At 70.1% G+C, this 113,620-nt stretch carries 109 protein-coding genes, 2 tRNA genes and 1 pseudogene (1 of these 112 only partly in view); 34 read left to right on the forward strand and 78 right to left on the reverse strand.

The window, feature by feature from the left end; translation table 11 throughout:
- The 4 genes in view from RI211_RS08390 to RI211_RS08405 are tightly spaced (at most 9 nt apart) and all read left to right on the forward strand, a layout consistent with a single transcriptional unit that may run on beyond the window.
- Window positions 1–867: the 3' end of an acetyl/propionyl/methylcrotonyl-CoA carboxylase subunit alpha gene (locus RI211_RS08390; RefSeq protein WP_187664048.1), read on the forward strand. It extends 1,068 nt beyond the left edge of the window; the window shows 867 of its 1,935 coding nt (coding positions 1,069–1,935); its start codon lies beyond the left edge, outside the window; its stop codon occupies window positions 865–867.
- Window positions 867–2,015 (forward strand): acyl-CoA dehydrogenase family protein, encoded by a 1,149-nt coding sequence (locus tag RI211_RS08395; RefSeq protein WP_187664149.1) that lies wholly within the window; start codon window positions 867–869, stop codon window positions 2,013–2,015. Before RI211_RS08390 ends, RI211_RS08395 begins: the two co-directional genes overlap by 1 nt.
- 9 nt (window positions 2,016–2,024) lie before the next feature.
- Window positions 2,025–2,513 carry a MaoC family dehydratase gene (locus RI211_RS08400; protein WP_315636890.1) on the forward strand — a complete coding sequence of 163 codons (489 nt, stop codon included), beginning with the start codon at window positions 2,025–2,027 and terminating at the stop codon, window positions 2,511–2,513.
- Window positions 2,510–3,316: an HpcH/HpaI aldolase/citrate lyase family protein gene (locus RI211_RS08405; protein ID WP_315636889.1), complete on the forward strand. Its 807-nt coding sequence runs from the start codon at window positions 2,510–2,512 to the stop codon at window positions 3,314–3,316. Before RI211_RS08400 ends, RI211_RS08405 begins: the two co-directional genes overlap by 4 nt.
- Window positions 3,317–3,324: 8 nt before the next feature.
- On the opposite strand, the gene RI211_RS08410 is transcribed toward RI211_RS08405, so the two are convergent.
- Complete coding sequence (locus RI211_RS08410) at window positions 3,325–3,912, reverse strand: histidine phosphatase family protein (RefSeq protein WP_060922608.1); 588 nt, start codon at window positions 3,910–3,912, stop codon at window positions 3,325–3,327.
- Complete coding sequence (locus RI211_RS08415) at window positions 3,909–4,748, reverse strand: Sir2 family NAD-dependent protein deacetylase (protein ID WP_187664051.1); 840 nt, start codon at window positions 4,746–4,748, stop codon at window positions 3,909–3,911. Before RI211_RS08415 ends, RI211_RS08410 begins: the two co-directional genes overlap by 4 nt.
- Window positions 4,749–4,813: 65 nt before the next feature.
- On the opposite strand from RI211_RS08415, the gene RI211_RS08420 reads away from it, so the two are divergent.
- A complete protein-coding gene (locus RI211_RS08420) occupies window positions 4,814–5,620 on the forward strand; it encodes a TrmH family RNA methyltransferase (RefSeq protein ID WP_315636887.1) in 807 nt (268 codons plus the stop codon).
- 9 nt (window positions 5,621–5,629) lie between these two features.
- Here the strand turns inward: RI211_RS08420 and RI211_RS08425 are convergent, their stop codons facing one another.
- On the reverse strand, window positions 5,630–6,457 hold the full coding sequence (locus RI211_RS08425) for an SGNH/GDSL hydrolase family protein (protein ID WP_259951537.1): 828 nt from the start codon (window positions 6,455–6,457) through the stop codon (window positions 5,630–5,632).
- 146 nt (window positions 6,458–6,603) lie between these two features.
- Here RI211_RS08425 and RI211_RS08430 point away from each other — a divergent pair, with 146 nt between their 5' ends.
- Window positions 6,604–8,346 (forward strand): DEAD/DEAH box helicase, encoded by a 1,743-nt coding sequence (locus RI211_RS08430; RefSeq protein ID WP_187664054.1) that lies wholly within the window; start codon window positions 6,604–6,606, stop codon window positions 8,344–8,346.
- 130 nt (window positions 8,347–8,476) lie between these two features.
- Window positions 8,477–9,574 (forward strand): VIT1/CCC1 transporter family protein, encoded by a 1,098-nt coding sequence (locus RI211_RS08435; protein WP_187664055.1) that lies wholly within the window; start codon window positions 8,477–8,479, stop codon window positions 9,572–9,574.
- A gap of 102 nt (window positions 9,575–9,676) precedes the next feature.
- Here the strand turns inward: RI211_RS08435 and RI211_RS08440 are convergent.
- Window positions 9,677–9,759 (reverse strand) — tRNA-Leu (locus RI211_RS08440).
- Between the two features lie 113 nt (window positions 9,760–9,872).
- On the opposite strand from RI211_RS08440, the gene RI211_RS08445 reads away from it, so the two are divergent.
- Both RI211_RS08445 and RI211_RS08450 read left to right on the forward strand, forming a co-directional pair.
- Entirely contained in the window at window positions 9,873–11,168 is a 1,296-nt protein-coding gene (locus RI211_RS08445) for a M20/M25/M40 family metallo-hydrolase (RefSeq protein ID WP_315636883.1), read from the forward strand.
- Between the two features lie 47 nt (window positions 11,169–11,215).
- Window positions 11,216–12,046, forward strand: a complete 831-nt coding sequence (locus RI211_RS08450) for an undecaprenyl-diphosphate phosphatase (protein ID WP_136052801.1) — start codon at window positions 11,216–11,218, stop codon at window positions 12,044–12,046.
- A 12-nt stretch (window positions 12,047–12,058) separates the two neighbouring features.
- On the opposite strand, the gene RI211_RS08455 is transcribed toward RI211_RS08450, so the two are convergent.
- Entirely contained in the window at window positions 12,059–12,907 is an 849-nt protein-coding gene (locus tag RI211_RS08455; protein WP_315636882.1) for a PAC2 family protein, read from the reverse strand.
- Between the two features lie 88 nt (window positions 12,908–12,995).
- Here RI211_RS08455 and RI211_RS08460 point away from each other — a divergent pair, with 88 nt between their 5' ends.
- Genes RI211_RS08460 through lnt form a run of 9 tightly spaced genes read left to right on the forward strand, consistent with a single transcriptional unit; the run spans window position 12,996 to window position 22,713 of the window.
- Window positions 12,996–13,679 carry an HAD family hydrolase gene (locus RI211_RS08460; protein WP_269474819.1) on the forward strand — a complete coding sequence of 228 codons (684 nt, stop codon included), beginning with the start codon at window positions 12,996–12,998 and terminating at the stop codon, window positions 13,677–13,679.
- Window positions 13,676–14,695: a tRNA (adenine-N1)-methyltransferase gene (locus RI211_RS08465; protein WP_259951532.1), complete on the forward strand. Its 1,020-nt coding sequence runs from the start codon at window positions 13,676–13,678 to the stop codon at window positions 14,693–14,695. The genes RI211_RS08460 and RI211_RS08465 overlap by 4 nt, the downstream gene beginning before the upstream one ends.
- Before the next feature lie 10 nt (window positions 14,696–14,705).
- A complete protein-coding gene (locus RI211_RS08470) occupies window positions 14,706–15,638 on the forward strand; it encodes an FKBP-type peptidyl-prolyl cis-trans isomerase (RefSeq protein ID WP_315636881.1) in 933 nt (310 codons plus the stop codon).
- The gene (locus RI211_RS08475) at window positions 15,638–16,630 is read left to right on the forward strand and encodes a helix-turn-helix transcriptional regulator (RefSeq protein ID WP_315636880.1); all 993 of its coding nucleotides are present in this window, start codon (window positions 15,638–15,640) and stop codon (window positions 16,628–16,630) included. The genes RI211_RS08470 and RI211_RS08475 overlap by 1 nt, the downstream gene beginning before the upstream one ends.
- The gene (locus RI211_RS08480; protein WP_315636879.1) at window positions 16,627–17,610 is read left to right on the forward strand and encodes a helix-turn-helix transcriptional regulator; all 984 of its coding nucleotides are present in this window, start codon (window positions 16,627–16,629) and stop codon (window positions 17,608–17,610) included. The genes RI211_RS08475 and RI211_RS08480 overlap by 4 nt, the downstream gene beginning before the upstream one ends.
- Before the next feature lie 45 nt (window positions 17,611–17,655).
- A complete protein-coding gene (gene tatA, locus RI211_RS08485; protein WP_101845779.1) occupies window positions 17,656–17,892 on the forward strand; it encodes a Sec-independent protein translocase subunit TatA in 237 nt (78 codons plus the stop codon).
- A 56-nt stretch (window positions 17,893–17,948) separates the two neighbouring features.
- Window positions 17,949–18,707, forward strand: coding sequence for a twin-arginine translocase subunit TatC (tatC, locus tag RI211_RS08490; RefSeq protein ID WP_259951710.1), 759 nt, complete (start codon window positions 17,949–17,951; stop codon window positions 18,705–18,707).
- Window positions 18,704–21,178, forward strand: a complete 2,475-nt coding sequence (locus RI211_RS08495; RefSeq protein ID WP_315636878.1) for a DEAD/DEAH box helicase — start codon at window positions 18,704–18,706, stop codon at window positions 21,176–21,178. The genes tatC and RI211_RS08495 overlap by 4 nt, the downstream gene beginning before the upstream one ends.
- Window positions 21,179–21,189: 11 nt before the next feature.
- On the forward strand, window positions 21,190–22,713 hold the full coding sequence (lnt, locus tag RI211_RS08500; protein WP_315636877.1) for an apolipoprotein N-acyltransferase: 1,524 nt from the start codon (window positions 21,190–21,192) through the stop codon (window positions 22,711–22,713).
- On the opposite strand, the gene RI211_RS08505 is transcribed toward lnt, so the two are convergent.
- The 4 genes from RI211_RS08505 to RI211_RS08520 form a co-directional block, all read right to left on the reverse strand.
- Window positions 22,710–23,093, reverse strand: a complete 384-nt coding sequence (locus RI211_RS08505) for an RNA polymerase-binding protein RbpA (RefSeq protein WP_025103442.1) — start codon at window positions 23,091–23,093, stop codon at window positions 22,710–22,712. The two genes, lnt and RI211_RS08505, sit on opposite strands and share 4 nt — an antisense overlap.
- 116 nt (window positions 23,094–23,209) lie before the next feature.
- Window positions 23,210–23,986 carry a glycerophosphodiester phosphodiesterase family protein gene (locus RI211_RS08510; RefSeq protein WP_315636876.1) on the reverse strand — a complete coding sequence of 259 codons (777 nt, stop codon included), beginning with the start codon at window positions 23,984–23,986 and terminating at the stop codon, window positions 23,210–23,212.
- A complete protein-coding gene (locus RI211_RS08515; protein WP_187661466.1) occupies window positions 23,983–24,912 on the reverse strand; it encodes an SPFH domain-containing protein in 930 nt (309 codons plus the stop codon). The genes RI211_RS08510 and RI211_RS08515 overlap by 4 nt, the downstream gene beginning before the upstream one ends.
- 8 nt (window positions 24,913–24,920) lie before the next feature.
- The gene (locus tag RI211_RS08520; RefSeq protein ID WP_025103445.1) at window positions 24,921–25,394 is read right to left on the reverse strand and encodes an NfeD family protein; all 474 of its coding nucleotides are present in this window, start codon (window positions 25,392–25,394) and stop codon (window positions 24,921–24,923) included.
- 122 nt (window positions 25,395–25,516) lie between these two features.
- On the opposite strand from RI211_RS08520, the gene RI211_RS08525 reads away from it, so the two are divergent.
- On the forward strand, window positions 25,517–26,281 hold the full coding sequence (locus RI211_RS08525; protein WP_259951525.1) for an SDR family oxidoreductase: 765 nt from the start codon (window positions 25,517–25,519) through the stop codon (window positions 26,279–26,281).
- Between the two features lie 62 nt (window positions 26,282–26,343).
- On the opposite strand, the gene RI211_RS08530 is transcribed toward RI211_RS08525, so the two are convergent.
- On the reverse strand, window positions 26,344–26,931 hold the full coding sequence (locus RI211_RS08530) for an HdeD family acid-resistance protein (RefSeq protein WP_101845765.1): 588 nt from the start codon (window positions 26,929–26,931) through the stop codon (window positions 26,344–26,346).
- 179 nt (window positions 26,932–27,110) lie between these two features.
- Between RI211_RS08530 and RI211_RS08535 the strand changes: the two genes are divergently transcribed.
- From RI211_RS08535 to RI211_RS08555, 6 genes and pseudogenes are all read left to right on the forward strand, one after another.
- On the forward strand, window positions 27,111–27,509 hold the full coding sequence (locus RI211_RS08535; protein ID WP_259954888.1) for a helix-turn-helix transcriptional regulator: 399 nt from the start codon (window positions 27,111–27,113) through the stop codon (window positions 27,507–27,509).
- Window positions 27,510–27,514: 5 nt separating this feature from the next.
- Window positions 27,515–27,925 carry a VOC family protein gene (locus RI211_RS08540; protein ID WP_259954886.1) on the forward strand — a complete coding sequence of 137 codons (411 nt, stop codon included), beginning with the start codon at window positions 27,515–27,517 and terminating at the stop codon, window positions 27,923–27,925.
- 27 nt (window positions 27,926–27,952) lie between these two features.
- Entirely contained in the window at window positions 27,953–30,310 is a 2,358-nt protein-coding gene (locus tag RI211_RS08545; protein WP_315636875.1) for an ATP-binding cassette domain-containing protein, read from the forward strand.
- Window positions 30,311–30,387: 77 nt separating this feature from the next.
- The gene (locus tag RI211_RS08550; RefSeq protein ID WP_315636874.1) at window positions 30,388–30,939 is read left to right on the forward strand and encodes a hypothetical protein; all 552 of its coding nucleotides are present in this window, start codon (window positions 30,388–30,390) and stop codon (window positions 30,937–30,939) included.
- 334 nt (window positions 30,940–31,273) lie between these two features.
- A pseudogene (locus tag RI211_RS16995) lies at window positions 31,274–31,477 on the forward strand (hypothetical protein); the annotation flags it as partial.
- A gap of 209 nt (window positions 31,478–31,686) precedes the next feature.
- Window positions 31,687–32,154 carry a hypothetical protein gene (locus RI211_RS08555; RefSeq protein ID WP_187661475.1) on the forward strand — a complete coding sequence of 156 codons (468 nt, stop codon included), beginning with the start codon at window positions 31,687–31,689 and terminating at the stop codon, window positions 32,152–32,154.
- A gap of 15 nt (window positions 32,155–32,169) precedes the next feature.
- On the opposite strand, the gene RI211_RS08560 is transcribed toward RI211_RS08555, so the two are convergent.
- Entirely contained in the window at window positions 32,170–32,958 is a 789-nt protein-coding gene (locus tag RI211_RS08560; protein WP_187661476.1) for a peptidoglycan recognition protein family protein, read from the reverse strand.
- Window positions 32,955–33,338: a hypothetical protein gene (locus RI211_RS08565; RefSeq protein WP_315714013.1), complete on the reverse strand. Its 384-nt coding sequence runs from the start codon at window positions 33,336–33,338 to the stop codon at window positions 32,955–32,957. Before RI211_RS08565 ends, RI211_RS08560 begins: the two co-directional genes overlap by 4 nt.
- Before the next feature lies 1 nt (window position 33,339).
- Between RI211_RS08565 and RI211_RS08570 the strand changes: the two genes are divergently transcribed.
- Window positions 33,340–34,710, forward strand: a complete 1,371-nt coding sequence (locus RI211_RS08570; protein ID WP_315714014.1) for a hypothetical protein — start codon at window positions 33,340–33,342, stop codon at window positions 34,708–34,710.
- Window positions 34,711–34,739: 29 nt separating this feature from the next.
- Here RI211_RS08570 and RI211_RS08575 read toward each other — a convergent pair whose 3' ends face one another.
- Window positions 34,740–35,270 (reverse strand): GNAT family N-acetyltransferase, encoded by a 531-nt coding sequence (locus RI211_RS08575; RefSeq protein ID WP_232089020.1) that lies wholly within the window; start codon window positions 35,268–35,270, stop codon window positions 34,740–34,742.
- 47 nt (window positions 35,271–35,317) lie between these two features.
- Window positions 35,318–35,458 (reverse strand): hypothetical protein, encoded by a 141-nt coding sequence (locus tag RI211_RS08580; protein ID WP_315636871.1) that lies wholly within the window; start codon window positions 35,456–35,458, stop codon window positions 35,318–35,320.
- 123 nt (window positions 35,459–35,581) lie between these two features.
- Between RI211_RS08580 and RI211_RS08585 the strand changes: the two genes are divergently transcribed.
- Window positions 35,582–36,907 (forward strand): MFS transporter, encoded by a 1,326-nt coding sequence (locus RI211_RS08585; protein WP_315636870.1) that lies wholly within the window; start codon window positions 35,582–35,584, stop codon window positions 36,905–36,907.
- An 18-nt stretch (window positions 36,908–36,925) separates the two neighbouring features.
- On the forward strand, window positions 36,926–38,107 hold the full coding sequence (locus RI211_RS08590) for a DUF4232 domain-containing protein (protein ID WP_315636869.1): 1,182 nt from the start codon (window positions 36,926–36,928) through the stop codon (window positions 38,105–38,107).
- A gap of 15 nt (window positions 38,108–38,122) precedes the next feature.
- Here RI211_RS08590 and RI211_RS08595 read toward each other — a convergent pair whose 3' ends face one another.
- The 7 genes from RI211_RS08595 to polA are packed head-to-tail and all read right to left on the reverse strand — an operon-like array spanning window position 38,123 to window position 47,381.
- Complete coding sequence (locus tag RI211_RS08595; RefSeq protein ID WP_315636868.1) at window positions 38,123–38,935, reverse strand: arginase family protein; 813 nt, start codon at window positions 38,933–38,935, stop codon at window positions 38,123–38,125.
- A 52-nt stretch (window positions 38,936–38,987) separates the two neighbouring features.
- Window positions 38,988–39,734 carry a formylglycine-generating enzyme family protein gene (locus tag RI211_RS08600; RefSeq protein WP_315636867.1) on the reverse strand — a complete coding sequence of 249 codons (747 nt, stop codon included), beginning with the start codon at window positions 39,732–39,734 and terminating at the stop codon, window positions 38,988–38,990.
- 19 nt (window positions 39,735–39,753) lie between these two features.
- Entirely contained in the window at window positions 39,754–40,509 is a 756-nt protein-coding gene (locus tag RI211_RS08605; RefSeq protein ID WP_101845740.1) for an SGNH/GDSL hydrolase family protein, read from the reverse strand.
- A 28-nt stretch (window positions 40,510–40,537) separates the two neighbouring features.
- Window positions 40,538–41,890: an MFS transporter gene (locus RI211_RS08610; protein ID WP_315636866.1), complete on the reverse strand. Its 1,353-nt coding sequence runs from the start codon at window positions 41,888–41,890 to the stop codon at window positions 40,538–40,540.
- A 51-nt stretch (window positions 41,891–41,941) separates the two neighbouring features.
- Window positions 41,942–42,976: an LLM class flavin-dependent oxidoreductase gene (locus RI211_RS08615; RefSeq protein WP_062634549.1), complete on the reverse strand. Its 1,035-nt coding sequence runs from the start codon at window positions 42,974–42,976 to the stop codon at window positions 41,942–41,944.
- A 55-nt stretch (window positions 42,977–43,031) separates the two neighbouring features.
- A complete protein-coding gene (locus RI211_RS08620) occupies window positions 43,032–44,708 on the reverse strand; it encodes a DUF885 domain-containing protein (protein ID WP_315636865.1) in 1,677 nt (558 codons plus the stop codon).
- Window positions 44,709–44,747: 39 nt separating this feature from the next.
- Entirely contained in the window at window positions 44,748–47,381 is a 2,634-nt protein-coding gene (gene polA, locus RI211_RS08625; protein ID WP_315636864.1) for a DNA polymerase I, read from the reverse strand.
- Window positions 47,382–47,426: 45 nt separating this feature from the next.
- Here polA and RI211_RS08630 point away from each other — a divergent pair, with 45 nt between their 5' ends.
- A complete protein-coding gene (locus RI211_RS08630) occupies window positions 47,427–47,855 on the forward strand; it encodes a hotdog fold thioesterase (RefSeq protein WP_315636863.1) in 429 nt (142 codons plus the stop codon).
- On the opposite strand, the gene RI211_RS08635 is transcribed toward RI211_RS08630, so the two are convergent.
- Both RI211_RS08635 and RI211_RS08640 read right to left on the reverse strand, forming a co-directional pair.
- Window positions 47,830–48,393, reverse strand: a complete 564-nt coding sequence (locus tag RI211_RS08635; protein WP_315636862.1) for a GNAT family N-acetyltransferase — start codon at window positions 48,391–48,393, stop codon at window positions 47,830–47,832. The two genes, RI211_RS08630 and RI211_RS08635, sit on opposite strands and share 26 nt — an antisense overlap.
- Window positions 48,394–48,402: 9 nt before the next feature.
- Window positions 48,403–49,020 carry an ANTAR domain-containing response regulator gene (locus RI211_RS08640; RefSeq protein ID WP_025103469.1) on the reverse strand — a complete coding sequence of 206 codons (618 nt, stop codon included), beginning with the start codon at window positions 49,018–49,020 and terminating at the stop codon, window positions 48,403–48,405.
- A gap of 100 nt (window positions 49,021–49,120) precedes the next feature.
- Here RI211_RS08640 and RI211_RS08645 point away from each other — a divergent pair.
- A tRNA-Leu gene (locus RI211_RS08645) sits at window positions 49,121–49,206 on the forward strand.
- Window positions 49,207–49,228: 22 nt separating this feature from the next.
- Here RI211_RS08645 and RI211_RS08650 read toward each other — a convergent pair.
- The 33 genes from RI211_RS08650 to efp all read right to left on the reverse strand — a co-directional run bounded on the left by RI211_RS08650 (window position 49,229) and on the right by efp (window position 87,412).
- Window positions 49,229–49,876 (reverse strand): esterase/lipase family protein, encoded by a 648-nt coding sequence (locus tag RI211_RS08650; protein WP_187664154.1) that lies wholly within the window; start codon window positions 49,874–49,876, stop codon window positions 49,229–49,231.
- 2 nt (window positions 49,877–49,878) lie between these two features.
- Window positions 49,879–50,685 (reverse strand): alpha/beta fold hydrolase, encoded by an 807-nt coding sequence (locus RI211_RS08655; RefSeq protein WP_315636861.1) that lies wholly within the window; start codon window positions 50,683–50,685, stop codon window positions 49,879–49,881.
- Window positions 50,686–50,794: 109 nt separating this feature from the next.
- The gene (pyk, locus tag RI211_RS08660) at window positions 50,795–52,243 is read right to left on the reverse strand and encodes a pyruvate kinase (RefSeq protein ID WP_315637161.1); all 1,449 of its coding nucleotides are present in this window, start codon (window positions 52,241–52,243) and stop codon (window positions 50,795–50,797) included.
- A gap of 56 nt (window positions 52,244–52,299) precedes the next feature.
- Entirely contained in the window at window positions 52,300–53,766 is a 1,467-nt protein-coding gene (locus tag RI211_RS08665; RefSeq protein WP_315636859.1) for a glutamate synthase subunit beta, read from the reverse strand.
- Window positions 53,759–58,282, reverse strand: a complete 4,524-nt coding sequence (gene gltB, locus RI211_RS08670) for a glutamate synthase large subunit (protein WP_315637160.1) — start codon at window positions 58,280–58,282, stop codon at window positions 53,759–53,761. Before gltB ends, RI211_RS08665 begins: the two co-directional genes overlap by 8 nt.
- A gap of 142 nt (window positions 58,283–58,424) precedes the next feature.
- Window positions 58,425–59,450 carry a prolipoprotein diacylglyceryl transferase gene (gene lgt, locus RI211_RS08675; RefSeq protein WP_315636858.1) on the reverse strand — a complete coding sequence of 342 codons (1,026 nt, stop codon included), beginning with the start codon at window positions 59,448–59,450 and terminating at the stop codon, window positions 58,425–58,427.
- Between the two features lie 10 nt (window positions 59,451–59,460).
- Window positions 59,461–60,264, reverse strand: a complete 804-nt coding sequence (gene trpA / locus RI211_RS08680; protein ID WP_083370860.1) for a tryptophan synthase subunit alpha — start codon at window positions 60,262–60,264, stop codon at window positions 59,461–59,463.
- Entirely contained in the window at window positions 60,261–61,529 is a 1,269-nt protein-coding gene (gene trpB, locus RI211_RS08685; protein ID WP_315636857.1) for a tryptophan synthase subunit beta, read from the reverse strand. The genes trpA and trpB overlap by 4 nt, the downstream gene beginning before the upstream one ends.
- A complete protein-coding gene (trpC, locus tag RI211_RS08690; RefSeq protein ID WP_315636856.1) occupies window positions 61,526–62,302 on the reverse strand; it encodes an indole-3-glycerol phosphate synthase TrpC in 777 nt (258 codons plus the stop codon). The genes trpB and trpC overlap by 4 nt, the downstream gene beginning before the upstream one ends.
- Entirely contained in the window at window positions 62,302–62,532 is a 231-nt protein-coding gene (locus RI211_RS08695) for an HGxxPAAW family protein (protein WP_071328620.1), read from the reverse strand. The genes trpC and RI211_RS08695 overlap by 1 nt, the downstream gene beginning before the upstream one ends.
- 47 nt (window positions 62,533–62,579) lie before the next feature.
- A complete protein-coding gene (locus RI211_RS08700; protein WP_187661491.1) occupies window positions 62,580–63,170 on the reverse strand; it encodes a Trp biosynthesis-associated membrane protein in 591 nt (196 codons plus the stop codon).
- Window positions 63,167–63,550, reverse strand: a complete 384-nt coding sequence (gene hisI, locus RI211_RS08705; protein ID WP_315636855.1) for a phosphoribosyl-AMP cyclohydrolase — start codon at window positions 63,548–63,550, stop codon at window positions 63,167–63,169. The genes RI211_RS08700 and hisI overlap by 4 nt, the downstream gene beginning before the upstream one ends.
- Window positions 63,547–64,308, reverse strand: a complete 762-nt coding sequence (hisF, locus tag RI211_RS08710; RefSeq protein ID WP_101845708.1) for an imidazole glycerol phosphate synthase subunit HisF — start codon at window positions 64,306–64,308, stop codon at window positions 63,547–63,549. Before hisF ends, hisI begins: the two co-directional genes overlap by 4 nt.
- The gene (hisG, locus tag RI211_RS08715) at window positions 64,308–65,147 is read right to left on the reverse strand and encodes an ATP phosphoribosyltransferase (protein WP_187661494.1); all 840 of its coding nucleotides are present in this window, start codon (window positions 65,145–65,147) and stop codon (window positions 64,308–64,310) included. The genes hisF and hisG overlap by 1 nt, the downstream gene beginning before the upstream one ends.
- A 38-nt stretch (window positions 65,148–65,185) precedes the next feature.
- Complete coding sequence (locus tag RI211_RS08720) at window positions 65,186–65,449, reverse strand: phosphoribosyl-ATP diphosphatase (RefSeq protein WP_315636854.1); 264 nt, start codon at window positions 65,447–65,449, stop codon at window positions 65,186–65,188.
- Window positions 65,446–66,126 (reverse strand): ribulose-phosphate 3-epimerase, encoded by a 681-nt coding sequence (gene rpe, locus RI211_RS08725; protein ID WP_315636853.1) that lies wholly within the window; start codon window positions 66,124–66,126, stop codon window positions 65,446–65,448. Before rpe ends, RI211_RS08720 begins: the two co-directional genes overlap by 4 nt.
- Window positions 66,127–66,130: 4 nt before the next feature.
- On the reverse strand, window positions 66,131–67,498 hold the full coding sequence (locus RI211_RS08730; protein ID WP_315637159.1) for an RsmB/NOP family class I SAM-dependent RNA methyltransferase: 1,368 nt from the start codon (window positions 67,496–67,498) through the stop codon (window positions 66,131–66,133).
- 98 nt (window positions 67,499–67,596) lie between these two features.
- Entirely contained in the window at window positions 67,597–68,517 is a 921-nt protein-coding gene (gene fmt, locus RI211_RS08735; protein WP_315636852.1) for a methionyl-tRNA formyltransferase, read from the reverse strand.
- Window positions 68,518–68,535: 18 nt separating this feature from the next.
- A complete protein-coding gene (locus RI211_RS08740) occupies window positions 68,536–70,494 on the reverse strand; it encodes a primosomal protein N' family DNA-binding protein (protein WP_315637158.1) in 1,959 nt (652 codons plus the stop codon).
- Between the two features lie 16 nt (window positions 70,495–70,510).
- Window positions 70,511–71,704, reverse strand: coding sequence for a methionine adenosyltransferase (gene metK / locus RI211_RS08745; RefSeq protein ID WP_187661497.1), 1,194 nt, complete (start codon window positions 71,702–71,704; stop codon window positions 70,511–70,513).
- Window positions 71,705–71,792: 88 nt separating this feature from the next.
- On the reverse strand, window positions 71,793–72,047 hold the full coding sequence (gene rpoZ, locus RI211_RS08750) for a DNA-directed RNA polymerase subunit omega (protein ID WP_025103490.1): 255 nt from the start codon (window positions 72,045–72,047) through the stop codon (window positions 71,793–71,795).
- Window positions 72,048–72,156: 109 nt separating this feature from the next.
- Window positions 72,157–73,068, reverse strand: coding sequence for a guanylate kinase (gene gmk / locus RI211_RS08755; RefSeq protein ID WP_259954489.1), 912 nt, complete (start codon window positions 73,066–73,068; stop codon window positions 72,157–72,159).
- The gene (pyrF, locus tag RI211_RS08760) at window positions 73,061–73,906 is read right to left on the reverse strand and encodes an orotidine-5'-phosphate decarboxylase (protein ID WP_280565489.1); all 846 of its coding nucleotides are present in this window, start codon (window positions 73,904–73,906) and stop codon (window positions 73,061–73,063) included. The genes gmk and pyrF overlap by 8 nt, the downstream gene beginning before the upstream one ends.
- The gene (gene carB / locus RI211_RS08765; RefSeq protein WP_187661500.1) at window positions 73,903–77,190 is read right to left on the reverse strand and encodes a carbamoyl-phosphate synthase large subunit; all 3,288 of its coding nucleotides are present in this window, start codon (window positions 77,188–77,190) and stop codon (window positions 73,903–73,905) included. Before carB ends, pyrF begins: the two co-directional genes overlap by 4 nt.
- Window positions 77,190–78,392 (reverse strand): glutamine-hydrolyzing carbamoyl-phosphate synthase small subunit, encoded by a 1,203-nt coding sequence (carA, locus tag RI211_RS08770; RefSeq protein ID WP_315636851.1) that lies wholly within the window; start codon window positions 78,390–78,392, stop codon window positions 77,190–77,192. Before carA ends, carB begins: the two co-directional genes overlap by 1 nt.
- Window positions 78,389–78,901: a PH-like domain-containing protein gene (locus RI211_RS08775; protein WP_187661502.1), complete on the reverse strand. Its 513-nt coding sequence runs from the start codon at window positions 78,899–78,901 to the stop codon at window positions 78,389–78,391. Before RI211_RS08775 ends, carA begins: the two co-directional genes overlap by 4 nt.
- Window positions 78,898–80,202, reverse strand: a complete 1,305-nt coding sequence (locus RI211_RS08780) for a dihydroorotase (RefSeq protein WP_259954494.1) — start codon at window positions 80,200–80,202, stop codon at window positions 78,898–78,900. The genes RI211_RS08775 and RI211_RS08780 overlap by 4 nt, the downstream gene beginning before the upstream one ends.
- Complete coding sequence (locus RI211_RS08785; RefSeq protein ID WP_315636850.1) at window positions 80,199–81,164, reverse strand: aspartate carbamoyltransferase catalytic subunit; 966 nt, start codon at window positions 81,162–81,164, stop codon at window positions 80,199–80,201. The genes RI211_RS08780 and RI211_RS08785 overlap by 4 nt, the downstream gene beginning before the upstream one ends.
- Window positions 81,161–81,691: a bifunctional pyr operon transcriptional regulator/uracil phosphoribosyltransferase PyrR gene (gene pyrR / locus RI211_RS08790; protein WP_259954496.1), complete on the reverse strand. Its 531-nt coding sequence runs from the start codon at window positions 81,689–81,691 to the stop codon at window positions 81,161–81,163. Before pyrR ends, RI211_RS08785 begins: the two co-directional genes overlap by 4 nt.
- 84 nt (window positions 81,692–81,775) lie before the next feature.
- Window positions 81,776–83,353: a Rieske 2Fe-2S domain-containing protein gene (locus tag RI211_RS08795; protein ID WP_025103499.1), complete on the reverse strand. Its 1,578-nt coding sequence runs from the start codon at window positions 83,351–83,353 to the stop codon at window positions 81,776–81,778.
- Between the two features lie 80 nt (window positions 83,354–83,433).
- Window positions 83,434–86,394 (reverse strand): DEAD/DEAH box helicase, encoded by a 2,961-nt coding sequence (locus RI211_RS08800; protein ID WP_315636849.1) that lies wholly within the window; start codon window positions 86,392–86,394, stop codon window positions 83,434–83,436.
- A gap of 43 nt (window positions 86,395–86,437) precedes the next feature.
- The gene (gene nusB / locus RI211_RS08805; protein WP_101845674.1) at window positions 86,438–86,848 is read right to left on the reverse strand and encodes a transcription antitermination factor NusB; all 411 of its coding nucleotides are present in this window, start codon (window positions 86,846–86,848) and stop codon (window positions 86,438–86,440) included.
- Between the two features lie 3 nt (window positions 86,849–86,851).
- Complete coding sequence (gene efp / locus RI211_RS08810) at window positions 86,852–87,412, reverse strand: elongation factor P (RefSeq protein WP_025103502.1); 561 nt, start codon at window positions 87,410–87,412, stop codon at window positions 86,852–86,854.
- A 176-nt stretch (window positions 87,413–87,588) separates the two neighbouring features.
- Here efp and RI211_RS08815 point away from each other — a divergent pair, with 176 nt between their 5' ends.
- A complete protein-coding gene (locus RI211_RS08815) occupies window positions 87,589–87,927 on the forward strand; it encodes a hypothetical protein (RefSeq protein WP_315636848.1) in 339 nt (112 codons plus the stop codon).
- 10 nt (window positions 87,928–87,937) lie between these two features.
- Here RI211_RS08815 and aroQ read toward each other — a convergent pair whose 3' ends face one another.
- The 12 genes from aroQ to RI211_RS08875 all read right to left on the reverse strand — a co-directional run bounded on the left by aroQ (window position 87,938) and on the right by RI211_RS08875 (window position 99,785).
- Window positions 87,938–88,378 carry a type II 3-dehydroquinate dehydratase gene (gene aroQ / locus RI211_RS08820; protein ID WP_315636847.1) on the reverse strand — a complete coding sequence of 147 codons (441 nt, stop codon included), beginning with the start codon at window positions 88,376–88,378 and terminating at the stop codon, window positions 87,938–87,940.
- Entirely contained in the window at window positions 88,375–88,899 is a 525-nt protein-coding gene (locus RI211_RS08825; protein ID WP_315636846.1) for a GNAT family N-acetyltransferase, read from the reverse strand. Before RI211_RS08825 ends, aroQ begins: the two co-directional genes overlap by 4 nt.
- Complete coding sequence (gene aroB, locus RI211_RS08830) at window positions 88,896–89,984, reverse strand: 3-dehydroquinate synthase (protein ID WP_280570118.1); 1,089 nt, start codon at window positions 89,982–89,984, stop codon at window positions 88,896–88,898. The genes RI211_RS08825 and aroB overlap by 4 nt, the downstream gene beginning before the upstream one ends.
- On the reverse strand, window positions 89,981–90,499 hold the full coding sequence (locus RI211_RS08835) for a shikimate kinase (RefSeq protein WP_259954503.1): 519 nt from the start codon (window positions 90,497–90,499) through the stop codon (window positions 89,981–89,983). The genes aroB and RI211_RS08835 overlap by 4 nt, the downstream gene beginning before the upstream one ends.
- Window positions 90,483–91,712, reverse strand: coding sequence for a chorismate synthase (gene aroC / locus RI211_RS08840; protein WP_259954504.1), 1,230 nt, complete (start codon window positions 91,710–91,712; stop codon window positions 90,483–90,485). The genes RI211_RS08835 and aroC overlap by 17 nt, the downstream gene beginning before the upstream one ends.
- Window positions 91,713–91,770: 58 nt before the next feature.
- On the reverse strand, window positions 91,771–92,583 hold the full coding sequence (locus RI211_RS08845; RefSeq protein WP_268776294.1) for a shikimate dehydrogenase: 813 nt from the start codon (window positions 92,581–92,583) through the stop codon (window positions 91,771–91,773).
- Window positions 92,584–92,587: 4 nt separating this feature from the next.
- Window positions 92,588–94,129, reverse strand: coding sequence for an endolytic transglycosylase MltG (mltG, locus tag RI211_RS08850; protein ID WP_315647687.1), 1,542 nt, complete (start codon window positions 94,127–94,129; stop codon window positions 92,588–92,590).
- A 2-nt stretch (window positions 94,130–94,131) separates the two neighbouring features.
- Window positions 94,132–94,605, reverse strand: coding sequence for a Holliday junction resolvase RuvX (gene ruvX, locus RI211_RS08855; RefSeq protein ID WP_187661512.1), 474 nt, complete (start codon window positions 94,603–94,605; stop codon window positions 94,132–94,134).
- The gene (alaS, locus tag RI211_RS08860) at window positions 94,602–97,262 is read right to left on the reverse strand and encodes an alanine--tRNA ligase (RefSeq protein WP_315637764.1); all 2,661 of its coding nucleotides are present in this window, start codon (window positions 97,260–97,262) and stop codon (window positions 94,602–94,604) included. The genes ruvX and alaS overlap by 4 nt, the downstream gene beginning before the upstream one ends.
- Before the next feature lie 54 nt (window positions 97,263–97,316).
- Complete coding sequence (locus tag RI211_RS08865) at window positions 97,317–97,505, reverse strand: hypothetical protein (RefSeq protein WP_315637763.1); 189 nt, start codon at window positions 97,503–97,505, stop codon at window positions 97,317–97,319.
- A gap of 110 nt (window positions 97,506–97,615) precedes the next feature.
- Complete coding sequence (gene rpsD / locus RI211_RS08870; protein ID WP_187661514.1) at window positions 97,616–98,245, reverse strand: 30S ribosomal protein S4; 630 nt, start codon at window positions 98,243–98,245, stop codon at window positions 97,616–97,618.
- A gap of 181 nt (window positions 98,246–98,426) precedes the next feature.
- Window positions 98,427–99,785 carry a replication-associated recombination protein A gene (locus RI211_RS08875; RefSeq protein ID WP_315637762.1) on the reverse strand — a complete coding sequence of 453 codons (1,359 nt, stop codon included), beginning with the start codon at window positions 99,783–99,785 and terminating at the stop codon, window positions 98,427–98,429.
- A gap of 100 nt (window positions 99,786–99,885) precedes the next feature.
- Here RI211_RS08875 and RI211_RS08880 point away from each other — a divergent pair, with 100 nt between their 5' ends.
- A complete protein-coding gene (locus tag RI211_RS08880; RefSeq protein ID WP_315637761.1) occupies window positions 99,886–100,188 on the forward strand; it encodes a hypothetical protein in 303 nt (100 codons plus the stop codon).
- A gap of 15 nt (window positions 100,189–100,203) precedes the next feature.
- On the opposite strand, the gene RI211_RS08885 is transcribed toward RI211_RS08880, so the two are convergent.
- Window positions 100,204–100,953 carry a winged helix-turn-helix domain-containing protein gene (locus RI211_RS08885; protein WP_315637760.1) on the reverse strand — a complete coding sequence of 250 codons (750 nt, stop codon included), beginning with the start codon at window positions 100,951–100,953 and terminating at the stop codon, window positions 100,204–100,206.
- Window positions 100,950–102,761: an NAD(P)/FAD-dependent oxidoreductase gene (locus RI211_RS08890; RefSeq protein WP_315637759.1), complete on the reverse strand. Its 1,812-nt coding sequence runs from the start codon at window positions 102,759–102,761 to the stop codon at window positions 100,950–100,952. The genes RI211_RS08885 and RI211_RS08890 overlap by 4 nt, the downstream gene beginning before the upstream one ends.
- A gap of 279 nt (window positions 102,762–103,040) precedes the next feature.
- On the opposite strand from RI211_RS08890, the gene RI211_RS08895 reads away from it, so the two are divergent.
- Together RI211_RS08895 and RI211_RS08900 are read left to right on the forward strand one after the other, a co-directional pair.
- On the forward strand, window positions 103,041–104,393 hold the full coding sequence (locus tag RI211_RS08895) for a DUF349 domain-containing protein (RefSeq protein ID WP_259954513.1): 1,353 nt from the start codon (window positions 103,041–103,043) through the stop codon (window positions 104,391–104,393).
- A gap of 59 nt (window positions 104,394–104,452) precedes the next feature.
- Window positions 104,453–105,001, forward strand: a complete 549-nt coding sequence (locus tag RI211_RS08900) for a type IV toxin-antitoxin system AbiEi family antitoxin (RefSeq protein ID WP_315637758.1) — start codon at window positions 104,453–104,455, stop codon at window positions 104,999–105,001.
- On the opposite strand, the gene RI211_RS08905 is transcribed toward RI211_RS08900, so the two are convergent.
- From RI211_RS08905 to RI211_RS08940, 8 genes are all read right to left on the reverse strand, one after another.
- A complete protein-coding gene (locus tag RI211_RS08905; protein ID WP_187661521.1) occupies window positions 104,988–107,240 on the reverse strand; it encodes a RelA/SpoT family protein in 2,253 nt (750 codons plus the stop codon). The two genes, RI211_RS08900 and RI211_RS08905, sit on opposite strands and share 14 nt — an antisense overlap.
- Before the next feature lie 65 nt (window positions 107,241–107,305).
- Entirely contained in the window at window positions 107,306–108,295 is a 990-nt protein-coding gene (gene secF, locus RI211_RS08910) for a protein translocase subunit SecF (RefSeq protein ID WP_187661522.1), read from the reverse strand.
- Entirely contained in the window at window positions 108,295–110,025 is a 1,731-nt protein-coding gene (secD, locus tag RI211_RS08915) for a protein translocase subunit SecD (protein ID WP_315637757.1), read from the reverse strand. Before secD ends, secF begins: the two co-directional genes overlap by 1 nt.
- 55 nt (window positions 110,026–110,080) lie before the next feature.
- Window positions 110,081–110,482 (reverse strand): preprotein translocase subunit YajC, encoded by a 402-nt coding sequence (locus RI211_RS08920; protein ID WP_315637756.1) that lies wholly within the window; start codon window positions 110,480–110,482, stop codon window positions 110,081–110,083.
- A 72-nt stretch (window positions 110,483–110,554) separates the two neighbouring features.
- Window positions 110,555–111,580: a Holliday junction branch migration DNA helicase RuvB gene (gene ruvB, locus RI211_RS08925; RefSeq protein WP_259954516.1), complete on the reverse strand. Its 1,026-nt coding sequence runs from the start codon at window positions 111,578–111,580 to the stop codon at window positions 110,555–110,557.
- Window positions 111,573–112,193, reverse strand: a complete 621-nt coding sequence (gene ruvA / locus RI211_RS08930; protein ID WP_315637755.1) for a Holliday junction branch migration protein RuvA — start codon at window positions 112,191–112,193, stop codon at window positions 111,573–111,575. Before ruvA ends, ruvB begins: the two co-directional genes overlap by 8 nt.
- A 9-nt stretch (window positions 112,194–112,202) precedes the next feature.
- Entirely contained in the window at window positions 112,203–112,787 is a 585-nt protein-coding gene (gene ruvC, locus RI211_RS08935) for a crossover junction endodeoxyribonuclease RuvC (protein WP_187661526.1), read from the reverse strand.
- Between the two features lie 45 nt (window positions 112,788–112,832).
- Window positions 112,833–113,594, reverse strand: a complete 762-nt coding sequence (locus RI211_RS08940; RefSeq protein WP_315637754.1) for a YebC/PmpR family DNA-binding transcriptional regulator — start codon at window positions 113,592–113,594, stop codon at window positions 112,833–112,835.
- Window positions 113,595–113,620 lie beyond the last annotated feature (26 nt).

Raw genomic sequence — 113,620 nt, forward strand, 5'->3', positions numbered from 1 at the left:
TCGACCGGCACCGTGCTGCTCTTCGACCCGCCTTCCGGTGTCCGCGTGGACGCGGCCGTGGAATCCGGGAGCGTGGTGAGCGGGTTCTACGACCCGATGATCGCGAAGATCATCGCGTGGGCGGAGGACAGGGCGACAGCGCTGCAGCGACTCGACGATGCCCTCGCCCGCACCGTGGTGCTGGGAGTGGAGACGAACATCGCGTTCCTGCGCCGGCTCCTCCGGGACCGTCGCGTGCTCGAGGGCGACCTCGACACCGGTCTCATCGACACCCTGCTCCCGCTCGAGCCGATGAGCCCGTCGGCGGCGCAGGTCGCGGCAGCTGCCGGACTGGTGGACGCTCGTCGCGAGACCGCCGCATCACCGGGCGGCGCCGGACCGCTGTGGCGGTCCCTCCCCGGGTGGCGTCTGGGGGCAGCACCGCACGCGCCCGAACCGTTCACCCTGCTCACCGACGACGACGAGATCGTACGCACGACACCGACGCTGCCCCCGTCCGACCGCGTGTGCGCGGCCCGCGATGCCGAGGGCGCGATATGGGTCTGCGAAGACGGGCGGACGCTGCGGCTCCGCCCCCTGGATCGCCGCAGCCGGATGCGGAGGCGACTCGCCGCCGCGGGGCGGGAGGCCCGCGCCACCGAGCCCGAGGCGCGCGCCCCCATGCCGGGCGGTGTCGTGGCGGTCCATGTCGAGGACGGGGCGGCCGTCCGCGCGGGAGAGCCTCTCGTATCGATCGAGGCGATGAAGATGGAGCACCCCGTGGTCGCGCCGCACGACGGCGTGGTGCGGATGCTGGTCGCGGTGGGCGATCAGGTGCGGCGCGATCAACCGGTCGCCCGCGTGTCGATGACGGAGGAGGACCGATGATGCACGATCTCACCGAAGAGGAGCGCGAACTCGCCGCGATGGCACGCGAATTCGCCGACACGGTGGTCGCCCCGCAGTCCTACGAGGCGGATCGCACCCACACGCTCTCGATGGATGTCGTGCGGCAGATGGGCGAGCTCGGCCTCTTCGGGCTGCCCTTCCCGGAGGAGTACGGCGGGCAGGGCGGCGACTACATGGCGCTCGGCCTCGCCATCGAGGCTCTGGGACGAGTCGACCAGTCGATCGCGATCACCCTCGAGGCCGGCGTGAGCCTCGGGGCGATGCCCGTCTTCCGCTTCGGCACCGAGGAGCAGAAGCGCGAGCTGCTGCCGGATCTCCTCGCCGGTCGTGCCCTCGCCGGGTTCGGACTCACGGAACCCGAGGCGGGGAGCGATGCCGGGGCGACGCGGACGACAGCGCGGCTCGACGGCGACGAATGGGTGATCGACGGCTCCAAGCAGTTCATCACGAACTCGGGCACCCCGATCACACGGTTCGTGACGGTCACCGCCGTCACCGGTCAGAACGAGGGGCGCAAAGAGATCTCCACGATCATCGTCCCGAACGGAACGCCGGGGTTCACGGTCGAGCCGCCCTACGACAAGGTCGGCTGGAACGCCTCGGACACACATCCGCTGACGTTCGACGGGGCGCGGGTGCCGGCGGGCAACCTCCTCGGCGAGCGGGGGAGCGGCTTCCGGAACTTCCTCAGCATCCTGGACGAGGGGCGCATCGCGATCGCCGCCCTCTCGACCGGCGCCGCGGAGGGCTGCCTGGAGGCCGCGGTCGACTACGCCAAGAGCCGCACCATCTTCGGCAGCGCCCTCAGCACGCGGCAGAACGCCCAGTTCACCCTGGCGCGCATGCGAGCCCGCGTCCACACGGCACGACTCGCCTGGCACCACGCCGCCCGTCTCCGCGACGCGGGAGAGGCGTTCGCCGAGCAAGCGGCGATCGCGAAGCTCGTCGCCGGGGAGGCCGCGATGGACAACGCCCGCGACGCCACGCAGATCTTCGGAGGCAACGGCTTCATGAACGAGTTCCCGGTGGCGCGCCACTACCGCGACTCCAAGATCCTGGAGATCGGCGAGGGGACCACCGAGGTCCAGCTTCTCGTGATCGCCAGGGCGCTCGGACTCGCCCGGTAGCGTGGAGGCATGACCATGCGCGAGATCGTGCAGCGCGGCCTGTACTACGAGGAGTTCGAGACCGACGTCCGGTACGTGCACCGCCCCGGACGCACGGCATCGGAGGCGGACAACATCCTCTTCACGACGCTGACGATGAACACCCAGGCGCTGCATCTGGACGCGGCCTTCGCCGAAGCTCAGGACCCCTTCCACGCGCGCCTCATGAACTCCATGTGGACGCTGTCGACGATGGTGGGCTCCTCCGTCGCCCAGCTCACGCAGGGGACGCTGGTGGCGCAGCTCGGCCTCGGCGACATCGCCTTCCCGCATCCGCTGTTCGCCGGTGACACGCTCACGACCGAGAGCGTCGTCGTCGACAAGCGGCTCTCGTCGTCCCGCCCCGGCCAGGGTGTCGTGCAGATCGCGCACACCGGACGCAATCAGGACGGCACGGTGGTCGCGACGGCCGTCCGCACGGTGCTCGTGCGCTGCCGACCGGAAGGGGAGGCGGTATGACCTTCGAGCTCGGTCCTGCCCTGCTTTTCTGCCCGGCGGACCGCCCCGAGCGCTTCGCGAAGGCGCAGGAGCGGGCCGATGCCGTGATCCTCGACCTGGAGGACGCCGTCCTGCCGGCTGCGAAGGCCGAGGCCCGGAAGAACGTCGTCGCCGCTGACCTCGATCCCGCGCGGGTCATCGTGCGGGTGAACGCCCCGGACTCCGCGGCCTTCGCGGACGACCTCGAAGCCCTGGCACGGTCGCCCTTCCGGACCGTGATGGTGGCGAAAACGGAGAGCGCGGAGAGTCTGGACGCCTTCGGCGCGGACTACTCGCTCCTCGCGCTGTGCGAGACGGCGCGCGGGATCCATGCGGCGCCCGACATCGCCGCGCATCCGACGGTCGCCGGACTGATGTGGGGAGCGGAGGATCTGGTGGCCTCGCTCGGCGGCACGTCATCCCGGAACGACGAGGGCGGGTACCGGGACATCGCCCGCTACGCCCGTTCCCGGGTGCTGCTGGAGGCCGGCGCGTACGGCAAGGCGGCGATCGACGCCGTGCATGTCGACATCGCCGACACGGCAGGGCTGGAGCAGGAGGCGAGGGACGCTGCAGCCTCGGGGTTCCGTGCGATGGCCTGCATCCATCCGAGTCAGGTCGAGGTGATCCGAGCCGCGTACGCACCGGACCCCGAGATCGTGGCCTGGGCACATGCGGTCCTCGCGGCAGCGGCGGAGGAACGGGGTGTGTTCCGTTTCCAGGGGCGCATGGTGGACGAGCCCGTCCTGCGCCACGCGCGCGCCGTGGTCTCCCGCGCCGGCTGACCGTCCCGTCAGAGGACGGGCGTCTCCTCCAGCAGGCGCAGGTAGCCGGGTGCGGCGACGAACCGGTGCGCGGAGCCGTTGCGCAGCACCTCCCCGTCGCGGGGGAGCGTGCCGCCGGAGACGTGGTCGATGACGGCGCGGATCACGCCCCCGTGGGTCACGACGAGCACGGACTCGGCCTGCGGCGCCGACCTCCGTCGCGCGTCCCGTGCGATCCGGTGCAGCGCGGCGATGGCACGGACGCCGACCTCGTGCAGCGATTCCGCCCCGGGCACCTCCGCGTGCCAGTCGCCGTAGGTCGAGATGTAGTCGGGAACGAGCATGCCCTCGCCGTCGCCGAACTCCCGTTCCCGGATGTCGGGGACCACGCCCGCGATCTCCAGCCCCAGGCGCTCCGCGATGATGCCGGCGGTCTCGCTCGCTCGCACGAGCGGGCTCGTGTAGACGGCATGGTGCGTCGTGCCGGCGAGCTTCTCCGCCGCCCACCGTGCGTCCTCGCGCCCCGTCTCGTTCAGCGGGATGTCGGTCGACCCCTGGATGCGGCGGGCGAGGTTCCAGTCGGTCTGACCGTGGCGGATGAGAGTGAGATAGGTCACGAGAGCATCTCCTGGAGGGCGGGGAGCACGTCGCTGGTGCCGGCGGCGATGGTGACATCGGCCCAGGCGTCCGCGCGGGTCGGCTCGCGATTGACGATGATCAGGGGGATGCCACGCCGACGCGCACGGTTCACGAGGCGCACGCCGGAATTCACGACGAGCGAGGAGCCGGCGACGATGAGCGCATCGCTGGAGCGGAGCAGCGACTCCGCGGCGCGGAAGCGGTCCTGCGGCACGTACTCGCCGAAGAACACCACGTCGGGCTTGAGCATGCCGTCACAGACCGTGCAGGTCGGGACGAGGAAGCCCTCGGTGCTCTCCGGCAGCACGTCGCCGTCCGGGGCCAGGGCCACGTTCTCGGGGACGGTGATCCAGGGATTGCGCTCCTCGATCTGCACGGCGATGTCGCGACGATCGAACACCTGGCCGCAGTGCAGGCAGAGCACCCGGCGCATGGTGCCGTGCACTTCGATGACGTGTGAGCTTCCCGCGCGGAGGTGCAGTCCGTCGACGTTCTGCGTGATGACGCCCGAGACGACGCCTCTGGACTCCATCTCCGCGAGGGCGCGGTGCCCGGGATTGGGCGCCGCCTGCGCGAATGCCCGCCAGCCGAGGTGCCCGCCGACCCAGTAGCGGCGTCGCGCGGCTTCGTCGCCGAGGTACGTCTGGATCGTCATGGGGTTGCTGCGCGTGCGCGCACCCTCGCCGCGGTAGGCCGGAATGCCCGAGTCGGTGGAGATGCCGGCTCCGGTGAGGAGGGCGATCCGCTTGCCGCGCAGCAGGTCGGCGGCGTGGGAGAGCTCTGCCGACGGCTCGGCGGTGTTCGTCACGCTCACAGGACCTCCTCGATCGAGTCTACGGGGCGTGGGGCGGACGAGAACCGGGATGGCAGAGTGGAGCGGTGGACCTCCAGCATGTGACCGACATCGACGACCCGCGGCTGGACGACTATCGCGGCCTCACCGATACCGCCCTCCGCGCCGTGCGAGAGCCCGCGGAGGGACTCTACATCGCCGAGACCGCCAAGGTGATCGAGCGCGCGCTGACCGCCGGACACGAAGCCCGATCGGTGCTCGTCTCGGCCCGGCGCGTCGACGAGGTCGGCCGGATCATCGGGAAGCGCGGCGTGCCGGTCCTCGTGGTGCCGGAGGAGGTCGCGGAACAGGTCACCGGCTATCAAGTGCACCGTGGGGCCCTCGCCGCGATGCACCGCCCGACTCTGGCACCGGTCGCGGAGGTGGTGCGCGACGCACGTCTGGTGCTGGTGCTGGAGGACCTCGGCGATCACGCCAACGTCGGAGCGGCCTTCCGTGCCGCCGCCGGGTTGGGGGCCGATGCGGTGCTGGTGTCGCCGCGTTGCGCGGACCCGCTGTACCGCCGGAGCGTGCGGGTGAGCATGGGCACGGTCTTCCAGGTGCCCTGGACCCGGATCGACGACTGGGATGCGGCCGTGGGCGCCCTCCGTGACGAGGGTTTCGACATCGCCGCCCTCGCTCTCAGCGACGCGGCGGTGGATCTCCGGGTCTACGCAGCGCAGCGGCCGGAGAAGGTGGCGCTGCTCCTCGGCGCCGAAGGAGATGGACTCACGCCGTCCGCTCTCGACAGCGCGGACACCGTGGTGACGATCCCGATGGCCGGCGGCGTGGATTCGCTCAACGTGGCCTCGGCGGCCGCCGTGGCACTGTGGGCCCTCGCTCCCGCGGAGTGAGGGCGCGTGTCACTCCTTGCCGGGGAAGATGACCGGGGAGGGCTCTGGGCGCTTCGCCGCGATGTGATCCCCCGACGACTGGTGCCGCAGACGGCGGAGCACCCACGGCACGAGGTGCTCCCGCGCCCAGCCGAGGTCTTCGCCGCGGGCGGCACGCCAGGTACGCAGCGGCAGCGGTTCCGGCTGCATGGCCTCGAGGTCGTTCGGCACGTTGAGGGCGCGGAGCACCATCCGCGCGACCTCGTGGTGGCCGAGGGCGTTGTAGTGCAGGCGGTCATCGTCGAAGAAGCGTGCGTCCTGCACGACCTTCAGCGCCCACTGGTCCGCGACGATGCAGTCGTGCCGCTCCGCGATCGCGCGGATGTTCTCGTTGTAGATCGCGACCTTGCCGCGGAACGGACGGAACACCGGCGTGAATCCGGTGTCGATGCCCGTGAAGAGGATCACCGCTGCACCGGTGGAGGACAGCCGTGCCACCGCGTCTTCGAGCTGCGCGGCGATGGCGTCCGGGTCGGTGCCGGGGCGGATGACGTCGTTGCCGCCGGCGCAGATCGAGATGAGGTCGGGGCGGAGCGCGACGGCGGGTTCGATCTGATCGGCGACGATCTGCGCGATGAGCTTCCCTCGGACGGCGAGGTTGGCGTAGGCGAAGTCGTCCACCTGCTGGGCGAGCACCTCCGCGACGCGGTCGGCCCAGCCGCGGTGTCCACCCGGGGCCGCCGGGTCCGGGTCGCCGATGCCCTCCGTGAACGAGTCGCCGATCGCGACGAACCGTCGCCACGGGTGCGGGGTCTCGTTCGCGACGTACGGGGTCCTGGTCGATTCCTGATCGCTCATCCGACTCTCCTTCGCCAACGCGTGCGCGCACGGTGGTGACCGCCGCGCAGTGACCGAGCCTACCCGTGCCGCCGCTCCCGAGGGAGGACGCGCGCGGCGCCCCGGCGGATGCCCCGGTGTCGGTGGGAGCGATTATCGTGGAGTCGATGCTCTCTCCGTCCTTCCCTCAGCGCGCCCCGTGGGGAACGGCGAACAAGCTGCGGGCATGGCAGCAGGAGGCTCTGGATGCGTACTTCCAGGCCGACCAGCGCGACTTCCTCGTGGCCGCCACACCGGGCGCCGGCAAGACCACCTTCGCGCTCACCCTCGCGGTCGAGCTGATGCGCATGGGGGAGGTGAACCGGGTCATCGTCGTGGCTCCGACGGAGCACCTCAAGACCCAGTGGGCCGACGCCGCCGCCCGCGTGCACATCCGGCTCGACCCGCGCTTCCGCAACAGCGACTGGGCACCGGCGCGGCACTATCACGGCGTCGTGGTCACGTACGCGCAGGTCGCGGCGAAGTCCTCGGTGCACCGCCACCTCACGGAGGATGCGAAGACCCTGGTCATCCTCGATGAGGTGCACCACGGCGGCGACGCGCTGAGCTGGGGTGACGCGATCCGCGACGCCTACGGGCCGGCGAAGCGTCGACTGTTGCTGTCCGGGACCCCGTTCCGCAGCGACACGGCGCCGATCCCCTTCGTGGAGTACCTCCCTGATGAGTCGGGGGCGCGGGTCTCCAGCACCGACTACGCCTATGGCTACGGGCGTGCCCTCGCGGACGGCGTCGTCCGCCCCGTGCTCTTCCACATGTACGCGGGGAAGATGCGGTGGCGGACGAGTGCCGGCGACGAGCTCGAGACCCATCTGGGACAGGACAACACGAAGGACGTCACGTCGCAGGCCTGGCGCACGGCGCTGGATCCCGAGGGCGACTGGATGCCGGCGGTGCTCTCGGCGGCCGACCGCCGTCTGACCGAGATCAGACACCACATCCCGGATGCCGGCGGACTCGTGCTGGCGACGGATCAGACCGTCGCCAGGGCCTACGCCAAGATCCTGCACAGCATCACGCGCGAGCAGCCGACGATCGTGCTGTCCGACGACGCCACCGCCTCCGAGCGGATCGAGAAGTTCTCCGAAGGCACCGCCCGGTGGATGGTCGCGGTGCGCATGGTGTCGGAGGGCGTCGACGTGCCGCGGCTCGCGGTGGGCGTCTACGCGACCTCCTCGTCCACTCCGCTGTTCTTCGCCCAGGCCATCGGTCGCTTCGTCCGCGCCCGTCGTCGAGGTGAGGCGGCGAGCGTCTTCCTCCCGCACGTCCCCGTGCTGATGAAGCTCGCGAACGAGATGGAGAAGCAGCGCGACCACGCGCTGGATCGGCAGTCCAAGGATGACGACGGTCTCGAGGATTCACTCCTGGAGAGCGCGAACCGTGAGGACGAGGCCTCCGACGCGCTGACCCAGGAGTTCAGCTACCAGGCGATCTCCTCCGTCGCCCACTTCGATCGCATGGTGTTCGACGGCAAGGAGTTCGGCCAGCTCGCGGAGCCGAACACGCCGGAGGAGGAGGAGTTCATCGGCTTCCCGGGTCTCCTCGAACCCGAGCACGTCCACGAGCTCCTCATGCAGCGGCAGGCGCGGCAGTCCCGGCACCGCGAGGTGAGGGAGGCCCAGGCAGAGCCGACGCAGACGACGACGCTCCCTGCGCCGCTGCATCGCACCCTGCGCGAACAGCGCCAGCTCCTGAACAGCCTGGTGGGCCTCTACGCGCGGCAGTCGGGCCAGCCGCACGGTGCTGTGCATGCCGAACTCCGTCGCATCTGCGGCGGACCGGCGGTGGCGCAGGCGACCGTGACGCAGCTGCAGTCCCGCATCGAGGTGCTGCGCAAACGCGTCCGCTCCTGAGCGAGGTCCGGTCGCTGCTTCGGATCCCCGAAATGCTGGCAATCCGTGCCAGGACGCGGCCTGTGCGACACCGCGCGGATAGCGTGGAACGGTTGCCCGGACGCCGGGCACGGTGACACCTGGAGGTTCCATGACAGCCCCTGCCGCAGCCGATTCCACGGCCGCCGATCGACGGCGCTGGGCTCGCTATCTCGTCGAGGAACGGGCGGAGGGCGCCGTCTACCAGCGCCTCGCGTCCCGCCGGTCGGGGGAGGAGCGGGCGATCCTGCTCGGGCTCGCCGAGGCCGAGCGCCGGCATGAGAAGCACTGGCTCGATCTGCTGGGCGGAGAACCGACCCGCCTGCCGCGGGCGGGGGTCCGCTCGCGCCTCCTGGGGTGGATGGCCGGACGCTTCGGCTCGATCTTCGTCCTCGCCCTCGCCCAGAGCGCCGAGGCCCGCTCTCCGTACGACGCCGAGCGCTGGGCCACCCCTGCCATGCGGGCAGACGAGAAGGTCCACCACGAGGTCGTCCGCGGTCTCGCCGCACGCGGGCGTCGGCGCCTCTCCGGTTCCTTCCGCGCTGCCGTCTTCGGCGCGAACGACGGCCTGGTCAGCAACCTCGCGCTCGTGCTCGGCATCGGCGCCACCGGCGTGAGCTCGGGCTTCGTCCTGTTCAGCGGCATCGCCGGGCTCCTCGCCGGTGCGCTGTCCATGGGTGCGGGGGAGTTCGTGTCGGTGCGGTCGCAGCGGGAACTCCTCACCGCGACCGAGGCGAACGAGGATGCGGCGGCGGCCGCCGCCGACCTCGACATCGACGAGAACGAGCTCGCGCTCGTGTACCGCGCCCGCGGCATGGACCAGGGCGAGTCGCTGGCCAGGGCCCGCCGCATCGTCCAGGCGGCGCAGGAGGGTGTCCGACGGGCGGCCACGGGGCCCGTGAGCGTCCAGGGTGCGGACGCCCACGAGGTCGTCGGCAGCGACTGGACGGCCGCGATCTCCAGCTTCCTCCTCTTCGCCTCCGGCGCGATCATCCCCGTGCTGCCGTGGATCTTCGGCATGGAGGGCACCGCGGCGATCGTCCTCGCGCTCGTGCTGGTCGGCATCGCTCTGCTCAGCACGGGAGCGATGGTCGGCGTGCTCTCCGGTGGCCCGCCCCTCCGTCGCGCCCTTCGGCAGCTCGCCATCGGGTTCGGCGCGGCGGCGGTGACCTACGCACTGGGCCTGCTCTTCGGCGTCGGCGCGGTGTGACGGCGCTGTGGTCCCGCCGCGTGCGGGACCGCAGCGCCCCACCGCGACGCACGGGAAACGACGAAGGCCCCGAATCCGTGGATCCGGGGCCTTCGCTCTCTGTGCGCGGAGGGGGACTTGAACCCCCACGCCCTATCGGGCACTAGCACCTCAAGCTAGCGCGTCTACCATTCCGCCACCCGCGCAGGTGTTGGATTTGATCGTTGCCGACCGAAGAATGAGATTAGCACGTTCTCGGAGGCGTCTCGAACCGAGCGTGACGCCCGGGCGTGGCATGCGGTTTCGATAGCCTGAGTCCATGACCGAATCCTCCCTGCCGGAGGTCGCCCGCGTCGCGAGCGACCTCATCCGCTTCGACACCTCCAACTACGGCGGCGGCAACGCGAAGGGGGAGCGGGAAGCCGCCGAGTACGTCGGCGCGTACCTGGAGGAGCTGGGACTCGAGGTCGAGTACTACGAGCCCATCCCGCGGCGCACGAACGTCATGGCACGTGTCCCGGGGCGCGATCGCACCAAGCCGGCTCTCGTCGTGCACGGCCACCTGGACGTCGTGCCCGCGGTCGCCGAGGACTGGACGGTGGATCCGTTCGCCGGCACGGTGCAGGACGGCATGCTGTGGGGCCGCGGCGCGGTCGACATGAAGAACATGGACGCGATGATCCTCACCGCCGTGGCGGACATCCTGCGCGCGGGGGAGCAGCCGGAGCGTGATCTCATCCTGGCCTTCTTCGCCGATGAGGAGAACGGCGGCGTGGAGGGCTCCGCGCTCGTCGTGAAGGATCGTCCGGAGTGGTTCGCCGGCGCGACGGCGGCCATCAGCGAGGTCGGCGGCTACTCGATCTCCGTGGACGACCGCCGGGCGTACCTGCTGCAGGTGGGGGAGAAGGCCCTGATCTGGATCCGCCTCGTCGCCACCGGCCGGGCGGGACACGGCAGTCGCCTGCACGAGGACAACGCCGTCACGAAACTCGCCGAAGCGGTGGCCGCCATCGGCCGCACGCGGTGGCCGGTCCGGCTCACGCCGACGACGGAGGCGCTGCTCGAGGGTCTGAGTGCGTTGAGCGGCCGGAGCGCCGACGACCCCGACGCCCTCGCCGCCGCGGCCGGTCCGGCAGAAGCCTTCCTGCGGTCGACGTTCCGCACGACGACCAACCCGACGGCCCTCACCGCCGGCTACAAGCACAACGTCATCCCGGAGCGCGCCGAGGCGCTGATCGACGTCCGGGTGATCCCCGGGACCGAGGACGACGTGCTCGCCGAGCTCCAGCGCATCGTGGGCGACGACATCCGGATCGAGACCGTAGTTCGCGACATCGGCATGGAGACGCCGTTCGCGGGGGAGCTCGTCGACGCGATGGTGGCAGCCCTGGGTCGGCACGACCCCGGCGTACCGGTCATCCCGTATCTCCTGGGAGCCGGGACCGACAACAAGGCGCTGGCCACTCTCGGCATCACAGGCTACGGCTTCGCCCCGCTGCGTCTGCCGGCCGATCTCGACTTCACCGGGATGTTCCACGGAGTCGACGAGCGGGTGCCCGTAGACTCACTTGTCTTCGGTCAGCGGGTGCTGGCCGATCTGCTGCGCACGTACTGAGCGGCGTCCACGCGCTCCGTGCCGTCCCGAAAGACGAAGGCCTCTCCATGCACCTGCTCGAAGCACTGATCCTGGGAATCGTCCAGGGTCTCACCGAGTTCCTGCCGATCTCCTCCAGCGCCCACCTGCGCGTCGTCGGGACGTTCCTGCCCTCCGGGGAGGACCCGGGCGCGGCCTTCACCGCCATCACGCAGATCGGCACGGAGGCCGCCGTCGTGGTGTTCTTCTGGCGGGACATCGTCCGCATCATCTCCCAGTGGTTCCGGTCGCTCGCCGGGAAGGTGCCCCGGAACGACCCGGACGCGCGCATGGGCTGGCTCATCATCATCGGCAGCATCCCCATCGTGCTGCTCGGGCTGCTCTTCCAGGATCAGATCGAGACCGTCTTCCGGTCGCTCTGGATCGTGGCGATCATGCTCATCGTGTTCGGCATCCTCCTGGGCATCGCCGATCACGTCGGGGCCAAGCGCCGGAAGCTCGACGACCTGACCTACCCGCACGGCATCGCCTTCGGGCTCGCCCAGGCACTCGCCCTCATCCCCGGCGTCTCGCGGTCCGGCGGCACGATCACCATGGGTCTCTTCCTCGGCTACGAGCGCGCCGCCGCCGCCCGGTACGCCTTCCTGCTCGCCATCCCTGCCGTGTTCGGCAGCGGCTTCTACCAGCTGTTCAAGAGCTGGGGCGAGCCGTCCTTCTTCTCGCTCGGCGACACGGTGGCCGCGACGGGCGTCGCCTTCGTCGTCGCACTGGGCGTGATCGCGTTCTTCATGAACTGGATCTCGAAGCGCAGCTTCCTGCCGTTCGTGATCTACCGGATCCTGCTCGGCGGCGTGTTGCTCGTGCTGCTCGCGATGGGCGTCATCCCCGCCTCGGCCTGAGCCGAGCCCCGTTCAGCGCTTGCGGTCGCCGCGGCCGTCGTCGCGGCGTCGCAGATAGCGCTCGAAGGCCTGGGCGATCGCGTCTCCCGAGGCGTCGGGGGAGTCCCACGTGTCGCGCGTGCGCTCCAGCTGCCGGATGTACTCCGCCATGTCCTCGTCCTCGGACGCGGCGGCATCGATAGACGCCTCCCAGGCCGCGGCTTCCGTGCGGAGGTGCCGGCGATCCACATCCACACCGGTCAGCTCCTCGAGACGGTCGAGGAGCGCGAGGGTGACCTTCGGCGACGGGGCGGCCGAGGCGACGTAGTGCGGGACGCTCGCCCAGAGGCTCACGGAGGGGATCCCCGCGTTCTCGGCGAAGTGCTCGAGCACGGTGAGGATGCCGACGGGTCCCTCGTACACCGACCGCTCCAGGGCGTGTGCCTCGCGGACCTGCTCGTTCTGGCTCGACGCGAAGATCGAGATCGGGCGGGTGTGCGGGACGTCGGAGAGCATGGCGCCGAGGGTCACGAAGCCGGTGATGTCGTCGCGCAGGGCGACGTCGATGAACTCGGACGCGAACGCCTGCCAGGTGCGCGCGGGCTCGGCACCGGTGAGCAGCCAGAACTCGGGGCCGGGGCCCGGATCACGCGGGCGCCACAGCCCGGCCTCGGGCCACGTCATCTGACGGCGTCCCTCGGCATCGAGTTGGGTCGCCGGGCGGGTGTACTGGTAGTCGAAGTAGAGCTCCGGATCGACCGAGTGCACGAGGTCGTAGCCGCCCGCCGCCTGCAGCGCGCCGACGGCTCCGGTCGCGGCCTCACCGGCGTCGTTCCAGCCATCGAAGGCGGCGATGATGATGCGTGAACCGAGAACGTCCATGCCGTGCTCCCTTCGAGGTCGAGGATTCGATCCCCCCAGGCTAGCCCGCGTCGAGGGGATGTGGGCGGGCCCGGCTAGCATGGGTTCAGTGAGCAACAAGCCCCGCGCGGTCCTCTGGGACATGGATGGAACACTGGTCGACACCGAGCCGTATTGGATGGCGGCCGAGACCGCGCTGGTGGAGTCGTTCGGCGGCAGGTGGTCCCATGAGGACGCCCTGCAGCTCGTCGGCAGCGGCCTCATCGACAGCGCGATCATCCTCCAGGGCGCGGGGGTCGACATGGCCCCGGAGGCGATCGTCTCCCACCTGACGAGTGCCGTGCAGGAGTCGCTGCGGGCCCAGGGCGTGCCCTTCCGGCCCGGCGCCCAGGAGCTTCTCCGTGACCTCCGTACCGCCGGCATCCCGACCGGGCTGGTGACGATGTCGCTGCGTCGGATGGCTCTCGACGTGGTCGGGCTGATCGAGTTCGAGGCCTTCGACATCGTCGTCGCCGGAGACGACGTCGACAACCCCAAGCCGCACCCGGAGCCGTACCTCCAGGCCGCCGCGCTCCTCGACGTGGACATCGCCGAGGTCGTGGTCATCGAGGATTCCCCGACCGGTCTCCGCGCGGGCCTCGCCTCCGGCGCTCTGACGCTCGGCGTGCCCCACATCGTCCCGCTCGACGGCCTCGGTGCCCATGAGCTGTGGCCGACCCTCGACGGCCGTGGTGCCGCCGACCTCGTGGAGCTCTTCGGCTCCCGCGCCGCGATCACGGAGGCCACCCGATGACGACCACGTCCGCCCCGCGCCCCAGCGGCCCCTTCCGTGAGGGCGACCGCGTGCAGCTCACCGGCCCGAAGGGTCGCCTGCATACCGTGACGCTCCGCGAAGACGGCGAGCTGCACACGCACCACGGGGTCCTCCGGCACCGAGACCTCATCGGGCTCCCCGATGGCTCGGTCGTTGCGAACAGCTCCGGGCACGAGTACCTGGCGCTGCGGCCGCTGCTGCGGGACTTCGCGATGTCGATGCCCCGCGGTGCCGCGATCGTCTACCCGAAGGACGCGGCGCAGATCGTCATGCAGGCCGACATCTTCCCCGGCGCCACCGTGGTCGAGGCCGGAGTCGGTTCGGGCGCCCTGTCACTGTCGCTGCTGCGAGCCGTCGGCTCTGCCGGACGCCTGCTCTCCTTCGAACGCCGCGAGGATTTCGCCGAGGTCGCCCAGGCGAACGTCGAGACCTTCTTCGGGGAGCGCCCCGACTCCTGGCGGGTCGTCGTCGGAGACCTCGTCGCCGCGCTGCCCGAGGAAGTCGAGCCCGGCACCGTCGACCGCGTCGTCCTCGACATGCTCGCGCCGTGGGAGTGCATCGAGGCGGTCGCGGACGCGCTGACCCCCGGCGGTGTCGTGCTCTGCTACATCGCCACTGCCACACAGCTCTCCCGCGTTGCCGAGTTCATCCGGGGCACCGGCCTCTTCACCGACCCGGAGGCATCCGAGACGATGGTGCGCGGCTGGCACGTGGAGGGGCTCGCCGTCCGGCCGGACCACCGCATGGTCGCGCACACCGGCTTCCTGCTCACGGCTCGCCGGCTCGCTCCCGGCGCCGTGGCTCCGTCGGTGAAGCGTCGCGCCTCGAAGAGCAGCTACGGCGACGAGGACGTCGAACTGTGGACGCCGGGCGCGGTGGGTGATCGCGAGATCACGGACAAGAACCTCCGCAAACGTGCCAGGGAGGCCGGGAAGGCGGCCGAAGGCGCGCGGTTGGCCGCGGCATCGCGCGAATCCGAGCACACGACGGAATAGACTGGAGCGCGTGCGTAAAACGTCCGCCGTTCTGGCCTCTCTCAGCCTCGCCGCCCTCGCCCTGACGGGGTGCAGCGTGACCGCATCGTCTGCTGACGCCTCGTGCGATCGCGACGGGCACGCCAACGGCATCGACAGTGCCGTCACCGTCACCGGCGACGTCGGGTCCGAGCCGGAGGTCGAGATCTTCGCGCCCGTCCGCCTGACGGAGACGTCCTACGCCGACGTCGTGACGGGGGACGGTCATGCGCTCGTCGACGACGCCCAGCCGCTCATCGCCCAGATCTCCATCTACAACGGTGCGACCGGCGAGCAGATCTTCCAGACGACGTACGACGAGGAGAGCACCCGCGCGTCGACGATCGGCTCCTGGGCCACGCAGTCTCCCGGGCTCGCCGACGCCATGGAGTGCGCGACCGGCGGCACCCGCATCGTGGCGGGTCTGACCCCGGAAGACTTCGGCGAGGCGAACCTCAGCGGCTTCGGCATGGGCAAGGACGACATCGCGGTGTTCGTCATCGACGTCGTCGACGCCTTCCTCCCGAAGGCAGAGGGCACTCTGCAGTTCAACGACGCGAAGGGGATGCCGACCGTCGTGCGCGCCGACGACGGCACCCCGGGCATCATCATCCCCGACAGCGCCGCCCCGGACGAGCAGGTCGCCCAGACGCTGATCCGTGGAGACGGCGAGAAGCTGACCGCGGACCAGACGCCGCTCGTCCACTTCACCGCGGTGAGCTGGGACGACAAGTCCGTCCTGCAGAGCACCTGGGGACAGTCCGCCACCGACGGCATCCGACAGATCGCGGCGCCGGTGGCTGACGCGCTCGTCGGGCAGCCCGTCGGCTCCCAGGTCCTCGTCGTGCTCCCCAAGACCGAGACCTCCTCCGCGATGGCCGTCGTGGTCGACATCCTCGGCGAGTCCCCGGTCTCCGCACCCTGATGGCTGCCCGGATCCCTGCCGAAGAGCGCCTGACGAACCTCGTCGTGGCGCTGATGGCGACGGAGATCGGGCTCACCAAGCAGCAGATCCTCGACAACGTCTCCGGCTATCGCCAGCGCGCGGATGCCGGGACACGCTCGGATGCCCTGGAGAAGATGTTCGAACGGGACAAGGACGAGCTCCGTGCGCTCGGCGTCCCGATCGAGACGATCGGCGACGCCGCGGACCCGAACGACCTCCGCGAGGCCAGGTACCGCATCCCGCAGGCGGAATACGACCTACCAGGAGACATCGAGTTCTCCCCGGCGGAGCTGGCTGTCCTGCGCCTCGCGGGAAGTGTCTGGAGCGCGGAGTCCGTCTCGGGAGACGCGCAGTCCGGAGTGCGGAAGATCCGCGCCCTCGGCATCGACGGCGACGAGCCGATCATCGGCTTCGCGCCGCGCATCACCGCCCGCGATGCCGCCTTCGGCCCGCTCCAGGACGCGATCGAACGCCGCAGAGTGGTCACCTTCGACTATCTGAAGCCGGGAGAGGACGCCCCTCGTCGGCGTCGTATCCGCCCGCTCGCGCTGGTGGACTACGAGGCGCGCTGGCACGTGTACGGCGTCGACGTCGACATCGAAGAGGACCGGACGTTCCTGCTGAGCCGCATCGTCGGCGAGGTCGTGGTCAGTGCCACGACGTTCGACCCCGCGCTCCGCGAGGGCGCGGGGGAGCGGGCGCTGAGCGGTCTCGAGCGCGTCGCCGCGGAGAACTCGGCGTTGCTGGAGGTCACACCCGGAACCGAAGCCGCACTGCGCCTGGGCCGACGGGCGACGCCTGCCGCCCAGGGCATCCACGTGCCCTTCGTCGATCTGCACATCCTGGCCGATGAGCTCGCCTCTTATGGACCCGAGGTCCGCGTGGTGGAGCCCGCACCGCTCCGGGACGCGGTGATCAGTCGTCTGCGCGCCGTGGTCGAGGTCCACACAGACGTGGAGGTGCCCACATGAGCGCCGCACCCAAGCCCCTCCTCGCGGCGGAGCGTGTACGCCTTTATCTCACGCTCGTCCCGTACCTGCTCGAGCACGGGCAGGTCTCCCTCGCCGAGGCCGCCGAGGAGTTCGGGGTGACCCCGCGGGAGATGCGGGCGATGGTCGAGAAGCTGACCGTCATCGGCCTTCCCGGCGAGGCGGGCTACTGGCAGCAGCCGCAGGAGATGTTCGACATCAACTGGGATCTCCTCGATCTCGAGGACGTCATCGAGATCACGAACGACGTGGCCCTGCGTCGCGTCCCGCGCTTCACGGCGCGTGAGGCCGCGGCCCTGCTCGCCGGCCTGCAGATGGTCGCCGCCGTGCCGGCCGTATCCGACTCCGGTCTCGTCGCCGGCCTCATCTCGAAGCTCTCGCGGGGAGCCGCCGATGCGCCGGCTGATGTCGTCGTCGCCCCGACCGCGGTGGACGAGGTGCGTGAGGTCGTCGCCCGCGGCCTGCAGAACGGGGTGGCCGTCTCGTTCACCTACCAGGCCCCTGACGCCGAGCCCACCACGCGCACCGTGGATCCGGTGCAGATCCTCATCACGAACGGACAGTGGTACCTGCAGGGCTGGTGCCATATGCGCGAGGCGATGCGCACGTTCCACCTCGACCGCGTCAGCGCACCCACCCTCACCGACATCCCCAGCACGCACGGCGGCGACCGGGTGCCGGAGGCGTTCGCGGGGCTGGAGGAGGAGCGGGAGGTCACCGTCCGTGTCCCGGGGCGCCTTGCTCCGCTGCTCAGCGGTTTCGTGTCCGCCGAGACGCTCCGCACGGGTGATGGGATGGTGACGACGCACCTCCACCTCGCGGACCCTCGCAGCATCAAGCGGCTCGCGGCCCGTTTCGGCGGCGCGATGGAGGTCACGGATCCGGGCATCGCACGGGCTGCCACACGGGAGTGGGCCGCCGCCGGACTCGCGCTCTACCACCGGCCTGATGCCGAGGATTGATCTGTAGACTGGGGCGGAAAGCCCCCCTACGACGGGATTGTCGATATGTTCGCTGGAATGCAAGGCTGGCACCTGCTCATCGTGCTGGCCGTTATCCTCCTTCTCTTCGGCGCTGCCAAGCTGCCGGCTCTCGCGAAGAGCATGGGCCAGTCGGCCCGCGTCTTCAAGGGTGAGATGAAGGCCATGAAGGAAGAGGACGCGAGTCGTGCCGAGTCGGCACCCGCGGAGCCCACGACGGTGAAGGACTCGGGCACCGACCCTGAGACCCCGCCTCGCGCCTGACGGCCGTGGCAGCCATCGAACCGGCCGTGACGCCGACGGCGGAGCGAGATCGGCGGATGTCGCTGGGAGCCCATCTCGTCGAACTGCGGAAGCGCCTCATGTACGCGGCGATCGCTCTCGTCGTCGGCATGGTGGTGGCGTTCCTCATCGCGGATCCGGTGATCCACTTCATCACCGGTCCGATCCGCATCATCTCGGAACAGCGCGGTGATGACTTCAGCGCCTTGAACTTCGGGACAGTGACGTCCGCGTTCGACATGCGCATGCGCATCGCCCTCACGATCGGCCTGTTCCTCTCCGCACCCGTCTGGCTGTGGCAGATCTGGGCTTTCATCATGCCCGGTCTCACCCGCAAGGAGATCCGCTACACGGTCGGCTTCGTCGTCGCCGCGGTGCCCCTGTTCTTCGCGGGGTGCTATCTCGGGGTGCAGATCATGCCGCACGTCATCGAGCTCATGTGGAGCTTCACCCCGGAGGGCGGCACCAACTTCTACTCCGCACAGGAGTACTACGACTTCGTGTTCAAGCTGATGATCGTCATCGGCATCTCGTTCGTCCTCCCCGTCTTCCTCGTCGCGCTCAACCTCGCAGGGGTGATGTCGGGCCGAGCGATCCTGAAGGGGTGGCGGGTGGCCATCCTCATCGCGACGATCTTCGCCGCACTGGCCACGCCCGCGGCGGACGTCGTGAGCATGCTGATGCTGGCCGGCATCCTCATCGTCCTCTTCTTCGCAGCGGCAGGGCTCTCCCTCCTCTTCGACCGGCGCAAGCGCAAGCAGGACACCGCCGCCGGACTCATCCCGGACGCCCCATGAGTTCGCCGTCCGAGCGATACGCGCAGGCGCAGGAGAGCGCGGCGCACCCGGAGACCGCAGCATTCGCCTTGCGCCAGCGCTTCCAGCTCGACCCGTTCCAGCTCGCCGGATGCCACGCGCTGGAGAACGGACGCAGCGTTCTCGTGGCAGCCCCCACGGGTGCCGGGAAGACGATCGTGGGGGAGTTCGCCATCCACCTGGCGATGCAGACCGCGACGGACAAAGCCTTCTACACCACGCCGATGAAGGCGCTCTCGAATCAGAAGTTCCGTGAGCTCGTCGACGTCTACGGCGCGGACGACGTCGGTCTGCTGACGGGCGACACGAACATCAACGGCAACGCCCGCATCGTGGTCATGACGACCGAGGTGCTGCGGAACATGATCTATGCCGACTCCGCGGCGCTGCGCGACCTGCGCTACGTCGTGATGGACGAGGTCCACTATCTGGCCGACCGCTTCCGTGGTGCCGTGTGGGAAGAGGTCATCATCCACCTCCCGCCCCGCGTGCGGCTGGTCTCGCTGAGCGCGACCGTGTCGAACGCCGAGGAGTTCGGCGACTGGCTCGACACCGTGCGCGGAGACACCGAGGTCATCGTCTCCGAGATCCGTCCGGTGCCGCTGGAGCAGCACGTGCTCGTACGCGACGACCTGCTGCCGCTCTTCGACGACCGGGCGGGCATCGCCACGGCCCAGGTGAACCAGGAGCTCATGCGCATCCGTTCGTTCACGGGTTCCACCTACGAGAGCAACCGCCAGGCGCAGTCGTATCGCAGCAATCGCCACGCCGGGCGCCAGGCCGCGCGACCGCCCCGGGGTGGCCGCCGCCCCGTGCGCGCCGCGAACGCGCACCGGATCGAGCGTATGGACCGCCCTGACGTGGTCGAGCTGCTGGAACGGTCGAATCTCCTTCCCGCCATCTTCTTCATCTTCAGCCGCGTGGGCTGCGATGCTGCAGTGCAGCAGGTGCGGCGCTCCGGCCTGCGCCTGACCTCGTCGGAGGAACGCGCGGAGATCCGGGCCCTCGTCGAGGAACGCACCCGCACGCTGCAGGACGAGGATCTCGGGGTGCTCGGCTACTGGGAGTGGCTGGACAACCTCGAACGGGGCGTGGCCGCCCACCATGCCGGCCTCCTCCCGGCCTTCAAGGAGGTCGTCGAAGAGCTGTTCCGGCGCAAACTGCTCAAAGTCGTCTTCGCGACCGAGACGCTGGCCCTCGGCATCAACATGCCGGCGCGCACGGTCGTGCTGGAGAAGATGGAGAAGTTCAACGGAGAGGCGCGCGTCGCGATCACCTCCGGCGAATACACGCAGCTCACGGGCCGCGCCGGGCGCCGCGGCATCGATGTCGAGGGGCACGCTGTCGTGCAGTGGACCGAGGGCATGGACCCGCAGGCCGTCGCCGCCCTCGCGTCGCGGCGGACCTACCCGCTCAACTCCAGCTTCCGGCCGACGTACAACATGGCCGTCAACCTGATCGATCTGTTCGGGCAGGCCAGGGCGCGGCAGATCCTGGAGTCGTCGTTCGCCCAGTTCCAGGCCGACCGCGCGGTGGTCGGGCTGGCCCGACAGGTGCGGGAGGCCGAGGAGTCGCTGGCCGGCTACCAGTCGGCGATGGCGTGCGAGCACGGCGACTTCCCGGAGTACGCCGCCATCCGCCGCGAGCTGAGCGATCTCGAGAAGAAGAATCGACAGGACACCCAGGCTCCCCGTGCCGCCCGGGACAAGCGGATGAAGCGCATCCAGACGCTCCGCACGCGGATGCAGCGCCACCCGTGCCATCGGTGCCCCGACCGCGAGAAGCACGCGCGCTGGGCCGAGCGCTACTGGAAGCTCAAGCGGCAGACCGACCGTACGCGGCGTCAGATCGAGACCAGGACGGGAACGGTGGCTCGCGTCTTCGACCGTGTCGTCGAGGTGCTGGAGACGCTGGACTATGTCCGTCGCGACGAGGACGGGATGCACCTGACCGACGCCGGCCGCACGATGCGGCGGATCTACGGTGAGCGCGATCTGCTCGTGGCCGAGTCGCTGCGTCAGGGGCTCTGGAAGGGACTGGACGCCCCGTCACTCGCGGCGATGGCGTGCTCCCTCGTGTATGAGCCGCGTCGGGACGAAGCCAACGCGGGGGAGCGGGGCCTCCCGCGGGGTGCCTTCCGAGCGGCATACGAGAAGACGACCGCGTTGTGGGCCGAGCTCGACGACCTGGAGCAGGACCACCAGCTGCCGGGAAGCGAGCCGCTGGCCGCGGGGCTCGCGGGTGCGATGCACGCGTGGGCGCGGGGCGGCATGCTCGATCGCGTGCTCATCGACGCGGACATGGCGGCCGGTGATTTCGTGCGATGGGCGAAGCAGACCATCGACCTCCTCGATCAGCTGTCCATCGTCGCGGAGGACGCCGCACTCGCACGCACCGCCCGGGCAGCCCTCGACGGTGTGCGCCGTGGCATCGTCGCCTACTCCTCGATGTGAGATCCACCCGCATGACCGAAGCTCCCGTTGGCCGACGCGCCCTCCTGCCCCTGTGGGCCGCCGTACCCGTCGCCGCCCTGGCTGCGCTGCTCATGGACCTCGCGTTTCCCGAAGCCGCGATCTGGATCCTGGCTTTCCCCGCCACGGGGCTGCTGCTGCTCGCGCTGATCGGCCGACGGGCCGGTGGCGCACTGCTCGTGGGACTGGTCTACGGCATCGTGTTCTTCGCCCTGCTCGTGTCCTGGACGTCTCGATATCTGGGGCCGCTGCCCTGGGCTGCCCTGAGCGTGGTCGAGGGCGCGCTCACGGCCGTGGCGCTGATCCCGCTGACCCTTGCCTACCGGTGGCTGCCCCGGGCCTGGCCGGGCACCGCGGGTCGCCTGCTGACCCTCCCGGCGATCGTTGCGGCGCTGTGGGTAGGGAGGGAGCTGTTCCTCGGCTGGTGGCCATACGGCGGCTTCCCCTGGGCTCGTCTCGGGATGAGCCAGGCGGAGAGCCCGCTCGCCGCCATCTCGTCCTGGCTGGGTGTGAGCGGGCTGAGCTTCCTCATGGTCTTCCTCGTCGCCATGGTGATCGAGATCGTCCGCACGGGGCTGTGGCGGCGGCCGGTCACGCTCCTCGCGCCGGTCGCACTGGTCCTGATCCTCTTCTTCACCCCGCTCTTCCCGACCACGCCGTCCGGATCGATGCGCATCGCTGCGGTGCAGGGGAACGGGCCGACCGGCTACTTCGACGAGCGCGAACCCTTCGCCGTCGTCCAGGCGCAGACGGAGGCGACCGAGCCCCTCTACGGCGAGGACGTCGATCTTCTCGTCTGGCCGGAGGGCGGGCTGGACACGGATCCGTTCGCGAACTCCGCGATCGCGCGGCGGATGACCCTCGTGGCGAACCGCATCGATGCGCCGCTGCTCGCCAATGCCGCCACCGGTCGGGGCAACCTCTTCTACAACACGTCGATGCTGTGGCTGCCGGACGGCACGGCGCCTCAGAAGCACGACAAGCGGCATCCCGTGCCCTTCGGCGAGTATGTGCCGGATCGTGCGTTCTTCAATGCCCTCGTCCCCGACCTCATCGGGCTGATCCAGCGCGAGTACACGCCGGGGACCAACCCGCCGATCGTCGAGGTCGACGACGTCCGGGTGGGGCTCGCGATCTGCTTCGACGTGATCTACGACGACGTGATCACGGAGGGACTGTACGACGGCGCCGAGGTCCTGGTCTTCCAGACGAACAACGCCGACTTCCGCGGCACGGACGAGAATCTGCAGCAGCTCGCCTTCGCGCGGATGCGCGCCATCGAGACGGGCCGGAGCGTCGTCAACATCTCCACGGTCGGCACGAGCCAGGTCATCCTCCCGGACGGGCGCACGGTCACCAGCCTGGACGCGGATAAGGCCGGAGCGATGCTCGAGGATGTCGAACTCCGCTCCGGCCTCACGGCGGGAATCGTCCTGGGCCCCTGGCTGCAGCAGGTGCTGCTCTGGGGCGGTCTGGGTGCGCTCGGTCTCGGGTGGTGGCGCGCCCGTCGGCGCTAGGCGCCGATCTTCTCTCGGGTGGGGTCCTCGCCGGCACCGCGCCGGGCCCGGATGTAGGCGAGGCGCTCTTCGAGAAGCTCCTCCAGTTCCGCACGGGTACGACGCTCCATGAGCATGTCCCAGTGGGTGCGGGCGGCCTTCTCGTCGGTGACCTCGAGGGTGACGGCCTCGCCGTCTACCTTCAGGCGGGCTTCCGCTCCGCAGGAACGGCACTCCCAGGTCTGAGGCGGTTCGGCATCGGCTGCGAACATGAGCGTGGTGTCGTGTCCGCAGGTGTCACAGGTGTAGGTGGTCTCACGGCGCTCCATGAAAACGACGCCCTCTTCGCTCTGTAGGCTCTGGGCGCCGAGTCGGATGCCGCGCAGGCTGCGATCTGCCATTGTGTGGTCCTCTCGTCGCTGTCAGGTATAACGTTCGAGCCTGTGCGCTTCATCCACGTGGGGGCGTTCTGCTCGGTATTCACAGCGGAATCCCAGCGCCGGAGGATAAAGGGCGCTCAGACCGTCCGCAGCGTGGCGACGGCGAGGTCGGCGCGGTCGGTCACGACGCCGTCCACACCGGCGTCCACGAGGCGGCGCATGTCCTCCGCCTCGTTCACCGTCCACACGTGGACCTCGGTGCCGACGCGGTGGGCGGCGCGGAGGAGGGCCGGCGTCAGCACTGTGAGCGCCCCGTGGCGCTCCGGGATCTGCACGGCATCGATCTCCCGCAGCAGCCGGCCGGGGGAGAGGCGCATCGCGGACAGCGTCCGGAGCGCCGCGATCGTCCGGCTCCCGCCCGAGGTGGCGGGCCGGAGCCCGGTGCCGGTCTGTCGCACGGCCTCCACCGTCGCGCGCCGGTTGGCGTCCGAGAAGCTGGTGACCAGGACACGGTGCGTGTGCGCGGCCAGGACGGGCCCCAGGGGAGCCGCAGCGGCCGGCGTCTTCACGTCGATGTTGAAGCGCGTCTCCGGAAACGCGGAGAGCGCCTCGGCCACGGTGAGCAGACCACCATGCTCCGCGAAGAGCGCGCTCAGCTCCCTTGTCCGGACCTCGTGGACAGGGCGCGGATCGTCCACCAGACGCCGGAGGTCGTGATCGTGGAAGAGCACGACGTCGCCGTCTGCGGTGATCTGGCAGTCCGTCTCGATGTACTCGGCCCCGGCGGCGTGAGCAGCGGCGAAGGCGGCCGCCGTGTTCTCCCAGACCCCGGACTCCCGCCCCTCGACGGTCACGAGACCGCGATGGGCCAGGATCCGGGGCTGCTCGGCCTTGACGAAGTACGGGTGGGTCACGCGCCAGCGGGGGGAGTGGTCGAACCCGGCCCGGCCTTCGGGGTGAAGGCGGTGCCGATGCCCTTGAGCGCCTCGGTCAGCTCGCTCGGGATGATCCACAGCTTGCTGGACGGGCTCTCGCTGATCTTCGGGAGCATCTGCAGGTACTGGTAGGCGAGGAGCTTGTCGTCCGGAGCGCCCTGGTGGATCGCGGTGAAGACGCTCTGGATCGCCTCCGCCTCGCCCTGGGCACGAAGGACCGCTGCCTGCTTGTCGCCCTCGGCCCGGAGGATCTCCGCCTGACGAAGGCCCTCCGCCTCGAGGATCGCGGACTGCTTCGTCCCCTCGGCGGTCAGGATCGCTGCACGGCGGTCCCGCTCCGCGCGCATCTGCTTCTCCATCGAGTCCTGGATCGAGACGGGCGGGTCGATCGCCTTGAGCTCGACACGGCCCACGCGGATGCCCCACTTGCCGGTCGCCTCGTCGAGGACCACGCGGAGCTGGCCGTTGATGTTGTCGCGGCTCGTGAGCGCCTCTTCGAGGTTCAGACCGCCGACGACGTTGCGGAGCGTCGTGGTCGTGAGCTGCTCCACGGCGCCGAGGTAGTTCGCGATCTCGTAGGTGGCGGCACGGGCGTCGGTCACCTGGAAGTAGACGACCGTGTCGATGGAGACGACGAGGTTGTCCTCGGTGATCACGGGCTGCGGCGGGAAGGAGACCACCTGCTCGCGCATGTCGATCAGCGGCCGCAGACGGTCGATGAAGGGCACGAGGATGTTGAGGCCGGGGGAGAGGGTCTTGTGATACCGGCCGAGCCGTTCCACCACGCCGGCGGTCGCCTGCGGGATGATGCGGATCGCCCGCGCGATCGTGACGATCACGAAGATGATGACCGCGATCACCAGGATCCAGATGATCACGGTCGGGATGATCGATGCGTCGTCCACGCGTGCTCCTAGTCGTTGAGGGGTCGGACGATGGCGGTCGCGCCGTTGATCGCGCTGACGGCGACAGGCGCCCCCGCGGGGATCGCCATCGGGGTGGTGGTTCGGGCGGTCCAGGTGTCGCCGTTCGCGAGCTTCGCCTGGCCGGAGATCTGCGTGATCTCGCTGAGCGCGATGCCGCGGAGGTCGACGAGGGCCTCGACGTTCGAGCGGGTGGGGTCGGCACCGCGGTGCAGTCGGCGCAAGAGGGGCGGCCGCAGGAAGAGGATGAAGAGGGCGGATGCCAAGGCGGCGATGAGGATCTGGATCCAGACCGGGAGCCCGACGAAGTCGGTGACGAGACCGATCACGCTTCCGAAGCTCAGCATCAGGAAGGTGAAGTCGAGGGAGAGCATCTCGATGACGAGGAAGACGGCGATGAGGACGAGCCACCCGATCCATGCCCAATGGTCGATGAACGTGACGAACGTCGAGAAGTTGTCCATGCGGCCTCCTTTGCCGTCAACGTACCACGCGTGGCGACGCCCGACCGGCCGCCACCGCGCCCCCTTGGTAATCTGTGAGGGCCGTGCGCTCACGGCGTTCCACGCACCATGAGGAGTCACCCGTGACCGACGTTCTTCCCGCAGGATCCCTCGACGGCAAGGTGGCCCTCGTCACCGGCTCATCGCGGGGGATCGGCGCCGACACCGTGCGGTACCTCGCCGAGGCCGGCGCCGACGTCGTCATCAACTACCGGAACAAGGCACCGCGCGCGGAGAAGCTCGCAGCGCAGCTGCGCGAGCTGGGCCGCCGGGCGCTCGTCGTCGGCGCGGACCTCACCGACCCGGCGTCGATCGCCGAGATGTTCGACGCCGTCCGCGCCGAGTACGGGCGTCTCGACGTCCTCGTCCTCAACGCCTCGGGCGGCATGGAGTCGGGGATGGCCGAGGACTACGCCCTGACGCTCAACCGGGACGCGCAGCTCAACGTCCTCAACGCCGCGACCCCGTTGCTGTCGGACGGCGCACGCGTCGTGTTCGTCACCAGCCACCAGGCGCACTTCATCCGCACGACGCCGACGATGCCGGAGTACGAGCCCGTCGCGCTGTCCAAGCGGGCCGGCGAGGACGCGCTGCGGGAACTGATCCCCGGCCTCGCAGAGAAGGGGATCGGCTTCACCGTCGTCTCCGGCGACATGATCGAGGGCACGATCACCGCGACGCTGCTCGAGCGCGCGAACCCCGGGGCGATCGCCGAGCGCCGCGAATCCGCCGGCCGTCTCTACAACGTGTCCGAGTTCGCCGCCGAGGTCGCCAAGGCGGTCATCGACCCCGTCCCCGCGGACAACACCCGCCTGGTCGGCGACGTGAGCGCCTTCGCCGCGGAATAGTCGTCCTACGCAAGACGCCCCGGACCTGCTCGGCAGGTCCGGGGCGTCGTGCGTATCCGAGATCAGACGGCGGCAGCGCCCGTGGTGAACGCCTTCTCATCCTTGCCCAGCGTGATCGCGCGGATGATCTGCACGATACCGAGCACGACGAGCGAGATGCCCAGGAGCAGCCACAGCGCGAATCCGGCGATGACCGGCGAGAAGAGGACGATGATTCCGGCGATGATGCTGAGGATGGCGTAGATCACGGTCCACACTCGCGACCCATCGCTGCCGAGCAGCGAGAGCGCCACGACGCCGTCGACGATCCAGCTCACGCCGATGAAGATCACGACGACCAGCGCGAGGGTGGCGGCGGCGACGTTCAGGTTGAAGAACGCGATGACGCCGGCGACGATGTAGAGCAGGCCGAGGACGATGTGGCCGACGCGAGACCAGCCGCCCTTGGCGCGGGAGAAGATGCCGAGGCCGATGTAGACGACGCCCGCGACGATCAGGTACGACGCGAAGATCGCCGTCACGATGACGGCCGACTTCACCGGCCAGACGAGCAACGCGATACCCGCGAGCAGCGCGAGCACGCCGGAGACCGCGAGAGCGACGCGGATGGACTTGAAGAAAGACTTCGTTTCTGCGACTGCTTCAGACATGACGGGGAACCCCTTCTGAGAGAATCCTGTGAGGATGCCCCCAGGGTAGCGCCGGAAGTCCGACAGCGGGGGAGGAGCGGCTCCGCGCGTCGCGGATGGTCATTCCCCGTCTTCCGGCGTCATGGCAGGATCATCACGTGACACCGGTGGATGACGCTCGACTGCGGGAGCTGGTCGTGATGCGGAAGGTACGCGACCGCATCGATCGGGAGTACGCGAAGCCCCTGGACGTCGAGGCCCTGGCGCGGGGCGTACACATGTCCGCCGGCCACCTCAGTCGGCGGTTCCGCGAGACCTACGGCGAATCCCCGTACTCCTATCTCATGACCCGCCGCATCGAGCGCGCCATGGCGCTGCTGCGTCGCGGCGACCTCAGCGTCACCGAGGTGTGCTTCGCCGTGGGCTGCTCCTCGCTGGGAACGTTCAGCACCCGGTTCTCGGAGCTGGTCGGTGTCCCACCCAGCGTGTACCGTGAACGCGCCGCGAACGTCGAGGGCATCCCGTCGTTCCAGGCGAAGCAGGTCACCCGACCGATCAGGAATCGAGAAGCGCCGCGCCCCGAGGCGCACCTAACGTGAGCATCATGAACATCAGCATCCACTACGCCTTCCTCCCGCACACCGACGCCGAAGCGGCGCTCGGCTTCTACCGCGACGCCCTCGGCTTCGAGGTGCGCAACGACGTCGGCTATGACGGTCTCCGCTGGCTCACGGTCGGCCCCGCAGGCCAGCCGGAGACCTCGATCGTGCTCCACCCGCCGGCCACCGACCCCGGCATCACCGACGCCGAACGGCAGACGATCCTGGAGCTCATCGCGAAGGGCAGCTATGGCGCTCTGACACTCGCGAGCGACGACCTGGACGCCCTGTTCGACCGTCTGGTCGCGGAGGGGGCGGACGTGGTCCAGGAACCCATGGATCAGCCCTACGGTGTGCGCGACTGCGCGTTCCGCGACCCCGCGGGCAACCTGCTCCGCATCAACCAGGCCGCCTGACGGCCCCACCACCACGAAGGACGCCGCATGACCGCTGCCGAGCACCCCGCGGACACCCACGATCTCATCCGTGTGCAGGGCGCGCGCGAGAACAACCTCAAGGACGTGAGCGTCGACATCCCGAAACGACGCCTCACGGTGTTCACCGGGGTCTCGGGTTCCGGGAAGAGCTCTCTCGTCTTCGACACGATCGCCGCCGAATCGCGCCGGATGATCGACGAGACGTACAGCGCCTTCGTGCAGGGCTTCATGCCGTCCGTCCCTCGACCCGACGTCGACGTGCTGGAAGGCCTCACCACGGCGATCATCGTGGACCAGGAGCGCCTCGGCGCGAATCCGCGGTCCACCGTCGGCACGGTGACGGATGCCAATGCGATGCTCCGCATCCTGTTCAGCAAGCTCGGACAGCCCTACATCGGCGGGCCGACGGCGTTCTCGTTCAACATCCCGACGCAGAAGGCCAGCGGAGTGATGACCGGGCCGGGCGGGGAGAAGAAGATCGTGAAGGACGCGATCTACCTCGGCGGCATGTGCCCGCGATGTGAGGGCAGGGGAGTGGTGTCCGATCTCGACCTCTCGCAGATCGTCGATGAGTCGAAGTCCCTCGACGAGGGCGCGATCATGGTGCCCGGATACACCGCCGACGGGTGGATGGTGAAGGGGTTCTCGCAGTCCGGGTTCTACCCGCCGGACAAGCCCATCGCGTCGTTCACCGACAAGCAGCGTCACCTCTTCCTCTACGGCGAGGTCACGAAGGTCAAGATCTCCGGTATCAATATGACCTACGAGGGCCTGATCCCGAAGATCACGAAGTCCATGCTCTCGAAAGACCTCGACGCGCTGCAGCCGCACATCCGCGCGTTCGTCGAGCGGGTGGCCACCTTCGCGGTGTGCCCGGAGTGCGACGGCACGCGCCTCACCGAAGGTGCGCGATCGTCGAAGATTGACGGCGTGAGCATCGCCGACGCCTGCCGCATGCAGGTGACGGATCTCGCCGCATGGGTCCGGGGCCTCGACCTCCCGGGTGCCGGTCCGCTGCTCCAGGCGCTGAGCGCCAACCTCGACGCCTTCGTGACCCTCGGCCTGGGGTACCTGAGCCTGGATCGGCCATCGGGGACGCTGTCCGGGGGAGAGGCGCAGCGGATCAAGATGCTGCGGCACCTCGGCTCCTCGCTGACCGATGTCACCTACGTGTTCGACGAGCCGACCATCGGGCTGCACCCGCACGACATCCAGCGCATGAACGGGCTGCTGCTCCGACTCCGCGACAAGGGGAACACGGTGCTCGTCGTCGAGCACAAGCCGGAGACCATCGCGATCGGCGATCATGTCGTGGATCTGGGTCCGGGTGCCGGAAGCGCCGGAGGAGAGATCTGCTATCAGGGGAGCGTCGAGGGTCTCACGGCCAGTGGAACACTGACGGGGCAGCACCTCGACGACCGTGCACAGCTCAAGGACGCCGTGCGTGACCGCACCGGCGCGATCGAAGTCCGCGGCGCCTCCACGAACAACCTTCAGAACGTGGACGTCGACATCCCGACCGGTGTCCTGACCGTGGTCACCGGTGTCGCCGGCTCGGGTAAGAGCTCGCTCATCCACGGTTCGGTGACCGGACGCGAGGGCGTGGTGGCGATCGACCAGTCCGCCATCAAGGGCTCGCGTCGCAGCAATCCCGCGACCTACACGGGGCTGCTCGAGCCCATCCGCAAGGCCTTCGCGAAGGCGAATGGCGTGAAGCCCGCCCTGTTCAGCGCGAACTCCGAGGGCGCGTGTCCCACGTGCAAGGGCGCCGGTGTCATCATCACCGAGCTCGGGTTCATGGACACGATCGAGACCCCCTGTGAGGACTGCGGCGGTAAGCGCTTCCAGGCGGCGGTGCTGGAGTACAAGCTCGGCGGCAAGGACATCACCGAGGTGCTCGATCTTCCGGTGTCCGAGGCCCGCGTGTTCTTCAGCGAGGGTGAGGCGAAGCTCCCGGCCGCGGCCGCCATCCTCGGACGCCTGGAAGACGTGGGGCTCGGCTACCTGTCGCTCGGACAGCCGTTGTCGACCCTGTCGGGCGGTGAGCGCCAGCGCATCAAGCTCGCGATCCAGATGGGCGAGAAGGGCGACGTCTACGTGTTGGACGAGCCGACGACCGGCCTGCATCTCGCCGACGTCGACACGATCCTCGGTCTGTTGGATCGACTCGTCGACGCGGGCAAGACGGTCGTCGTGATCGAGCATCATCAGGCGGTCATGGCGCACGCCGACTGGATCATCGACGTCGGACCGGGAGCCGGCCACGCCGGTGGTCGCATCGTGTTCGAGGGAACGCCTGCCGAGCTCGTCGCTGACGGGGCGACGTTGACGGGCGAACATCTCGCGGCGTACGTCAACGCTTGATCGAGGGCCACGGGGGCGGAATCTCCATCCTCTCTCGAACGAATTCAGGCGCCGACCCAAGCACCGTTGGAGAACACATGACGACCTACGACCAGCTGCTGGAGTCAGCGCGCGAACACTACGACGTGCCCGCCATGCCTCTGGTGGACGACGTAGCCTCCTTCCTCACCTCACTAGGCGCTACGCCACTAGATCTTGATCGGTACGGCGAGGATCTGATCGATGAGTTCGTGGATCCCGAACTCGCGATCGTCGCCTTCACGCTGCGCGCACCGCAGCTGCTGCGTCAGCGTGCGAGCCCCGAAGAACTCGAGAACTTCGCCTCGGACCCATCCTCAGAGTTCGACCCGCTCGAGTACGGAGAAGCCAACGAAGAGTGGACCGTGTACTCCCACGAGATCGAGGAGTTGTCACGCATCCACGTCGTGCTGGAGCGCGCTGACCACACGGCTGAACGCGTCGGTAACTTTCGAGTCTATGGAGGCGCGCAGTGGCTGCGCGAAATGCTCTGGGCCGCTACAGGCGTGGTGCCCCGAGATCCCGGCTCTCCCACGAGTGGCTCCACGCTCTTCGGACGCGCGTTCCAGTTCGCGGATCGAGCGCCGTTCACTGCGGCGCCTCTCGTATGACATACGGTGGCGTCGGCCGCGCAGCCCGTGCTGCGTGGGTTATCGCTCGCGCTTCCTCAGACAACCGCGTACTGGCCTTCGTGACATTCGCCGCGCACGCCTGGGCCTTGGCGGTGGCAGGAACGAAGCACGTGGTTCTTTCCGACAACGGTACCGGGGCCGCGGTCGTGGCTCCCTACAAGCCCGGGCGTATCTCGCGCTTCTCGTCTCAGTCTTAACCGTTCTGACGCTGCTATGGATATTGCTGGGAACAGCGGTAGCTGTTGGGCGCGCGGGCATCCCCGCGGCTCCAGTCGGCCCTGAGACCCCGCCAGGCCCGCGGGTCGTTGCCGCCATCCTCGGACGCCTGGAAGACGTGGGGCTCGGCTACCTGTCACTCGGCCAGCCGTTGTCGACCCTGTCGGGCGGTGAACGGCAGCGCTGTGGGGCCCGGCGCCGGACACGGCGGCCACATCCGGTCCTGGGAACGCCCGCCGAGCTCGTCGCTGACGGGTCGACGCTGACGGGCGAACATCTCGCGGCCTACGTCAACGCATGATCGAGGGCCGCGGTGACGGCTTTCCTACCCTCTCTCGTCCCGCCAGATCCCGGATATGGATTATCCGATAATGCACATTATGTCAGCTTGAGGAAAGTGACCCTCTCCTGAGTCGCCGGCCGCGGTGACACGGGTGGATGCTGCATGATGGGCCTGTGCCCACCCGTCCATCCCCTCGGAATCGCGGCCGCGTCGGTGCGCTCGCGTTCTTGACCGCATTCACGCTCTCGTTGGCGGCGTGCGGGACGTCGGACTACAGCCTGACGGAGGCCGATGCGTACGGGACATGGCGGGCGGGAAGCGACCTGCCGACGACGCTCGAGCTCGCTGAGGACGGTACCTTCCAGGCGACTGCGTGGCCACGGGATGTGGGGTGCGGTGGGAGTCCGCCGCGCACCGCGGTGGAGCTGCGCGGGGCAGATGCCGTTGACTTCTCCGGGACCTGGGAAGAGGGTTCAGGCGGCGCTCTGAATGAGATCACGCTGGCCACGGATCCGGATTCACCGTGCGGGACGACCTGGATCTACGCCGGTTTCCGAAGCGAAGACAGCGTCCTCTATACCTGCATGCTCCTGGATGTGCACGTCGACGAGGCGACGGCGGCAAACTGGTTCATCCTCTACAAGGGTGAGCCGGAGTCGACGCCGGACTCGAGTCGGTGCTTCAACTACAACTAGCCCGCTCCCGTGCCGTCACCGTGACTCCCTCCGGATCTCCTCCGCCCGCGCCACGATGTCATCCACTCGCGATTGGAGGAACGGACCGGGACACTCCGTTCCCGACCATGTCTCCTGGTGGGTGATGACGTGCTCTCGGTCGATCCGGAAGCGCACCGGAACGCCGTCCAGGGTCCGGCCGTCGAAGCCTGCGAGCCACGCGATCATCTGCGCGATCTCCTCCACCTGCGCGGTGGTCACCGTGTACTCCGGGGCTCCGGTGAAATCCAGCGTCTCCACCGCCACGGACCGCCAGTTCCAGTCCGCGCCGGTGGACGACGGCTTCGCTCCCGGGCGGATGGTCTCGATGACCGATCCGTCGTGTCGCAGATAGAAGGTGGGAGCCGATGATCTCCGGTTGCAGCGGGAGAAGAACTCCAACTGGTCGGAAGTCGTGCCGGTGTGGTGGATGATGAAGCGGTCGATGACAGGGCTCACGGTTCGGCGATCACTCCCCGCGATGCTGCGGTCGGCGCGAACCGTGGGATCGGCACAGTCCTCGAAACCGAGCGGTACCTCGAGACCCGTGACCGCGCGGTCGTAGACCGGCTCATACTCGGGCAACCCTCGGGGATTGTCCGGGCGGCGTCCGGTGTCGTCTGCCTCTCCCCCGGAGTTCGCGGAGAGCCAGATGCCGACGCCGGTCACCGCGACGCCGGTTCCGGCAGCGATGAGGAATCCCCGCCGCGTCTGCGTCGGGACGTGCTCATCGGCGTCCCGTGCTCCCGGGTCCTCCGGATGCTGACCCTCCCCGCGTGTGCTCACGCGGCCTGGTCGTCGTCTCGGGGTGCTCGGGACTCTCGCGGCCGGCGTCGCCCTGGCCAGACGAAATGCGCGACCGAGAAGGCGAGGACCGTCCACGAGATGACGAACGCCCACCATGGGGACGCCGCTCCCCCGCTTCCGCCCGCCAGCACGACCGACACGATGCAGGCGCCGAGTCCGACGACGACCCCGAGGACGGTGATCTCGCCATGGGCGAGCCACCGCGCGCGCAGCGCCGAGACGAGGCGAAGGGGCAGGCCGACCACCAGGGCGGTGATCATCGACACGACGGACAGCACGACGGCCATGATGCTCGCCCCGATGAAGGACGTCACCCCGTCGTACTCATCCGCAGCACCGAGTGCGAGGAAGAAAGCCACGATGAACAGGAAAAAGCCACCGACGAAGAACTGGCCGAGGATGAGCGAGGCGGTCGATTCATCCGCTCCTCGAAAGCCCCCGCGTTTCCGCAGGTCTGCAGGGACACGGCGAGGGGAGGTCATATCGCGATCCTACGAGGTGCACGCCTTCGCTGGGAGCGCACTCGCGCTACTCTCATCCTCAGGGACAGGCACATTTGGGCCGCGGCTGGATCGATGGGGCCTGATCCTCCGCCTGCAGTCTGGGGAGAGGTGGGGCGAGCGGATGGGCGCTGGCGATGAGAAGGGCGAAGGGCTGCTGACGCCCATCGTGGTGGGCGTGGCGCTGGCGATGTTCAGCGCAGCGGTGGCGGTGGCTTCGACATTCCTGATCGCGGATCCTCGAATCGGCGTTCTGGCGGCAATGACGCTGTCTTTCGGATGCGTCGGAGCGGCGGCCGGCCTCCTGCTCACCGGGCGAAGGACCTGGGGCGACCCCTCGTGGCCTCCAGGCACGGAGCCGAAGCCCTGGACGGCCCGCCGCTCCCGTCGGGTCGTCTTGCTCTACGGAGTCTTCCTTCTCCTCATCTCCGTGGGTGGGGTTGTCACACTGGCGGGGACGGATCAGAACGAGACCGACGACCCGCTGCGCGGATGGGTGCTGTCCACCGTGTTCGGTGTGGTGGGCATGACGCTGATCATCAGAGGAGTGCGGCGGCAGCCTCAACCGGTGCACTCGTCCGATCGCCCGGAGAGCGAGCCGAACGTCGACGTGCAGGAGTGGATGCCGTTGGGGCCCTCTCGTTCGCGGGCTCTCTTCCCCTGGTGGGCTCTTCACGTCTTCTCCGGACAGCCGCTTCTCCTTGCGATGATGATCGGCGCGTTCCTCATCCCCGTGGCGGCGGGACCGCTCGGCGCATGGACGTGGCCGCTCGGGGCTGTGCTGCTGGCGGTCGTGGCGATCATCGTCAGCGCCGTCGTGCGGCGACGTTCGCGACCGCCGCGCATCTCACGCGACGCCACCCGTCTGCTCGTCGGCACGAAGGAGATCCCGACCGCGACCATCACGACGGCCATGGTTATCGCGCACCCCTGGGAGCCGGACGCCACAGCCCGGAGTATCGCGGTCGTCCTCACGGCATCGGATGACTCGCGAGCAGTGGTGGGCTTGCGAGAACGAGGGCTCCTCGTGTTGACCGATGAGCAGACGGAAGTCCTCATCGCGGCGATCGAGCGAACCCACATCGATCTCCCCCGCGACAAAGACGATCCGCGGGGAAGGTTCTCACGGATGCTGTACCCCAACCATCTGACGAAATCGGATGCCCTTCACCTCGTGCAGGAGCCCCCGGGTGACGGTGAGGCGCTGCCGGTGGGGTCCTCAGTCACGTGAGGCAGAGCGCCGGCTCGGAGCCCGCCCTCTCACTCGGCGAAGAGAGTCCTGACGGTCAGGATGTTTCGACCGTGGGCGGAGGACGGGCGTTCCCGTCCGGACTCGACGAAGCCGAGCTTCTCGAGCACCCGCCGGGACGGGAGGTTCCATTCCCAGACGCCGGCCCAGACGCGGTCGAAGCCCGCCCCGTCTGCCCATGCAAGGACGGCTTGAGCAGCTTCGGTGGCATGCCCCCGGTTGTGCTCGGCGCGCAGCAGCTCGAACGCGAGCTCCGGTTCGGTGGCCACCCCCTCGCCGCCGTAGACGAGACCGCAGTACCCGATCGGATCCCCGGTGTCGATGCGTTCCACGGTGAGCAGCGACGACTCCTCGGCATCGCGGATATGCGCTCGGATGTCGTCCAGATCGGGGCGGCCGTCCGCGTCGAGCCGCCGGTGCGCGGGGACCCGTTCGTCGCGTTCGGTCCACAGGTGGCGGAACACGACCGCGTCCTCGATCGCCTGCCTGCGCAGGCGGAGGCGCGAGGTGTCCATCTCCGGGATGCGGGGCACGTGGCTCATCCTCGCAGTCTGGCACTCCTCCGCCCCCGCGCTATGATCTGCAGCGCCTAGTGGGAGGACCAGACGCCGAGCTCGTTGCCGCTCGGGTCGGAGGCGCCGGCCACCGGGGAACGCATACGGCTGCTGCAGGATCCGGCCGCCAGCGACTCGCGCACACTGTCGGCGAGCCACTCACCGTACATTTCCATGCCACAGGCCGTGGCCGAGGAGATCGTCCGGTTCGCCGCACCCGCGTGAGGGCGACGATTCCGCGAAAAGTTCGCTCCAACCGCTGTGCGTGCCCGCGCTCCACGCAGGAGTAGCGTGGAAGGGTGCCTCAGGTCTCCCACTCCCCCGTCTCCACGCCGGGGTGGCGGGCCTGGGCGATCTGGTCCGTCGGCGTCGCGGCCTACGTGCTCGCCATCACCAACCGCACGTCTCTGGGTGCCGTCGGTGTCGAGGCCGCCGACCGCTTCCAGGCGGACGCCTCGACGCTCGCACTGTTCGCCGTCGTGCAGCTCGCGGTGTACGGCGGGATGCAGATCCCGGTCGGCGTCCTCCTCGATCGCTACGGCTCCCGCCCGATCATCACGGCCGGGATGCTGCTCATGGCGGCCGGACAGCTCACCATGGCCCTCTCCCCCAGCATCGGCATCGCGATCGTCGCGCGTGTCCTCCTCGGAGCCGGCGACGCCGCCGTCTTCCCCGCCGTGCTGCGACTGGTGGCCACATGGTTCCCCGCGCAGCGCGGCCCGGTCATGGTCCAGTTCACCGGGATCATCGGGCAGGCCGGTCAGCTGATCGCCCTGGTGCCGGTCGCCGCCCTGCTGCACGCCACCACCTGGTCGATCACCTTCGGCAGCATCGCCGGTCTCGGCCTGCTCTTCACGATCCTCGTGTGGCTCATCGTGCGCAACAACCCCGCCGAGAGCGGTCCGGACGTGTCGGTGAACACGGACACCGGAGTCGTGCGTGTCGTGACGTCGGCGATCGACACGGGCGTCGGCATCCGGGCGGCCTGGGCACATCCCGGCACACGGCTCGCGTTCTGGTCGCACTTCACCACACCGTTCGCCGGCACGGTGTTCGTGCTGCTGTGGGGCATGCCGTTCCTCACGGCCGGCGAGGGCCTGACCACCTCCCACGCGGCGGGGATCATATCGATCTACGTGGTCGCGGGCATGATCCTCGGCCCGATCATCGGCGATCTCTCCCGCCGCCTGCCGAACCACCGCTCGCTCGCCCTCGTCCTCCCCGCGGTCGGCGTGCAGATGGCGGCCTGGATCGCGGTCATCGCCCTCCCCGGCCCCGCCCCGGACTGGCTGCTCTGGGTCCTGGCGGTCGCTCTGGCGACCGGCGGCCCCGCGTCGATGATCGCCTTCGACCACGCCCGCACGCACAACCCCGTGCATCGCCTCAGCACGGCCACCGGCGTGACGAACGCGGGCGGCTTCATCGCTGCCCTGATCGCCGTGTTCGTGATCGGTCTCCTCCTCGACGCCCAGGGCGCCGGCACCCCGGACACCTACACGCTCGACGCGTTCCGTGTCGCGTTCCTCACCCTGATCCCGCTCTGGGTCCTCGGAGTCGTGTTCATCCTGATCGAACGCAAGCGGACGCGGATCCGCATGGGGCTGGATCCCGACCGGCGTCGCTGAGCGCCCCTAGGATGAGGCATGGCCTCCGCTCCCCCGTCGACCGCCGCCCTCCCGAGCGCCCGAGACGGTCGCACGAGGCCGCCGTCGACGGCGGGGCTGCTCGCCGGGCTGCTCCTCGGCGCACTGTGGATCGTCTCCGGCGCCATCGCCCGACTGACCGGTTCCGACATCGTGCTGACGCGAGTGCTGAGCTTCGTCGGTATCGGCCCGCTGCAGAGTCACGCCTGGCTGCTCCCCGGCGCGTGGGGCGTCCCGGTGCTGGCCATGACGGCGGCCGTCCTGTGCAGCGTCGTCTGGGTCGTGGCACGCGGCGCGCAGGGCGTCGGCCGGGCTCCCGCGTTCCTCGTGCTCTGGTTCGGCGCCGTCCTCGCCGGTACGGCCGTCGGGCTGTGCGACGACGTCACCCGGGTGCTGTCCTTCCTCCCTCTCTCCGGCGTGCACGGTCTGACCGCGGCGGTCGTGGAGTCCGCTCCAGACACCGCCTACTGGGGACTCGCCTGGGGCTGGATCCCCGCCTGGGCGCTTTCGCGGAGAGCCTGCGGAGAACCCGCGCGGCGGTGGTCCCCGCGCCTCCTCGGTCTCGCTCTCGCGAGCGTGGTCGCACTCATCATCATCGGGAGCCTGGCCGATGCCGCGTGGCAGCGCCAGATCGTCGAGGAGAACGCCGCGCTGCAGGGCACCACTGACGAGTCCGGAGCCTTCGTCGATCCGGCGGCCGTGGGCGATCCGGTGCCGGAGCGGGCCCCGGGGGCGTCAACACCGCAGCTCCCCGCGGACGCCTGCACCCCCGACCGGGCCATGCTGCTACTCGGAACCGCCGACGGGGCCACGGGGCACCGTGCCCAGAGCATCCGTCTGATGAACGTCAGCGAGGAGCCGTGCGTGGTCGAGGGGTATCCCGACATCGCGTTCGCGGATCAGAACGGCCATGCGCTCGACGTCGAGGTGCGGCCCGGTTCGTCCTTCCTGGCGACCGACCCCGGCTCCGCGCCCGTCACCGTGCCGCCCCAGGGCGAGGCGACCGCGGTGATTGGATGGGACGCCGATGCCACGGACGGCGCTCTCGTGGCACGTGCGCTACACGCCGCCCTGCTCCCTGGGTATGACCGCGGCTCGTGGCCGGTCGAGCTCGACATCGTGTCGGGCTCCGAGGTCGAGATCACCGCGTGGCACCTCGGCGCCGCACCCGCCACGCCGTGACGGCACTCCGCGCCGTCAGCGCAGGAGGTGCTGGACGGTCTCCACGATCAACTCGACGCTGACGCGCTCGGGCACCTCGGCGTCGCCCGCCTCGAACTCGGCGAGTTCCACGCCGCGGACGTCCGCCGACGGGATCGCGGCGAACAGCGCGGCCACCTGGTGCGGCAGCAGACCGTCGCCGACGCGATAGGCCGCAGGGATGTAGCCCGGCTCCAAGACGTCCCAGTCGACATGGATCCACACCGGTCGCCCGGCGATGAGCGCGCTGAGCCGCTCCGGGGTGCTCTCCGCGGGACTGAGGACGGTCACTCCTGCACCGGCGAGCAGCTCCCCCTCGGCGGGATCGATGTCGCGACCGCCCACGACGATGACCTGCTTGGGGTCGATGCCCGCCCCGTGGCCGCTGTCCCACAGCCCGCAGGCGGCGGCGAGGACCATGCCGCCGAGGTAGCCGGAGTCGGTGGTGTCGGGCGTGTGGAAGTCGCCGTGCGCGTCGATCCACAGCACCACTGCGTCGGGGTGGTGCTCGGCGACACTCGGCAGCGTTCCGAGGCTCGCCGCACAGGTGTTCGTCACGAGGAGCGGCGTCGCATCCGCGGCGATCGCCTCCTGCACCGCGTCACGCAGGCCCGTGAGCGTCTCCGCAGCTTCGGGCAGCGCGACCGACCAGTCGTCCATCCGGCCCGGCTCCGGGGTACCGACCACGACGGGCTCCCGCTGCAGGAGCGCGGACAGCGCGTCGGCGACGCGGCGTGCCCCGACGAGGGCTCCGTCCGTGCGGTCGGCGACGCGACCCTGGTTGAGGATGAGCGCGAACGGCGTGGTCATCCCTTCAGTCTCCCACCGCGCAGAGTGGGCGACCAAAACCGCCCGGCGCGGGCTACCGTCGGCGCGGGGTCCAGCCCGAGGGCAGACCGCCGTCGACGAAGGCCCGCTCCCGGTCCGCGGCCGCCGACCAGCCCTGCGCCACCTCCTCGGTGTCGAAGGCGCCCCGAGCAACCCGGAAACCGACGTCCTCATGGTGCATGCGCGGCGCTCCCCCGCGGCGAACGGACGCGCGCACGCTCCAGGCGTCGTCGGCGAATCCTCCGCCGCGAAAGACCCGATAGTCGTCGTACCGCGCGGGGTCGAGGAGATCCCAGCACCATTCCCACACGTTGCCGAGCGTGTCGAAGAGCCCGTTCAGGTTCGGGAGCTTCCCGCCCACGTCCTGCGGCGTGCCCACTCCGTCGGCCGCGGTCCAGGCGGCCTCGGCCAGCGGCGCATAGTGCGGCCCGGTGGAGCCTGCTCGGCAGGCGTACTCCCACTCGGCCTCGGTCGGAAGGCGGTAGCCGTCCGCCGTGGTGTCCCAGGCCACGTCCTCACCCTCGAAGTGGTACACGGGGTCGAGTCCCTCCCACTCCGAGGCGGCGTTGCAGAAGTGGATGGCCCGCAGCCAGCTCACGTCGGCGACCGGGCGACGAGGATGCCGTGATGGTGTGCCCAGGACTTCGGTGACCTGTTCCTCCGTCACCGGGAAGGCAGCGAGGGAGAACGGCTCGAGTTCGACGGTCCGGCGGGTGCGGCGCCGGGCGTCGTGCAGCGTGACAGTCCCGGCGGGGAGACGGACGAGTTCGATGTCGCTCATCCGCGGGGCGTGGCGCCGCTCATGCCGGGGTCCGCTCGACCCAGGTCGGATACTTCGCTGCGCGGCCGTCCCCGGATGAGGTCCTCGTCACGCGCCGTCGCACCCACGGGCCGACGAACTCCCGGTAGTACGCCAGGCCCCCGGGCCCTGCGGTCCAGCGGTCGAGCGGCGCCCACCAGGCTGCCGGCGGCTCGAAGCCGAGCCCGTGCAGCACGCGGGCCGCGACGCGGTGGTGGCCCGCCGCGTTCATGTGCAGCCGGTCCTCCGACCAGTACGCGGGTTTCGACAGCTCCGTGTCCGGCCAGTTGAGGGCACGGATGACGTCGGGCCGGTCCTCGATGCGCCGCAGGACCGCCTCGGAGAGCAGATCGCCGCGGCGTTGCACGAGCGATCCCATCGGAAGCTGCCCGCTGGGGTTGGCACCGGAGAGCAGGATCATCGTCACACCCTCCTCGTCGCACCGCCGCAGCACCCGGCTGAACGCGTCGGCGATGTGCTCGACGTCCGTCCGCGGCCGCAGCATGTCGTTGCCCCCGCCGTTGAACGACAGGTGCGTGGGGCGCAGGGCCAACGCGGGCTCGAGCTGCTCCTCGACGATCGGCCACGCCAGCTTCCCCCGGATCGCGAGGTTCGCGTACTGGATGGGGTGCCCCGCGGCATCCGCCCATCCCTGCGCGGCGATGTCGGCCCAGCCGCGCTCGCGCCCATCGGGGAGCACATCGCCCACGCCTTCGGTGAAGGAGTCGCCTATCGCGACGAAACGTACATCAGCCACGCGCCCAGCCTATTCCCGGTCCCGGACGTCACCGGTCGTCCAGCGCCACTCCGCTCCGATCGACGAGACCCCAGGCCGCCGCGGCGGCGACGAGGAAGCAGGCCGCGAACACGACGAACAGCAGGGGGGCGCCGCCGGCACCGAGGAGGACGGGAACGGCGAGGGGCGCCACGATGGAGGCGATGCGGCCCACCCCGGCGGCCCAGCCGGCCCCCGTGCCGCGCAGCGAGGTCGGGTAGATCTCCGGCGTCACCGCGTACAGCGCGCCCCACGCACCGAGGGTGAAGAACGACAGGGCCATGCCTGCGCCGATGATCATCGGCACGGTCGTGGCGGTGCCGAAGACCACGGCCGAGGCGGTCGCCCCCAGCAGGAAGACCGAAAGCGTGACCCGGCGGCCCCACACTTCTATGAGCCAGGCGGCCACGGCATAGCCCGGGAGTTGCGCGAGCGTGATGATGAGGGTGAAGCCGAACGAGCGGACGAGGTCGAATCCCGCGTCGACGAGGATGCTCGGGATCCAGATGAACGCCCCGTAGTAGGCGAAGTTGACGGCAAGCCACACCAGCCAGAGGCAGGCGGTCCGCATCCGGAACTCGACGCTCCAGAGCGCAGCGAGCCGGGCCCGCGCCGTCATCGCGATCGCCCGCGACGCCGGCTCCTTCCGGATCTGCGGGGTGTGCTCGACACCGGCATCGGCCTCGAACGCGGCGACGGCGCGGTCGGCTTCCGCGATTCGTCCGCGGGACGCCAGCCAGCGCGGCGACTCGGGCAGACCCCACCGCACGACGAGCGCGTAGACCGCCGGGATCGCGCCGAGCGCGAAGGCCCACCGCCACCCCGACTCGGAGGCAGGGATCACGAAGAACCCGATCAGGGCCGATGCCGTCCAGCCGACGGCCCAGAAGGCTTCGAGGATGACGATCAGCCGTCCCCGGATGCGCGCGGGCGCGAACTCGCTCACGTAGGTCGAGGCGACCGGCAGCTCCGCTCCCAGGCCGAGGCCGACGAAGAACCGCAGCACGAGCAGCGCCGCCACTGATCCGACCAGCGCACTCGCTCCGGTGGCCACGCCGTAGATGAGCAGCGTGAGGGCGAACACCTGCCGGCGGCCGAAGCGGTCAGCGAGAAGACCGCCGAGGGTCGCGCCGACCGCCATGCCGACGAAGCCGAGCGAGGCGATCCAGCCGGCCTCCCCCTTCGTGAGATCCCACTGCTGTGAGAGCGCCGCGATGATGAAGGAGATGAGTCCGACGTCCATCGCGTCGAGCGCCCAGCCGACGCCGGAGCCCGTGAGCAGGCGCAGGTGCCGGCGGGTGAACGGGAGGACGTCGAGGCGCTCGGCGAGCGAGGTGCGGCTCGGCAGGGCGGTATCGGCCATGATTCTCATCGTAGGGCCGCCCGTCCCGCCGAGCCGCGAGATGACACCCGCTCAGTCGCGGTCGGCGAGGAGCTTCCGCACCCGAGGGATCACCTCGGTGCCGTACAGCTCGATGCTGCGCATCATCGACTCGTGCGACAGGGTGCCGGTCGCGTACTTGAGGTCGAAGCGGCCGAGCCCGAGGGTCGTGATCGTGTCGGCGATCTTCGCCGCGACGCGCTCCGGCGAACCGGCATAGAGCGAGCCCTCCGGACCGATGTCGTTCTGAAAGCGCGCGCGGCTGTAAGGCGGCCAGCCGCGCTCGCGACCGATGGTGTTGTTCATCGCCTCGAAGCCCGGGTAGGCCTCGTCCCACGCCTCCGCGTCGGTGGGCGCGATGTGACCGGGTGAGTGCACGGCCACCGGGTGGGCGGTCGTCCCGAAGGAGGCGACCGAACGGTGGTAGAGGTCGACGAACGGCTTGAACCGTCCGGCCGGGCCGCCGATGATCGCCAGCATCAGGCCGAGACCGTGACGCGCGACACGCACGACGGACTCCGGGCTGCCACCCACGCCGACCCACGTGCGCAGGCCCTTCTCGGTCTTCGGGAAGACGTCCGCGTTGTCGAGAGACGGCCGCAGCGAGCCGGACCACGTGACGGGCTCTTCCTTGAGGAGCTCGACGAACAGCTCGAGCTTCTCCTCGAAGAGCCGGTCGTAGTCGCGCAGGTCGTAGCCGAACAGCGGGAAGGACTCGATGAACGAACCGCGCCCGAGGACGACCTCCGCCCGGCCGCCGGACAGGGCGTCGAGGGTCGAGAAGCGTTCGAACACACGCACCGGGTCGTCCGAGGACAGCACGGTCACGGCGGTGCCCAGCCGGATGCGCTCGGTGCGCGCCGCGATCGCCGCGAGCACCATCTCCGGGGACGAGACCGCGAACTCGCGCCGGTGGTGCTCCCCCACCCCGAAGAAGTCGACGCCGACGGTGTCGGCCAGCTCCGCCTGCGCGACGACGTTCCGGATGGTCTGCGCGCCGCTGAGCAGCTCGCCGTCCTGGTCCCGGGTGATGTCGCCGAACGTGTCCAGCCCGAATTCGATGTCCATGTCACACCTTCCTATTCAGGTGAATGGAACACGCGGACTCGGGCCGGCATTCCCGTCACCGAGGGAGCAGCGCGCTGCGCAGCGTGTCGAGTCCGACGCCGCCGAGATCGAGGGCGCGCTTGTGGAAGCCCTTGAAGCTGAACGCGTCGCCCTCCGCCTGCTGCACGGCGTCGCGGACCTGCTCCCAGATGCGCTGTCCGACCTTGTACGACGGAGCCTGACCCGGCCAGCCGAGGTACCGGTTGACCTCGAACTGCACGAACTGGTCCGACATGTTCACGTTGCGGCGGAGGAAGTCGAGCGCGTACTCGGCATCCCAGACGCCCTCGCCCTCGAGTCGGGGCTTGCCGAGGTGCACGCCGATGTCGAGGACCACGCGCGCCGCCCGCATCCGCTGCCCATCCAGCATGCCGAGGCGATCCGCCGGGTCATCGAGGTAACCGAGCTGCTCCATCAGTCGCTCCGCATACAGCGCCCAGCCCTCCGCGTGGCCGGACGTTCCGGCGAGCAGTCGTCGCCACGAGTTCAGCTCGGCGCGGTTGTAGACGGCCTGGGCGATCTGCAGGTGATGCCCCGGCACACCCTCGTGGTACACGGTGGTGAGCTCGCGCCACGTGTCGAACTCGGTGACGCCCTCGGGGACCGACCACCACATGCGACCGGGGCGCGAGAAGTCGTCGGTGGGACCGGTGTAGTAGATCCCGCCCTCCTGCGTCGGCGCGATCATGCACTCCAGCGTGCGGATCGCCTCCGGGATGTCGAAGTGCGAGGCACCCAGCTCGGCGACCGCGCGATCGCTGGTCTCCTGCATCCACCGCTGGAGCGCCTCGGTGCCGACGAGCTTGCGGGCGGGGTCCGACTCCAGATGCGCGACGGCCTCCTCGACGGAGGCTCCGGGAAGGATCTCGTTCGCGATCGCCGTCTGCTCGGCCACCATGCGGGCGAGCTCTTCTCGGCCCCACTCGTAGGTCTCGTCGAGGTCGATGGTCGCGCCGAGGAAACGCCGGGAGTTGAGGGCGTAGAGCTCGCGCCCCACGGCGTCCGTCTCACCGGCTTCGGGTGCCAGTTCCTCGGCCAGGAAGCGCCGCAGCTCGCCGTAGGCGACCCGCGCAGCCGCGGAGTTGTCCGCCAGCGTGCGGGCGAGCGAGGCGGGAAGCTGACCCTCCTCGGGATCGGCGTGCGCGACGAACGCCGCGAAGAAGCCGTCGTCGGCGATGTAGCGGTCGATCTGCGTCGCGACCTCCGCGACCTGGCGACGGGCGGGAGTGACCCCCTCGGCGATGCCCAGACGGAGCGTCTCGATGTACCCGCGCAGCGCCGCCGGCACGGCGGAGAGTCGGGTGGAGACGACCTCCCAGTCCTCGACCGTCGCGGTGGGCATCAGGTCGAAGGCGGAGCGGACGTCCTGCGCGGCGGATGCGATGACGTTCAGATCACGCAGGTGCCACTTCGCGTCGTGCAACTCGAGGTCGAGGCGCAGCTCGGCGCTGAGGTCGGTCTTGGTGACCTCGTCGATCGCGTCGACCGGCTCCAGCGCGGCCAGCTTGTCCAGTGTGGCCCGCGTCGCCGCGGCGATCTCCTCGTGACCTTCCGGACTCAGGTCGCCGAATCGGTCGTTGACCTCGGAGCGGCCAATGTACGTGCCCAGAGTCGGCGCCAGCACGGCGATCGTGTCGACCCATTCATCGGCGACCCTGTCGATGGCGGAGGGGGTGCGGGGTGCGGAAGTCATGCCTTCCAGCCTAATCCCCGCCCCCTCCGGCCACCGGGATCAGTGCGCGGCTTCGTTCCAGTCCCGACCGCGGCCGACCTGCACGTCGAGCGGCACGGAGAGCTGCGCGGCGTCACCCATCCGCGTGCGGACGATCTGCTCCACCGCGTCCCACTCCCCCGCAGCGACCTCGACGACGAGTTCATCGTGGATCTGCAGCAGCACCCGCGACTCCAGCTTCGCGGCGTGGAGGTCGTCGTGGATGTGGAACAGCGCGATCTTCATGATGTCGGCCGCGCTGCCCTGGATCGGGGCGTTGAGCGCGGCCCGCTCGGCGTTCTCGCGCAGCACGCGGTTGGGGCTCGCGAGATCGGGGAACGGCCGCCGACGTCCGAAGATCGTCTCGGTGTAGCCGACCTCCTTGGCCTTCATCACCGAGGCCCGCAGGTAGTCGCGGACCGCACCGAACCGTGCGAAGTACTCCACCATGAGCTGCTTGGCCTCCGACTGCTCGATGCGCAGCTGCTTGGACAGCCCGAACGCGGAGAGCCCGTAGACGAGGCCGTACGACATCGCCTTCACCTTGGTGCGCATCGCCGGCGTGACCTCGGACGGATCGACGCCGAACACGCGGGCGCCGACGAAACGGTGCAGGTCTTCGCCGCTGTTGAAGGCCTCGATCAACCCCTCATCACCCGAGAGGTGCGCCATGATCCGCATCTCGATCTGCGAGTAGTCGGCGGTGAGCAGGGTCTCGTACCCCTCGCCGACCTCGAAGGCGCTGCGGATGCGCCGCGACTCCTCGGTGCGGACCGGGATGTTCTGGAGGTTCGGGTCGGTGCTGGACAGGCGCCCGGTCTGACTGCCGGTCTGCACATAGGTCGTGTGCACCCGATTGTCCTCGCGGATCGCGGTGTCGAGGGACTCGATGATCTGCCGCAGCTTCGTCGCCTCTCGGTGCTGCAGCAGCAGGCTCAGGAAGGGGTGCGGGTGCGACTCCTGGAGGTCGGCGAGCACCGCGGCATCGGTCGAGTACCCGGTCTTCGTCTTGCGCGTCTTCGGAAGCTGCAGGTCTTCGAACAGCACCTCCTGGAGCTGCTTCGGCGACCCGAGGTTGAACTCGCGGCCGACGACCGAGAACGCCTCCTGGGCCAGCGCATCCGCGCGTGTCGCGAGCTCGGCCGAGAACGTCGACAGAACCTCGTGCGAGACGGCGACGCCGGCGAGCTCCATGTCGGCGAGGGTGCGGAGCGTCGGCAGCTCGATGTCGCGGAGCACGGCGTCGACCGGCTCGGGCAGATCGTTTCGCAGGGCCTCGGCCACGCGGAGGATGAACCACGCCTCCTGCGACGGGGTGGCACCCTCGGTCTCCGGCACGAGCTGCGACGGATCGGCCTCGGGGAGCTTCTCCCCCAGGTAGCGCTGGACGAGGTCGGACAGCGTCTTGTCGGGGAAGCTCGGACGCAGCAGCCAGCCCGCGAGGCTCGTGTCGTAGGCGAGCCCGCCGAGACGGATCCCGTGACGGAGCAACGCCTTCACCTGCGGCTTGGCGTCGTGCAGCACCTTCGGCGCGTCGGACTCCAGCCACGGGCGCAGCGCCGCGGCCGCCTCCTCCGACCAGTCGAGCTCGCGCAGCTCGGTCCCGGTGGCGACGCCGACGCGCACGGGTGCGCCGGACTGCACCACGACCCGGAGAGCGATATCTCCGCTCTGAGCCGCGGCCCAGGTTGCCAGATCGGCGGCGGACACCTGTGCCGGCGTCGGCATCTCGACGACGGAGGCCGGGTCGTCGGCCACCTCGCCCGCACCGACGGCCTCGAAGACCCGCGGCAGCAGCGTGCGGAACTCGAGTCGGGCGAAGATGTCGCGGACGGCCTCGGCATCGATCGGGGCGACCGCGAGATCGGCCGGTGCCACCGGCAGCTCCACGTCGGTCAGCAGGCGGTTGAGCTTGCGGTTGCGGCGGACGTCTTCGATGTGATCGCGGAGGTTGCCGCCGACCACGCCCTTGATCTCGCCGGCACGCTCGAGCAGCTCGTCGAGGGAGCCGAACTGCGTGAGCCACTTGACGGCCGTCTTCTCCCCCACCTTCGGCACACCGGGGAGGTTGTCGCTGGTCTCACCGACGAGGGCGGCGATGTCGGGGTACTGCTCGGGACGGACGCCGTAGCGCTCCTGCACCGTGGTCGGGTCGTAGCGCTTGAGCTGCGAGACACCCTGCACGGACGGATACAGCAGCGTGACGTCGTCGGTGACGAGCTGGATGGTGTCGCGGTCTCCGGAGACCACGAGCACGTCGTAGCCCTGGGCCGCCCCCTGAGTGGAGAGGGTGGCCAGGATGTCGTCGGCCTCGATGCCCTCCTGCGTCAGCACCGGGATAGACATCGCGGCGAGGCAGTCCTGCAGCAGCGGGATCTGGCCCTTGAACTCCTGCGGCGTCTCGGATCGGGTGGCCTTGTACTCCGGGTACTCGTCGGTGCGGAACGAGTGGCGGGAGGTGTCGAACGCGATCGCGAGGTGGGTGGGCTGCTCGGCCTTGATGAGGTTGACCAGCATGGACAGGAACCCGTAGATGGCGTTCGTGTGCTGGTTGTCCTTGGTGGTGAAGTTGTCCACCGGGAGGGCGAAGAAGGCCCGGTAGGCGAGCGAGTGGCCGTCGACGACCATGAGGGTAGGCTTTGCGGAGTCCGTCACCCTGTCAGCCTAACGAGGAGCACGGACACCCGCAGAGGAGGATGCATGAGCGAGGTCGCCACCAGCGAAGGACTCGAGTGGGCGGCCGCCCGAGGCATGGGAGCCCTGGCCGAGAAGATGGGCATGAAGTTCGTCGAGTTCGGCGTCGACCGGTGCGTGGCGACGATGCCGGTGGAGGGCAACACCCAGCCCGTCGGCCTCATGCACGGTGGCGCCTACGTGGTCCTCGGCGAATCGCTCGGCTCGATGGCGGCCAATCTGCACGCGGGAGCGGGCCGCCTGGCGGTCGGGGTCGACATCAACGCCACGCACACCCGGTCGGCCACCTCGGGCGTCGTCACCGGGGTCTGCACGCCCGTGCACCTGGGCCGGAGCATCACGGTGCACGAGATCGTCGTGACTGACGATCAGGGCCGGCGCTGCTCCACGATCCGCATCACCAACATGATCAAGGACGCTCCCGCCGGGCGCTGAGCGGCTCCTCCAGCAGCAGCTGGTACAGGATGTGGTCCTGCCACTCCCCCGCGATCCGCAGGTACTTCGGGGCGATGCCGATGTGCTCGAAGCCGTTGCCGGTGAGCACGCGCTGGGAGGCCACGTTGTGCAGCAGCGTCGAGGCCTGGAGCCGGTGCAGCCGCAGCTCGTCCCGCGCGTGCTCCACGATGAGGGCCACCGCGCGACCTGCGAGGCCGCGGCGGAGCCGGGTGGAATCGATCCAGTAGCCGAGATCGGCGCTCCAGAACGCGCCGCGCACGATGGTGTTCAGGTTCATCCGGCCGCGGATCTCCCCGTCCTCCGAGAGGATCACGAAGCGGGAACTGCGGCCGAGAGCAGCCTCGGCGACGCACTGCTGGGCGTTCTGCTCCTGCCACTCCTCGGTGAAGAACGCCTCGGAGCGCACCGGCTCCCAGGGGGCGAGATGCTCCCTGTTCGCCCGGTACGCACGCGCGAGTGCGGCGCCGTCCCCGGCACGGACCGGCCGCAGAACGTGCTCTGCGTCCAGCCGGAGCACCGGAGTGCCTTACTTCTTGGGAGCGAGCTGCTCGATGATCGCCTTGGCGACGTCCTGCATCGTCAGCCGGCGATCCATCGACGCCTTCTGGATCCAGCGGAACGCCTCGGGCTCGCTCAGGCCCATCTTCTCGTTGAGGAGTCCCTTGGCCCGGTCGACGAGCTTGCGGGTCTCGAAGCGCTCGACCATGTCGGCGACCTCGGCCTCGAGAGTGATGATCTGCTCGTGGCGGGCCAGAGCGATCTCGATCGCGGGAAGGAGGTCGTTCGGCGTGAAGGGCTTCACGACGTAGGCCAGGGCTCCTGCCTCGCTCGCCCGCTCCACGAGCTCCTTCTGGCTGAACGCGGTCAGCAGCACGACGGGGGCGATGTTGCCCTTGTGCAGCTTCTCGGCGGCGCTGATGCCGTCGAGCTGGGGCATCTTCACGTCCATGATGACGAGGTCGGGACGCAGCTCGGTGGCGAGGGCCACCGCCGTCTCGCCGTCGCCGGCCTCGCCGACGACATCGAAGCCGTTGTCGCGGAGGATCTCGACGATGTCGAGACGGATCAGCGATTCGTCTTCGGCGACGACGACGCGTCGGGGTGCGGATGCCGTGGGCTGCTCAGCCTGTTCTTGCTCGGTCACCCCTCCATCCTAACGGAGAGGTCCACACCACCGGCTGAAGACAGCGGGCACGCGAGGAAGCGTCCGCCGTCTGCGCTACAGTCGAAGTCGCGAGACACGGGCCGGCGTGGCGGAATGGCAGACGCGGAGCACTCAAAATGCTTTGTCCGAAAGGGCGTGTGGGTTCGAGTCCCACCGCCGGCACCAGCATCGCGAACCGCTCGCCCCGTCACTCGGCGAGGGCGGCGAGTTCGGCCATCACGCGGGGGTGGGCCAGGATCCGGAAGTGCCCTCCCGTCTCCAGCACCACGTTCTTGGCCCCGGCGAGCTCGCTCCCCTCGGGGATATGCGGATCGAACGCGGCATAGATCGAGACGATGCGGGCGTTGACGTCGAGCTCCCGCCCCAGGGCGACGATCGAGGGGTCGTCCGGCGAGAACGCCCGCAGCACCCGACCGGGCAGCAACCGCGCATATCGTGAGCCCCCGAACGGCGTCGCGATGGCGAGCATCCCGCGGATCCGCCCGCCCTCGGGGCCGGTCATCACCAGCTTCCCGGCGAGACCGCCCTTGCTGTGGGCGACGAGGAAGACGCCGGAGAGGTCGTGCGCTCGCAGGTAGTCAGCCACCTGGTCGGCCTCATCCTGCACCGGGAACTGGTTGCGGCGCAGCGCGTCCACGACGTGCACCGGATGGCCCCGCTCGTGCAGCGCGACGATGAGCGGCTCCAGGAAGCGCCAGGTCTCGTAGACGCCGGCGAGCACGACGATCGGGGCGCGGTCTCCGGTGGCGAAGTCGTCCGCCTGGTCGCGGCCGAAGAACGAGCGGACCTGCCAGAACCCGGCGTAGGCGTAGTCTGCGGCCCACCAGCCCAGCATCCTCAGGACGTCGATGGCGCCCTCCCCCGCCGGTCGGCTGCGGCCGGCACCGCCGTCGGCCACGCACCCGTCGTGTGGGTCAGGATCGCGGAAGCCACCGCACGGGGCGCGGACTGCTGCGCGACATGGTGGTGACCGGGGATCTCCACCAGCCGCGACACGGCCGCCGCGTCACGCAGACGCCGGCACCACCCGCGTCCTGCGATCGGATCGTCGCTCCCCCGGATGATGAGGACCGGCATGGTGAGCGCGGCGATCTTCTCCTCCAGGGGATACGCGAGCATGTGCCGGACCTGACGGAGGTACCAGCGCACGCCGCAGCGCAGGTAGTCGGTGAAGACGACGGTGTTGATCGCGGGGGTCTCGCCGAACGTGTCGATGGCCAGTGCGCGCGCCTGTGCACCGAGCGTCCGGTGGGCGTCGTCCGCGACGGGGCCGATCGTGACGACCGTACGGACGTACTCGGGATGCCGGAGCGCCGTCTCCACCGCCCACTGCACGCCCATCGAGTGCCCGACGAGCACGACCCGGTCGTCGTCGAGGCTCGCCACCACCTGGGCGAGACCTGCGGCCATCTGCGGGATGGAGACATCGAACCGCGGTTTGGGCAGCCCGCCGAAGCCCGGCAGGTCGACGGAGACCACCCGGGTCGTGTCGGCGAGCACGGCGTGCAGCCGCGACAGATACCGGTGCGACATCCCGATCCCGTGCACGAGGACCACGGTCGGGGCCGTGCTACCGGCCGGCCGCGGACTCTCCAGGATGCGGAACGTCAGCCCGGAGGTGACGAGGAGGCGACGGAGGACCATGGCAGCACGCTAGCCGAGGCCGCGGTCACGGCCGAGAGGCTTGACGCCCCGGCCCGGAAATGACAGAGAGGGGCGAGGCCGAAGCCCCGCCCCTCTCGGAACGTCTGCGTCAGACGCCGGCCTTGTAGATCGGTGCCGCGCCACGGAGCGCGTCGCCGACCTTGTGCACGCGCAGATCGTTCGTGGAACCGATGAGCCCGGGAGGGGAACCGGAGATGACGACGACCTTGTCCCCCTCGACGGCGAGGCCGTTCTCGAGGAGGTACTCGTCCACCTGGTGGTACATGAGGTCGGTGTGCTGCACCATGTCGACGAGCGTGGAGCGCAGGCCCCAGGTCAGCGCCATACGACGACGGATGCCGGGCTCCGGCGTGAAGGCCAGCATGGGGATGCGGGAGCGCAGGCGGGACAGGCGGCGCGCCGAGTCGCCCGACTGCGTGAAGACGCAGAGGAACTTGGCGTCCACGAACTCCGCGACCTCGAGGGCGGCGAGGGTGATGGCACCGCCCTGCGTGCGGGGCTTCGTGGTGAGCGGCAGGATGCGCTCCAGACCGTGCTCCTCCGTCGACTCGATGATCCGGGCCATCGTCTCGACGACGACGACCGGGTAGTCGCCCACGCTGGTCTCGCCGGAGAGCATGACCGCGTCGGCGCCGTCGAGGACGGCGTTGGCGACGTCGGAGGTCTCGGCGCGGGTCGGCACCGGGCTGTTGATCATCGACTCGAGCATCTGCGTCGCCACGATGACGGGCTTGGCGTTGCGGCGGGCCAGCTCGACGGCGCGCTTCTGCACGATCGGGACGGCCTCGAGGGGCAGCTCCACGCCGAGGTCGCCGCGGGCGACCATGATGCCGTCGAACGCGTCGACGATCTCCTCGAGCGCATCCACGGCCTGCGGCTTCTCGATTTTGGCGATGACGGGGACGCGGACGCCCTCCTCGGCCATGATCTCGTGCACGCGGGTCACGTCGGAGGCGTTGCGGACGAACGAGAGCGCGATGAGGTCGGCACCCGTCCGGAGGCCCCAGCGGAGGTCGTCCTCGTCCTTCTCGCTCAGCGCGGGGACGTTCACGGCGACACCGGGCAGGTTGATGCCCTTGTTGTTCGAGACGGCGCCCGCGACGACGACGCGCGTGGTGACGGTGACACCGTCGGTCTCGACGACCTCGACCCGGACCTTGCCGTCGTCGATCAACAGGAAGTCGCCAGGCTTGACGTCCTGGGGAAGGCCCTTGAACGTCGTGCCGCAGATCTCCTTGTTGCCGATGATGTCCTCGGTGGTGATCTTGAAGATGTCGCCCTTGGCGAGCTCGTACGGTCCGTCCTCGAAGCGGCCCAGACGGATCTTCGGGCCCTGGAGGTCGACGAGGATGGCGACGGCACGACCGGAGTCCTCCGCCGCGCGACGCACGTTCGCGTAGTTGTTCTCGTGCACGGAGTAGTCACCGTGGCTGAGGTTCAGTCGGGCGACGTCCACACCCGCATCGATCAGTGCGCGCACCGTCTCATACGTGGAAGTGGCGGGGCCCAGGGTGGCGACGATTTTCGCGCGTCTCAACATGTCTCCAGGGTAGAAGTGGGGGATTACGTACAGGCGACACTGCCGGCCTCAGCCTACGCGGGCTGGAGGCCGATCGCGACATCGCTGGGGCGCACCGGCTCCGGCAGCACGGTGGTGCCCATGAGGAAGCGGTCGACGTTCGCCGCCGCCGCCCGGCCCTCCGCGATCGCCCAGACGATGAGCGACTGACCGCGACCGGCGTCACCCGCCACGAACACACCGGGGATCGACGACTCGTAGCTCGCGGCACGACGGAAGGCGCCGCGCTCGGTGACCTCCGGCCGGGTGTCCTCGGTGTAGCCGTCCTGCTCCGGCCCGGTGAAGCCCATCGCGATGAGCACCAGGTCCGCGGGGATCTCGCGCTCCGTGCCGCTCTTGGGCACGCGGCGGCCGTCGATGTACTCGGTCTCGGCCACGCGCAGCGCGCGGACCTCGCCGACCTCGTTGGACAGGAACTCCACGGTCGACGCGAGGAACATCCGCTCCCCACCCTCCTCGTGAGCCGAGGCCACCTCGAAGATCGTCGGCATCATCGGCCACGGCTGGTGATCCGGCCGGGTCTCGCTCGGCTGCTTGCCGATGGCGAGGTTGGTCACGCTCAGGGCGCCCTGGCGGTGCGCGGTGCCGATGCAGTCGGCCCCGGTGTCGCCGCCGCCGATGACGATGACGTGCTTGCCCTCGGCGGTGATCTGGCCGGGGACGGAGTCGCCGGCCACCGCGTGGTTCGACTCGACGAGGTACTCCATCGCGAAGTGCACACCGTCGAGGTCGCGACCGGGGATCGGCAGGTCGCGCGGGACGGTGGCGCCGGTGGCGATCACGACCGCGTCGTACCGGGCGCGCAGGTCGGCCCACGAGATGTCCTTGCCGATCTCGACGCCGGCGCGGAACCGCGTGCCCTCCTCCTGCATCTGACGCAGGCGGGCTTCGAGCTGGCTCTTCTCCATCTTGAAGTCCGGGATGCCGTAGCGGAGCAGGCCGCCGATGCGGTCGTCGCGCTCGAACACGGCGACGGTGTGCCCCGCCCGGGTCAGCTGCTGGGCGGCCGCGAGACCGGCGGGACCCGAGCCCACGACGGCCACGGTCTTGCCCGTCAGGCGCTCCGGCGGCTCCGGCTCGACCCAGCCCTTGGCGAAGGCCTCGTCGATGATGGAGACCTCGATCTGCTTGATCGTCACGGCCGGCTGGTTGATGCCGAGGACGCACGAGCTCTCACACGGGGCCGGGCACAGGCGTCCGGTGAACTCCGGGAAGTTGTTCGTCGCGTGCAGACGCTCGATCGCCGCACGCCCCTCCCCGCGCCAGGTGAGGTCGTTCCATTCCGGGATGAGGTTGCCCAGCGGGCAGCCGGAGTGGCAGAACGGCACGCCGCAGTCCATGCACCGGCCGGCCTGGCGACGGAGCACGGCTTTGTCGCCAGGCTCGTACACCTCTTTCCAGTCCATGATGCGCACGGGCACCGGACGGCGAGCGGGAAGTTCCCGCTCGGTCACCTTCAGAAAGCCTTTGGGGTCAGCCACCGGTCACCTCCAGGATGCGGTTCCAGACGATGTCGCCGTCGGGGTCGATCCCCTCGGCCAGTGCCTCCTCGCGCATGCTGCGCACGGCGGCGTAGTCCCGCGGGAGCACCTTCACGAACTCCGCCGCGCTCGCGTCGAAGTCCTCCAGCAGAGCGGCGGCACGCGGAGACGCCGTGCGCTCCACGTGTTCCACGAGCAGGCCGCGGAGCACTTCGAGGTCGGCGCGGTCCAGCGGCTCGAGCCGGAGCTCGCCGCTGCCGAGCGACTGCGCGTTGACCTTGCCGGTGTCCAGGGCGTGCACGTAGGCCACTCCCCCGGACATCCCGGCGCCGAAGTTCCGGCCGGTCGACCCGAGGATGACCGCGAGGCCACCGGTCATGTACTCGAGAGCGTGGTCGCCGACGCCCTCGACCACAGCGGTCGCGCCGGAGTTGCGGACGAGGAAGCGCTCGCCCACCACGCCCGAGATGAACATGGTCCCCGATGTGGCGCCGTAGCCGATCACGTTGCCCGCGATGACGTTCTCGTGCGGGGCGATCGCGGAGCCGCGCGGCGGCCGGATCGTGATGTCCCCACCAGAGAGGCCCTTGCCCACGTAATCGTTGGCGTCGCCCTCCAGCCGGAGGATGATCCCCGGCGGCAGGAACGCGCCGAGCGACTGCCCCGCGGTGCCGGTGAGGGTGACGTCGATCGTCTCCTTCGGCAGGCCGGTGGCGCCGTGACGCGAGGTCACCTGATGCCCGAGCATCGTGCCGACCGCGCGCTCGGTGTTGGCGATCGGAAGCTCCACCACGACGGGGTCGCCGTTCAGCAGCGCCGCCTTCGCGATGTCGATGAGCTGCACGTCGAAGTGCTTGTCGAGCTCGTGGTCCTGGGCGCGCGCGCTGCGACGCGGTTCGCCGGCCGGGAACGCCGGGCCCTCCAGCACGGGGCTGAGGTCGAGCCCTTCGGCCTTCCAGTGCGCGATCGCCGCATTGGTCTCCAGCAGCTCGGTGCGGCCCACGATCTCGTCGATCGAGCGGTAGCCGAGCTCCGCGAGCAGCTCGCGCACCTCCTCCGCGATGAACTCCATGAAGTTGACGACGAACTCGGGCTTGCCCGTGAAGCGGTCGCGCAGGACGGGGTTCTGCGTCGCGACGCCCACCGGGCAGGTGTCGAGGTGGCAGACGCGCATCATGATGCAGCCGCTGACGACGAGGGGCGCAGTGGCGAAGCCGAACTCCTCGGCACCGAGGAGGGCGCCGATGATGACATCTCGACCGGTCTTGAGCTGACCGTCGACCTGCACGACCACGCGGTCGCGCATGCCGTTGAGCATGAGCGTCTGCTGCGTCTCGGCGAGGCCGAGCTCCCACGGTGTTCCGGCGTGCTTCAGCGAGTTCAGCGGGCTCGCGCCCGTGCCGCCGTCGTGACCGGACACGAGGATGACGTCGCTGAGCGCCTTGGCGACACCGGCCGAGACCGCGCCGATGCCGGACTGGCTGACGAGCTTCGTGTGGATGCGCGCCTCGGGGTTCGCCCGCTTCAGGTCGAAGATGAGCTGCTTGAGGTCTTCGATCGAGTAGATGTCGTGATGCGGAGGCGGCGAGATGAGCCCGACGCCCGCCGTGGCGTGTCGGGTGCGCGCGACCCACGGGTACACCTTGGTCGGCGGGAGCTGACCGCCCTCACCGGGCTTGGCGCCCTGGGCGAGCTTGATCTGGATGTCGTCGGCCTCGGTGAGGTAGAGGCTCGTGACACCGAACCGACCGGATGCCACCTGCTTGATGGCGCTGCGCCGTTCGGGATCGACGAGCCGGTCAGGGTCCTCCCCGCCCTCGCCCGTGTTCGACTTGCCGCCGATGCGGTTCATCGCGACGGCGAGGGTCTCGTGCGCCTCGTTGGAGATGGAGCCGTAGCTCATCGCGCCGGTGGAGAAGCGCTTGACGATGGCGGAGACGGGCTCCACCTCGTCCAGCGGCACGGGCTTGCGCGTCCCGGTCCGCAGCGAGAAGAGGCCGCGCAGGGTCTTCAGCTCGGCCGCCTGGTCGTCGACGAGCTTGGTGTACTCGCGGAAGATGTCGTAGCGGCGGGTCCGCGTGGAGTGCTGCAGCTTGAACACCGTCTCCGGGTTGAAGAGGTGCGGAGAGCCGTCGCGACGCCACTGGTACTCGCCGCCGGTCCACAGTCGCTCGTGGGCGCGGGCCGCGGCGTCCTCCGGGTAGGCGTAGTCGTGGCGGGCCTGGTTCTCGGCGAAGATCTCCTCGATCCCGATACCGCCGAGCTTCGACTCGGTGCGCGTGAAGTAGGCGTCGATGAACTCGGGGCTGAGGCCCACGGCCTCGAACACCTGCGCGCCCGCGTAGGACGACACCGTGGAGATGCCCATCTTCGACATGATCTTCAGCACGCCCTTGCCGAGCGCGTAGATGAGGTTCTTGACCGCCTTCTCCGGGGAGATGCCCGTGATGTAGCCGGTGCGCACGAGGTGCTCGACCGTCTCCATGGCGAGGTACGGGTTGATCGCGGAGGCACCGTAGCCGATGAGGGTCGCGACGTGGTGCACCTCGCGCACATCGCCGGCCTCGACGATCAGACCGACCTTCATCCGGTTCTCGCGCCGGATGAGGTGGTGATGGATCGCCGACACCATGAGCAGCGAGGGGATCGGGACGAGGTCCTTGTTCGAGTCCCGGTCGGACAGGATGATGAACTCCGCGCCGTCCTCGATGGCCTGATCCACCTCGGCGCACATCTCGGTGAGACGCTCCGCGAGGGTGTGGGGTCCGGCGTCGAAGTGGTAGAGGCCACGGATGGTGGCACTCGAGCGCCCGGGCAGGGCCTTGTCGATGTGACGGATCTTCGCGAGCTCGTCGTTGTCGATGACGGGGAAGTCGAGCGACACCGTGCGGGTGTGCTCGGGCCCCCAGGTCAGGAGGTTGACCTCGGGACCAAGGCCGAGCTTGAGGCTCGTGACGACCTCTTCGCGGATCGAGTCCAGCGGCGGGTTGGTCACCTGCGCGAACTGCTGCGTGAAGTAGTCGAAGAGCAAGCGCGGGCGCTTGCTGAGGACGGCGATCGGCGTGTCCGACCCCATGGCACCCAGCGGCTCGACCCCCGTCTGGCCCATCGGGGTGAGGAGGATGCGGACCTCCTCCTCCGTGTACCCGAAGGTGCGCTGCCGGCGCGTGATGGAGGCCGGCGGGTGCACGATGTGCTCGCGTTCCGGAAGGTCGGCCAGACGGACGGAACCCGCGTCGAGCCACTCCTGCCAGGGGTGCATCGTCGCGAGCTCGTGCTTGATCTCCTCGTCTTCGACGATCCGACGCTGGGCGGTGTCGACGAGGAACATCTTGCCGGGCTGGAGCCGGCCGCGGCGCTTGATGCGCTCCGGCTCGAAGTGCAGGACGCCGGTCTCGGAGCCGATGACCACGAGGCCGTCGGTGGTCTCCGTCCAGCGGCCGGGGCGCAGGCCGTTGCGGTCCAGCGTCGCGCCGACCAGGGTGCCGTCGGTGAAGATGAGGGCGGCCGGGCCGTCCCACGGCTCCATCTGGTTGGAGTGGTACTCGTAGAACGCGCGCAGCTCCGGCGAGATGTCGGCCTGCTTCTCGTAGGCCTCCGGCACCATCATCATGATCGCGTGCGGAAGGCTGCGGCCCGTGAGGGTCAGCAGCTCCAGCACCTCGTCGAACGACGCCGAGTCGCTGGCGCCGTCGGTGCAGATGGGCAGCAGGGGCGAGATGTCGCCGAGGAGCTCGGACTCGAGCTGCGACTGGCGGGCGCGCATCCAGTTGCGGTTGCCGCCGACCGTGTTGATCTCGCCGTTGTGGGCGAGCATCCGCAGCGGCTGCGCGAGCGGCCAGGACGGGAAGGTGTTGGTGGAATACCGTGAGTGCACGACGGCGAGCTCGGAGGCGAAGCGCTCGTCCTGCAGATCCGGGTAGAACGGCTCGAGCTGCAGCGTGGTGACCATGCCCTTGTAGCCGAGCGTGCGGCTGGACAGGGAGACGAAGTAGGCGCCGAGCTCGTGGCCCGCGCGCTTGCGCAGGCGATAGGCGACGCGGTCGAGCGCGATGCCGGTCAGCGGCGCATCGGCCAGGGTGGCGCCGCCGGCGCTCACGAAGAGCTGCTCGAAGGCGGGGCGGGCCTCGTCGGCGAGCTTGCCGAGGTTCTCGTTGGCGGTGGGGACCTCGCGCCAGCCGAGGACGCGGAGGCCCTCCGCGCGGGCGATCTTCTCGATCCCGGCCTTCTGCTGGCGGCGCTCGCTCGAATCGCGAGGCAGGAAGGCCAGCCCGGCCGCGTACTCCCCCACGGGCGGCAGTTCGAAGCCGGTGACCGCGCGGAGGAAGTCGTCCGGCATCTGCGTGAGGATGCCGGCTCCGTCCCCGGTGCCCGCGTCGGACCCGATGGCCCCGCGGTGCTCCAGGTTGCGCAGGGCCTCGAGGGCCAGCGCGATGATGTCGTGCCCGGCTTCGCCGCGCAGCGTTGCGACCATGGCCAGGCCGCAGGCGTCCTTCTCGAACGCCGGGTTGTACATGCCCTGCTTCGGGGGGTATGCGCCGGAGGCGCCGTAAGGGTGCTGGAAGTACACCAGTTACCGTCCTCAGATCTTCAGTGAAACCCGGGGACGTCGTCGGCCCGCTCGTTCAGTGCAATGGTTCTCCCGCCGCGAGTCGGCGTTATCGGGAGCCGTCCCCGCTCGAGGGAGCAGCGCTTGTGGCAGTGGCTCCGGCGGCGACTTCTTCGGCCGGAGGCTCACTCACGTCCACGAAATCAGAGGGATTGTCCTGCGATTGTACATCAGCGTCCACGTCCTTCCGTCCGCGGCCCGGCTGGTACGGCGAGGGCTCGAGACCGGGGTGACGGCGGGTCTGCACGACCAGGATGACGAGTCCGACGACGACGCCGATGATGGCGGCCCAGACGTTGCTGCGCAGGCCGAGGATGATCTCGCTCGGGTCGATCCGGATCGACTCCCACAGGATGCGTCCGGCGCTGTACCAGATCAGGTAGATCGCGAAGAGGCGACCCCACTGGAAGAACAGCTTGCGACCGAGCCACAGGAGCACGAGGACGCCGAGCCCGTTCCAGATGACCTCGTAAAGGAACGTCGGGTGGAACAGGGTGCCCTCGGGAAGACCGGGAGGGAAGGCCGAGTTCGTCGACTCGATCTCCAGGCCCCACGGCAGCGAGGTGGGCAGGCCGAAGAGCTCATGGTTGAACCAGTTGCCGAACCGGCCCATCGCCTGGGCGAGCAGCAGGCCGGGCGCCAGCGCGTCCGCGAACGTCCAGAAGCGGATGCCGGTCCACCGGCAGCCGAGGTACGCCCCGACGGCGCCGCCGATGAGCGCACCGAAGATGGCGATGCCACCCTCCCAGATCGCCCAGACGGAGCCCGGTTCGAACGGATTCCAGGTGTTCTTGCCCTCGCCGAAGTAGAAGTTCGGGTGGGTGAGCACATGGAAGATGCGGGCGCCGATGATCGCGAGCGGCACGGCGAGGATCGCGATGTCGATGACCACCCACGGCTCCGCGCCGCGCTTGGTGAGGCGGCGGTTCGTCATCAGCGTGGCGACGATGATGCCGGCGATGATGCACAGCGCGTAGAAGTGGATCCGGAGCGGGCCGAGATCGAAGTACGACACGGGCGGGCTCGGGATGCTGGCGAGCACGCCGGCGGCGGTGCTGTGGAGCGCGGAGGACATGAGTGCGATCCTACTTCTCTGAGACGAAGCGCGCCGACGCGGTGCCGGCGGCCAGGGTTCGGGTGACTTCGGCGAGGGCGGGGACGCCGCCGTCGCGGAGGGCGCGGACGAGGGCGGTGCCGACGATGGCGCCGTCGGCGTACTCGGAGACGCCGGCGATCTGCTCCGGGGTCGAGATGCCGATGCCCACGCAGGCGCGGCGGGCGCCGTGGTCGCGCAGTCGCGACACGAGGGTACGGGCTGCGCGGTCGAGCTCGGCCCGCTCCCCCGTGATGCCCATGGTGGAGACGGTGTAGACGAAGCCCGTCGAGGACCGCACCACGAGATCGAGACGCTCGTCCGACGAGGTCGGAGCCGCGAGGAAGACCCGGTCGAGACCGAGGCGCTCGCTGGCCGCGATCCACTCGCCCGCCGCTTCCGGGGTGATGTCCGGCGTGATGAGGCCGGCGCCGCCCGCGGCGAGCAGATCCTCGGCGTAGCGGTCCACCCCGTACTGCAGCACCGGGTTCCAGTAGGTCATCACGAGGACCGGGACGTCGGTCGCGGCGGTGATCGCGCGGATGGCGGTGAACAGGTCCTTCATCCGGAAGCCCGCGGCGAGGGCCTTGGTCGTCGCCTCCTGGATGATCGCGCCGTCCATGACGGGATCGCTGTAGGGCGGCCCGAGCTCGATGATGTCCACACCGTTCTCGGCGAGGGCGATCGCCGCCTGGATGCTCGTCTCCAGGTCGGGGAAACCGACGGGCAGGTAGCCGACGAAGGCGCTGCGGCCGGCGTCGTGCGCGCGCTGGATGGCCTGTTCGACGCGACTCACAGCTGCGGCTCTCCCTTCGAGGCCGCGTCCTCGGCGGCGCTCTCCTCGGACACGTCGTGCGCGAGGGCTTCCTCGTCGTACAGCTCGAAGTACCGGGCGGCGGTGTCCATGTCCTTGTCGCCACGGCCCGAGAGGCAGATCGCGATCAGGCCGTCGGGGCCGAGCTCGCGGCCGATCCGCAGCGCACCGGCGAGGGCATGAGCCGACTCGATCGCGGGGATGATCCCCTCGGTCCGGCTCAGCAGCCGCAGAGCCTGCATCGCCTCGTCGTCCGTCGCCGGGATGTACTCGGCCCGACCGATGTCGGCCAGCCAGGAGTGCTCTGGACCCACGCCCGGGTAGTCGAGACCGGCGGAGATGGAGTGCGATTCGACGGTCTGGCCGTCCTCGTCCTGCAGCACGTACGTCTTCGCGCCGTGCAGCACGCCGGGGCGGCCGCGCTCGATCGACGCCGCGTGCTTGTCGGTGTCGACACCGTCGCCGGCAGCCTCCACGCCGTACAGCCGCACGCCCGCGTCGTCCAGGAACGCGTCGAACATGCCGATCGCGTTGGACCCGCCGCCGACGCAGGCGACGACGGCATCAGGGAGCCGGCGGACCTCGTCGAGGATCTGGGCACGGGCCTCTTCGCCGATGATCTTCTGGAAGTCGCGCACCATCGCGGGGAACGGGTGCGGTCCCGCGGCCGTCCCGAAGATGTAGTTGGTCGTCTCGACCGAGGCGACCCAGTCGCGGTAGGCGTCGTTGATCGCGTCCTTCAACGTGCGCGACCCCGAGGTCACCGCGACGACCTCAGCGCCCAGCAGGCGCATCCGGGCGACGTTGAGCGCCTGACGCTCGGTGTCGACCTCGCCCATGTAGATGGTGCAGTCGAGCCCGAACAGGGCGGCGGCCGTCGCCGTCGCGACGCCGTGCTGCCCGGCCCCGGTCTCGGCGATGACCCGCGTCTTGCCGAGGCGCTTGGTGAGCAGGGCCTGGCCCAGCACGTTGTTGATCTTGTGCGAACCCGTGTGGTTAAGGTCCTCGCGCTTGAGGAAGACCCGCGCGCCGCCCGCGTGCTCGGCGAACCGCGGCACCTCGGTGAGCGCGGAGGGGCGCCCGGCGTAGGAGGACAGCAGATGGGCCAGCTCGGCTCGGAACTCCGGGTCGGCGATGGCCTCCTCGTAGGCGACCGTCAGCTCGTCGATCGCGGCGACCAGGGATTCCGGCATGTACCGCCCGCCGAAATCGCCGAAGAACGGACCGTGCTGGTCGCGCAGACTCACTTCGCCTCCAGGAAGCTCTCGAGAGTGGCCACCGGGTCTCCGGTCACCAGGGCCTCGCCGATCAGCACGACGTCGGCGCCGGCCGAACGGTAGTGCGCGACGTCGGCGGGCGTGAGCACCGCAGACTCCGCGATCTTGATCGCCGAATCCGGGATGCGGTCCACGAGCCGACCGAACAGATCGCGATCGAGTTCGAGGGTCTTCAGGTTGCGGGCGTTCACGCCGATCAGGTCGGCGCCGAGGTCGATCGCGGCCTCCAGCTCCTCCGCCGAGTGGGTCTCGACGAGCGGAGTCATGCCGAGCTCGAGGATGAACCCGTACAGGTCGCGCAGGACGTCGGGCTCCAGGCCGGCGACGATGAGCAGGACGAGGTCGGCGCCGGCGGCGCGGGCCTCCAGCACCTGGTAACGGGTGGCGATGAAGTCCTTGCGCAGCACGGGCAGCGAGACCCGGGCGGTGACCGCCTCCAGATCGGCGAGGCTGCCTCCGAAACGACGTTCCTCGGTGAGGACGCTGATCGCGGAGGCACCGCCGGTCTCGTAGAGCGCGGCCTGGTGCGCGGGATCCGGGATCTCGGCGAGGGAGCCGCGGGACGGGCTCGCCCGCTTCACCTCGGCGATGATCTTCACCCGGTCGGCGGGAGCGAGGAACGACAGTGCGTCCTTCGCCGCGGGGCGGGCGAGAGCGTCACGCTCGACGACCGCGAGCGGGCGGGACTCAGAACGACGCTCGGCGTCTGCGACAGCGCCGGCCGTCAGGTCGGCGAGGACCACTAGTGCGCCTTCGGAGCGTACTTGGGACCCTTCACGCCGTAGCCCGCCTTCGCGAGCACCCAGCCGACGATCGCCCCGATCGGGATCAGCGCGGCGGAGATCCACACCAGGGTCGGCTGCTCGAAGCAGAACGCGACGGTCGCGGCGGCGAAGCCGACGAGCATGATCACGACGGCGGTCCAGGCCGCAGGCGAGTGTCCGTGGCCGGGGTCAGCGATCGGGTTGGTCATGTTCTCCTCCGGGGACGACGTGGGGATCTGGGTTCAGTCTATCGGGGTCAGCGCGTCGGGTCGGACCCCCGGGACAGCTCGTCCCAGGAATCGACCGCGTCGACGGGGCCGTCGTGCGGCGCATCGGTCGGCGCGTCGGTGCGGTAGCGACGGCCGCCGACCTTCCAGCGCCGCCAGGTGGTCAGCACGAGGACAGCGGCGGCGAGCAGGATCACCCAGCCGCCGAGGGCGAGGTACGGCCAGACGGACGGGATGATGCTCGCCGCGACCTCGTGGACCGCTCCGCTTCCGGCGAGTCCCGTCGTCTCGGTGACGGTCGCGGCCACCGCGCCGTACGCGTCGCCGAGGAGGACCTGCAGCGTGGACCAGCCCAGGAACACGGCGGCCGCGGCGGCCAGCACCCCGAAGACGAGACGCACGGCCCGGCCGGCGATCGCGAGAGCCGCACCCAGCGCGAGCACGGCGAGGCTCAGCGGCGCGAGCAGCACGAGAGCGGAGGCGCCGGGGACGAGGATGTCCTCCCCCGCGTCCGCGCGCTGCACCGTGAACCAGGTCTGCGTGGAGGAGATGATCCCGATGGCGCCGGCCAGCAGGAAGCCCGTCACGGAGAGGGAGCGGCCGCGCTGCGCGATGCTCACGAGGCCGCCGCCCCGTCGACGGCGTCCAGGTCGGTGGTGTCGAAGCACGTCCGCGTTCCGGTGTGGCACGCGGGGCCGGTCTGGTCGACGAGGAGCAGGAGCGCGTCCCCGTCGCAGTCGAGGCGGGCCTCCCGCACGACCTGGATATGCCCGGAGGTGTCACCCTTGCGCCAGTACTCCTGGCGGGAGCGGGACCAGTAGGTCGCGCGGCCCGAGGTGAGCGTGCGGCGCAGGGCCTCGGCGTCCACCCAGGCGAGCATGAGCACCTCGCGCGAATCCCACTGCTGCACGATGATCGGGGCGAGCCCGTCCGCGTTGAACGCGACCTGGGCGATGCGGTCGTCGACGGACACCTCGTCCTGCTTCGGCGTGTCGGTCATCGGACGAGCACTCCTTCCGCGCGCAGCGCATCCTTCACGTCACCGACGGTCAGGGCTCCGGTGTGGAACACGCTGGCCGCGAGCACAGCGTCCGCCCCCGCCTTGATGGCCGGCGCGAAGTCGGTCGCCCGCCCCGCACCGCCGGAGGCGATCACCGGGATCGGCGCGACTTCACGCATGAGGCGGACGAGCTCGAGATCGAAGCCGTCGCGCGTGCCGTCGGCGTCGATCGAGTTCACCAGCAGCTCCCCCGCCCCGCGCTCCGCGGCCTCGCGCGCCCAGTCGAGCGCGTCCAGCGTGGTCTGCGTACGACCGCCGTGCGTGGTCACGACGAAACCGGAACGGGTGGTATCGGCGCGCTTGACGTCGAGCGAGAGCACGAGCACCTGGGCGCCGAAGCGATCCGCGATCTCGCCGATGAGCTCGGGACGGGCGATCGCCGCGGAGTTCACGCCGACCTTGTCCGCACCGACCGAGAGGAGCCGCGCGACGTCGTCGACGCTGCGCACGCCGCCGCCCACCGTCAGCGGAACGAAGACCTGCTCTGCGGTGCGCTGCACGACGTCGTAGGTCGTCGCCCGCGCATCCACCGTCGCGGTGACGTCGAGGAACGTGATCTCGTCGGCGCCCTGGGCCGCGTAGTGACGGGCGAGCTCCACCGGATCACCCATGTCGCGGAGGTTCTCGAAGTTGACGCCCTTGACGACGCGGCCGTCGGCGACGTCCAGGCACGGGATGACGCGACTCGCGAGGGTCATCAGAGCCTCGCCGCGTGGATCGCCGTGACGAGGATGGCCCGGGCACCGAGGGCGTAGAGATCGTCCATCACCTGATTGACGCGGCGCCGGGGGATCATCACGCGGACGGCCACCCAGGACGGGTCGCGGAGCGGCGAGATGGTCGCGGACTCCCGACCGGGGGCGATGGCCACGGCCTGATCGACCAGCTCGGTGGGGAGGTCGTAGTCGAGGAGCACGTAGCGGCGTGCGACCATGACACCGCGGAGCCGGCGCAGCAGCGTATCCACGCCGTCGGCCTCGCCGGGACGGCTGATGAGCACGGCCTCGGACTCCAGGATCACGGGGCCGAAGATCTCCAGCCCCGCCTGCCGCAGGGTGGTGCCGGTGGACACGACGTCGGCGACCGCATCGGCGACGCCGAGGCGCACCGCGGACTCGACCGCGCCGTCGAGCTGCACGAGCTCGGCGTTCACACCCTGGTCGCGGAGGAAGGAGCCCACCAGACCCGGGTAGGCGGAGGCGACGCGGACGCCGTCGAGGTCCTGGACGGAGGTGAAGCGTCCGGGAGGGCCGGCGAAGCGGAACGTGGACGCCCCGAATCCGAGCTGCTCGATCTCGCGCGCCGGCTGCTGCACATCCAGGAGGAGGTCGCGACCGGTGATGCCGACGTCGAGGGCACCGGAGGCCACGTACGTGGCGATGTCACGGGGGCGCAGGAAGAAGAACTCGACGTCGTTCTCGGCGTCGATGACATGCAGGGTCTTGGGGTCGCGGCGGCCGGCGTAGCCCGCCTCCGCGAGCATCTCGGCGGCGGTCTCGGAGAGCGAGCCCTTGTTGGGAACGGCGATGCGCAGCATGAACGGCTTTCAGTTCGAAGGAGTGGGACCGGAGCGCATCACAGATGTCGATAGACGTCCTGCAGCGTGAGGCCCTTCGCGAGCATCATCACCTGCAGGTGGTAGAGGAGCTGCGAGATCTCCTCGGCTGCGGCGGCGTCCGACTCGTGCTCCGCCGCCATCCAGACCTCGGCGGCCTCTTCGACGATCTTCTTGCCGATCGCATGCACGCCGCCGTCGAGCTCCGCGACGGTGCCCGATCCCTCGGGGCGGGTCTCGGCCTTGACGCTGAGCTCGGCGAACAGCTCGTCGAAAGTCTTCACTCCTCCAGGCTACCGGCTCGCGCGAGGTCCCTGAGCCGGGTGACGGCCGCCTCCACGTCGTCCGCACCGTAGACCGCGGAGCCGGCGACGAAGGTGTCCGCCCCCGCTTCGGCAGCCTGGGCGATCGTCGCGTCGGAGATCCCGCCGTCGACCTGGAGCCAGACGGACGAACCGCGCCGCCGGGCCTCCGCGGACAGCGCCTGCAGCTTCGGCATGGTCTCCGGCATGAATCCCTGGCCTCCGAAGCCGGGCTCCACGGTCATCACGAGGATCTGGTCGAACTCGTCCAGCAGCTCGAAGAGTCCCTCGACGGGCGTCGCGGGCTTGACCGCCACCCCCGCACGGGCGCCGATGTCGCGCAGTCGACGAGCGAGCGCCACCGGCTCCCCCGCCGCCTCCAGGTGGAAGGTCACGCTCGCGGCACCGAGTTCGGCGTAGCCGGGGGCCCAACGATCCGGATCCGTGATCATGAGATGCACGTCCAGCGGGACCGGGCTGGTCTCCTGGATGCGCTGGACCATCTGCGGACCGAACGTGAGGTTCGGGACGAAGTGGTTGTCCATGACATCGACGTGCGCGAAGTCGGCCGTCGCGATGCGCGCGAGTTCCGCCTGCATGTTGACGAAGTCCGCGGCGAGGATGCTGGGGTTGATGCGCGGGGCGCGGGGCAGATCCATGGTCTCAACCTTCCTTCGGGGCTTCTGTCGCATCGCCGGGGCGCTGCAGGAGTGCGAGGAACATCGCGTCGGTGCCGTGGCGATGCGGCCAGAGCTGTGCGCTGCCGGTCTGCGAGCGGCCGTCGTCGGCGAGATCGATCGGCGACTGGGCCACGCCGCGCAGCACGGCGCGGGCGTCGAGTTCGACGAGCTCAGGACGCAGGCGCCGCACCTCCTCGACCACCGCCGTCGTCTCGGCGAGGTGGGGCGAGCAGGTGACGTACGCGACGATGCCTCCGGGAGCCAGAGCCTCCACGGCCGCCGTCAGCAGACCGACCTGCAGCGGCACGAGCTCGGCGACGTCCGCCGGGGACTTGCGCCACCGGGCCTCCGGGCGCCGACGGAGGGCGCCGAGGCCGGTGCAGGGGGCGTCGACCAGGATCCGGTCGAACGCGCCGGGTCGCTCGGCGGCCAGCTCCCGGCCGTCGCGCTCGTGGACGGTGACGTCGCCCGGGACGGCTCGCAGGGCGTTGCGCACGAGTCGGGCCCTGGTGGGCACGACCTCGTTGGCCTCCAGCACCGCGTCGTTCTCCCGGGCGACGGCCGCGAGCAGAGCGGTCTTCCCGCCGGGGCCCGCGCACAGGTCGAGCCACCGCTCCCCCTGGCGGACCGGGGTCGCCGCGGTCAGCGCGAGCGCGACGAGCTGCGACCCTTCGTCCTGCACGCGGACCGCGCCCTCGGAGGCGGTCAGCGCGAGACGCGGATCGCCCCCCGGAGACGCGAATGCCGTGGCGGCGTAGGGCCGACGAGGCTCCTGCGGCTCCGCGAGCCCGGGGAGGGCGACGAGCGTGACCTCGGGCGAGACGTTGTCGGCCTCCAGCAGTGCGTCCAGTTCCTCGACACGCCCCTCGGCGGCGAGGGCGCGACGCAGCGCCCGGATGATCCACACCGGGTGCGCAGCACGGAGCGCCAGCCGTTCGTCGTCCGACCGTGCCGCCGCCTCGATGCGCGCGAACCACTCCTGGGGCGACTCCCGGGCGATCCGCCGGAGCACCGCGTTCGCGAAGCTGGACGCCCCGCGACCGGCGTCGAGCGCGACGAGGTTCACCGACTCGTTCACGGCCGCGTGCGAGGCCACCCGTGTGGCGAGGAGCTGGTGCACGGCGAGCCGGAGCGCGTCGAGCACGGCGGGGTCGATCGCTTCGGCCGGGCGATCCGCGGCCGCGGCGATGATCGCGTCGTACGTGCCGCGGCGACGGAGTGTGCCGTAGGTCAGTTCCGTCGCCAGCGCCGCGTCCTGCGGGTCCAGCCCGGCCTCCGCGATCGCGGTCGGCAGGAGCAGGTTCGCGTAGGCGTCGGAGTCCGACACCGCCCTGAGCACGTCGTACGCCACCCGGCGCGCCGGCTGGACCGATCGATTCGGGCCGCGGCCACCACCGTTCCGCGCCCGGCCCTCGCGCTGGGAACCGGTGCCGGGGCGCCGTCCGTCGTTCACGAGCCGGCCACCGGGGTCGTGCCCTGCAGGCCCCGCCACCAGTCGGCGGCGTTCATGGGGCCCTTGCCCGCGGGCTGCAGACGGGTGACGGTCAGCGGCGACGTGGCCGTTCCGATCAGGACCTCGGATCGCGTTCCGGCCATGGCGCCCGGTGGCAGGTCCTCCGCCTCGGCATCGGCGGGTCGCGCCTCGAGGATCTTCAGCCGCTGGCCGTCGATCGTCGTGTGCGCCCCCGGCTCCGGCGTGACCCCGCGGAACCGGGCGTACACGACGTCGAACGGCTCGCGGAAGTCGAGGAGACCGTCCTCGAGCGTCAGCTTGGCGGCGAACGTCGGCTCGCCCTCCTGCGGCACCGCGTGGGCAGTCCCGTCCGCGATCGCCGCGACCACGTCCGCGGTGAGAGCCGCGCCGTCGAGGGCGAGGGCCTCCAGTGCCTCCCCCGCCGTCGATGTGCCCGGCAGTTCGACGGCGCGCGTCGCGAACACGTCACCGGCATCGAGCTCCGGGACGAGCTGGAAGACGCTCGCTCCGAGGACCGGATCTCCGGCGATCAGGGCGCGCTGCACCGGCGCGGCGCCGCGCCAGGCCGGCAGGAGCGAGAAGTGCAGGTTGATCCACCCGGCCTCCGGCGTGGACAGCAGAGGCTCGCGGACGAGCCCGCCGTACGCGACGATCACGCCGAGCTCGGGGCGCAGGGCAGCGATCTCCTCCGTCACCGCCTCGTCGAGGCGCGCGGCGTGGATGACGGGCAGGCCGAGTTCGGCCGCGGCCTGGGCGACGGGCGAGGGAGTGAGCACACGCTTGCGCCCGAGGGGAGCGTCGGGGCGCGTCACGACGGCGGCGATGTCGTGCTCGGCGGCGAGGCGACGCAGAGTGGGGACCGCGGCGGCGGGAGTGCCGGCGAAGACGAGGCGCATGAAGGTTCTCCGGAAGGGTCAGAGTTCTGGATCGAGGATATCGAGGCGGACCGAGAGCGTGCTGCGGGCGGCCTTGGTCCGACCGCGGCGACCGCTCACCGCCTCGGCCACGACAGCCGCACGGAGGGTGGTCGCGACGCGGCTTCCCGCGCCGTAGTCGAAGCGTACGAGAGCCCGGACCCGCGGGGGGACGTCGTCCGATTCGACGGGGACGGGACCGAGGACCGCGTCCCCGGGTAGCGAGAGCTCGGAGAGCGCCTCCAGAGCACGGGCGACCGCGGCGGCGGATCCCTCCACGAGCGCGATGCGGGCGGTCGGCGGCATGTGCAGCGGCGCTCGCTGCTCCAGCTCGGTGCGCGCGTAGGCAGCGTGGTTCCAGGTCGCCAGGGCCTTGGCGACGGCGCCGTCCACACCGACGAGGTGGACGGGAGCGCCGGGAGCGGCCAGAGCGGCCGCGTTCGACCACCACCGCAGGCAGGCTTCGCCGATGCGCAGATCCGGCGCCTGCAGCATGCGCGGCCCGTCGAGCAGGACGACGGCACGGTAGCCGCCCTCCGCGAGCGGCTCGGCGCCGCGGGTGGCCACCACCAGCGCCGGACGCGCGTCGACGCGCTCGACGGGGTGGCTGCCGTCCGCGACGATGACGCGGACGCCGGGGAACGCGCGGCCCAGCTCATCGGCGGTCCGTTCGCTTCCCGACGAGGCGAGCCGGAGACGGGTCGAGGAACACGCCGGGCACGTCCACGCCCTGGCACCGCGCCCGCACCACCCGCATACCGGGACCGCGCCGCGATGGCGGGCGCCGAGGGGGCCGCCGCAGTGCGGGCATCGGGCGGGGGCTCGGCAGTCGGCGCAGACGAGGGACGGCGCGAAGCCGGGCCGCGAGACCTGGATAAGCACGGGTCCCTCCGCGGCCGCGTTCCGGGCGGCGAGGAAGGCCGACGACGGCATGCGCTGCGGCGTCGGCTGCTCCATCTCCTGGGGCGTGCTGAGCACCACACGCGGCAGCACGCGCCGGGCCGCGCGGATGTCCTGCAGCCAGCCGCGCGCCACGAGCCGCTCCACCTCGGTCGTCCGCGTATGACCGGCGAAGAGCAGTGCCGATCCCTCCGCCTCCTGCCGCAGCAGCGCCGCATCCCGGGCGTGGACGTAGGGAGCGAGCGGCTCGCCCAGCAGGCTGTCGCCGTCGTCCCACACCGCCACGAGACCGGCGACGACGGGGGCGTACACCGCGGACCTGTTCCCGACGACGATGCAGGGCGCGTCCTCGAGCGTGCGCAGGAAGGAGCGGTAGCGGTCCGGGTTGGTCTGTCGGGAGTCGTGCCGCGCGATCGCCTCCGGGGGGACGAACCCGTCGAGGGCCGCCAGGAGCCGATCGAGGTCGCGGTGGTCCGGGACGACGAGGATGCTCGACTTCCCCGCCGCGAGTGTCGTCGCAGCGGCTGCAGCCAGCATGCGCGCCCAACCGGGTGCGTCATCGGTCAGCTGCGGGATGGCCTCGACCGCCGCACGACCGCTCTCGTCGAGCACCGCCTGCAGCCCGTCGTACAGCCCGACGGCGGACGCAGCCGCGTCTCGGGCGTCGGGCTCCGGCTGCGGGATCGGAGAATCGGCGGTCCAGGCCTTCTCGACGCGCACCTGCCGCTTCGGGATGACCAGCCGCAGCACGTCGGACGCCGACCCCGCCGCGCGATCGGCGACCCGCCGAGCCAGTCGGTACAGACGATCCGGCAGCACGGGGACGCTCGACACGATGCTCTCGACCTCGGAGAGCGGCCGATCGGCGTCGTCCTCCACGTCCAGTTCCACCACGAACCCGTCGACCATGCGGCCGGCGGTCCGCAGGGGGACACGCACCCGGACCCCGGGCTCGACGTCACCGAGCTCGGGAGGAAGGGCGTAGTCGAACAGGCGGTCGAGCTGCGGCAGCGGGGATTCCAGGAGCACCCGGGCGATGCGCCGGCTCTCCGGAGAGATCAGCACCGCGGCCTCGTCAGAGCCCGGCAGCGCGCCGCAGCTCCTCGGCCCGGTCCGTCCGCTCCCACGTGAAGTCCGGCAGCTCCCGACCGAAGTGCCCGTAGGCCGCCGTCTGGGCGTAGATCGGCCGCAGCAGGTCGAGCTGCTCGATGATGGCCTGCGGCCGCAGATCGAACACCTCGTCGATGGCCCGCGTGATGACCTCGTCGGACACGCGCCCCGTGCCGAAGGTCTCCACATACAGGCCGACGGGGCGCGCGACACCGATCGCGTAGGCGACCTGCACCTCGAGGCGGTCGGCGAGGCCCGCGGCGACCGCGTTCTTGGCGACCCAGCGGGTCGCGTACGCACCCGAGCGGTCGACCTTCGACGGGTCCTTGCCGCTGAAGGCACCGCCCCCGTGCCGTGCGGCTCCCCCGTAGGTGTCGATGATGATCTTGCGTCCGGTGAGCCCGGCATCCCCCTTCGGGCCGCCCGTGACGAAGGGCCCCGCGGGGTTGATGTAGTAGGTGACGTCGTGGAGGTCGAGGCCGGTCGTGGCGAGGACCGGATCGATGACGTGCTCGCGGATCTGCGCCTTCAGGTCGTCCTGGGCGATGTCCGGGTTGTGCTGCGTGGACAGCACGACGGCGTCGACGGTCTTCGGGGTGAAGCCGTCATAGCCGAGGGTGACCTGCGTCTTGCCGTCGGGGCGCAGGAAGGGCAGCAGCCCGCTGCGGCGCACCTCCGTCAGCCGTTCGGCGATGCGGTGGGCGGTCCACGCGGCCATCGGCATGAGCTGCGGGGTCTCGTTGGTGGCGAACCCGAACATGATGCCCTGGTCGCCAGCGCCGAGACCGTCGAGCGGATCCACGGACGAGCCGTCGCGGTGCTCCTGGGCGTTGTCGACACCGTGGGCGATGTCGGTGGACTGCTCCCCCACCGAGACGCTGACGCCGCAGGAATCGCCGTCGAAGCCGGTGTCGGAGGACGTGTAGCCGATGCCGTTCACGACCTGGCGGACGATCGTCGGGATGTCGACGTAGGCGTCCGTGCGGATCTCCCCCGCCACGTGGACGAGGCCGGTCGTGACGAGCGTCTCGACCGCGACCCGGGAGCCCGGGTCCTTCGCGAGCAGTCCGTCGAGGATGCTGTCCGAGATCTGGTCGCAGATCTTGTCCGGATGCCCTTCGGTGACGGACTCGGACGTGAACAGACGCAGCGCGCTCATCGATGCTCCAGAACGGGGACGGACGGTGGGAGGGTGTGGCACCCATTCTGGACCGCGCCACCGACGTCGCGGCGGCGCGGTCGTCGAGTCACTCCGCGTGACGCAGGCGGAGCTTGTCCTCGTTGATCTCGTGCAGGGCGATGGTGAGCGGCTTGTCCTCGACCGAGGAGTCGACGAGCGGGCCCACGTTGTCGAAGAGGTTGCCCTCGTGCAGGTCGGAGTAGTAGTCGTTGATCTGACGGGCGCGCTTGGCGGCGTAGATGACGAGCTCGTACTTGGAGTCGACGCGCTCCAGCAGGTTGTCGATGGGGGGATCGATGATGCCGTTGTTGCGTCCGGCCATGGGTGGACCTCCTGATCAGGCGACGGGATTCGCCGCGAAGACGATGCTGCGGGCGCGCGACCCTTCGACGAGCTCAGGGACCGGCGTGGTGCTCGACCCTGGAATCAGGTCAGCGCGCAGAGCTTGTAGACAAGTCTACGACCTCGCGGGCGGCGGTGGCGACGTCCTCGTTCACGATGAGGTGGTCGAACTCGTTCTGCGCCGCCAGCTCGACCTTCGCGGTGCGCAGCCGCCGGGCCCGTTCCTCGGCGTCCTCGGTGCCGCGGCCGACCAGCCTGTGCACCAGCTCGTCCCAGCTCGGCGGCAGGAGGAAGATCAGCGTCGCGGACGGCTCCGCATCGCGCACCTGGCGCGCGCCCTGCAGGTCGATCTCCAGCAGGACGGTCTTCCCCTCCGCCAGTGCGGCGTCGATCGGGGCGCGCGGGGTGCCGTAGCGCGAGCGGTTGTGGACCACCGCATACTCCAGCAGCTCGCCGTCGGCGACCAGGCGGTCGAACTCGGCGTCGTCCACGAAGTAGTAGTGCACACCGTCGATCTCGCCCGGGCGCGGCGGCCGGGTGGTCGCCGAGACGGACAGGTGGATCTCCGGGTTGTTCTCGCGGATGTGCGCGGCGACGGTCCCCTTGCCCACCGCCGTGGGGCCGGCGAGGACGAGGAGCCGGCTGCGTGCCCCACGGGGGGTCGGAACGGGGAAGCGCTCGTCGAGCCACTCCTCCAGCACTCGGCGTTGACGGGCGCCGAGTCCGCCGAGGCGCTTGACCGGCGAGATGTGGAGCTGCTCCAGCACCCGGTCGCGCTTGCCCGCGCCGATCGCGGGGAGGGCGAGGAGGAAGTCGGTGATGCGCATGGAGCCCTCGACCGAGTCGGGGTCCTCCGTCGCGCGATGCAGCACGGCCTGCGGGGTGACGACGCGCATGGTGAGGTCACGCTTGAGCGAGGCCCTGGCGCGCCGTCGCTCGACCGCTCGACGTGCGGCGGCGGCCCTGTCGACCTCGGGGACGGTGCGGCGTTCCTCAGCCACGGCTGACCTCTCGATACTGGGCGGCACGGTCGGCGATCGTCTCGGCGAGGGCCGCCGGGCCCGCGGAGAGGAGGCTGCGGCTCTCGCTCGCGATCACCGAGCCGGCCTGGGAGCCGAAGCGGCGGACGAGATCCACGGGAGTGGCGCCCTGTGCGCCGAAGCCGGGGGCGAGGATCGGGGCGACGGGCGCGAACGGAGTCAGCCCCGCTTCCACCGCGTCCACTGTGGCACCGATGACGAAGCCGAAGCTCCCCCACTCCCCCTCGGGCGTCCCGGTGGCGTTCCGGCGCGACACCTCGGCGATCACGGCCGCGGACACGGTCTCGCCGTCCGCGGTCGTCGCGCGCTGCAGCACGGTCGCCTCGGGGTTGCTGGTCGCGGCGAGGACGAAGAGCCCCTTGCCGTGCGCCTCCGCGAGGGCGAACGCACCCTCCAGCGCACCGACGCCGAGGTACGGGTTCACCGTCAGGGCATCCGCCTCCAGCGGCGCGCCCGCGGGGAGCCAGGCCTGGGCGTAATCCGCCATCGTCGACCCGATGTCGCCGCGCTTGGCGTCGGCGATCACCAGCAGTCCGGCCGCGCGCGCGGCCGCCAGCACCTCCTCGAGGGCCGCGAACCCGGCCGCGCCGTATCGCTCGAAGAACGACACCTGCGGCTTCACGAGACCGGCGCGACCGGCGGCCGCCTCGACGGTACGGAGCCCGAACTCCCGGACTCCGGCAGCATCGGCGGTCAGCCCCCACGCCGCCAGCAGAGCGGAGTGGGGGTCGATGCCGACACAGAGCGGGCCGTGCGCCTCCAGGGCGGCGCGGGCCCGCTCGCCGAAGCGTTCCGTCATACCGCGGCCATCCGGTCCTGCGCGTACTCCTGCAGGCTCTTGACCTGGAAGCCCTCGTGCGCGGCGTCCATCCCGCTCACCGCCGCACCGAGCACGGCGATGGTCGTGAAGAGCGCCTTGTCCGCGGCCACCGCGGCGGCGCGGATCTCGTAGCCGTCCGCGCGAGCGGCACCACCCGACGGGGTGTTCACGACGATGTCGATCTCCCCGTCGTTGATGAGGTCGACGATGTTCCGGGCTCCGGACTCCTGCGTCTCGCTGTACTTCTCGACCACCGTGACGGCGATGCCGTTGCGCGACAGGATCTCCGCCGTGCCCTCGGTCGCCACGATCGTGAAGCCGAGCTGCTGGAGGCGGTGCGCCGGGAGGATCACCGCGCGCTTGTCGGAGTCGGCGACCGAGATGAACACGGTTCCCGACGTCGGCATGCCGCCGTAGGCCGCGGCCTGGGACTTCGCGAACGCGGTCGGGAAGTCCCGGTCGATGCCCATGACCTCGCCGGTCGAGCGCATCTCCGGGCCGAGGACCGAGTCGACGGTCTTGCCGTCGGCGGTGCGGAACCGCTTGAAGGGCAGCACGGCCTCCTTGACCGAGACCGGGGCGTCCAGCGGGACGCGCGAGCCGTCCTGTTCGGGCAGCATCCCCTCGGCGCGGAGCTCGGCGATCGTCGAGCCGGCCATGATGCGGCTGGCGGCCTTCGCCATCGGGATGCCCAGCGCCTTCGAGACGAACGGTACCGTGCGGCTCGCCCGGGGATTCGCCTCGATGACGTAGAGCACGCCGGCGCTGATCGCGAACTGCACGTTCAGCAGACCGCGCACGCCGACGCCCTGTGCGATGGCGAGGGTGGCCTCGCGGACGCGGTCCACGTCGCTGCGACCGAGCGAGACCGGCGGCAGCGTGCAGCTCGAGTCGCCGGAGTGGATGCCGGCTTCCTCCAGGTGCTCCATGACGCCGCCGATGAAGAGGTCGGTGCCGTCGTACAGGGCGTCCACATCGAGCTCGATCGCGTCGTCGAGGAACCGGTCGACCAGGAGCGGCTTGCCCTCCTCGATCACGACCTCGCCGGCCGTCCGCACGAAGTAGTCGCGCAGCGCATCGGTGCCGTAGACGATCTCCATGCCGCGACCGCCGAGCACGAAGCTCGGGCGCACGAGCACGGGGTAGCCGATCTCCTCGGCGATGCGCACCGCGCCCTCCACGTCGATCGCCGTGCCGTTGCGCGGCGCCAGCAGCCCGGCCTCGTCGAGCAGTCGCGAGAACAGCTCGCGCTCCTCGGCCAGGTCGATGGCCTCCGGGCTCGTCCCCAGGACCGTGTAGCCGGCCGCCTCGATGCCCTTCGCGAGCCCGAGCGGGGTCTGGCCACCGAGCTGGCAGACGACGCCGAGGATGGTGCCGCTCGCCGCCTCCGCGTCCAGGACCTCCAGGACGTCCTCGAGCGTCAGCGGCTCGAAGTACAGCCGGTCGGACGTGTCGTAGTCGGTCGACACGGTCTCCGGGTTGCAGTTGATCATCACGGTCTCGAAGCCCGCGTCCGACAGCGCGAACGAGGCGTGCACGCAGGAGTAGTCGAACTCGACGCCCTGACCGATGCGGTTCGGGCCGGAGCCGATGATGACGACCTTGGTGCGGTCCGACGGCGCGACCTCGGTCTCGGCGTCGTAGCTCGAGTAGTGGTACGGCGTCAGCGCGGGGAACTCCCCCGCGCAGGTGTCGACCGTCTTGTAGACGGGGCGGATTCCCAGGCCGTGGCGCACGCCGCGGATCTCGGCCTCGCTCTCGCCGCGGAGCTGGGCGATCTGCGCGTCGGAGAAGCCGTGCTCCTTGGCGTAGCGCAGCGTCGCGTCGTCCAGCTCGCCGGCGGTGCGCACGACCTCGGCGACCTCGTTGATGAGGACGATCTGGTCGAGGAACCAGGGGTCGATGGCCGTGGCCTCGAACGCCTGCTCGATGGTCGCGCCCTTGCGCAGCGCCTGCTGCAGGGTGACGATCCGGCCGTCGGTCGGCGTCTTCGCGATCTCGAGCAGTTCCTCGACGCTGCGCGACTCCTCGCCCCAGTGGAAGCTGGAGCCCCGCTTCTCGAGCGACCGCAGCGCCTTCTGCAGTGCGGTGGCGTAGTTGCGGCCGATCGCCATCGCCTCGCCGACCGACTTCATGGTCGTGGTGAGCGTGGCGTCGGCGGCCGGGAACTTCTCGAACGCGAAGCGCGGGACCTTGACGACGACGTAGTCGAGCGTCGGCTCGAAGCTCGCCGGGGTCACGCCGGTGATGTCGTTCGGGATCTCGTCGAGACGGTACCCGAGGGCGAGCTTGGCCGCGAGCTTGGCGATCGGGAAGCCGGTGGCCTTCGACGCCAGGGCGCTCGACCGGGACACGCGCGGGTTCATCTCGATGACGATGATGCGCCCGTTCTCCGGGTTGACCGCGAACTGGATGTTGCAGCCACCCGTGTCCACGCCCACCGCACGGATGATGTCGATGCCGATGTCGCGGAGCTTCTGGTACTCGCGGTCGGTCAGGGTCAGCGCCGGGGCCACGGTGATCGAGTCGCCCGTGTGCACGCCGACCGGGTCGACGTTCTCGATGGAGCAGACGACGACCGTGTTGTCGGCGGTGTCGCGCATGAGCTCGAGCTCGTACTCCTTCCAGCCGAGGATCGACTCCTCCAGGAGCACCTCGGTCGTCGGCGAGTCACGCAGGCCGGCACCGCCGATACGGCGCAGGTCCTCCTCGTCGTAGGCGAAGCCGGAGCCCAACCCACCCATCGTGAAGGAGGGGCGCACCACGAGCGGGTAGCCGAGCTGCTCGGCACCGGCGAGGAGGTCGTCCATGGTGTGCGCGATGACGCTCTTGGCGACGTCCGCGCCCGCTTCGAGGACGAGCTCCTTGAAGACCTGACGGTCCTCGCCCTTCTTGATGGCGTCCACCTTCGCGCCGATGAGCTCGACGTCGTACTTCTCGAGGATGCCCTGCTCGTGCAGCGCCATCGCGGCGTTCAGCGCCGTCTGACCGCCGAGCGTCGGCAGGATCGCGTCGGGCTTCTCCTTCGCGATGATCGTCTCGATCACCGCGGGGGTGATCGGCTCGATGTACGTCGCGTCGGCGAAGTCGGGGTCGGTCATGATCGTCGCCGGGTTCGAGTTGACGAGGATGACGCGGACGCCCTCCTCGCGGAGGACGCGGCACGCCTGGGTGCCGGAGTAGTCGAACTCACAGGCCTGGCCGATGACGATCGGGCCGGAGCCGATGACGAGGACGGAGTGGATGTCGTCGCGCTTGGGCATTACTTTGCATCTCCCTGGGTGGGTCCCTGAGCGGGTCGAAGGGTCGCGATGACCATGTCGCGGAAGCGGTCGAAGAGGTAGTTGGCGTCGTGCGGTCCGGCCGCGGCCTCGGGGTGGTACTGCACCGAGAAGGCGGGGATGTCGAGGGCGCGCAGGCCCTCCACGACGTTGTCGTTGAGGCCGACGTGGCTGACCTCGACCTTGCCGTAGCCGTGCGGGCTGTCGAACGAGCCCTCCAGGGGCGCCTCGACGGCGAAGCCGTGGTTGTGCGCGGTGATCTCCACCTTGCCCGTCTGCTTGTCCAGCACCGGCTGGTTGATGCCGCGGTGGCCGAACGGCAGCTTGTACGTGCCGAGACCCAGGGCGCGGCCGAGGAGCTGGTTGCCGAAGCAGATACCGAAGAAGGGCAGACCGTCGTCGAGGACCGCGCGCAGCAGTTCGACGTGGTGGCCCGACGCCGCGGGGTCCCCGGGGCCGTTCGAGTAGAAGACGGCGACAGGCTCGATCGCCCGGATCTCGTCGATGCTCACGTCCTGCGGGAGGACGTGCACGTCGAAGCCGCGGGCGGCGAGGTTGTCGATCGTGGCCTGCTTCACACCCAGGTCGAGCACGGCGAGGTTGCCGATGCGCTCCCCCACCGCCGGGGTCACGGTCGCGCTCTCGACGGACACCTGGGCAGAGAGGTTGAGGCCGGTCATCTCCGGAGCCTCGCGGACGATGCGCAGCTGCTCCTCCGGGTCGAGCTCCGCGTCCGCACCCGAGAAGATGCCGCCGCGCATGGAGCCGGCGGAGCGGATGTGACGGGTGACCGCACGGGTGTCGATGCCACTGATGCCGACGATGCCGTCCTCGACGAGGACCTCGTCGAGGGACGCGTTCGCACGCCAGTTCGAGACGACGCGCGAGGGGTCGCGCACGATGTAGCCGGCGACCCAGATGCGGCGGGACTCGGTGTCTTCGTCGTTCATGCCGGTGTTGCCGATGTGCGGGGCCGTCTGCAGGACGATCTGTCCGGCGTAGGACGGGTCGGTGATGGTCTCCTGGTATCCCGACATGCCGGTGGCGAACACGACCTCGCCGAGGGTGCGTCCGCGCGCGCCGTAGGCGCGTCCGCGGTGTCGGGTGCCGTCCTCGAGCACGAGGACGGCGGGATCGGGGAGGCGGGCCGCGGAGGCCTGCGGGGAGGAAGTCGAGAGGGTCATGACGTGGCTCCTGTGTCAGGGGCGGCGGGGATGAGCCGCTGCAGGTCGGAGATGAGGGTCGGGAGGTCGCCGCCGGTGAGGCGCACATAGCTGTCGACGACGGTCGCGTCGTCGACGTGCCACGCGATGCGCACGAGCCCGCCGGGCTCCACGACGCGATCGATGGTGACGGTCGCGCGGTCGACGGAGACCAGGCGGTCGGCGGCGAGGAAGACGGTGGGGGCACCGTCCAGGGCCAGCGCGATGCCGCGGTCGGTCACAGCCAGCTCGCCGCGTGCACGGAACGCCAGCGGAGTGATCGCGAGCCGTTCGAGGGGCTGCTCGTGCCGAGTGGTGGACACGTAAAGCACCTCGTCGCGGCGCGTCACCTCCGCGTGCTCCGGCACCCCGAGCGGGGCCGTGTACGCGGCATCGCGCCGCACTCGTCGTCGCCAGGCGAACAGCATCGACAGCAGGATGAGCAGCGCGACGGCGATGATGATCGCGACCGCGAGGTCCCGTGCGCTCATGCGCCGAGCTCCTCGACGACGGTGCCGCCGTCGACCGTGAGGACGCCGCCGTGCACCGTGTACTCCACGCGCCCGGGCAGTGCGCGGCCCAGGTAGGGCGAGTTCACGCTGCGCCCGTGCAGGTCCGCGGCGGTGAACACACCGTCGACCGCGGGGTCGTACAGCGTGATGTGCGCGGGCTGCCCGGCTGCGAGCGGCGTGCCGTGGCCGGAGAGCCGGCCAATGCGGGCGGGCGTCGAGCTCATGACACGGGCGACGTCGGCCCAGCCGAGCAGACCGGTCTGCACCATCGACTGGTGCACGACACGCAGGGCGCTCTCCAGACCGACCATGCCGTTCGCGGCGGCCTGCCACTCGCATGCCTTGTGCTCGCTGGGGTGCGGTGCGTGGTCGGTCGCGACGATGTCGATCGTGCCATCGGCGAGACCCTCCCGAACCGCGAGGACGTCCTCCTCGCGGCGCAGCGGCGGGTTGACCTTGAACCGCGCGTCGTAGCCGCGGACGAGTTCGTCGGTGAGCAGCAGGTGGTGCGGCGTGACCTCCGCCGTGACGTCGACGCCTCGCTTCTTGGCCCAGCGGATGATGTCGACCGAGCCGGCCGTCGAGAGATGACACACGTGCAGCCGCGAGCCGACGTGCTCGGCGAGGAGCACGTCACGGGCGATGATCGATTCCTCGGCGACCGCCGGCCACCCGGCCAGCCCGAGCTCGGCCGAGACGGTGCCCTCGTTCATCTGGGCGCCCTCGGTGAGCCGCGGGTCCTGCGCATGCTGGGCGATGACGCCGTCGAAGGACTTCACGTACTCCAGAGCCCGGCGCATGATCAGCGGGTCCCAGACGCAGAAGCCGTCGTCGCTGAAGACCCGCACCTGGGCACGCGAGGTGGCCATGGCGCCGAGTTCCGCGAGGCGCTCGCCCTTCTGGCCCACGGTGACGGCGCCGATCGGCTGCACGGTCGCGTAGCCGGCCGCCTCGCCGAGGGCGAGCTCCTGCTCGACCACGCCCGCCGTGTCGGCGACCGGGGAGGTGTTCGGCATCGCGAACACGGCGGTGAACCCGCCGGCGGCGGCCGCTCTGGTGCCGGTGAGGATCGTCTCGGAGGCCTCGAACCCGGGTTCGCGCAGATGGGTGTGCAGATCGACGAGACCCGGCAGCGCGACCAGGCCCGCGGCGTCGATCACGCGCGCGCCGGTGCGGGTGAGCCCCGTCCCGACCTCGGCGATCACGCCGTCCTCGATGATGATGTCGGCGCTCGTCGCGCCGAGCAGCTGTGCACCGGTGATGACGAGGGTCTCGCTCACAGGTCTCCCCCTCGTTCGTCGTCTCGTTCCCCTGCCAGCAGCAGGTACAGCACCGCCATGCGCACGGAGACCCCGTTCGACACCTGTTCCAGCACCGTCGAACGGGGGGAATCGGCAGCTTCGGAGGAGATCTCCAGTCCCCGGTTCATGGGTCCGGGGTGCAGGACAATGCTACCGCCCGGCAGAGCCGCCACGCGCCGTGCGTCCAGGCCCCACCGGCGCGAATACTCCCGCTCAGTCGGGAAATACGCCGCGTTCATCCGCTCGAGCTGGATGCGCAGCATCATCACAGCGTCCGGCCCCTCCGCGAGGGCTTCGTCCAGGTCGTAGACCACGCGGACCGGCCACAGGGACACGTTCTGCGGAAGCAGGGTCGGCGGCGAGACGAGCGTGACCTCGGCGCCGAGCGTCGTGAGCAGCCAGACGTTGGAGCGCGCCACCCGCGAGTGCAGCACGTCGCCGACGATCGTCACTCGGAGACCGGACAGATCGCGTCCGCGGCTGTCCGCTCCGAACCGGCGCTTGCGGATGGTGAAGGCGTCGAGGAGTGCCTGGGTGGGATGCTCGTGCGTACCATCGCCGGCGTTCACGACCCCGGCGGAGATCCAGCCGCTTGTGGCCAGGGTCTGCGGGGCGCCGGAGCCGGGGTGCCGCACGACGACCGCGTCGGCGCCGATGGCCTCGAGCGTCTGCGCGGTGTCCTTCAGGCTCTCGCCCTTGGAGACGCTGGAGCCCTTCGCGGCGAAGTTGATGACGTCGGCCGACAGGCGCTTCGCCGCGGCCTCGAAGGAGATGCGGGTGCGCGTGGAGTCCTCGAAGAAGAGGTTCACGACCGTCTTGCCACGGAGCGTGGGGAGCTTCTTGACTTCGCGGGACTGCGTGTCAGCCATGTCCTCGGCGACGTCGAGGATGCGCAGGGCGGTGGCTCTGTCGAGCGTGCGGGTGTCGAGGAGGTGCCTCATTCGCCGATCGTCACCTCCTCGGCGCCGTCGTTCTCGAACAGGCGCACGTTGACGCGCTCGGTGCGCGCGGAGGGGATGTTCTTGCCCACGAAGTCGGGTCGGATCGGCAGCTCGCGGTGTCCGCGGTCGATGAGGATCGCGAGACGGACGACGGCGGGGCGACCGATCGACTGCAAGGCGTCGAGAGCGGCGCGGATGCTCCGGCCGGAGAACAGCACGTCGTCGACGAGGACGACCGTCTTGCCGTCGATGCCGCCCGGGGGGATCTCCGTCGGCTGCGGCGACCGCGTCGGATGCTTGGCGAGATCGTCGCGGAAGAGGGTCACGTCGAGCGATCCGACCGGGACGGAGACTTGGGCGATCTCGCTGATCAGGGCGGCGAGCCGGTGACCCAGCGTGACGCCGCGGGTCGGGATACCCAGCAGGACGAGGCCGTCGGCCCCGCGATTGGACTCGAGGATCTCGTGCGCGATCCGGGTCAGCGCTCGTGAGATGTCGGCTTGGTGCAGCACAGTGCGCACACTCATCAGCCGCTCCCTTCTCCGCCTCACAGGACGGTGTTAAAGGTTGCTAGTGCCGCCAGTCTATCGGACCCGCGATGGTCCGCCCGGTCAGCTCGCCTCGCGGAGCACGGGATCCGTCACATCGTCGATCTTGGACGACCGGATCGGATGGCCGCTCGTGGAGAGGCAGCGCCCGGTCTTCAGGTCCCACTTCCAGTCGTGCATGCTGCACGTGAGGATGCCGTCCTCGTCGACCTTCCCCGTCTTGGTGAGGTCGGCGCGCAGGTGCGGGCAGCGGCGCTGGACGACCCAGTCGCCGATCTCCGCGTCCTCGGTCTGGTCGGTCTGCTCCTGGTACCAGTTCTCGACGTACTCGATCCGGTCGACCGAGAGGCACTTGAGGAACGTGGTGAGGAACTCGTTGAACTTGCCGCTGCGTCCGACCGAGAACTGCATCGACAGGAAGATCGAGTTCGACCAGTCGATCTCGTGGTCGCGGATGTTCGTCGAGACGAGGTCGGCGGGGATCGTGTACCAGTACACGCACTCCTCCCCCGCGTACTCGCGGACCTTGGCGCGCGGGAAGTCGACCACCATGTCCAGCTCCCCGATGCGGAAGCGGACGTGCCCGCCGACGCCGAGGCGGATGGTGCGCGACTTCTTCAGCAGCGGCTCCCACCACTCCTTGATCGCCGCCAGCATCTCGTCGGGCGGGATGATCTCGGCGCGAGACGCCTCCTCGTCGCGGATCTCCTGCTGGCGGGTCGCGCGCTGCTCCTCCAGGTACTCCCACTTCTCGTCGAAGATGTGGGCGAGCTCGGCCTCGGTGTAGAGCGTCTGCTCGGTGGTCACCGCACCGCCGTCGATCGTGACGAGCGTGCCGGGGACGAAGAGCTGCCCGTCGTACTTCGGCGCCAGCTCCTTCATGTGCGCGATGAACTGCTTCTGGTCCGTGAAGATGGACTCGCCGTTGCGGCCCATCCCGTTGAAGTCGAAGAGGTCGTCGCGGAGGAACATGGGCGGCCCTGCCATCGGGAAGACGTGCGGCGCGTCGACCTTCTCGATGTAGTACATCGCCCGCTTGTTCTGCGCCTCGCGCTTGAGACGGGCGAAGTTCTGCTTGGCGTCCAGCGGCAGGTCGTAGACCATGGGCCACCAGATCGCTCCGGAGACCTGGGTGAAGTAGGCGTCGGGCTTCCCGAAGTGCAGCAGCTTGTCGAGATCGAGCGGGTGCGAGTCGTTCTGGTTCAGCATCGACCCCGTGCCGTCGTCCACGCTGAGCGACGAATCGCCGATCGGGCCGTCGCTCGGAGCGCGCAGCGGGGTGATCATCATCTTGAGCGCCCCGCGCTCGATGATCTCGCCGGCGGGCGCGTACGTGATGTTCGTGTAGCCGAGCGCCCGGATGTCCTGCTCCAGGTCGTCGATCGGGTACTCCGGCAGGAGCACCTCGATGTCCTTGCGGATGTACCGCTCCAGCAGCGCCGGGTCGAAGTGGTCGCGGTGCCGGTGCGAGATGTAGAGGAAGTCGGCTTCCCGTCCGTACCGCTCCCAGTCGAGCGCGCGGTTGTCCGGGAACGGGAACCAGGACCCGAAGAAGGACGGGCCGAGCACCGGGTCGCAGATGATGTTGCCGCCCACCGTCTCGATGAACATGCCGGCGTGGCCGAGTCCCGTGATCCGCATTGCATTCCTCTCGAAGATGAACCGTTCGATTGTACCGACGGCTCCCTGAGCACCCGGCGGGACGGGCCGGGGAAAACGGTCTAGTCGTCGAAGAGACCGCGGATGTCGTCGGCGGTGAGCGCCTGGGCGAAGAGCGCGTCGTCGTCGAGCACGGCCGTGAACAGCCGCGCCTTGCGGCGTTGCAGCGCGAGGACCTTCTCCTCGATCGTGCCGGTCGCGATCATGCGGTAGACGAACACCTGGCTGCGCTGGCCGATGCGGTGCGTGCGGTCGACGGCCTGCGCCTCGGCGGCGGGATTCCACCACGGGTCGAGGAGGAAGACGTAGTCGGCCTCGGTCAGGGTGAGTCCGAATCCGCCGGCCTTCAGGCTGACGAGGAAGACGGGCTGCTCCCCCTCCGCGAAGTCCGTGACCACCCGCTCGCGATGCCTCGTCGAGCCGTCGAGGTGCGCGTACGGGATGCCGGCGGCGTCCAGACGCGCGGCCGCCATGTCGAGGAAGGACGTGAACTGGCTGAACACGAGCGCGCGGTGCCCCTCCGCCTGCAGCTCGACGATCCGTTCCAGGAGCTCGTCGAGCTTGCGGGAGCCGAGGCGCGCATCGGCCGGGTCGATCAGCGCCGGAGCGAGGCTCAGCATGCGCAGCAGAGTCAGCGACCGGAACACGATGAAGCGGTTCCGGTCGAGATCCTCCAGCAGGCCGAGCACCTTCTGCCGCTCGCGTTGCAGCACCGTCTCGTAGAGCTCGCGATGCCGCGCGCTCAGCTCGACCTCCAGCACCTGCTCCTGCTTCGGCGGAAGATCGGGGGCGACGAGCTCCTTGGTGCGGCGGAGCACGAGGGGACGGATGCGCCGTCGAAGCTGCGCGAGGCGGCGCTGCCGGTAGGGTCCGCCCTCCGCGTTCTCCGGGACCTTCCCCTGCTCGATCGGCTGGATGTAGTGCTCGCGGAACTTCCGCGCCGAGGCGAACAGGCCGGGCGCCGTGAGCTTCAGCAGCGCCCAGAGCTCCTCCAGACTGTTCTCCAGCGGCGTGCCCGTGACCGCGATGGTGACGTCGGCTGGGAAGCGGGCGACGGCACGGTGCAGCTTCGTCGCCGGATTCTTCACGAACTGGGCCTCGTCGAGGATCAGTCCGGCCCAGGCGACGCCCGCGAACCCCTCTTCATCGAGCCGGGCGACGGCGTAGGTCGTCAGCACGACGTCGGCCTCGCGAGCCGCGACACTCGCCGACGGTCCGGCCGTGGAGTCCCGGGTGACCACGCGGAGGCCGGGAGCGAATCGCGCGGCTTCGGTGCGCCACGTGGCCAGCACGGACGTCGGGACCACGACGAGGAAGGGGCGCTCCTCCCCCGCCGCCCTGGCATGCAGGATGAGCGCGAGCAGCTGGACGGTCTTCCCGAGCCCCATGTCATCGGCGAGGATGCCGCCGAGGCGGTGCGTCCAGAGGAACGCGAGCCAGTCGAGGCCTTCCTTCTGATACGGCCGAAGGTGTGCGGTGAGCCCCGGCGGGATCGGCACCGCCGGCACCGCAGTGGCGCTGCGCAGTCCCTCGGCCGTGGCGCGCCAGCTCACCGCGGGAAGGGCTTCGTCCGCCAGGTCCTCGAACTCCTCCCACAGATCCGTCTGATGACGACTGATCCGTGGGCCCGTCTCCCACTCGTCGAGGTCTCCGGCCTCGTCGAGCAGGTCACGCAGACGGTCGAGCGCCGGGTGGTTCAGGGAGAAGTAGCTGCCGTCGACGAGCAGGAGCTTCCGTCTCCCCGCGCTCAGGGCGGTGAAGAGCGGCTCGAACGGGATGTTCCGACCGTCGATGCGGACGATCACGCCGAGGTCGAACCAGTCCGGGTCGGTGCTCTCCACGGTCGAGACGGTGATCTCCGGCTCTCCGGCGAGCTCGCGATACGTCTTTCGGCGGCCGGACACCTCCACCTCGACACCCTCCGCCTCCAGCGCCGGGACGACGCGGGTCATGAACTCCGCTGCCTCCACGTCGTGGACGGTCCCCGTGGGGGCGAAGTCGACGCCGCGCTCCTGGCAGACGCTCCGGAGTCGGTCGGTCATGTCGGCTTCCGCCTCCGGATCCCGCACCGCCTCCTGACCTGGAGAGAACGGCACCCGCCCGAACCCGCGATAGTCCCACTCGAAGGCGTACTCCACGGTGTCGCCGCGACGGAACGCCACCCGCAGCACGGCACGGGGAGGCGGGAGGTCCGGCAGCGAGACGCGGCCGACCGCGCGGACGGAGAGGCGACGCGCGAGGAGCGGATAGGCATCCTGGAGGAAGGCCGTCTCCTCCTCTGCGGGGACGACGAGCGTCTCAGCCCGGAGCAGCGAGTGCGCGGGGCCCGCGAGCGGAAGCTCCGCCAGGGTCACCTGCAGGCGCGCCCCGCTCTGCGCGATCTCGTACACGCCGGAGCGCCCGAGGGCACGGATACCCCCTTGTTCCGTGGTGCGACCGTCCACCGTGACAACCGGACGGACGATGAGACCGCCGCCCTCGTCGCGGGAGACGGCCGCCGTGAGTTCCGCGGTGTCGGCGAGGACGAGCGTGGTCGACCGCTGCGCCGCCACGAGCGGGATGCCGAGGTCGGCCGCCGACCTCAGGTGTCCCCAGAGCAGCCGCGACTCGATCAGATCGGCGACGAGCCAGTCCCCCGCCGTGCCGGAGAGCAGCGTGTCGCGCGCGATGCTGAGGAGATCGGCGAACCACCGCGACCGTTCCCGACCGTACTGGTCCGGCGCGCGGCGGACCGCATCCCAGGTGGCGGAGCCGAGCACCCAGGATCCCGTCGCCGCGCTCCGCTCCAGCGGCCGGATGCCGAGGAGGATCTCTCCGGTCGCCTTCGCGACATCACGCGGAGTCGCGGTGCGCTGCGGCCGGGACGCCCACGGATTCGCTCCTCGGGCGTCGCGGACGCGCAGCTCGAACCCGAGGGCCAGCGGGGTCGTCGCCGCCGGAGCGGCGCCGCCCTCGAAAAGCGCACGCCAGTCCCGCGCCCCGTCTCCCGGGGCACCCGAAGCGGAGGCGGGCGGGCGGATCATGGGACGATCCTGCCCGCCACCGCCGACACCGCCGCTGCGGCGCTCAGGCCGAGCGGGCGACGCGGGCGAGCACGCCGTGGACGAACGCGCCCGACTCGTCGGTGGAGAACTCCTTCGCGAGCTCCACCGCCTCGTCGATGGCGACCGCGGTCGGCACCTCGTCGTTGTAGAGGATCTCCCACGCGCCGATACGCAGCAGGGCGCGGTCGACGGCGGGCATCCGCTCGAGCTTCCAGTCACGGCTGTGCGTCGTGATCTGCTCGTCGATCTCGTCGCGCTGGTCGATGATGCCGTCGACGATCTCGCGGGCGTACAGCCACGACGCCTCGCGTGCGGGCTCGTTCGCCGCACGCTTCGCCTCGGCGGCGAGGGCCACCGCGACGTCGTCGCCGCGGACGTCGGCGGAGAACAGGATGTCGAGCGCGCGCTTGCGCGCCTTCGTGCGGGCGCTCACGCCTTACTTCTCGCGGCCGAGGTACTCACCCGTGCGGGTGTCGACCTTGACCTTGGTGCCGGTCTCCAGGAACAGCGGGACCTGGATCTCGTAGCCGGTCTCGAGCGTCGCGGGCTTGGTGCCGGCGGACGAGCGGTCGCCCTGCAGGCCGGGCTCGGTGTAGGTCACCTCGAGGATGACCGACGCCGGGAGGTCGATGTAGAGGGGGTTGCCGTTGTTGAGGGCGATGGTGACCTGCTGGTTCTCGAGCAGGAAGTTCTTCGCGTCGCCGACCGTGGCGGCCGGCAGCGTGATCTGGTCGAAGTCGGTCTGGTCCATGAACACGAACCCGTCACCGTCGGTGTAGAGGTAGGTGTAGTCGCGACGGTCGACGTTCTCGATGTCGATCTTCGCACCGGCGTTGTACGTGCGGTCCACGGTCTTGCCCGAGACGACGTTCTTCAGCTTCGTGCGGACGAACGCGCCGCCCTTGCCGGGCTTGACGTGCTGGAACTCGATGACGCTCCAGAGCTGCCCGTCGATGCTGAGGACGACGCCGTTCTTGATGTCTGCGGTGGATGCCATGTGCGAGGAGTTCCGTTCCTGAGTCCGTGGGGGCCGGGGTCGGCCGACAGTCGATTCTACGGGATGCCCGGCGCCAGCCGCCGCGTGGGCACGATAGACGCTCCTGGGTGCGAGGGGAAGCCCCGTGACGACGACGACCGCCCCGGGCAGCCTGGAGCGGGACAGGAGGAATCGACATGAGCGAGAACGACCGCGACGGCGACCCGACCAGGATGGCGAATCAGCCGGCACTGCGGACGTCGTCCGGGGCGGTCTGGCTCATCGTCGCCGCGATCTTCACCGCGGTCAGCCTCGTGCCCCTGATCGGGATCGTCCGCAGCGGCGGGGCGGCGGGAACGGTCGGCCTCATCACGGCGATCGTCCTGGTGCTGGGCCTGGTGGCGATGGTGGTCATCCGCCTCACCGTGGCGCCTGTGCGTCCTCGGCTCCGTGCGCTGGCTGGCTGCTTCCTCGCCATGGCTCTGCTGACGCTGGTGGGCATCACCGTCTGCGTCCTGCTCGTCGGCCTGCCCTGATCCCGCCTGGTCAGAGGTGCGCGACGAGCTCCCGCACGGCCTCCGGGTAGCCGTCGACGCCGTGTCCGACGACACGGACCGCGGCGACGTCGTGCAGGTACGAGTGGTGACGGAACTCCTCGCGGGCGTACACGTCGGAGATGTGCACCTCGGCGAAGGGCAACGCGACGCCGGTGAGCGCGTCGCGGAGGGCGACGGAGGTGTGGGTCAGGCCCCCCGGGTTGATGACGATGCCTGCGCAGTCCGCACGCGCGTCGTGGATCGCGTCGATGAGCACGCCCTCGTGGTTGCTCTGCAGCGCCCGTACCTCGAACCCGAACGCCGCGGCGGCCTCGGCGGTGATCCGCTCGACGTCGGCGAGGGTCGCCGTGCCGTAGACCTCGGGTTCCCGGGTGCCGAGGAGGTTCAGGTTGGGGCCGTTGACGAGCAGCAGCCGACGCGGAGCCGTCATGCGGACACGCTCCCCGTGTCGGCCAGCTCGCGGCGCATGACCCACTCCCGCCCGAAGCCGGAGGTCTCGATCTCGCCGGTCCGGACGAAACCGAGTCGACGATAGACCGCCTGCGCCCGCTCGTTGTCCACGTGCACCTCGAGCACGAGCGCACGCAGCCCGCGATCGCGTGCCCAGGCGGCCGCAGCGTCGAGGAGCGCATCGATGACGCCTGCACCGCGGTGCGCATCCGCCACGTAGACCCCCACGACCAGGCCGGCGTCGTGCTGCTCGCGATGCGGGAGCACGGTCACGGTCCCGGTCCAGGTGCCGTCGTCCGCGATCGCGACGAACTGCGCCGCGGCGGCGTCGCCGGCCGCGTTCGCCGCGCGCTCCTGCCAGAAGCGGTCGGGCTGCGCCGTGGCGTGCTCGACGGTGTCGAGGAAGGCCATCGGCGCGGCGGGGTCGGCGAGAGCCTGCAGCCGCAGCGCCTTCACCTCCCGCCAGTCCTCCGGCGTGATGCGCCGGACGGCGATGCTCATGCGCCGATCTCCTGATACGCGGCGAAGAGCAGCGACTCGTCCGGCGCCTGGAGCACGGTGGGCTTGGCGATGTCGTCCAGCAGGATGAAGCGGAGCATGCCGCCGCGGCTCTTCTTGTCGCGCTGCATCGTGGCGAGCAGCTGCGGCCAGGCTCCGGCACGGTACGAGGTGGGCAGGCCCAGCGACTCGAGGATGGTGCGGTGGCGCTCCGCCGCGGCGTCCGAGAGGCGCCCCGCCAGCCGGGACAGCTCCGCGGCATACAGCATGCCGATCGAGATGGCCGCTCCGTGCCGCCAGCGGTACCGCTCGGCGTGCTCGATCGCGTGGCCGAGGGTGTGGCCGTAGTTCAGGATCTCGCGCTGTCCGGCCTCGCGGAAGTCATCCGAGACGACCTGCGCCTTCATGTCGATCGCGAGTTCGACGGACCGCCGGAACTCCTCCGTCGTGGTGTCGACCGCGCGTGCCGGATCGGCCTCGATGATGTCGAGGATCTCCGGTGCCCAGATGAAGCCGGCCTTGACGACCTCCGCGAACCCCGCAGTGGCCTCGTTGGGGCTCAGGCTGCCCAGCTCGTCGAGGTCGCCGATCACCGCGCGCGGTGCCCAGAAGGCGCCGACGAGGTTCTTGCCCTCCGCGGTGTTGACCCCGGTCTTTCCGCCCACGGCGGCGTCCACGAGGCCGAGCACGGTGGTGGGCACCTGAACGATCTGGATGCCGCGCAGCCAGGTCGCCGCGACGAAGCCGGCGAGGTCGGTCACCGCTCCCCCGCCGTAGCCGACGACGGCGTCCGTGCGCGTGAAGTCCGCCTGACCCATGACCTGCCAGCAGAACGCGGCCACCTCGATGCGCTTGCCCTGCTCGGCATCCGGGATCTCGGCGAGCAGCACCTCACGCGGGCCATCGGCGGTGTCGGCGAGGAGTCGGTCGCGGAGTTCGGCGGCGCGGGCCGCGAGGGTCGGCGGGTGCACGACGAGGATCTTGCGGACGCCCGGCGCGAGAGCCGCGGACACCTGGTCGAGGATCCCCCGTCCGATCGTGATGTCGTAGGCGTCGCTCCCGGTGACGCTGATGGTCGTCGTGCTCATCGCTGTTCTCTCCTCCATGCCACGATCTCGTCCGCGATGCGCTGCATCGGACGCCGTGAGGTGTCGAACGTGGTCGACGCCACCTCGTCGTACCATCCTCGCCGTTCCGCGAAGATGCGCTTCCACTTCTCGACCGGGTCCTCGCCCGCCAGCAGCGGGCGCGTCCCGCCGCGCAGTCGGTCGGCCACCGCTGCCTCGCTCACGGAGAGGAAGACCACGGGGTGCGCACGCAGCAGCGCGCGCGTCTCCGGGTCCGTGACCGCGCCGCCGCCGAGGGAGATCACGCCGCCCTCGGCGATAGCCTCACGGACCGCCGCGCGCTCGAGCTCCCGGAAGTGCGCCTCGCCGTGCGTGGCGAAGATCTCCGGGATCGGGCCGTGCGCGGCGACGATGCGCTTGTCGGTGTCGATGAAGGCGACCCCCAGACGCCGCGCGACCCGTCGCCCGACACTGGTCTTGCCTGCCGCCATCGGTCCGACGAGGACCAGCGTCAGCGGCTCAGCCTCGTTCGTCATGCGCGATGAGCGCCGCCTCGGACGCGGGGGCCGTGCGCAGCTCCGCGGGGATGCCGTCGAGGTATCCCTCCAGGTTGCGGCGCGTCTCACGGATGCTGTCGCCGCCGAACTTCTCCAACACGGCGCGGGCCAGCTCGATGGCGACCATGGCCTCCGCAACGACGCCCGCCGCGGGCACGGCGCAGACGTCGGAACGCTGGTGGTGCGCGGTCGCCTGGTCGCCGGTCGCGATGTCGATCGTGCGCAGCGCGTGCGGCACGGTCGCGATCGGCTTCATGCCCGCCCGCACGCGCAGGACGGTCCCCGTGGACATGCCACCCTCGGTGCCGCCGGCGCGGTCCGTGCCGCGGGCGATGCCGTCGGCGGTGACGAAGAGCTCGTCATGGGCGGCCGAACCCCGGCGACGTGTGGTCTCGAAGCCGTCGCCGACCTCCACGCCCTTGATCGCCTGGATGCTCATGAGTGCCTGGGCCAGTCGGGCGTCCAGGCGACGGTCCCAGTGCACGTGGGAGCCGAGGCCCGGCGGCAGGCCGTAGGCGAGGACCTCGACGATGCCGCCGAGCGTGTCGCCGTCCTTCTTGGCGTCGTCCACCTCCGCGACCATCAGTGCGGAGGTCGCGGGGTCGAAGCACCGCAGCGGGTCGGCGTCCAGGGCGTCCACGTCGTCCGGGGTCGGCAGCGCCGCGCCATCCGGCACACGCACCGGCCCGATCGAGAGCGTGTGGCTGACGAGTCGGATGCCGAGCTCGCCGAGGAAGGAGCGGGCGACGGCACCGAGCGCCACGCGGGCGGCGGTCTCCCGGGCGCTCGCACGCTCGAGGATCGGACGGGCCTCGTCGAAGTCGTACTTCTGCATGCCCACGAGGTCGGCGTGGCCCGGACGCGGCCGGGTCAGCGGGGCGCCACGACCGCGCGAGCGATCGGTGAGCTCCACCGGCTCCGGGTTCATGACCTCGATCCACTTCGGCCACTCGGTGTTGCCGATGCGCAGGGCGATGGGGCTGCCCAGCGTCTTCCCGTGCCGGACACCGCCGGAGATGGTGAGCTCGTCCTGTTCGAACTTCATCCGGGAGCCGCGTCCATAGCCGAGCTTGCGGCGGGCGAGGTCGGCCTGGATGGCCTCGGACGACACCGGGACGCCGGAGGGCAGACCCTCCATGACGGCGATGAGTTCTGGGCCGTGCGATTCGCCGGCCGTGAGCACGCGGAGCATGTGCTCTAGTCTCCCATGCGTTTCCCCCCGCGCCGTGCCGCGTTTCGTCGGGCGGCGGTCAGAGGGTGGCACGCATCGCGGCGAGGACCGCGTCCTCGTCCGGCAGCGGCGAAACCGGGTCGCCGTGCAGGAAGATCCGGATCTGCCGGACCGCCTGATGCAGCAGCATTCCGAGTCCGGAGACCGCCGGCGCTGCGCCCCATGCCGCCGCCAGGGTGGACGGCCAGGGCGCGTAGGCGGCGTCGAACAGCGTGCCGCCGGTCTCGGCCAGGCGGGCGGCACTCTCCGGCGGCAACGTTGTACCGGAGGGCAGCGTCGCCACCGTGAGGTCGACGGCGCCGTCCGCCTCGTCGAGCGATCGTGGGGTGACCACGACGCCGCGTCGCTCCCCGATCCGGACGAGCCCCGCGGCGCGTTCCGGCCGACGGGCGGCGACCTCGACCCGCGTCGCCCCGAGGTCGGCGAGGGCGACGAGGGCCGAGGCTGCCGTCGCTCCGGCGCCCAGGATCCGTGCCGTTCCGATCTCGCGGATCCCGGCATCACCGAGGGCATCGACGATCCCGCCGACGTCGGTGTTGAATCCCGCCGGGGTCTCCGAGAGCAGGAGCGTGTTGACCGCGCCGGTCAGCTCCGCGTGGGCATCCCGGGTGGCGGCGTATCGGTACGCCTCCTCCTTGAGCGGCATCGTCAGGGACAGGCCGCGCCAGGTGTCGTCGAGGGCCTCGACCGCGTCCGTGAAGCCCTCCTCGCCGACCTGACGGCGCCCGTACTCCCAGTCCAGTCCGAGCACCGCGTAGGCCGCAGCGTGCAGCTCCGGCGACCGTGAGTGCCCGATCGGGTCGCCCCAGACCGCCAGCCGTCTCCGGTTCACCGCGTCAGCAACCGGCGTCGGGGTTCGCGCGGCACCAGTCCCGCCACTTCTCCACGCCCTGCTCGTGCTCCGCGAGAGTCTCCGAGAACTGCGTCTCGCCGGTCTCGAGGTTGACGGTGACGAAGTAGATCCACGGCCCGTCCGCGGGGTGCATCGCGGCATCGATCGCGGCATCGTTCGGGCTCGCGATCGGCGTGGCCGGAAGCCCCTTGTTCACGTAGGTGTTCCACTCGTTGGGGTCTTCCAGAGCCTCGGCCGAGCTCGAGACCACGCCCTCGTGCAGGGAGCCATACCCGTACTGCGCCGTCGAGTCCATCTGGAGCAGCATGTCGTCGTCGAGGCGGTTCTGGATCACGCGGGACACCTTGGCGAAGTCGTCCGTGCGGCCTTCGCGCTGGATGATCGAGGCGATCGTGAGGATCCGCTGCGCGTCCTCGTTCGGGACGCCGGCGGCGGCGAGCGATTCGCGCGTCCGGTCGACCATGCGCTGGATGACCTGCGTCGCGGTGGCCTCGGGGTCGAACGTGTACACCGCGGGGAACAGCCACCCCTCCAGGCTCTGCGCCTCCACCCCGTACGCGGACGGATCGGCGACGGCTGCCTCGAGGTCGGCCAGCGGCATCCCGAGAGTCTCGGCCATGGACGGCAGGGCCGATTCGATCGTCCCGCCCTCCGGCATGGAGACGGTGTTCTCGAGCTTGTTCTCCTCGTTGCGGAGCGCGGCGAGGGCATCCTCCGCCGTCATCTTCTTCTGCAGGCGGTAGACGCCGGGATAGAAGGTCACCGCGATGTTCTCGTCGATGAGGTAGTCGTAGAAGACGTCCTCGGTCTTCGTGACGCCGGCTTCGTACAGCGCCGTCGACACGGGGCCGCCCGTGTCGCCCTGCTTGATCGTGACGTACACCTCACCGGTCGCCTGGCCGGGCTCCCAGTCTTTCGGCTCGCCCCACCCCATGGCGTCGGCGATGCGGTCGCCGAAGGTGTTCGCGACCCAGACGCCGCCGGCGGCGATGCCGCCGAGGATCACCAGGACGATGATCAGGGCGATGAGGCAGCCCTTGCGGCGCTTCTTCTTGGTCGGAGCGCCGTGATCGCGGCCGTCGTCCTGAGCGGCGAAGATCTCGTCGAGTCCTCCGCCCAGCGCCGGTGCGGGGTCTTCGGTGCCGGTCGACCGGCGCGGGCCCGGGGCGGGGGCCTCGTCCGCGCTCGTCGCGGCGACGGGCATCGCGCGGGTCACGACCGCTTCGGCGTCTGCGGCATTCGCCTGCGGCCGGTGGTCGGTCACGGCCGCATCCGCGGTGGTCGCCGCCGACGCCGAGACCGGGCGGGCCGGCACGTCGGCATCGGGCGCAGCCGTCGCGTCCGGGGCGGCCGGAGCCTCCTGCTCGCGGGCCGCGGCCTCCCTCGCCGCGCGGCGGGATCCGGGTGCCGGCGTGTCATCCGCGGCGGTCGGGACCTGCGGGGACGGAGCGGGGAGGTTCTCGAACAGATCCCCCAACCGGGTGCTCTGCTCGTGCTCGGGCGCACGGCTCTCGCGTTCGGACATGTTCAGGCGGGCTCCTCGTCAACGGGGACCGGGGCACCGGCCGGGTTTCCGGTGCTCTTCTCCGTGTCGATCGCCTGCTGCAGCAGCACCACGGCGGCGACCTGATCCACAATGCTACGAGAGTTCTTCTGTGATCGCCCAGAACTCCGCAACGCCGCATGCGCGGAGACGGTGCTCAGACGCTCGTCCACGAGGCGGACCGGCACGCCACTGCGCCCCTGGAGTGCGGCCGCGAACTCCCGCGCATCGACCGTCGACGGCGTGTCCGCGCCCTGCATGTTCACCGGAAGTCCGACCACGATCTCCAGCGGCTCGTACTCCGCAGCCAGCTCCGCGATGCGCGTCAGCGAGTGCTCGTCGCGCGGCACGGTCTCGACGGGGACGGCCAGCATGCCGTCCGGATCGGACCGGGCCACGCCCACGCGGGCCCGGCCGACGTCGATGCCGAGCCGGACCCCGCGGCGATAACCGCTCACGCGCCCCGCAGCTCCTGGGAGACGGCCTCGAGCGCGGCGGGCAGCGCCGCTGCGTCGGTACCGCCGCCCTGGGCGACGTCGTCGCGGCCACCGCCGCCTCCGCCGAGCACACCGGCGGCGCGCTTCGCGAGCGCACCCGCCTTCGCCCCGGCACCGCGCGCGGCCTCGTTCGTGGCGACGACGACGACAGGGCGACCGTTGACGACCGCACCGAGCGCGACGACCGCGGGGTCGGAGCCGAGCCGGTCCCGCACGCCGTTGACGAGCTCGCGGACATCGTCCGCCGACGCGACATCACCCAGCGTCTGTGCCGCCACGCGGAAGTCTCCGACGCGCGTCGCGGCCTCGGCGATGGCGGGGATGCGTCCCGCTCGCTCCTTCGCCTCGAACTGCGCGATGCGCTTCTCCGCGGCCTTGAGGCTCGCGGCGAGGTCGGCGATCCGCTCGGGGAGCTGCTCCCGCGGGGTCTTCAGAGAGGCGGTGAGCTGCGAGACGAGGGCCCGCTCCGCCGCGAGCTCACGGAACGCGTCCGCGCCGACGAGAGCCTCGATCCGGCGGTTGGAGGCGCCGACCGACGACTCCCCCACCACGCTGACCAGGCCGATCTCCGCACTGGTCGACACGTGGGTGCCCGCGCAGAGCTCACGCGACCACGGGCCGCCGATGTCGACCATCCGCACGACGTCGCCGTACTTCTCGCCGAAGAGCGCCATGGCGCCCGCTTCCTTGGCCTCGTCGAGCGTCACGATGCGGGTGGTCACCTCGAGGGCGTCCTGCACGGCGCGGTTGGTGATCTCCTCGATCTCCGTGCGGGTGTCCGTCGACAGCGCCTGCGACCAGGCGAAGTCGAACCGCATGTAGCCGGCGCGGTTGAGCGAGCCCGACTGCGTGGCGGTCGGGCCGAGCGTGTCGCGGAGGGCGGCATGCACGAGGTGGGTGGCGGAGTGCGCCTGACGGGCGGCGCGACGGTTGGCGGCGTCGACGATCGTCGTCGCGATGTCATCGACCGCGACCGTGCCGCGGGAGACCTCCACCGTGTGGCTGATCAGCCCGGGGACCGGACGCTGCACGTCGAGCACCTCGAGCTCGTAGCCGGGGCCCACGATGGTGCCCTTGTCCGCGACCTGGCCGCCGGACTCGGCGTACAGCGTCGTCTCGGCGAGCACGACCTCGGCGATCTGGCCCTCGGCGGCGCTGCGCACCGGCGCACCGTCGACGAGCAGGCCGAGCACGCGGGACTCCACCTCGAGGGCCGTGTAGCCGTCGAAGCCCGTCTCGCCCAGCGCCCGCAGGTCGCGGTACACCGAGACATCCGCGAGCTGGCGCTTGCGGTTGCGGGCGTCGTCCTTCGCGCGCTGACGCTGCTCCTGCATGAGGGAGTCGAACGCGGCACGGTCCACGTCCAGCCCGGCCTCTTCGGCGACCTCCAGGGTGAGGTCGATCGGGAAGCCGTAGGTGTCGTGCAGCAGGAACGCCTCGGAACCGCTGAGGGTCTTCCCGCCGCCCTTCTTCGTCTCGTCGAGCGCGAGGTCGAGGATGGTCGATCCCTGCGCCAGGGTGCGCCGGAAGGTCTCCTCTTCGGCGAAGGCCGCCGAGGAGAGCACGGACCAGTCGCGCTCCAGCTCCGGGTACGCCGACTTCATCGCGTCGCGTGAGGCGGCGAACAGCTCGGGGAACGCGGGATCGTCGACACCGAGGAGGCGCATGGCCCGCACGGTGCGGCGCATGAGGCGTCGCAGGATGTAGCCGCGGCCCTCGTTCGACGGACGGACGCCGTCGGAGAGCAGCATGAGCGAGGAGCGCACGTGGTCCGCGATCACGCGGAAACGGACGTCGTCCTCGTGCACGGCGCCGTAGCGACGGCCCGAGAGCTCGACGGCGCGGTCGAGCACCGGCCGCACCTGGTCGGTCTCGTACATGTTCTCGACGCCCTGCTTGAGGAAGGCGACGCGCTCCAGCCCCATGCCGGTGTCGATGTTCTTCATCGGCAGCTCGCCGACGATGTCGAACTCGGTCTTGCCGCGGATGTTCTCGATGAAGTCCTGCATGAACACGAGGTTCCAGATCTCCAGGAACCGCGAGTCGTCGGCAGCGGGGCCGCCGTCCTTGCCGTAGGCCGGGCCACGGTCGAAGAAGATCTCGGAGTCAGGGCCGCCGGGACCGGGCTGGCCGGTATTCCAGTAGTTGTCCGCGCGGCCGAGGCGCTGGATGCGCTCCGGCTTGAGCCCGATGATGTCGCGCCAGATCGCCTCGGCCTCGTCGTCGGTCTCGTAGACGGTGACCCAGAGATCCTTCTCGTCGAAGCCGAGGCCGCCGTCCGCCTCCGAGCTCGTGAGCAGCTCCCAGGCGTAGCGGATCGCACCTTCCTTGAAGTAGTCCCCGAACGACCAGTTGCCGAGCATCTGGAAGAACGTGCCGTGACGCGCGGTGCGCCCGACCTCCTCGATGTCGTTGGTCCGGATGCACTTCTGCAGGTCGGCGATGCGCGGGTGCGGCGCCGGGACCACGCCCGTGAGGTACGGGATCATCGGGACCATGCCGGCGACCGTGAACAGCAGCGAGGGGTCGTCGCTGACCAGGGATGCCGAGGGGACGATGAGGTGGTCGTTCTTCTCGAAGTAGGAGAGGTAGCGCTGCGCGATTTCCGCAGTTTTCATAGGAGTGCCGGATGTCCTTGCGTGAGGGGGCGCGCCGAGGCGCAGATGCGGGGGTCAGTTCTCGCCCGGCTCGGTCAGCCGAGCCTCCTGCGCGCGATATGCGTCGCTGAGGATCGCGGCGAGGCCGTTGAGGCGGGCGTCGACGTCGGTCAGGATGTCATGGCCCCGCGGGTCCTTGTTCATGAAGTGAGCCGCGACGAAGCCGCCGATCACGCCGATCAGGAACCACAGCACGTTCTTCATGTCGTCATCCTTGCCCTAGAGCCGCGAAGGCGCGGTCTCTCCATCGTAGGCGGAAACGACAGGAGGCGTCGGGAACCCCGACGCCTCCTGCCTTATGCTCTTCCGCTGGATCAGCGAGCCGCGTAGTACTCGACGACGAGCTGCACTTCACAGGTCACGGGGACCTCGGCGCGCTTCGGACGACGGACCAGGCGGGCCTGGAGCTTGTCGAGCTCGACCTCGAGGTAACCCGGAACGGCGGGCAGGACCTCGGCGTGACCGCCGGCGGCTGCCACCTGGAAGGGCTCGAGGCCCTCGCTCTTGGGCTTGACGTGGATGAGCTGACCCGGCTTCACGCGGAACGACGGGCGGTCGACGAGCTGGCCGTCGACGAGGATGTGACGGTGCACGACGAGCTGGCGAGCCTGCGCCGTGGTGCGGGCGAAGCCCGAACGGACCACGAGCGCGTCGAGACGCATCTCGAGGAGCTCGACGAGGTTCTCACCGGTCAGACCGTCCTGGCGACGGGCCTCGTTGAACGCGATACGCAGCTGCTTCTCGCGGATGCCGTACTGCTCGCGCAGACGCTGCTTCTCACGCAGACGGACGGCGTAGTCGCTGTCGGCCTTGCGCTTCGTGCGGCCGTGCTCGCCCGGAGCGTAGGGACGCTTCTCGAGGTAGCGGGCGGCCTTGGGGGTGAGTGCCACGCCGAGGGCGCGGCTGAGACGCACCTTGCGGCGGTCCTGGGACTTCGTGACCACGAAGTTATCCTTCCGATGACGTGGACGTGGATTTCACGTCCGACGGACGTATCACCGCGTTCTTCCTCGGGGCGCACGCCGGGGTGCCGTCGAGGTGGGGTGTGAACGAGGAGATGCCCGAAAACACGGTTTCGAGCCGCTCAAGTCTAACAGACGACGGCAGACACCCGAGGCCCGCGGATCACCGGTCGCCGAGGATCCGGCGGATGCGCTCCAGCCGTGCACTGATGTCGCGCTCCGCGCCCAGGTTCTTCGGCTCGTAGTAGTGGCGTCCGTCGAGCTCGTCCGGCAGGTACTGCTGCGGCACGATCCCGAACTCGCTGTCGTGCGCGTAGCGATAGCCGCGGCCGTGGCCCAGGCGCTTGGCCCCCGGGTAGTGGGCGTCGCGGAGGTGCAGCGGCACGCGCCCGAACCCTCCGGCGCGGATGTCGGCGATGGCCGCGTCGATGCCGACATACGCCGCGTTCGATTTCGCGGTCGTGGCCAGGTACACGGTGGCCTCCGCGAGCGGGATGCGTCCCTCCGGCATCCCGATGAAGGCCACGGCGTCGGCGGCGGCCACGGCGATGCCGAGCGCCTGGGGGTCGGCGAGCCCGACGTCCTCGGACGCGGAGATGACGAGCCGCCGGGCGATGAACCGTGGGTCCTCCCCCGCCTCGATCATGCGGGCGAGGTAGTGCAGCGCGGCGTCCGGGTCGGAGCCGCGGATCGACTTGATGAAGGCGCTGATGACGTCATAGTGCTCGTCGCCCTGCCGGTCGTAGCGGAGCAGAGCCTTGTCGACGGCCTGCGCCACATCGTCGGCGGAGACCTCGGGGACCGTCGACTCCTGGTCCTCGCCCTCGTCGTCGGCCGTCGCCGCGTGCGAGAGCGCCACCGCGGCGGCGGCCTCCAGTCCCGTGAGGGCGCGACGGGCGTCCCCCGACGCGAGGCGGATGAGGGCCGACCGCGCCTCGTCGGTGAGCGCGACCGCGCCTCCGAGTCCGCGGGCGTCCGACACCGCCCGATCCACGAGCACGCCGATGTCGTCATCGGTGAGCGGCTGCAGCGTGAGCAGCAGCGACCGGGACAGCAGAGGCGAGATCACAGAGAACGAGGGGTTCTCCGTGGTGGCGGCGATGAGGATGACCCAGCCGTTCTCCACGCCGGGCAGCAGGGCGTCCTGCTGGGCCTTGGTGAAGCGGTGGATCTCGTCGAGGAAGAGGATCGTCGTCTGCCCGTAGAGGTCGCGCTGCGTGATCGCCTCCTGCATGACCTCCCGCACGTCCTTCACGCCGGCGGTGATGGCCGAGAGCTCGACGAACCGGCGGCCGGAGGACCGGGCGATGGCCTGGGCGAGCGTGGTCTTCCCGGTGCCGGGCGGGCCCCAGAGGATGATCGACACCGCACCGGGCGAGCTGGCCTCCGGATCGGCGAGGGCGACGATGGGCGACCCGGCCCGCAGCAGGTGGCGCTGTCCCGCGACCTCGTCCAGCGACACCGGACGCATGCGCACGGCGAGCGGTGTCTGCCCGGAGAGCAGGGCGGAGGGAGAGGACATTCCTCCAGGCTAACGGCGGCCGGGGACACGAGGCGAGGCCGGCGCCCCGGTAGGCTCTCAGGCGACGTCGTGGACCGGCGTCGGACGGGAGAAGCAGGGCATGGCCGCACGCGGTTCCAAGAAGGCGCAGACACGCACCGAGGCGGAGCGCGCTCGGCTGCACACCGCTCGCACCCGCTGGCACCAGGACCAGATCCGCCGACGTACCCGCGACAACGCCATCGCGATCACCGTCGGCGCCCTCATCGTCGTGGGAGCGATCGTCAGCCAGGTCGTGCATGCGCAGGTGACCGCTCCGGAACCGACGCCGTCGCCCTCGCCTACCTCGTCGATCGAACCGTCCCCGGCGCCGATCGATACCCCGACGGAGGCTCCGACCACACCCGCCACTCCTCCGGAGTGAACCGATCCGGCGGGATCAGTCGTCGAGCACCGCGAGTCGATAGCCCCGCTTGACCACGGTCTGCACGAGGTCGACGTCGCCGAGGGCCTCGCGGAGCCGCGCCACAGCGACCTCGACGGCTCGAGGACTCCGCCGCCCGCCGGGGAGCACCTGCCCGATCTCCGTCCGGCTGAGCACCCGCCCGTCGGCCACGAACAGCGCTTCCATGACGCTCACGGCTCCGCGGGAGAGCGGGACGAACACGCCGTCGATGAGAATGCCCCCGCTGCGTACCGCCACGTCGCCGACGTCCGTCCGCCGTTCGCGCCCCGCGCGGGCGAAGTGATCGATGACCGTGCGGACGAGGTCTTCCGCCGTCGGCCCGCACGCTGTGGACGCGGCCAGTCCGAGCTCCGCCAGTTGAGCCGTCGCTGTGGGGTCGGCGGTCGCCAGGAGCAACCGCGAAGCCCGCGCGCGAGCGCGCACCGCATCGAGCATGCCGAGGCGCTCGAAGATCGCCAGGAGGCCTGGCACACCTTCGGCGGCGGGGAACAGCACAGCGTCGACCTGGCCGGTCGCGATGCGGTGCGCCGTTCGCTTCGTGCCGGCGGGGATCGCCTGATCGTCCCGCAGCGACACGATTCGCACGACCTCCGACCCGCTGCCGGTGAGCGCGTGCAGGAGCGCGTCTGCATCGACGGGCTCGGGTCGCACCGGCCGTGCCACCTCGGCGACCGCGATGCGGGAACCCACGAGTGCCGGGGCCACGCGGGTGGGCGCGCTCATCTCGCCCCCTCTGCGGACCGCATTCCCGCCGCCGTCCCTGTGCCGCTGCGGTCCAAGTCTCGACGCCGGCGGGTTCCCCCGTCCGCGGGTCCGACCAGCGGCGTCATCGGGTGGCGCCCGCCGGCTTCCGGCTCCGAGGTCCGGATCACCGCGCCTGCGGCTCGGAGGCCCGCCAGCACTCGCGGGAGGTCGCCGCGCCGGATCCCCCCGACGGTGATCGTCCCCTCGCCGACACCGACCGTGGCGTCGTGACGCTGGGCCAGGCGGCCGATCACGAGGAGGAGCGCAGCGTCGATCTCCCTCCCGACCTCGACCTCGACGTCGACGACGGAAGCGGCGGCCGAACCGCGGAGGCGGACGCCCGGTCGGCGGTCGGGGATGTCGGCAGGGGCGGGGTCACGCTGCAGCAGCGCAACCGCCAGACGGCGGAGGCAGGGCCCGCAGTCACGGCTCTCCCCCGCTGCGGCCAGGGCATCGGCGAACGTCCGGATCCCCCGGCGATCCAGCTCGACACTCAGCGCGTCCAGCGGGAGCGTCAGGAGACCGTGGCCGCATTCGTCCGCGCGGTCGTCGGACGCCGCCGAAGCCAGAAGCACGCGAACCTCCGCGCGCCGATCGGTGTCATCGCGCGAGAACCGCGCCAGCCATGCCTCACCCTGTTCGCCGATCGTCGTCGTGCCGTACACCTGACGCGCATCTGCGGCGAGCAGGATCTCTCCGAAACGGCGTCCGTCGAGGGCGGACAGCGGGACGGCGAAGGCCGACCCACGGACGTCGTCGATCCGCAGGACGGCGAGGTCGATGCCACCGGGCCGTCCGTACCAGCGCCGCGGTCCTCGGTCCGTGAGCGGAGCACCGCACAGGGCGGCGACCGCACGGTCCGCGGAGGAGCATGCGGCTTCGACGCCCCGCTCGAGCTGGCCGACTCCCACCGCGACGTCCCCGATGGCGAGGATCCGCTCGTCCTCTGTCTGTCCGGCGGCATCCACGATCACGCCTCCGCCCTGGCGCACCGGGAGACCGGCGTTGCGCAAGAGTTCGTCTCTGGCCCGTGCACCGGTCGTCACGACGAGGTCCGCCCGGGCGAAGGCCCCGTCCTGGAACTCGACCGCGGTGACGGCACCGGCCTCGTCGGGATCGACGCGCGTCAGCCGCGTCCGGGTCCGCACGGTGATCCCGCGTGCCTCCACGACCCGCCGCAGCGCCGCCGCAGCCGGCGCCGACAGCACGGAGGGAAGCAGCCGATCCGCGGTGGCGACGAGGGTCGTCTGCACTCCGGCCTCGTCCAGAGCGAGCGCAACGTCGACCCCGGACTCGTCTCCGCCGACCACCACCGCTCGGAGGGCACGTGGCAGCTCCGTCCTGCGGATGGCCAGGAACGCGCGCAGGGTCTGTGCGTCTTCCATTGCGCGGAAGGTGAAGGCCCCACGAGCGCGGATGCCTGGCACCTCGAGCGGGCGGGCGTGGGTCCCGGTCGCCAGGACGAGCGCGTCGTAGTCGTACCAGCGGCGCGAACGGGTCCGCACGCGGCGTCCCGCCCTGTCGATACGCAGCACCCGGTCGTCGTCGATCAACCGCACCCGATCGTCGCGGAACGGCGCCCGGTCGAGATCGATGCCCGATGCCGAGTCGCCCGCGACCACCCGCGCCAGCCCGGAGCGGTCATAGGGCAGCCGCCCCTCGTCTCCGAACACCGTGATCCGCACGTCCCGTTCCGGATCCTCCAGCATCCGCGCGACGAAGCGGTGCGCCGCAACGCCCGCCCCCACGACGACGATCTCCGCTGTGCGCGCTGCGTTGTCGTCCATGGAACTCCTGTCGACCTGGGGACTGTCGTGGTCGCGACGATAGGAGCGCCGTGTTACCCGGAGATGACGCGGAGTGTTTCCTGCGTCGAACGTTCTGCTCACGAAACGGTAACGTCCCACTTCGTCGAGACCCCGGGTCGCCGTCGAGACCCCGCCTCGTTCGCGCACGAAGCACGGGGTCTCGGCGGGAAGACGGGGTCTCGCGGATCGAAGAGGGCGTACTAGGCTGAGCCTCGTCCTTTCCGCCTCCCGCGGCGTGACCGCGCAAGGAGAATCACCGTGTCTGCCAACGAGCCCGCGAAGCCGACCCCGCCCGTTCCCACCCCGCCCGCCGTGCCGCTGCCGCGAAAGGCACCGACACCGGCCGCCGTCGCGCCGGCCGCGGCGAAGCCGACCCCGGTCTCCTCCGCCGGCGAATGGGGCCGGGTCTCCGAAGACGGCACTGTCGAGGTGCGCGAGGGCGAGTCCTGGCGCGTCGTCGGTCAGTACCCGGACGGCACTCCCGACGAGGCCCTGGCCTACTTCGTCCGCAAGTACGACGACATCGCCTTCAAGGTCGTCGCCCTCGAGCAGCGTCACCAGGCCGGCGGCGCCTCGGCGAGCGACCTGTCCAAGCAGGCCGCCCACCTCATCGACGAAGCTACGGATGCCGCGGCCGTCGGCGACCTCGCCGGCCTCCGCGACCGCCTCACCGCACTGACCGCGTCGCTGTCCGAGGCCACCGCTCAGGAGGCGCAGCAGGCGAAGGAGCTCGTCGAGCAGGCCGTCGCCGAGCGCACCGCCCTTGTCGAGCGTGCCGAAGCCATCGCCGCCCGCGACCTGAGCAAGGTCCAGTGGAAGCAGGTGACCGCCGAGCTCAACGAGCTGTTCGAGTCCTGGCAGGCGCAGCAGCAGAACGGTCCGCGCCTGTCGAAGGGCGTCTCGCAGCAGCTCTGGAAGCGGTTCCGCGATGCCAGGGCCGTCGTCGACAAGCACCGCCGGGCGTTCTACTCCGAGCTCGACGATGCGCACAAGGCGGCGCGCGACGCGAAGTCCCGCCTGGTCGAGCGCGCCGAGGCCCTGGCCCCGCGCGGGGTCGACGGCATCCCCGCCTACCGCTCGCTCCTGGACGAGTGGAAGACGGCCGGTCGCGCCGGACGCAAGGCCGACGACGCCCTGTGGGCACGGTTCAAGGCCGCCGGAGACGCTCTCTACGCCGCCCGTGCCGAGCAGGCCGCTGCGGAGGAGGCCGACTCGGCTCCGAAGATCGAGGCCCGGCAGGCGCTGCTCGAGCAGGCGAAGGCGGTCGCCGACGAGCCGAACATCAAGCGCGCCCGCGCCCTGCTCACGCGTATCCAGCGCGAGTGGGACGAGGTCGGACGCATCTTCCCGCGCGACAAGGAGCGCGCACTCGACGACAAGCTCCGCGTCATCGAGCAGGCACTCAAGGCGCGCGAGGACGTCGACTGGAAGAAGAACAACCCCGAGACCAAGGCGCGGGCGAACGACATGAGCTCGCAGCTCCACGAGGCCATCGAGAAGCTCGAGGCCGAACTGGCCGCCGCCGAGAAGGCCGGGGACAGCAAGGCCGCCAAGGAGGCAGCGGACGCCCTCGAGGCCCGTCGCGCCTGGCTCAACGCCCTCGGCGGCTAAGCTCTCCACAGGTTCACTGATCTCCGCATGAGCGGGGTGCATCACGCCACACTGGCGGCATGCACCCCGCTCTGCTGTATCTGCCCGGCGCGCGCCTGAGCGTGGGCGAGCTCAGCGCCGCCCGGCTCGACGGCCATGTCGTCGAGGTCGGTGACGCCTACATCCCGGCTGATCTGCCGGAGTCCCCCGATGTACGGGCGCACAGCATCGCCGCGCTCGTCCAGGAGGGCGCAGCGGCCTGCGGGCCCAGTGCCGCCTGGATCCACGGCGCCCGCGATGCCCCGCCGTCGATCCACCACGTGCGACGCTGCGTGGAGCGCCGGGTGCGCCCGCGGGTGCAGACCCGAGTGTCCTTCCACGACACCCTGGTCCCCGCGGCGGACGTGCTCTGCCTCGGCGGGGTCCTCGTGACATCGCCGGTGCGCACGATGGGCGACCTCGCCACGGCGCTGCACCGCGATCCCCGTGTGCTCCCGTGGATGCAGGCCCTCGCCCAGGTCGACCCGACCGCGCTCGACGGCGCCATCGCCGACCTCCGGGCCCGGCACCGAGTGCCCGGCAGCGTCAGTGGTGTCGCGGCGCTGGAGCGGCTCGTCAGGAGGACGTGACGCGGTACACGTCGTAGACCGCGTCGATCCGGCGCACCGCGTTCAGGACGCGGTCCAGGTGCACGGCGTCACCCATCTCGAACACGAACCGACTGAGTGCCAGGCGCTCATCCGTCGTCGACACGGTCGCCGACAGGATGTTCACGTGATGCTCGCTGAGCACCCGCGTGACGTCCGAGAGGAGGCCGGAGCGGTCCAGGGCCTCCACCTGGATCTGCACACGGAACACGCTCTTCTTCGTCGGCGCCCAAGAGACCTCGACGAAGCGGTCCTGCTCGCCGCTGAGAGCCTTCACGTTCACGCAGTCCGCCCGGTGCACGGAGACACCGCTCCCCCGGGTCACGAAGCCGACGATGGGATCACCGGGCACCGGAGTGCAGCACTTCGCGAGCTTGACGAGGATGTCGTTCGCGCCGCGCACCAGCACACCGGAGTCGCCGCCCCGCGACTCTCGCGTCTGGACGCTTCCGGGAAGGTCGATCGCCCCGGTGGTCGGCTCGTCGGTGGCGACGAGCGCGGTGACCTTCTCCAGCACCGACTGGGTCGAGACGTGCCCCTCGCCGACCGCGGCGTAGAGACCCGAGACGTCCTCGTAGTGCATCTGGTGAGCGACCTCGGTGAACGAGTCCTGGCTCATCAGACGCTGCAGCGGGAGGTTCTGCCGGCGCATCGCGCGGGCGATCGCCTCCTTGCCCTGCTCGATGGCCTCTTCGCGGCGCTCCTTGGTGAACCAGCCGCGGATCTTGTTCCTGGCACGGGTGCTCTTGACGAACCCGAGCCAGTCCTGGCTCGGCCCCGCGTCCGGATTCTTGGAGGTGAAGACCTCCACGACGTCGCCGCTCTTCAGCTCCGACTCCAGAGGCACCAGGCGTCCGTTGACCTTGGCGCCCATGGTGCGGTGCCCGATCTCGGTGTGCACGGCGTAGGCGAAGTCCACCGGGGTGGCGCCGGCCGGGAGACCGATCACGCGCCCCTTCGGCGTGAAGACGTAGACCTCCTTGGCGCCGATCTCGAACCGCAGGGAGTCGAGGAACTCCCCGGGGTCTGCGGTCTCGGCCTGCCAGTCGGAGATATGCGCGAGCCACGCCATGTCGGTGTCGGAGGCGCGGACCTCGGCCTTGCCCCCGCCGTTCATCCGCTCCTTGTACATCCAGTGCGCGGCGACGCCGTACTCCGCCTGGTGGTGCATCTCGTGCGTGCGGATCTGGATCTCGACCGTGCGACCGGCCGGGCCGATCACGGTCGTGTGCAGCGACTGGTAGAGGTTGAACTTCGGGGTGGCGATGTAGTCCTTGAACCGGCCGGGCAGCGGCGTCCAGCGAGCGTGGATCGCCCCGAGCACCGCGTAGCAGTCGCGCACGGACGAGACGAGGACACGGATCCCGATCAGGTCGTAGATGTCGTCGAACTCGCGACCGCGGATGACCATCTTCTGGTACACCGAGTACAGCTGCTTGGGCCGGCCGACGACCTTGCCGCGGATACGCAGGTCGCGGAGGTCTTCGTCGATCTCCTCGATGACCTGGCTCAGGTACTTCTCGCGCTGCGGGGTGCGCTGGGCGATGAGGCTGTGGATCTCGTTGTAGATCTTCGGGTGGAGGACCGCGAAGGACAGGTCTTCGAGCTCCGACTTGATCGCCTGGATGCCGAGGCGATTGGCCAGCGGAGCGTAGATCTCCAGCGTCTCCTTGGCCTTCTTCGCCGCCTTCTCCGGCGGGACGAAGCCCCAGGTGCGGGCGTTGTGGAGCCGGTCGGCGAGCTTGATGAGCAGGACCCGGATGTCCTTCGACATCGCGACGATCATCTTGCGGACGGTCTCGGCCTGCGCGCTCTCGCCGTACTTGACCTTGTCGAGCTTGGTGACGCCGTCGACGAGCATCGCGACCTCGTCGCCGAACTCGGCGGTCAGATCGGTGAGCGCGTAACCGGTGTCCTCGACCGTGTCGTGCAGCAGAGCGGCGGCGATCGCGCGCGGTCCGAGACCGAGCTCCGCGAGGATCTGCGCGACGGCGAGCGGGTGCGTGATGTACGGCTCACCGCTCTGCCGCTTCTGACCCTCGTGCTTCTCCTTCGCCACGGCATAGGCGCGGGAGATGACAGCGAAGTCGCCCTTCGGGTGGTTGGCCCTGACGGTGCGGATCAGATTGTCGAGATCGTTGATCCGGGACGCGCGCGAGAAGATGCGGGGCACCAGCCGTCGCAGACTCGAACCCTGCGATGCCGTCTGCGGCTCCGCCATCCACTCACCTCCGAATCAGACAATCCTACGCGCGCTGAGCGGGGGTCGGCCCCGCGGCGGGGGCGTCAGGCGTCGACAGCCGCTTTGGTCCGTGCGGCACGGATGCGGGCGTCGCGCTCCTTGATCTGCGGCTCGTTCTCACGGAAGAGCGAGTACAGCGGCGCCGCCACGAACAGGGTCGAGTAGGTCGCCACGAGGATGCCCACGAAGATCGACAGCGAGATGTCGGTCAGCGTCTCAGCACCGAGCCAGAAGGCGCCGATGAAGAGGATCGCGCCGACCGGCAGCGCAGCCACCACGGAGGTGTTGATCGACCGGATGAGGGTCTGGTTCACCGCGAGGTTGACCGACTCCCCGAACAGCCGCGACGTCTTCTCCCCGTCCTCCGTGGTGTTCTCCCTGATCTTGTCGAACACGACGGTGGTGTCGTACAGGGAGTACGCGAGGATCGTCAGGAAGCCGATGACGGCCGCCGGCGAGATCTCGAATCCAGCGAGGGCGTACACGCCGACCGTGATCACGAGCACGTCGAGCAGACCGATGATCGCGGCCGCCGACATCTTCCACGTGCGGAAGTAGATGGCGAGGATGAGGAAGGTCAGCGCGAGGAAGATCGCCAGGCCCCACAGCGACTGCCGGGTGACGCTCTCGCCCCAGGCCGGGCCGATGAACGAGGAGGCGACCGCATCGGGCTCGACGCCGTAGGCGTCGGCGAGGGCGCCCGCCACCTGCTGTGTCTCCGCCTCCGTCATCTGATCGGTCTGCACCCGGACGTCCTGGTCGTTGACGATGACGACCTTGGTGGCGGCGCCGGGAACCACCGACTGCACCGCTTCGGTCGCGGTGTCCTGATCCGTGGTGTCGGGCGCGGCGACCGTGAACTGCGAGCCGCCGGTGAACTCGATCGAGAACTGGATCGGGCGGAACAGCGGCACGAGGGCCGAGCCGACGACCAGAGCGATCGCGATGATGAACCAGAGGCGGCGGCGGCCGACGAACGGGAAGGAGGTCTTGCCCGTGTAGAGGTTGTTGCCGAACTCATTCATGGAAGGCATCAGTTGTCTCCCTCTCTTCCGGCCGTGGTCTGTCTCTCGGCGGCGAGGGCCTCCGCCCGCTTGCGCTCGGCGATGGTCTGCCGGCGGTCCGCCTCTCCGCGCGAGCGCGCGTTCTTCGCCCCGCGCCCCGCGGACGCCGTGGCGACCTCGCGGTACTGCGAGCGGCTCCGGTACACGGCACCCAGGGCCTCGGGGTCGAGGCCGGAGAGCTTGTGCCCGCCGCCGAAGAACCGCGTACGAGCGAGCAGCTGCATGACCGGGTGGGTGAAGATGACGAAGATCAGCACGTCGATGACCGTCGTGAGGCCGAGGGTGAACGCGAAGCCCTTCACCGTCGAGTCGGCGAGGATGTACAGCACCACGGCGGCCAGGACGTTGATGGACTTGGAGATGTAGATCGTCCGTTTCGCCCGACCCCAGCCGTCCTCGACGGCACCGGTGATGGACTTGCCGTCGCGCAGTTCGTCTCGGATGCGCTCGAAGTAGACGATGAAGGAGTCCGCGGTGAAGCCGATCGACACGATCAGGCCGGCGACGCCGGCGAGCGACAGCCGGAAGCCGATCCGCCACGCCAGGATGCAGATGACGATGTACGTGAGCACCGCCATCACCGCGATCGACGCGATGATCACCGTCCCGAGTGCGCGGTAGGACAGCAGCGAGTACACCGCCACGAGCGCGAGACCGATGAGGCCCGCGATCAAACCGATCTGGAGCTGCTGGGTGCCGAGGGTCGCGGAGATCGTGTCCGAGCTCTGCACCTCGAAGCTGAGCGGAAGGGCTCCGAACTTGAGCTGGTCGGCCAGGGTCGTCGCGCTCTCCTGCGTGAAGCTGCCCGAGATGCTGGGACGGCCGTCGAGGATGACGCCGTTCATGCGCGGTGCGCTGATGACCTCGCCGTCGAGCACGAATGCGAACTGGTCGCGCGGCGACAGTCCGTCGATGCGGTTCTGGTTGAGGCGGGTGCTGACCTGGCCGAAGGCGTCCGCGCCCTCGCCGTTCATGGTGAGCTGCACGATCCAGGCACCGGAGCGCGGGTCGCGTCCCGCGGTGGCGTCGGTGATCGCGCGGCCGTCCAGCTCAGCCGGGCCCAGGATGAACTTGGCCGTGTCATCGGGCGAGCAGGCGATCACCGGCTCGTCCTTCGGGGCCTTCGACGGGTCGTTGGCGGGGTTGGCGCAGTCGTACGCCTGGAACTCCGCCGCGAGCTTGTCGGTGACCCACGAGAGGTCGCTGGCGTCCGTGGGCTCCGCGGTGGGCTCCGCGTTCAACGACGGATCCGGGCTCGGGTACGGCGTGGAGTTGCCGTCCTCGCCGACGAACTCGGTGCTCGCCGCCGTGGTGTAGAGCACCGGACGGAACTCGAGCTGGGCGCTGGACTGGATGCGCTGCCGCGTCTCCTCGTCAGCCTCACCGGGGATCTGGACGACGATGTTGCGCCCGCCCTCGGTGGTGATGTCGGCCTCGGCGACGCCGGAGGCGTCGACACGCTGACGGATGATCGCCGCGGCCTGATCGAGCTGCTCCTGCGTCGGCGCGGCTCCGTCCTCGGTCTCGGCGCTCAGGACGATCTGGGTGCCGCCCTGCAGATCGAGCGCGAGCTCGGGTGTCCACGAGCTCTGCTTGAAGACGTACACACCCAGCGCGTTGATGCCGAAGAGCACGCCCGTCACGAGGAGCAGGCCGAGGAGGACCCGCCAGGCGTGGCGGACGGGAGAGGATGAAGCCACGTGTGTTCAGCTTTCTGGAAGGACGGTGATCCGGGAGGCCGTGACGGCCCGCGTGCTACTTGTCGTCGGCGTCCCGCTCGAGGCGGGCGCGGGTCTCCTCCGGCGTCTCCAGCGCGGGAGCGGCGGTCTCGTCGACGATGTGGTCGTCCGCGCCGGCGACAGGCGCGTCGACGATGGCGTCCTTGGGCTCCACGACACGGAGGATGGCCTGGCTGTGCACCTCGATGACGGTGCCGGGCGCGATCTCCACGAGGGCCGGGGAATCGAGGTCTTCGGCGTCGTACGCGACGATGGTGCCGTAGATGCCGCCCTGCAGCAGGACCTTGGCGCCGGGCACCGTCTTGGTCGCCTTCTCCTCCTGCTCGGCCTTCATCTGCCGGGTGCGCTTGCGCGTGTTGAAGATCATGAAGATCAGCAGGACGGCGAGGAGTCCGAAGAGGACAAATTCCATGGGCATGGGGATGGCGCCTTTCTCAGGTGCACGCACCAGCCTTTGGGCGCACAGCGGTATCGGGGAAGTCTTCAGCGATTATAGGTCATCCAACTTCAGCATCCCGTCCGGGTGCGCCACACCGAGGTGGTCGTAGGCCTCCGGCGTCGCGACCCGCCCTCGGGGCGTCCTGCCCAGGAAGCCGATCCGGACGAGATAGGGCTCGACCACGCTCTCGACGGTCTCCGGCTCCTCTCCCACCGCCACCGCGAGCGTGCTCAGGCCGACCGGTCCGCCGCGGAACCGACGCACCAGGGCCTCCAGCACCGCGCGGTCAAGACGGTCCAGTCCGATCGCGTCCACGTCGTAGAGGTCGAGGGCCGCCCGCACGCCGCTGAGCGTCGCCTCGCCGCCACCGTGCACGAGCGCATAGTCGCGCACGCGGCGCAGCAGCCGGTTCGCGATGCGCGGGGTCCCGCGAGAGCGTCGCGCGATCTCGGAGAGCGAATCCGTCGGGAGGTCGACGCCGAGCACCGCAGCGGAACGGCCGATCACCCGCTCCAGTTCCCCCTCGTCGTAGAACTCGAGGTGCCCGGTGAAACCGAACCGATCCCGGAGCGGATTGGGCAGCAGCCCGGACCGCGTGGTCGCGCCGACCAGCGTGAACGGCGACAGCTCCAGCGGGATGCTGGTCGCCCCCGCGCCCTTCCCGACCATGATGTCGATCCGGTAGTCCTCCATGGCGAGGTACAGCATCTCCTCCGCCGACCGGGCCATGCGATGGATCTCGTCGATGAAGAGGACCTCGCCGGGCACGAGGCTCGACAGCAGCGCCGCCAGATCCCCGGCGTGCTGGATCGCAGGCCCGCTGGACATGCGCAGCGGACGCTCGCTCTCGTGCGCCACGATCATCGCCAGCGTCGTCTTGCCGAGTCCGGGAGGGCCGGCGAGCAGGATGTGGTCCGCAGGGCGCGATTGGATGCGGGCCGCCTCCAGGAGGAGCTGCAGCTGTCCCCGCACCTTCTGCTGCCCCACGAACTCGTCGAGGCTCGAGGGGCGGAGGGCGCCCTCGATGGCGAGTTCGGACTCGTCCGTCGGCTCGGTCGGATCGAGGGCGTCAGCCACGGCCCTGGCCTGCCTGCGCGGGTCCGAGCAGCGCGAGCGTACGCCGCAGGAGGAGGGCGACCGACGCGCGCTCGGTGTCCGTCGCATCCGTCGCCGTCTGGGTCGCCGCCTCGGCTGCGACCTTCTCCGACCAGCCGAGCCCGACGAGCGCCACCGTCACCTGGGTGACGACGTCCCCGACTCCGGCCGCCGCAGGAGCCGACGGCGCAGCCACGGGCTGCACCTTGCCGGCGAGCTGCACGACGATCAGCTTGGCCGTCTTCGGGCCAATGCCGGAGACCCGACGGAACGGCGCGTCGTCCTCCGCGGTCACCGCCTCGGCGATCTGGTCGGCGGTGAGATGCGACAGCACGCCGAGCGCCGACTTGGGACCGACCCCGGTGACGCTGAGCAGCAGGCTGAAGATCTCCAGCTCTCCGCGGTCGGCGAACCCGAACAGAGACAGCGAGTCCTCCCGCACGATCAGGCTCGTGTGCAGCAGGAGCTTCTCCCCCACCGTCGCGGTGTGGGCGACATCGGCCGGGACCGCGACCGCGAAGCCCACGCCGCCGACGTCGATGATGACCTGGTCCGGCGTCGTGTGTAGCACGGTGCCGTGCAGAGAGGAGATCATCCTCTCAGTCTAGGAGCCGGCTCGTAGATATGTTCGAGCGACACGCTCCGCGTCGGCCCATGCGCGCTGCGCGGGGGTCAGGCCACCGCCCGCGCGGCTCGATACCGGCGCGCCGCGGCGCCAGGCGTGACAGAGGGCGATCGCCAGGGCATCGGCGGCGTCGGCCGGTTGCGGTGGGGCATCCAACCGCAGGATCCGCGCGATCATCGCCTGGACCTGACGCTTGTCGGCGGAGCCGTACCCGGTGACGGCGGCCTTGACCTCGCTCGGCGTGTGGGTCGCCGCCGGCAGGCCCGCCTCGGCGGCGATCAGGAGCGCGACACCGCTCGCCTGCGCGGTGCCCATGACCGTATGCGTGTTCTGCTGCGCGAACACCCTCTCGACCGCGACCGCATCGGGGCGGTGCTCGGCGATCGCGGCGCGGATGCCCGCCGCGACGACGGCGAGGCGGTCGCCGATCTCCGCATCCGGGGCGGAGCGGATCACCCCCACGTGGACCAGCGTGCCGCGGCGGGCACGGTCGACATCGACGATCCCGACACCGCACCGGGTCAGTCCGGGGTCGATGCCGAGCACGCGCAGCGAAGTGGTCACCCGATCAGGCTAGGCCGCGTGCGCCGTCGTCGACTCGCGCCGCGCCTAGGCGTCGTCGTTCTCGAGCTCCGCCTGGACCTCGGCGGACAGGTCGAAGTTGCTGAAGACGTTCTGCACGTCCTCGCTGTCTTCGAGCGCATCGATGAGGCGGAACACCTTGCGGGCGGTCTCGGCGTCGATCTCGACCTTGAGGTTCGGCACGAACTCGACGTCGGCCGACTCGTAGTCGATCCCCGCGTCCTGCAACGCGGAACGGACGGCCACGAGATCGCTCGCCTCGGTGACGACCTCGAAGCCCTCGGCGTGCGGCTCGATCTCCTCGGCGCCGGCCTCCAGCGCCGCCATCATGACGTCATCCTCGGTGGTGCCCTCGGAACCGACGACGATGACGCCCTTGCGGCTGAAGTTGTACGCGACACTTCCCGGGTCGGCGAGGGTGCCGCCGTTGCGGCTGAGTGCCGTGCGCACCTCGGCCGCGGCGCGGTTCTTGTTGTCGGTCAGACACTCGATCATGAGCGCGACGCCGTTGGGCCCGTAGCCCTCGTACATGATCGAGGTGTACTCGACGGCCTCGCCGCCGATGCCGGCACCGCGCTTGATGGCGCGGTCGATGTTGTCCTTGGGGACGGAGGTCTTCTTCGCCTTGAGCACCGCGTCGAAGAGCGTCGGGTTGCCCTGCAGATCGGCGCCGCCCAGCTTGGCCGCGACCTCGATGTTCTTGATGAGCTTGGCCCAGGACTTCGCACGGCGCGCGTCGATGACGGCCTTCTTGTGCTTGGTCGTGGCCCACTTGGAATGCCCGGACATAAGTCTCCGCTCGTCGTCTGCGCCCC

Origin of the sequence: Microbacterium meiriae (assembly GCF_032364335.1) — a bacterium.
Taxonomy (GTDB): Bacteria; Actinomycetota; Actinomycetes; order Actinomycetales; family Microbacteriaceae; genus Microbacterium; species Microbacterium meiriae.

Excerpts from the sequence above, each read along its gene's own strand:
- RI211_RS08600 (WP_315636867.1), bottom strand. The coding sequence starts at position 39,734 with ATGAGCGACATCGAACTCGTCCGTCTCCCCGCCGGGACTGTCACGCTG.
- RI211_RS08455 (WP_315636882.1), bottom strand. The coding sequence starts at position 12,907 with ATGGACGTTCTCGGTTCACGCATCATCATCGCCGCCTTCGATGGCTGG.
- secF (WP_187661522.1), bottom strand. The coding sequence starts at position 108,295 with ATGCCTTCCATGAATGAGTTCGGCAACAACCTCTACACGGGCAAGACC.
- RI211_RS08475 (WP_315636880.1), top strand. The coding sequence starts at position 15,638 with ATGGCTGCCCGGATCCCTGCCGAAGAGCGCCTGACGAACCTCGTCGTG.
- aroQ (WP_315636847.1), bottom strand. The coding sequence starts at position 88,378 with ATGACGGCTCCGCGTCGGCTGCTGCTCGTCAACGGCCCCAACCTGAAC.
- RI211_RS08865 (WP_315637763.1), bottom strand. The coding sequence starts at position 97,505 with ATGAAGAACGTGCTGTGGTTCCTGATCGGCGTGATCGGCGGCTTCGTC.
- RI211_RS08615 (WP_062634549.1), bottom strand. The coding sequence starts at position 42,976 with ATGGACATCGAATTCGGGCTGGACACGTTCGGCGACATCACCCGGGAC.
- RI211_RS08570 (WP_315714014.1), top strand. The coding sequence starts at position 33,340 with ATGAACAGGAAAAAGCCACCGACGAAGAACTGGCCGAGGATGAGCGAG.
- carB (WP_187661500.1), bottom strand. The coding sequence starts at position 77,190 with ATGCCCAAGCGCGACGACATCCACTCCGTCCTCGTCATCGGCTCCGGC.
- metK (WP_187661497.1), bottom strand. The coding sequence starts at position 71,704 with ATGAGCGCGCTGCGTCTGTTCACGTCCGAGTCCGTCACCGAAGGGCAT.
- tatA (WP_101845779.1), top strand. The coding sequence starts at position 17,656 with ATGTTCGCTGGAATGCAAGGCTGGCACCTGCTCATCGTGCTGGCCGTT.
- RI211_RS08580 (WP_315636871.1), bottom strand. The coding sequence starts at position 35,458 with ATGGAAATGTACGGTGAGTGGCTCGCCGACAGTGTGCGCGAGTCGCTG.
- RI211_RS08835 (WP_259954503.1), bottom strand. The coding sequence starts at position 90,499 with ATGACGAACGAGGCTGAGCCGCTGACGCTGGTCCTCGTCGGACCGATG.
- RI211_RS08430 (WP_187664054.1), top strand. The coding sequence starts at position 6,604 with ATGCTCTCTCCGTCCTTCCCTCAGCGCGCCCCGTGGGGAACGGCGAAC.
- hisF (WP_101845708.1), bottom strand. The coding sequence starts at position 64,308 with ATGACCCTCGCGAGTCGCGTCATCCCGTGCCTGGACGTCGCCGACGGC.
- RI211_RS08785 (WP_315636850.1), bottom strand. The coding sequence starts at position 81,164 with ATGAGGCACCTCCTCGACACCCGCACGCTCGACAGAGCCACCGCCCTG.
- fmt (WP_315636852.1), bottom strand. The coding sequence starts at position 68,517 with ATGCGCCTCGTCTTCGCCGGCACTCCCGCCGCCGCGGTCCCCACTCTG.
- RI211_RS08400 (WP_315636890.1), top strand. The coding sequence starts at position 2,025 with ATGACCATGCGCGAGATCGTGCAGCGCGGCCTGTACTACGAGGAGTTC.
- RI211_RS08880 (WP_315637761.1), top strand. The coding sequence starts at position 99,886 with ATGGCCGCACGCGGTTCCAAGAAGGCGCAGACACGCACCGAGGCGGAG.
- RI211_RS08450 (WP_136052801.1), top strand. The coding sequence starts at position 11,216 with ATGCACCTGCTCGAAGCACTGATCCTGGGAATCGTCCAGGGTCTCACC.
- RI211_RS08630 (WP_315636863.1), top strand. The coding sequence starts at position 47,427 with ATGAGCGAGGTCGCCACCAGCGAAGGACTCGAGTGGGCGGCCGCCCGA.
- RI211_RS08620 (WP_315636865.1), bottom strand. The coding sequence starts at position 44,708 with ATGACTTCCGCACCCCGCACCCCCTCCGCCATCGACAGGGTCGCCGAT.
- RI211_RS08650 (WP_187664154.1), bottom strand. The coding sequence starts at position 49,876 with ATGCTGGGCTGGTGGGCCGCAGACTACGCCTACGCCGGGTTCTGGCAG.
- RI211_RS08395 (WP_187664149.1), top strand. The coding sequence starts at position 867 with ATGCACGATCTCACCGAAGAGGAGCGCGAACTCGCCGCGATGGCACGC.
- RI211_RS08540 (WP_259954886.1), top strand. The coding sequence starts at position 27,515 with ATGAACATCAGCATCCACTACGCCTTCCTCCCGCACACCGACGCCGAA.
- lnt (WP_315636877.1), top strand. The coding sequence starts at position 21,190 with ATGACCGAAGCTCCCGTTGGCCGACGCGCCCTCCTGCCCCTGTGGGCC.
- RI211_RS08535 (WP_259954888.1), top strand. The coding sequence starts at position 27,111 with ATGCGGAAGGTACGCGACCGCATCGATCGGGAGTACGCGAAGCCCCTG.
- RI211_RS08595 (WP_315636868.1), bottom strand. The coding sequence starts at position 38,935 with ATGACCACGCCGTTCGCGCTCATCCTCAACCAGGGTCGCGTCGCCGAC.
- RI211_RS08815 (WP_315636848.1), top strand. The coding sequence starts at position 87,589 with ATGAGCGAGAACGACCGCGACGGCGACCCGACCAGGATGGCGAATCAG.
- efp (WP_025103502.1), bottom strand. The coding sequence starts at position 87,412 with ATGGCATCCACCGCAGACATCAAGAACGGCGTCGTCCTCAGCATCGAC.
- alaS (WP_315637764.1), bottom strand. The coding sequence starts at position 97,262 with ATGAAAACTGCGGAAATCGCGCAGCGCTACCTCTCCTACTTCGAGAAG.
- RI211_RS08885 (WP_315637760.1), bottom strand. The coding sequence starts at position 100,953 with ATGAGCGCGCCCACCCGCGTGGCCCCGGCACTCGTGGGTTCCCGCATC.
- gltB (WP_315637160.1), bottom strand. The coding sequence starts at position 58,282 with ATGTACAACCCGGCGTTCGAGAAGGACGCCTGCGGCCTGGCCATGGTC.
- RI211_RS08435 (WP_187664055.1), top strand. The coding sequence starts at position 8,477 with ATGACAGCCCCTGCCGCAGCCGATTCCACGGCCGCCGATCGACGGCGC.
- RI211_RS08890 (WP_315637759.1), bottom strand. The coding sequence starts at position 102,761 with ATGGACGACAACGCAGCGCGCACAGCGGAGATCGTCGTCGTGGGGGCG.
- RI211_RS08530 (WP_101845765.1), bottom strand. The coding sequence starts at position 26,931 with ATGTCTGAAGCAGTCGCAGAAACGAAGTCTTTCTTCAAGTCCATCCGC.
- mltG (WP_315647687.1), bottom strand. The coding sequence starts at position 94,129 with ATGTCCGAACGCGAGAGCCGTGCGCCCGAGCACGAGCAGAGCACCCGG.
- RI211_RS08940 (WP_315637754.1), bottom strand. The coding sequence starts at position 113,594 with ATGTCCGGGCATTCCAAGTGGGCCACGACCAAGCACAAGAAGGCCGTC.
- RI211_RS08520 (WP_025103445.1), bottom strand. The coding sequence starts at position 25,394 with ATGGACAACTTCTCGACGTTCGTCACGTTCATCGACCATTGGGCATGG.
- RI211_RS08445 (WP_315636883.1), top strand. The coding sequence starts at position 9,873 with ATGACCGAATCCTCCCTGCCGGAGGTCGCCCGCGTCGCGAGCGACCTC.
- RI211_RS08425 (WP_259951537.1), bottom strand. The coding sequence starts at position 6,457 with ATGAGCGATCAGGAATCGACCAGGACCCCGTACGTCGCGAACGAGACC.
- RI211_RS08505 (WP_025103442.1), bottom strand. The coding sequence starts at position 23,093 with ATGGCAGATCGCAGCCTGCGCGGCATCCGACTCGGCGCCCAGAGCCTA.
- RI211_RS08775 (WP_187661502.1), bottom strand. The coding sequence starts at position 78,901 with ATGAGCGCACGGGACCTCGCGGTCGCGATCATCATCGCCGTCGCGCTG.
- RI211_RS08900 (WP_315637758.1), top strand. The coding sequence starts at position 104,453 with ATGCACCCCGCTCTGCTGTATCTGCCCGGCGCGCGCCTGAGCGTGGGC.
- aroC (WP_259954504.1), bottom strand. The coding sequence starts at position 91,712 with ATGCTCCGCGTGCTCACGGCCGGCGAATCGCACGGCCCAGAACTCATC.
- lgt (WP_315636858.1), bottom strand. The coding sequence starts at position 59,450 with ATGTCCTCCGCGCTCCACAGCACCGCCGCCGGCGTGCTCGCCAGCATC.
- RI211_RS08480 (WP_315636879.1), top strand. The coding sequence starts at position 16,627 with ATGAGCGCCGCACCCAAGCCCCTCCTCGCGGCGGAGCGTGTACGCCTT.
- RI211_RS08465 (WP_259951532.1), top strand. The coding sequence starts at position 13,676 with ATGACGACCACGTCCGCCCCGCGCCCCAGCGGCCCCTTCCGTGAGGGC.
- RI211_RS08695 (WP_071328620.1), bottom strand. The coding sequence starts at position 62,532 with ATGACCAACCCGATCGCTGACCCCGGCCACGGACACTCGCCTGCGGCC.
- tatC (WP_259951710.1), top strand. The coding sequence starts at position 17,949 with ATGTCGCTGGGAGCCCATCTCGTCGAACTGCGGAAGCGCCTCATGTAC.
- RI211_RS08550 (WP_315636874.1), top strand. The coding sequence starts at position 30,388 with ATGACGACCTACGACCAGCTGCTGGAGTCAGCGCGCGAACACTACGAC.
- RI211_RS08800 (WP_315636849.1), bottom strand. The coding sequence starts at position 86,394 with ATGATCCGCCCGCCCGCCTCCGCTTCGGGTGCCCCGGGAGACGGGGCG.
- carA (WP_315636851.1), bottom strand. The coding sequence starts at position 78,392 with ATGACCCTCTCGACTTCCTCCCCGCAGGCCTCCGCGGCCCGCCTCCCC.
- aroB (WP_280570118.1), bottom strand. The coding sequence starts at position 89,984 with ATGAGCACGACGACCATCAGCGTCACCGGGAGCGACGCCTACGACATC.
- RI211_RS08905 (WP_187661521.1), bottom strand. The coding sequence starts at position 107,240 with ATGGCGGAGCCGCAGACGGCATCGCAGGGTTCGAGTCTGCGACGGCTG.
- RI211_RS08610 (WP_315636866.1), bottom strand. The coding sequence starts at position 41,890 with ATGGCCGATACCGCCCTGCCGAGCCGCACCTCGCTCGCCGAGCGCCTC.
- RI211_RS08405 (WP_315636889.1), top strand. The coding sequence starts at position 2,510 with ATGACCTTCGAGCTCGGTCCTGCCCTGCTTTTCTGCCCGGCGGACCGC.
- RI211_RS08495 (WP_315636878.1), top strand. The coding sequence starts at position 18,704 with ATGAGTTCGCCGTCCGAGCGATACGCGCAGGCGCAGGAGAGCGCGGCG.
- RI211_RS08655 (WP_315636861.1), bottom strand. The coding sequence starts at position 50,685 with ATGGTCCTCCGTCGCCTCCTCGTCACCTCCGGGCTGACGTTCCGCATC.
- RI211_RS08795 (WP_025103499.1), bottom strand. The coding sequence starts at position 83,353 with ATGCGGATCACGGGACTCGGCCACGCCGGCATGTTCATCGAGACGGTG.
- ruvA (WP_315637755.1), bottom strand. The coding sequence starts at position 112,193 with ATGATCTCCTCTCTGCACGGCACCGTGCTACACACGACGCCGGACCAG.
- rpoZ (WP_025103490.1), bottom strand. The coding sequence starts at position 72,047 with ATGGCCGGACGCAACAACGGCATCATCGATCCCCCCATCGACAACCTG.
- RI211_RS08825 (WP_315636846.1), bottom strand. The coding sequence starts at position 88,899 with ATGAGCATCGCCGTCCGGCGCATCACGCCGGAGGACTGGCGGGAGGTG.
- hisI (WP_315636855.1), bottom strand. The coding sequence starts at position 63,550 with ATGACCGACACGCCGAAGCAGGACGAGGTGTCCGTCGACGACCGCATC.
- hisG (WP_187661494.1), bottom strand. The coding sequence starts at position 65,147 with ATGCTGCGCATCGCCGTTCCCAACAAGGGCTCGCTCTCCGAGACCGCC.
- rpe (WP_315636853.1), bottom strand. The coding sequence starts at position 66,126 with ATGGATCTGCCCCGCGCCCCGCGCATCAACCCCAGCATCCTCGCCGCG.
- pyrF (WP_280565489.1), bottom strand. The coding sequence starts at position 73,906 with ATGACGGAACGCTTCGGCGAGCGGGCCCGCGCCGCCCTGGAGGCGCAC.
- RI211_RS08590 (WP_315636869.1), top strand. The coding sequence starts at position 36,926 with ATGGCCTCCGCTCCCCCGTCGACCGCCGCCCTCCCGAGCGCCCGAGAC.
- RI211_RS08545 (WP_315636875.1), top strand. The coding sequence starts at position 27,953 with ATGACCGCTGCCGAGCACCCCGCGGACACCCACGATCTCATCCGTGTG.
- RI211_RS08875 (WP_315637762.1), bottom strand. The coding sequence starts at position 99,785 with ATGTCCTCTCCCTCCGCCCTGCTCTCCGGGCAGACACCGCTCGCCGTG.
- RI211_RS08920 (WP_315637756.1), bottom strand. The coding sequence starts at position 110,482 with ATGCCCATGGAATTTGTCCTCTTCGGACTCCTCGCCGTCCTGCTGATC.
- pyrR (WP_259954496.1), bottom strand. The coding sequence starts at position 81,691 with ATGAGTGTGCGCACTGTGCTGCACCAAGCCGACATCTCACGAGCGCTG.
- RI211_RS08575 (WP_232089020.1), bottom strand. The coding sequence starts at position 35,270 with ATGAGCCACGTGCCCCGCATCCCGGAGATGGACACCTCGCGCCTCCGC.